This window comes from Prevotella sp. E13-17 (assembly GCF_022024035.1).
GTDB lineage: Bacteria > Bacteroidota > Bacteroidia > Bacteroidales > Bacteroidaceae > Prevotella.
The window spans coordinates 57,672-173,014 of record NZ_CP091787.1; the positions used below are offsets into that span (position 1 = coordinate 57,672).

69 protein-coding genes and 1 pseudogene (2 of these 70 cut by a window edge) are annotated in these 115,343 nt (G+C 47.1%); 63 read left to right on the forward strand and 7 right to left on the reverse strand.

The genetic code is table 11. The features are described 5' to 3' along the window. From L6472_RS00175 to L6472_RS00200, 6 genes are all read left to right on the forward strand, one after another. On the forward strand, positions 1–710 hold the 3' end of the coding sequence (locus tag L6472_RS00175; protein WP_237806087.1) for a TIM-barrel domain-containing protein. It extends 1,417 nt beyond the left edge of the window; the window shows 710 of its 2,127 coding nt (coding positions 1,418–2,127); its start codon lies beyond the left edge, outside the window; the stop codon is at positions 708–710. Between the two features lie 153 nt (positions 711–863). Further along, a complete protein-coding gene (locus L6472_RS00180) occupies positions 864–1,355 on the forward strand; it encodes an RNA polymerase sigma-70 factor (RefSeq protein WP_237806089.1) in 492 nt (163 codons plus the stop codon). Positions 1,356–1,369: 14 nt separating this feature from the next. Next, positions 1,370–2,758: an SGNH/GDSL hydrolase family protein gene (locus tag L6472_RS00185; RefSeq protein WP_237806091.1), complete on the forward strand. Its 1,389-nt coding sequence runs from the start codon at positions 1,370–1,372 to the stop codon at positions 2,756–2,758. Between the two features lie 42 nt (positions 2,759–2,800). Then, the gene (locus L6472_RS00190; RefSeq protein ID WP_237806093.1) at positions 2,801–3,613 is read left to right on the forward strand and encodes an alpha/beta hydrolase family protein; all 813 of its coding nucleotides are present in this window, start codon (positions 2,801–2,803) and stop codon (positions 3,611–3,613) included. A 3-nt stretch (positions 3,614–3,616) separates the two neighbouring features. Further along, positions 3,617–5,680 (forward strand): DUF5005 domain-containing protein, encoded by a 2,064-nt coding sequence (locus tag L6472_RS00195; RefSeq protein ID WP_237806095.1) that lies wholly within the window; start codon positions 3,617–3,619, stop codon positions 5,678–5,680. Between the two features lie 563 nt (positions 5,681–6,243). Then, positions 6,244–6,483 carry a DUF2442 domain-containing protein gene (locus L6472_RS00200; protein ID WP_237807942.1) on the forward strand — a complete coding sequence of 80 codons (240 nt, stop codon included), beginning with the start codon at positions 6,244–6,246 and terminating at the stop codon, positions 6,481–6,483. Positions 6,484–6,507: 24 nt separating this feature from the next. On the opposite strand, the gene L6472_RS00205 is transcribed toward L6472_RS00200, so the two are convergent. Continuing rightward, a complete protein-coding gene (locus L6472_RS00205) occupies positions 6,508–7,200 on the reverse strand; it encodes a hypothetical protein (protein ID WP_027450811.1) in 693 nt (230 codons plus the stop codon). A 585-nt stretch (positions 7,201–7,785) separates the two neighbouring features. Here L6472_RS00205 and L6472_RS00210 point away from each other — a divergent pair. Next, positions 7,786–8,241 (forward strand): hypothetical protein, encoded by a 456-nt coding sequence (locus L6472_RS00210; RefSeq protein WP_237806097.1) that lies wholly within the window; start codon positions 7,786–7,788, stop codon positions 8,239–8,241. Positions 8,242–8,243: 2 nt separating this feature from the next. After that, on the forward strand, positions 8,244–8,723 hold the full coding sequence (locus tag L6472_RS00215; protein WP_237806099.1) for a hypothetical protein: 480 nt from the start codon (positions 8,244–8,246) through the stop codon (positions 8,721–8,723). Between the two features lie 51 nt (positions 8,724–8,774). On the opposite strand, the gene L6472_RS00220 is transcribed toward L6472_RS00215, so the two are convergent. Further along, positions 8,775–9,071, reverse strand: coding sequence for a TRL-like family protein (locus L6472_RS00220; RefSeq protein WP_237806101.1), 297 nt, complete (start codon positions 9,069–9,071; stop codon positions 8,775–8,777). Between the two features lie 1,792 nt (positions 9,072–10,863). Between L6472_RS00220 and L6472_RS00225 the strand changes: the two genes are divergently transcribed. The 19 genes and pseudogenes from L6472_RS00225 (at position 10,864) to L6472_RS00320 (ending at position 46,407) form a co-directional block, all read left to right on the forward strand. Then, positions 10,864–11,946 (forward strand): glycoside hydrolase family 43 protein, encoded by a 1,083-nt coding sequence (locus tag L6472_RS00225; protein ID WP_237807943.1) that lies wholly within the window; start codon positions 10,864–10,866, stop codon positions 11,944–11,946. A gap of 149 nt (positions 11,947–12,095) precedes the next feature. Then, positions 12,096–13,490: a right-handed parallel beta-helix repeat-containing protein gene (locus tag L6472_RS00230; RefSeq protein WP_237806103.1), complete on the forward strand. Its 1,395-nt coding sequence runs from the start codon at positions 12,096–12,098 to the stop codon at positions 13,488–13,490. A gap of 21 nt (positions 13,491–13,511) precedes the next feature. Beyond that, positions 13,512–14,342: pseudogene (locus L6472_RS00235) on the forward strand (DUF4886 domain-containing protein); the annotation flags it as partial. Positions 14,343–17,235: 2,893 nt separating this feature from the next. After that, the gene (locus tag L6472_RS00240) at positions 17,236–18,753 is read left to right on the forward strand and encodes a hypothetical protein (protein ID WP_237806105.1); all 1,518 of its coding nucleotides are present in this window, start codon (positions 17,236–17,238) and stop codon (positions 18,751–18,753) included. A gap of 26 nt (positions 18,754–18,779) precedes the next feature. After that, positions 18,780–18,974: a hypothetical protein gene (locus tag L6472_RS00245; protein ID WP_237806107.1), complete on the forward strand. Its 195-nt coding sequence runs from the start codon at positions 18,780–18,782 to the stop codon at positions 18,972–18,974. A 52-nt stretch (positions 18,975–19,026) separates the two neighbouring features. Then, positions 19,027–19,665, forward strand: a complete 639-nt coding sequence (locus tag L6472_RS00250; protein WP_237806109.1) for a GDSL-type esterase/lipase family protein — start codon at positions 19,027–19,029, stop codon at positions 19,663–19,665. A gap of 68 nt (positions 19,666–19,733) precedes the next feature. Further along, positions 19,734–20,330 carry an RNA polymerase sigma factor gene (locus L6472_RS00255; RefSeq protein WP_237806111.1) on the forward strand — a complete coding sequence of 199 codons (597 nt, stop codon included), beginning with the start codon at positions 19,734–19,736 and terminating at the stop codon, positions 20,328–20,330. 25 nt (positions 20,331–20,355) lie between these two features. Continuing rightward, on the forward strand, positions 20,356–21,261 hold the full coding sequence (locus tag L6472_RS00260; RefSeq protein WP_237806113.1) for a FecR family protein: 906 nt from the start codon (positions 20,356–20,358) through the stop codon (positions 21,259–21,261). A 52-nt stretch (positions 21,262–21,313) separates the two neighbouring features. After that, positions 21,314–22,807, forward strand: coding sequence for a DUF4832 domain-containing protein (locus L6472_RS00265; RefSeq protein WP_237806115.1), 1,494 nt, complete (start codon positions 21,314–21,316; stop codon positions 22,805–22,807). 154 nt (positions 22,808–22,961) lie between these two features. Then, positions 22,962–26,240 (forward strand): SusC/RagA family TonB-linked outer membrane protein, encoded by a 3,279-nt coding sequence (locus L6472_RS00270; protein WP_370640898.1) that lies wholly within the window; start codon positions 22,962–22,964, stop codon positions 26,238–26,240. A gap of 12 nt (positions 26,241–26,252) precedes the next feature. Then, positions 26,253–27,971: a RagB/SusD family nutrient uptake outer membrane protein gene (locus L6472_RS00275; RefSeq protein WP_237806119.1), complete on the forward strand. Its 1,719-nt coding sequence runs from the start codon at positions 26,253–26,255 to the stop codon at positions 27,969–27,971. Between the two features lie 20 nt (positions 27,972–27,991). Next, a complete protein-coding gene (locus L6472_RS00280; protein ID WP_237806121.1) occupies positions 27,992–29,638 on the forward strand; it encodes a SusE domain-containing protein in 1,647 nt (548 codons plus the stop codon). A gap of 12 nt (positions 29,639–29,650) precedes the next feature. Then, positions 29,651–31,255, forward strand: a complete 1,605-nt coding sequence (locus L6472_RS00285) for a DUF4832 domain-containing protein (RefSeq protein WP_370640899.1) — start codon at positions 29,651–29,653, stop codon at positions 31,253–31,255. 265 nt (positions 31,256–31,520) lie between these two features. After that, entirely contained in the window at positions 31,521–35,375 is a 3,855-nt protein-coding gene (locus L6472_RS13600) for an FAD-dependent oxidoreductase (RefSeq protein ID WP_370640859.1), read from the forward strand. Further along, positions 35,372–39,322 (forward strand): glycoside hydrolase family 3 N-terminal domain-containing protein, encoded by a 3,951-nt coding sequence (locus tag L6472_RS00300; RefSeq protein ID WP_237806125.1) that lies wholly within the window; start codon positions 35,372–35,374, stop codon positions 39,320–39,322. The genes L6472_RS13600 and L6472_RS00300 overlap by 4 nt, the downstream gene beginning before the upstream one ends. 7 nt (positions 39,323–39,329) lie before the next feature. Next, complete coding sequence (locus tag L6472_RS00305) at positions 39,330–41,777, forward strand: glycoside hydrolase family 3 protein (protein ID WP_237806127.1); 2,448 nt, start codon at positions 39,330–39,332, stop codon at positions 41,775–41,777. Further along, on the forward strand, positions 41,774–44,212 hold the full coding sequence (locus L6472_RS00310; protein WP_237806129.1) for a DUF4982 domain-containing protein: 2,439 nt from the start codon (positions 41,774–41,776) through the stop codon (positions 44,210–44,212). The genes L6472_RS00305 and L6472_RS00310 overlap by 4 nt, the downstream gene beginning before the upstream one ends. A 137-nt stretch (positions 44,213–44,349) precedes the next feature. After that, positions 44,350–45,333 (forward strand): CDP-alcohol phosphatidyltransferase family protein, encoded by a 984-nt coding sequence (locus tag L6472_RS00315; protein ID WP_237806131.1) that lies wholly within the window; start codon positions 44,350–44,352, stop codon positions 45,331–45,333. 27 nt (positions 45,334–45,360) lie between these two features. After that, positions 45,361–46,407: a lysylphosphatidylglycerol synthase transmembrane domain-containing protein gene (locus L6472_RS00320; RefSeq protein ID WP_237806133.1), complete on the forward strand. Its 1,047-nt coding sequence runs from the start codon at positions 45,361–45,363 to the stop codon at positions 46,405–46,407. Here the strand turns inward: L6472_RS00320 and L6472_RS00325 are convergent. From L6472_RS00325 to L6472_RS00340, 4 genes are all read right to left on the reverse strand, one after another. After that, positions 46,404–47,576, reverse strand: coding sequence for an aminoacetone oxidase family FAD-binding enzyme (locus tag L6472_RS00325; protein ID WP_237806135.1), 1,173 nt, complete (start codon positions 47,574–47,576; stop codon positions 46,404–46,406). The two genes, L6472_RS00320 and L6472_RS00325, sit on opposite strands and share 4 nt — an antisense overlap. Beyond that, positions 47,573–48,601, reverse strand: a complete 1,029-nt coding sequence (rnc, locus tag L6472_RS00330) for a ribonuclease III (protein ID WP_237806136.1) — start codon at positions 48,599–48,601, stop codon at positions 47,573–47,575. Before rnc ends, L6472_RS00325 begins: the two co-directional genes overlap by 4 nt. A 60-nt stretch (positions 48,602–48,661) precedes the next feature. Next, on the reverse strand, positions 48,662–49,924 hold the full coding sequence (gene fabF, locus L6472_RS00335; protein ID WP_237806137.1) for a beta-ketoacyl-ACP synthase II: 1,263 nt from the start codon (positions 49,922–49,924) through the stop codon (positions 48,662–48,664). A gap of 140 nt (positions 49,925–50,064) precedes the next feature. Continuing rightward, on the reverse strand, positions 50,065–50,301 hold the full coding sequence (locus tag L6472_RS00340; protein ID WP_027450804.1) for an acyl carrier protein: 237 nt from the start codon (positions 50,299–50,301) through the stop codon (positions 50,065–50,067). Between the two features lie 212 nt (positions 50,302–50,513). On the opposite strand from L6472_RS00340, the gene L6472_RS00345 reads away from it, so the two are divergent. The 22 genes from L6472_RS00345 (at position 50,514) to L6472_RS00450 (ending at position 88,063) form a co-directional block, all read left to right on the forward strand. Beyond that, positions 50,514–51,818 carry an MATE family efflux transporter gene (locus L6472_RS00345; RefSeq protein ID WP_237806138.1) on the forward strand — a complete coding sequence of 435 codons (1,305 nt, stop codon included), beginning with the start codon at positions 50,514–50,516 and terminating at the stop codon, positions 51,816–51,818. An 89-nt stretch (positions 51,819–51,907) separates the two neighbouring features. Continuing rightward, positions 51,908–53,374, forward strand: a complete 1,467-nt coding sequence (locus L6472_RS00350) for a glycoside hydrolase family 125 protein (protein WP_370640860.1) — start codon at positions 51,908–51,910, stop codon at positions 53,372–53,374. 3 nt (positions 53,375–53,377) lie between these two features. Next, positions 53,378–55,753 carry a glycoside hydrolase family 76 protein gene (locus tag L6472_RS00355; RefSeq protein ID WP_237806140.1) on the forward strand — a complete coding sequence of 792 codons (2,376 nt, stop codon included), beginning with the start codon at positions 53,378–53,380 and terminating at the stop codon, positions 55,751–55,753. A 108-nt stretch (positions 55,754–55,861) separates the two neighbouring features. Then, positions 55,862–56,809, forward strand: a complete 948-nt coding sequence (locus L6472_RS00360) for a glycoside hydrolase family 43 protein (protein ID WP_370640900.1) — start codon at positions 55,862–55,864, stop codon at positions 56,807–56,809. Between the two features lie 273 nt (positions 56,810–57,082). Continuing rightward, positions 57,083–60,190, forward strand: a complete 3,108-nt coding sequence (locus L6472_RS00365) for a SusC/RagA family TonB-linked outer membrane protein (protein ID WP_370640901.1) — start codon at positions 57,083–57,085, stop codon at positions 60,188–60,190. A gap of 22 nt (positions 60,191–60,212) precedes the next feature. Beyond that, entirely contained in the window at positions 60,213–62,237 is a 2,025-nt protein-coding gene (locus tag L6472_RS00370; protein ID WP_237806144.1) for a RagB/SusD family nutrient uptake outer membrane protein, read from the forward strand. 45 nt (positions 62,238–62,282) lie between these two features. Next, positions 62,283–63,437, forward strand: a complete 1,155-nt coding sequence (locus L6472_RS00375) for a SusE domain-containing protein (RefSeq protein WP_237806146.1) — start codon at positions 62,283–62,285, stop codon at positions 63,435–63,437. Positions 63,438–63,524: 87 nt separating this feature from the next. Continuing rightward, positions 63,525–64,772, forward strand: a complete 1,248-nt coding sequence (locus tag L6472_RS00380; RefSeq protein ID WP_237806148.1) for a family 43 glycosylhydrolase — start codon at positions 63,525–63,527, stop codon at positions 64,770–64,772. Positions 64,773–66,541: 1,769 nt separating this feature from the next. After that, positions 66,542–67,834, forward strand: coding sequence for an insulinase family protein (locus tag L6472_RS00385; protein ID WP_237806150.1), 1,293 nt, complete (start codon positions 66,542–66,544; stop codon positions 67,832–67,834). Positions 67,835–67,873: 39 nt separating this feature from the next. Continuing rightward, on the forward strand, positions 67,874–69,349 hold the full coding sequence (locus L6472_RS00390; protein ID WP_237806153.1) for an insulinase family protein: 1,476 nt from the start codon (positions 67,874–67,876) through the stop codon (positions 69,347–69,349). A gap of 82 nt (positions 69,350–69,431) precedes the next feature. Next, on the forward strand, positions 69,432–72,332 hold the full coding sequence (locus tag L6472_RS00395; protein WP_237806154.1) for an outer membrane beta-barrel protein: 2,901 nt from the start codon (positions 69,432–69,434) through the stop codon (positions 72,330–72,332). A gap of 52 nt (positions 72,333–72,384) precedes the next feature. Continuing rightward, positions 72,385–75,288: a hypothetical protein gene (locus L6472_RS00400; protein WP_237806156.1), complete on the forward strand. Its 2,904-nt coding sequence runs from the start codon at positions 72,385–72,387 to the stop codon at positions 75,286–75,288. Between the two features lie 410 nt (positions 75,289–75,698). Then, positions 75,699–76,250: a hypothetical protein gene (locus tag L6472_RS00405; protein ID WP_237806158.1), complete on the forward strand. Its 552-nt coding sequence runs from the start codon at positions 75,699–75,701 to the stop codon at positions 76,248–76,250. Positions 76,251–76,584: 334 nt separating this feature from the next. Beyond that, positions 76,585–79,230, forward strand: a complete 2,646-nt coding sequence (locus tag L6472_RS00410) for an insulinase family protein (RefSeq protein WP_237806160.1) — start codon at positions 76,585–76,587, stop codon at positions 79,228–79,230. Between the two features lie 46 nt (positions 79,231–79,276). Next, the gene (locus L6472_RS00415) at positions 79,277–79,813 is read left to right on the forward strand and encodes a hypothetical protein (RefSeq protein WP_237806162.1); all 537 of its coding nucleotides are present in this window, start codon (positions 79,277–79,279) and stop codon (positions 79,811–79,813) included. Between the two features lie 469 nt (positions 79,814–80,282). Then, the gene (locus L6472_RS00420; protein WP_237806164.1) at positions 80,283–81,590 is read left to right on the forward strand and encodes a 6-bladed beta-propeller; all 1,308 of its coding nucleotides are present in this window, start codon (positions 80,283–80,285) and stop codon (positions 81,588–81,590) included. 44 nt (positions 81,591–81,634) lie between these two features. Then, positions 81,635–82,705 carry a BF3164 family lipoprotein gene (locus L6472_RS00425; RefSeq protein WP_237806166.1) on the forward strand — a complete coding sequence of 357 codons (1,071 nt, stop codon included), beginning with the start codon at positions 81,635–81,637 and terminating at the stop codon, positions 82,703–82,705. A gap of 58 nt (positions 82,706–82,763) precedes the next feature. Continuing rightward, a complete protein-coding gene (locus L6472_RS00430) occupies positions 82,764–83,849 on the forward strand; it encodes a 6-bladed beta-propeller (protein WP_237806168.1) in 1,086 nt (361 codons plus the stop codon). Positions 83,850–83,936: 87 nt separating this feature from the next. After that, the gene (locus L6472_RS00435; RefSeq protein WP_237806170.1) at positions 83,937–84,179 is read left to right on the forward strand and encodes a hypothetical protein; all 243 of its coding nucleotides are present in this window, start codon (positions 83,937–83,939) and stop codon (positions 84,177–84,179) included. Between the two features lie 208 nt (positions 84,180–84,387). Then, complete coding sequence (locus L6472_RS00440) at positions 84,388–85,545, forward strand: 6-bladed beta-propeller (RefSeq protein WP_237806172.1); 1,158 nt, start codon at positions 84,388–84,390, stop codon at positions 85,543–85,545. Positions 85,546–85,631: 86 nt separating this feature from the next. Continuing rightward, a complete protein-coding gene (locus tag L6472_RS00445; protein ID WP_237806174.1) occupies positions 85,632–86,828 on the forward strand; it encodes a 6-bladed beta-propeller in 1,197 nt (398 codons plus the stop codon). A gap of 134 nt (positions 86,829–86,962) precedes the next feature. After that, positions 86,963–88,063: a hypothetical protein gene (locus tag L6472_RS00450; protein ID WP_237806176.1), complete on the forward strand. Its 1,101-nt coding sequence runs from the start codon at positions 86,963–86,965 to the stop codon at positions 88,061–88,063. A 97-nt stretch (positions 88,064–88,160) separates the two neighbouring features. Here L6472_RS00450 and L6472_RS00455 read toward each other — a convergent pair whose 3' ends face one another. Next, entirely contained in the window at positions 88,161–88,955 is a 795-nt protein-coding gene (locus L6472_RS00455; RefSeq protein WP_237806178.1) for a glycerophosphodiester phosphodiesterase family protein, read from the reverse strand. Positions 88,956–89,958: 1,003 nt separating this feature from the next. Between L6472_RS00455 and L6472_RS00460 the strand changes: the two genes are divergently transcribed. The 14 genes from L6472_RS00460 to L6472_RS00525 all read left to right on the forward strand — a co-directional run. Continuing rightward, a complete protein-coding gene (locus L6472_RS00460; RefSeq protein ID WP_237806180.1) occupies positions 89,959–91,020 on the forward strand; it encodes a 6-bladed beta-propeller in 1,062 nt (353 codons plus the stop codon). A gap of 2 nt (positions 91,021–91,022) precedes the next feature. Then, positions 91,023–91,424 (forward strand): hypothetical protein, encoded by a 402-nt coding sequence (locus L6472_RS00465; protein ID WP_237806182.1) that lies wholly within the window; start codon positions 91,023–91,025, stop codon positions 91,422–91,424. A gap of 127 nt (positions 91,425–91,551) precedes the next feature. After that, the gene (locus L6472_RS00470) at positions 91,552–92,658 is read left to right on the forward strand and encodes a hypothetical protein (protein WP_237806184.1); all 1,107 of its coding nucleotides are present in this window, start codon (positions 91,552–91,554) and stop codon (positions 92,656–92,658) included. 278 nt (positions 92,659–92,936) lie between these two features. Beyond that, on the forward strand, positions 92,937–94,412 hold the full coding sequence (locus tag L6472_RS00475) for a TolC family protein (RefSeq protein WP_237806186.1): 1,476 nt from the start codon (positions 92,937–92,939) through the stop codon (positions 94,410–94,412). Between the two features lies 1 nt (position 94,413). Further along, positions 94,414–95,505, forward strand: a complete 1,092-nt coding sequence (locus L6472_RS00480) for an efflux RND transporter periplasmic adaptor subunit (RefSeq protein ID WP_237806188.1) — start codon at positions 94,414–94,416, stop codon at positions 95,503–95,505. Positions 95,506–95,522: 17 nt separating this feature from the next. After that, positions 95,523–98,564 (forward strand): efflux RND transporter permease subunit, encoded by a 3,042-nt coding sequence (locus L6472_RS00485; RefSeq protein WP_237806190.1) that lies wholly within the window; start codon positions 95,523–95,525, stop codon positions 98,562–98,564. Beyond that, a complete protein-coding gene (locus L6472_RS00490) occupies positions 98,561–101,572 on the forward strand; it encodes an efflux RND transporter permease subunit (protein WP_237806192.1) in 3,012 nt (1,003 codons plus the stop codon). The genes L6472_RS00485 and L6472_RS00490 overlap by 4 nt, the downstream gene beginning before the upstream one ends. A gap of 432 nt (positions 101,573–102,004) precedes the next feature. Then, the gene (locus L6472_RS00495) at positions 102,005–103,609 is read left to right on the forward strand and encodes a DUF6377 domain-containing protein (RefSeq protein WP_237806194.1); all 1,605 of its coding nucleotides are present in this window, start codon (positions 102,005–102,007) and stop codon (positions 103,607–103,609) included. Positions 103,610–103,814: 205 nt separating this feature from the next. Then, positions 103,815–106,067, forward strand: coding sequence for a glycoside hydrolase family 31 protein (locus L6472_RS00500; protein ID WP_237806196.1), 2,253 nt, complete (start codon positions 103,815–103,817; stop codon positions 106,065–106,067). A gap of 15 nt (positions 106,068–106,082) precedes the next feature. Beyond that, positions 106,083–106,814: a SusF/SusE family outer membrane protein gene (locus tag L6472_RS00505; protein ID WP_237806198.1), complete on the forward strand. Its 732-nt coding sequence runs from the start codon at positions 106,083–106,085 to the stop codon at positions 106,812–106,814. A gap of 69 nt (positions 106,815–106,883) precedes the next feature. Then, on the forward strand, positions 106,884–109,904 hold the full coding sequence (locus L6472_RS00510) for a hypothetical protein (protein WP_237806201.1): 3,021 nt from the start codon (positions 106,884–106,886) through the stop codon (positions 109,902–109,904). A 17-nt stretch (positions 109,905–109,921) separates the two neighbouring features. Then, positions 109,922–112,054: a TIM-barrel domain-containing protein gene (locus tag L6472_RS00515; protein ID WP_237806202.1), complete on the forward strand. Its 2,133-nt coding sequence runs from the start codon at positions 109,922–109,924 to the stop codon at positions 112,052–112,054. Positions 112,055–112,103: 49 nt separating this feature from the next. Then, positions 112,104–115,043, forward strand: coding sequence for a hypothetical protein (locus tag L6472_RS00520; RefSeq protein ID WP_237806204.1), 2,940 nt, complete (start codon positions 112,104–112,106; stop codon positions 115,041–115,043). Positions 115,044–115,117: 74 nt separating this feature from the next. After that, on the forward strand, positions 115,118–115,343 hold the start of the coding sequence (locus L6472_RS00525; RefSeq protein WP_255777056.1) for a SusF/SusE family outer membrane protein. 3,581 nt of this gene lie beyond the right edge of the window; the window shows 226 of its 3,807 coding nt (coding positions 1–226); the start codon lies at positions 115,118–115,120; its stop codon lies beyond the right edge, outside the window.

The window sequence follows — 115,343 nt, forward strand, 5'->3', positions numbered from 1 at the left end:
CCATCGGTGTCTATTTCCCCTTCGTGCGCAACCACTGCAGTCTGGAGGAGGTACAGCAAGAGCCTTGGGCCTTTGGCGAAAAGGTGGAGAAGGTGTGCCGCACGGCTATCAACCGCCGCTACCGTCTGCTGCCCTATGTTTACACGCTCTTCCGCGAGTCGAGCGAGACCGGTCTGCCAGTCATGCGCCCTGTCTTCATGAGCGACACCGAGGACCCGAGTCTGCGCAGCGAGCAGCAGGCATTCATGTTGGGCAGCGACCTGCTCATCGTGCCACGTTGGGCCGAGAACCCTGCACTGCCAAAAGGCAACTGGAAGACCTTCACCATGGAACAGGGCGACGATGGCTATCAGGCTCGTCTTTCTTTGCGCGAAGGCGCAGTGCTGCCTTTGGCCAATCTGAGCCAGAACACCGAGGAGTACAGCACCGACTCGCTGACCGTCTTGGTCAACCTCGATGCCAAAGGCGAGGCTTGCGGCCGTCTCTATGAGGATGCCGGCGAAGGTTTTGGTTACCGTCATGGCGACTATGCTGACTATGAGGTGCAGGCAAAGGCCGAAGGAAAGGTGCTCACCGTGTCGCTTGAGCAGAAGGCCGGTCGCCGCGAGCACCCCGTTCGTTGGTTGCGCATCGGTCAGCTGACAGGTGGCAAGGTCGTCTATTCTCCTTGGCAGAAAGGCACTTCGGCAACAGCTAAGCTGAAAAAATAATAAAACAGTCAAACTAGGTGAAAATCGGACCAAAGAGCCTGCTAATAGGCATTTTGGTTCGATTTTTGCTTTTTTGTGTTCGATTTTTATGTAGTGTCATGGGCTTATTGACTACCTTTGCCACCGAAAACCAATAAGCTAAAAACGGCATTCATGAATTTTAATCAACTCTACACGGAACTTTTCCCACGACTGGTGCAGATGGCATCGGCCTGGATAGCTCGTGAGGATGCTGAAGACCTGGTTCAAGATGTACTGGTGAAACTGTGGGAACGACGCGACGGCCTGTCGTTCATTGCCAATATACACACCTACGCCAGTGCTGCCGTGCGCCATAAGTGTCAGGACTATCTGAAGCATCAGGCTTATGTGCGCGAGTATCGTCACGGTCTGTGGGCCAACCTCCATCTGGCATGCGAGTTGGAGAGCCCTACACGCTATGTGGAGTATCGCGAGTTGCACGACCGGGTGGAGAAAGCTGTCAACCAGTTGCCCCACCGCAACCGACTTGTCTTCATGCTCAGTCGCTATGAGGACAAGAGCAATGCGGAGATTGCTCAGGAACTTGGCATCTCGGTCAACACCGTAGAGTGTCATATGACCAAAGCGCTGAGTCGTCTCCATTCTTATCTGAATGTTTCCTAAAATAATATATCGACATGAAAAAGAATATCCTGATCTCACTGCTGCTGTTGGCAGGCATGCCTCTGGCCATGAAGGCACAGCAGGTAGCACCCTTTAAGAAGGGCGACCGCGTTTGTTTCGTAGGTAACAGTATCACCGATGGCGGTCATTACCACTCTTACATCTGGCTTTACTACATGACGCATTTCCCCTTCGAGGAGATGTGGATGGCCAACTGTGGCGTGGGCGGCGACACCAGTCTTGAGATCCTGAACCGTCTGGATGGCGATGTGTTTGCCAAGCGGCCTAATGTCATCACCCTGACATTCGGCATGAACGACAGTGGCTATTTTGAGTATAACGGTCCCGAGCCTGAGAAGTTTGCAGCCGAGAAGCTGGCCACCTCAAAGAAATACTTCTACCAGATCGAGAAGCGACTGCAGAATCGTCCGGACACGCGTATGGTCATGATTGGCACGTCGCCCTACGACCAGACTTCTACCTTCAACGATAATGTGTTCCGCAACAAGAACAACACCATTGGCCGTATTGTGGCTTTCCAGGACTCGGCAGCTAAGGCTAACCATTGGGAGTTCGTGGATTTCTGGGCACCGATGACTAAGATCAACGAGGAGCAGCAGAAGCTGGATCCTAAGTTCACCATCTGCGGCAACGACCGCATCCATCCCGACAACGACGGTCATCTGGTCATGGCCTATCTGTTTCTGAAGGCTCAGGGCATGGCTGGCAAGAAGGTGGCCGACGTCGAGGTCAATGCCAAGAGCAAGAAGGTGATGAAGAGCGACAACTGCACCATCACCAATGTCGAAAACCGTAGTGGTGTGGTCAGCTTCGACTACCTGGCCAACTCGCTGCCCTTCCCACTTGACACCATCTCACGTGGATGGGAATACAAGCGCAAGCAGGCTGATGCGCTGAAGGTGATTCCTCAGTTTATGGACGAGATGGACAATGAGGCTTTCTGCGTGACAGGCCTGAAGGGCAACTACCAATTGCTCATCGACGGTCAGCTCATCGACACCTTCACCGCCGCACAGCTGGCTAAGGGCATCAACCTGGCCACCTATCGCCACACGCCTCAGTATCAGCAGGCGAAGACCATCATGGAACTCAACGAGAACCGTTGGGAGATAGAGCGTCAGTTCCGCGACTATGCCTGGTTGCAGTACAACTTCTTTATGAAGCGTGGCATGCTCAACCAGAACGACGAGCAGGCTGCCCGCACCTTCCGTGCCGGACAAGACGATGGCTGGGTGGCTGCCAAGCGTGGTCTCTACGACAAGATGATCCATAAGGAGGTGCGCGACATGCACCAGCGCCAGATGGACCTCATCGTGGAGCGTATCTATCAGATCAACAAGCCACAGGTGCGTAAGATTGTGCTCACCCCTGTGAAGAGATGAGAAATATGATTAATATGTAATTAAGGGTTTTGGTTCATGAACATGGTGAAAAGATTGTTTTCTCTTGTGTCCTGCCTGACTGTCGTAATGATGGTCAGTGCAGGACGCATTGATTCTAAGAAGGTGTTCAGCAAGGCCATGAACCGCGAGGTAGAGGTGACCATCGTGTCCCCTACTCAAGGCGATGGACCTTGTCCTGTGATATACCTGTTGCATGGCGCCTTCGGTCACGAACGGTCGTGGCTCGAGATACGTCCTGACTTGGTCGATGTGGCCGACCGCGAGCATGTCATCTTTGTGACACCTCGTGCCTATAACACCTGGTATTTCGACAGTCCCCGACATCCTGAGGTGCGCTACGAGACCTTCCTCTCTTCCGAACTCATCAGCTACGTCGATAGCCACTATCGCACCATCGCCACGCGGCAGGGACGTGCCATCACCGGACTCAGCATGGGTGGTCATGGTGCGCTCCACACGGCATTGCGCCATCCCGACATGTTTGGTGCTGTGGGCAGCACCAGCGGTGGCGTGGACTTCCGTCCGTTCCCTCAGAATTGGAACATCCAAGACGAGTTGGGCGAGATGGCTGCCAACAAGCAGGTGTGGGACGAGCATGTCGCCGTGAACCTCATCGACCGCATCCAGAACCATCAGCTGGCCATCATCTTCGACTGTGGCGAAAGCGACTTCTTCCTGGAGGTCAACAAAGAACTGCACCAGCGCCTGCTGGGCCGTGGCATCGACCACGACTTCATTCAGCGTCCCGGCGGTCACAACAGTGAATATTGGGCGAATGCCATCGACTATCAGATTCTGTTTTTCCAAAAGTTTTTTCATCATAACAAACGCTAACTTATGAATCGCAAACGTTTCCTGTTTATCAATGTTGCCTTGTTGGCTGTGGCAGTCTGTCTCTGTTGGTCGTGCTACAAGATCACCCTTGTTGTCCAGGCTCACAGCATTGTCAAGGGCAATGTGTTCAATGGCAAGTTGGTCATCAAGGACACCAATAATACCGCTGGCGGTATGGAACATGTCTATGGTCTCTTTGGCATTCGTGTGCCTGAGGGGTGGGAGGTCGATGGGCAAATCGTGATGACTCAGGTGGCCAAGGCTACGACCGATACGGGCGACCCTGACTATAACCAAACCATCACGCGTAGCCTGGAGACGAGTCAGGCCTATACCGACCTGCTGAACCGCTGCTATCCGCGCAATGGTTATACGTGGTTGGGATTTGTCACCTCCAGCGACTTCAAGACGTTGCTCAGCGGCAATGATGCGGCAAAACGTGTGGACAGCATCTACGTAGATTTCACTATTGCTACCTCAAGTGACAAGACGGGTGTCTATTATCTGGACTATGTGGCAGGTCATATTGCTCACGACAAGGTCAACCAGATAGGTGCCGTGGACCGCGATTGGGCCACCCGTGTGGCTACCTTCCAGGCCGACAGCATCAGCAACTTCTATCTCACCGACACCAGCATCCGTGTCACGAATACAGATGGCAGCATGGACGAGCCTGGCGATCTGGAGTGGGCCACACCTGTTGAGTGGGACTTGGAGGCTATGCCCAATGCTACTTATGCCGGTACGGCTCGCGCCTACAAGGACTTGAAGTATAATAAGTTGTTCACACGTGCCCTCGGATGGAACGGCGGCGACGGTGTGCTTACCGTGGGGCTGCCCAATGGCGATGTGCTGTGGACCTTCAACGACAGTTTTTATGGCGTTGTCAACGATCGTCTGCGTGCGCGTGGCAGTTGCAGCTTCCCGCGCAACAGCATCATGGTGCAGAAGTGTCGCGACGGCGTGCTGGGCGAGACGCCTCAGGACCTGGTGTGGCTGGCCGACTATGTCAACTGGACCGATGCTAGCGCTGACCGCTATTTCCATGCCCGTACACACCTGCGCCACCCCCAAGGCGAGAAGACCGATGCCGAGATTGCAGCCGGCGACATCGACCAGACGAAGGTCTATTGGTCGGGCGATGGCACGGTCTATAACGGAAAGCTGCAGATGATATGGGTGGGCGTGGAGTCGGCCGAACTGCTCAACCTCGACGGTTCGCTGGCCACCTATAGCCTGGATGGCAACGAGCCCGAGGGTTACTATCTGCCCACCATTCCCGACTACCTGCCTCACGAGGGCGACTACCTCTATCGCGAGAGTCACACACCCAACAAGTTTGTGGGTCCTTGCGCCTATGGTTCCACCCTGTGGGAGGACGAAGATGGTCACTGCTATCTCTATGCCGTAGAAAATATGGGCACGGTGGTGGCACGTTCGCAGACCCGCGACCTCTATAGTCCTTGGCAATACTATATCAAGGATGCCAACGGACAGTGGAACTGGCAGGACACCTATCCTACTGAGGAGGAGCGCCGTCGGTCCAACATCATGGCATCCAGCAGCTATGCCATCATGCTGCCATGGGTGTTCAAGCAGGGCGACTGGTATTTCATGACGTCGCAGGCACCTATCTTCTCACCCGATGTCTATATCTATCGTTCCAGAACGCCTTACGGTCCTTTCGACGAGCGTAAGCTGCTGTTCCGCTTGCCCGACCATCTTGACAAGCTTGGGTCGCAAGCCTATCACTGGCTCTACATGGTGAACCTGCATCCAGCCCTCTCGCGCCAAGGCGAGCTGGTGTTCTCGACCAATAGCGACCCCGATGATTTCTGGATGAACTTCAACGCCAGAGGTTCGGCCGACTACTATCGTCCGTTCTTCTATCGCGTGTTCGACTGGCAGAAGGTCTATAGCGACCTGCCCACGTCAACATCGGTCGTTGCGCCTGTCGTCACAGACAGGGTTCACGACAACTCTTATTACAATCTGCAAGGGCAGCGCATCGATCATCCTCGTCGCGGACTCTATATTAAAAACGGTAAAAAGGTCTTCATCAAGTGAAGACCTTTTTTCGTATGTTCTATGCAGAAGCTTCGTTAATAATCGTATGATTGCTGTTTTTTATAAATCAGATATCTTTTTAAGAAATAATGTATACCTTTGCAATTGAACAAAGACCATCAGACATTAATTTAAATGTGTTTTTAATAAAAAAAAACAAGAAGTACATTGGGATTATAGGAATCCAGGAGTACCTTTAAATAAAATATGCAAATCCTTCTTAGACATGGTCGATAAGTTAGAGCCTTTATGGAATACATAATCATCATGGAGCCTGATTTCGTATCGTTTGGCGGCGCTATTCACACCGAATAGTGCCGCTATTCTTTTGGTTTGGCGCTGCTATTGACTCGCAAGAGTCAGGATGTTCGGATGAATCAGTATAATAATAACTATTAATTTTTGCACGGAAATCAAAGAATTATTTGGTATTCTGTGCAAGATTTTGTAGATTTGTAGCGAATAGTATCCAAAACATAAGTTGAATGAAATAAAGAAAATAGTAGAAAAATATGCAGACAGATTTAAGGAACAATTCAAGCAGCACATCGGCAAGCGTATTGATGATTAATGCGCAAGGCATTATGCTTTCTGTGCTTGGTAATGATTATTTCCTATCCTATAATCGTATACCTTGGATGAAAGATGCCCCAATCCGTAGCGTGCTGAATGTGCAGATGTCTGGTTCGGAAGCTATAGAATGGCCTGACCTTGACGTAGATCTTGAAATAGATAGTTTGCGTCATCCGGAGCGCTATCCGCTCGTTATCAAAAGAAATCCACTAGACTTTGTAAAAGTGTAATGAGAAAAAGAAGTGTAATTATTATCAATATCTCTTTGCAGATCCCAAAGCTTTGTCAATGACTAAGAAAAATGAATAAGGATCATCTTTTAGTTTATCCTTATGGATGGTTCTGATATAATTCTTGATGATAGAGTAGTTATCGAACTCATCACAAAGTGTAGCTCTGCGTTTTTCGGTTAGTTTCTTCCCCTTTCTAAATAATGCCTTAGCATACTGCATATCGGGTGTCTTATATAAGTAGACATCCCCTAAGAACAAGTCCCATGCATCATAGATAGTGATATTCTTGCTCTGATAAAGCACATAACACATACTGGGATAACCGTATTCCATAGGAGTTTCGTTACCATAATAATAATGTACTGGAACAGCGTGGCTAACCAACACCTCATCTGGTTCAGTATCAAACCATATATACATACTGTCTATGTCTGTAGTTGCATGTGTCCTGCTTTTGCTGAATAAACCATCCAGATTATTTAACACAACTGTTTCATCATAAACACATACGGTATTATGCCCATTCCTGATATATCCACTATCGGTAGTTCCATCTTTCAACCAAACCTTTGCATGCCAGAAGTTCTTTATTATTTTCTCCTTTTGTGCAAATGTACCAACAGGCATCATGACAGCGAGCACAAAGACTATCAACCTTAACTGTTTGAATTTTGCTTTTTTATATGCGTCTTCAAATACTTTTATTTGTTTCATCTATAATCCGAATTTGATTTGTGCGCAAATGTACTAATATTATTTCGATAAGTAAAATGTTTGCTTGGAAAAATAGAAAAAAAAGAGTAGTATAATCGTTCTCGTAATTCTGGTTCCTAAAATAGCAATAGCCTACCGACAATGATAGGCTATCGCAAATCCAGTTAGTAGATCATCGGGACAGGTCTTTGATTTTTTATAATAAACGCCTCTTCTCTCCGTTATGTAGGAAATATTAAAGATAAATCACCATGCCGAGGAAAGAACGAAAGCATAGCGAAACGGGTATCTATCATGTAATGATACGTGGTATAAATCGTCAAGATATCTTTGACGAAGATGCTGATTATTGGACTTTGATAAGAACGCTGTCCTCAATTCAGAGAAGTGAAGTACGAAATTATCCGTTATATTATGCAAGAAATCCGCATTGGTCCTCGACAAATGTCACGCGTTAGCGGACTGACATACTCTGTTATATATAAGTTGACAAAACAATAAATATATGGAAATAAATTTGAAAAAATTAAAGACCTGTCTCTCAGATCTTTGATTCAAACATATGAAATGGTAAAAATGTTGGCGATGAAAAAAAAACTTATAGTATATTTAATAATATTGCTAAACCTCTTATCTTGTGATGCTTCATACCCTCTTCTTGTTGAAGGCAGGTCAAAGTATAATTTATCAGAAGATTGTGGTGTTGTTGATATATATGGTACTTCAGCTTTAAGCGATTGGGTTGAAATGGATATAGACGGGAACTTCGTGGTTTTTCCAGATTCTTTAAGGTTGTCACATTCTTATAGTTCTGATTCGGACTTAAAAATGTATTTTTATCTTAATGACAATCTGATAGACAAGAATCATTCCTTTTCTGTTTGCGGTAGGGAACAGTTGAAAATTAGAATCTCTGCCAAGATGCCTTTGCATTGGGGTAATGTGGGAGTAATAAAACTTTTCCCGTCCAATTTTATCCTGTGTGGTGATAAGCCTGTCATTTCAGATACGATAAGTATTGTTCGCAAGTCAAGAAGATAATTATGAAAAGAACAAAGAAAATAGTAGGACTATCATTGTTTGTATTAATGATTTTAAGTACATCAGTCTCTTGTGTTATGGATAGAGTATCATTATTCTATATAAAGAACTGCACAAAAGACTCATTGCTAATAAACTTGTCCAAGTCAGACACTCTTGAAGATTGGGATTTTTGGGGTATGCAAGATGCATATGTTATGCCACGAAGCGATACTAGGGGAAAAGATGGTGCATTTACGAGAGCTATTATTGGCAGTTTAGCACCACCAGACTTCATGATATCTGTTGATCCATATATATGTCAACAGTATGATACATGCTACATTTATACTATTAAGTGGAGTGTTGCCAAGAACTATCCTATGGATGTAATTCGCAAGAAGAAGCTCTATGACAGACGGATTGTAACCAAAAAGGACTTTCATGATCACTTATTGGAGTATAGATATGCGTGCCCTACTAGTGTGTCACGGGACAGGTGACAAAATGAACCCCGAAAGTATTTTATATCACTTTCGGGGTTTAATTTATATTTACTCACCGTAAACGCGAGTGGTGTGCTTGATGAACAAGCCGCCCAGAACCATCTGGTCAACATACTCCACCTGAGACACTTTCTTGATGCCACCATTCTCGGCAGCCTTCTGAATGTTGTTCTGCTTGCCCTTCGAGCTCCAAAGGCCAAGGATGTAAGAAGACTGTGCTTCACCAACTTTCTGTCCAATCGGAGCCTTCTCAGTCAGAGCTGCACCACTGTTGATTGTTGCGCAACTGCCCAATGTGAGCGCTGCGAAAGCTGCACAAGCAGCAAGAGTCATCATTTTTTTCATATGCTTTGTAGTTAATAAGTTAATAAAATAGGTATTAAGTTAGAGCTAACTTTTTGTTATAATTACGATTGCAAAGATAATAAAAGTTATACATATAACGAAACAAATACACAATTCTTTTTTCCAAATAGCATTGCTTTTTTGTCCAGAAAGTTATGCTTTTACATCCTAAAAGCATAACTTTCGCCCCTCAATAGTATAGCTTTTGCTTCCCATCCAGCCCCTGGATGAGATGTTCCTAGCCCCTAGAAGGACCACTTCTAGCCCATAGAAGCAGCCCATCCAGAGGCTAGAAGTGACCATTCTAGGGGCTAGAACAGAAACAATTGTTTTGATTCTAGACTTTAAAAGTGGCGTTTTTAGACTTTAGAACTAGTGCTTTTAGACTTTAAAATGAACGTTTCTAGAGTCTAGAAATGACCCACAACCCCCTCCCGACCTCCCCACAACCCCCTCCCAACCTCCCCAATGGGGAGGGGAAGAGACCCACTCCCGACCCCTCCCTGAATGGAGGGGAGTAAATAGAAAAGTATGTTCGTAAAAAAAAGTATGTTCGTATGTTCTTTCAGTCGCTTCGCTTTCTTGCCTTGCAAGCGTCACCCTTCGGGATGCCGAGCGGTGAAAGCGGCAGAGCCGAGCGATTATGTCTTTTTAAAAAAAGTATGTTCGTATGTTATTATGTCTTTAAAAAAGGTTATTATGTCTTTCTCCTCTGTTAGTATGTCTGATTTTCGAAAATTCTGTGTATCTTTGCGGCATGAAACTAAAACAACTATTACTAGTATCTCTTCTTTGCTTTGTCTGCTTGCCTATGCCGATGGCAGGCAAACAGAAACGCATACTCACCGAGAAAGATATGGGGGCCTATCTCTTCACCTATTTCACAGACCCCACCCACTCGCTGTTCATGGCCATCAGCTATGACGGCTACAACTTCACACCTGTGAACAATGGCGAACCTATCATTGCCGGCGATAGCATTGCCGAGCAGCATGGCATACGTGATCCGCATATCTACCGGGCACCCAACGGCAAGTTCTATATTGCCATGACCGACCTCCATGTGTTTGGCAAGCAGAAAGGACTGCGCACCACACAGTGGGAACGCCCCGACAGGTATGGCTGGGGCAACAACCGCGGACTGGTGCTGATGGCCAGTGACGACCTGATTCACTGGACGCACCATGTGGCGCGCATTGATAAGCTCTTTCCAGAAAAGTTTGGAGAGATAGGCTGTGCCTGGGCACCGCAGACCATCTGGGACCCCACGGTGGGCAAGCCCATGGTCTATTTCACCATCCGCGAGAAGGCCGGCGAGCGCACCAAGCTGTACTATAGCTATGCCGATGAGGCTTTCACCACGCTGGAGACCGAGCCCCAGCTGCTCTTTGAATACCCCGACGAGCAGACACAGGTGCTCGATGCCGACATCTGCCCGATGCCCGACGGCCGCTACTTCATGACCTACGTGTCGCAAGAGAACCCTGGCGGCATCAAGTATATGACGAGTGACCGCATCAACCACTTCGACGATTACCATGCCGAGCAGATAGACGGCGAGAACAGTGGTTGCGAGGCTCCCAATGTGTGGAAGCGCATCGGCGAGAAGAAATGGGTGGTGATGTACGACATCTATAGTGTGAACCCTCATAACTTCGGCTTCGTGGAGACGTCAGACTTCAAGACCTTCAAGCCGCTGGGCCGATTCAACGAGGGCGTGATGAAGATAAAGGGGGTGAAGTCGCCGAAACATGGGTCGGTGATTCACATCACCAAGGCAGAGGCCAAGCGACTGGAACAGTATTGGAACCAGCAACAACAGAAGCCGCGCACCCTTGCCAATGGCGCACTGTGGCGCGACGAGAGTGGCCGTCATATCAATGCCCACGGTGGCGGCGTCATGAAGTATGGCGATACGTATTATTGGTTTGGCGAACATAAGGACGACCATACCAGCAGTGCCATGGTGGGGGTGATGTGCTACGCCTCGAAAGACCTGGTGAACTGGCGCAACTGTGGTGTGGCGCTGAGTGTCAGCGATGAGCGCGGCCACGACATAGAACGCGGCTGCATATTGGAGCGCCCGAAGGTAATATATAATAAGGTGACGGGCAAGTTCTGCATGTGGTTCCACCTGGAACTGAAAGGACAGGGCTACGCTGCCGCTCGCTATGGCGTGGCAGTGGCTGATCGCCCCGAAGGACCCTATAAGTTCTTGTATTCGCAAAGGGCCAATGCGGGCACGTGGCCCGTGGAAATGCAGAATGCACAGAGTCAGGCGCTATTAGACACACTCAACGTGGCCCATTTTGAGAAGTGGTGGACGCCAGCATGGTACGAAGCCCTGCGAAACGGACTCTTCGTGAAGCGCGACTTCGCCACAGGCCAGATGGCGCGCGACATGACGCTCTATGTGGATGACGACGGCAAGGCCTACCATATTTTCTCGTCGGAAGACAACATGACACTGCACGTGGCTGAGCTGACGGCCGACTACCTGCATCACACCGGTCGTTACACCCGTGTGGCAGCAGGCGGACAGAACGAGGCACCGGCCATCTTCAAGCACGACGGCACCTACTGGATGATTACCTCGGGTTGCACCGGTTGGGACCCCAACGAGGCCCGCATGTTCTCGGCACCCAGCATCTGGGGCCCATGGACGCAGCACCCCAATCCCTGTCGCGGACCCAAGGCCGAGAAGACCTTCGGCGGACAGAGCACTTACGTGTTGACGCTCGACGACGGTCATCATATCTTCATGGCCGACATCTGGCGCCCGCGCCATCCCCGCGATGCCCGCTACGTCTGGATTCCCATCGACTTTGAGAATGGCAAGCCAGTTGTGCGCTGGTGCGATGAGGTTTCGTTCTGATAAAAAAGTCAGCAAACAGACAGCTTGGGCTACGGCATTTTGACCGTGGCCCAATTTTTTTTGCTTTCCACCTATAGGTTTTTCGAGAAGCTGCGTCACTATAGGTAGAATCTCTTTTATTATTATTCAATAACCAATACACTATTCTTATGAATCTAAAAACTTTTACGCTTTCCTTGCTTGTAATGGCAACGCCAGCCATTGCTTCAGCTGCTGACTATTATGTTAGTCCTGCAGGTGCTGGTGAAAAGAACGGTACCAGTGCAGAGAATGCATGGGGTATTGACGAACTGCTGGAACAGTTCAACAGTGCGAACGCAGCCAACTTTCAAAATGGTGATAATGTGTACTTCGCTGCTGGCAAATATGTGCCCACAGCTACACTCTATGTGAAGATGGGCATCAACCTGATTGGCGCCGAGGGTGCTGAGCGCACCGTGTTCAATGGCGATGCCAATGGCGATGGAGAAATAAACGAGGGTGACCGCGACCGCGTGTTCCAGATAAACACCGCCGTTGGTGTGGGAACAACGGAGAAATGTGTCACCATTACAAATATCGACTTCGAAGGTCTGTATATTGCCCAGGGCGGTAACGACACGAAAGGCGCTATCTATCTGGATAACTGTGGTGCCGAGGTGACCGTCAGCAAGTGTAACTTCAAGGACCTTGTCAATACGGGTCAGGGTGCCAACGCCTTCTTTTCAAAACGTTCTACGCTGAAGGTCGTTGACTGTACCTTTACGGGCAATAAAGCTGCCAACCGTGGTGTGGTGGCTCGCCTGCAGGGTGACATTAAGAAAGGATGGACCACCTTTGAGCGCTGTCTGTTTGCCGACAACGAGGCAACGGGTGCTGCCGGTGATCCTTGCGGTATCGTGATGATGCAGCATGGTCAGCAGATGAACTTTGTGAACTGCAGCTTTATTAATAATAAGGTGAATGGTAAGGGCTCTTGCATCTGGGACGCTACTGCTCCCGATGGTAACTACAGTCGCATCCTGAATGTGGTGTCTTGCACCTTTGCCGACAACAGTTCGGCTGCTGAGGCTGAGGCCGACCAGATGGAAATCCTTCTGAACGCCACATCAAAAGCTAATATCCTTAACTCCATCGTGCTGGGTGGCATCACCGCAGGCGACGGCATCGCTTTGCAGGGTAACATCACCGACAAGACACGTGAGGAGGTGTTTGGTGACAATGTCTTGACCGATGGTGTGCTGGCTCCTATTGCCAAGAACGAGACCATGGAGGGTTTCGCCGCTGTAGTCGAGGCGCTCGATCCTGCTATCAACCCTGCTGCAGATATCACTCTGGACCAGACAGGTGCCGTTCGTGAAAACAATGTCATTGGTGCCTATGATTTTGCCCCATCAGCAATTGATGATAATCCTGATGATGGCGGTGATGATACCAATGCTATCAAGACCGTTGGTGCACAGAACCAACAGAAGGTGGCATACAACCTGAACGGTCAGCGTGTGACCTCAGGCAAGAAGGGTATCATCATCCTTAATGGTAAGAAAGTAGTTAGTAGTTTATAATAGTTAGTAGTTAGTTTTTTCATGGTAAGTTTTAGGATGACGTTACTTGTGCTGCTGTTCCTTGTTCTAAGGACGGCAGCGGCACAAGACGTCGTAAAAGTGTTAGCTATTGGAAATAGCTTTTCGCAGGATGCTGTAGAACAGTATCTGCATGAAATTGCTGAGGCTGACGGTAAACAGCTGATTATCGGCAATATGTACATTGGTGGCTGTTCACTGGAACGTCACTATAACAATATGGTGAATAACACGGCCGACTATGCCTATCGCAAGATAGGACTTGACGGCGTGAAGGTTGAGACGGGAAGCATGACCATTGAAAAGGCACTGGCCGATGAAACCTGGGACTATGTGAGTCTGCAACAGGTGAGTGGCATGTCGGGACAGTATGACACCTACGAGCCTTATCTCACGGAACTGATTAAGTATGTTAAGGAGAAGTTGCCTAAGGTCAAGCTGATTCTGCATCAGACCTGGGCCTATGCGCAGAACTCCACGCACAGCGACTTCGCCAAATACGACAAAGACCAGCAGGAGATGTATGAGGCCATCATTGATGCCACAACCAATGCTTTCAAAGAGCACGGGATGGATCTGCTCATTCCTTGCGGTACTGCCATACAGAATGCCCGTACAACCTTCATTGGTGACAACATGACCCGCGACGGCTATCATCTGAATGTGATTCATGGTCGTTATACGGCTGCCTGTACTTGGTATGAGGCTATCTTCGGTCAGAGTGTGGTGGGCAATAAATATACGCCTACTGGTCTTTCGGCCTCGTTTAAGGAGGCAGCACAGGCATCAGCTCATGCTGCTGTGCAGAACCCTTATGCCGTAACGGACCTGAGCTATATTCAGAACCGGGCAGGCAATACCCACTACTTCGTTTGTCCTGATGGCAGGGGTAGTGGTGATGGTAGCAGTTGGAACAATGCCATGTCGCTGAGCACGCTGAGTGCCAACATCAATAGCTACGAGAGTGGTAACACGTTTCATTTTGCCGGTGGTGTGTATAAGCCGACTGCTCAATTGCAGACCACGAATGGCTACACCTTTATAGGAGGCTATGCACTTAACCTGACAGGTACCGTCACAACGATTCCCACATACCCGTCGGCAACGCCTACGGTGTTCTCTGGCGACAGGAACGGCAATGACACGGCAGACAGTGGCGATTTGTCCGTCATTATGTTCTTTAATACGCAGACTGCCGATGGCGAGACTATCAAGGCAGTCAACATTACAGGCATCGACTTTACTTGCGCTTTCGACAACACAGACAGTGAGCATCATGGTGCTTTGCTGTTGCGTGACTGTGGCTATGCAAAGGTTGAGGACTGTCGGTTCTACGGCAATAAGTGTACGGGAAAATTGGGAGGTATGGCTATTACCTCGCAATATAGTCGTTTGATAGCCGAGCATTGCCAGTTCTATAATAATATCTGTAAGGCGCGTGGTGCAGCCTTGCGCTTCTCTTCCAATAGCAATGCGAAAGGAACATCGGTACTGAACCGTTGTGCTATCTATAATAACACGGTGACGGAAGGAATAGGCTCTGCTGTGCTGGTTCAGCATGGTAAGGCGCTATATATCGTCAACTCGACCATCGCTAATAACGTATCGACCTCAACAGCTTCGGGTGCAGTCTATACGAATGGTAAGGGTAGTTTCGAAAACAAACTCTATATAGTTGGTTCTACACTGGCAGGCAATACTGGCGGTTCACAGGTAGAGATGGCAGACAAGGCTCAGCTTTATCTCGCAAACTCAATTGTTGTTGGCGATGCAACGAACGCCCCTTATAACTTCAAGGGTACGGTCACCACTTTCGTTTCGGGTGGCTATAATGTGTGTGGGGCTGATGCCAAGCTGACTGCATGGAACAATACCGACAGCTACGTGGGAAATACCTATAGCACTGTTTTTGGCACCAACCAGCTGAATCAGTTGCAGGTCATAGTTCCTCAGGCTGCAAGCAGTATGTATAGCAGTCAGGATGCTGGTGACAGGGTATCAACATGGAACATCCTCAGCGATATCACTGTTGACCAGATTGGTGCCCAGCGCACGGATGGTACATTACCGGGCGCCTACAGTGGCGGAGTGGTTCCCGCATGGCAAACAACCACATCGTTTGAGGTGGATGATACTGAGGGATGCCGTAACCCCATGCAGGGTTGGGTCATCTATGCTGGTCTGGGTGATGGTCTTTCAGATAACTTCTGGTCACAGTACGACAACTTCACTTCTTCAGAAGGACAGGTGAACGTCAGTGATTATGCTACCACACTATTCATTCGTGCCGCATGGAGCTATTTCAATCCGGAAGAGAATGTCTATGCCTGGCAGAGCACTTGTAACACAAAACCTGCCCAACGACTGAGAATGCTAGTGAACGGAGCCCAACAGCGCAACCTGAAGCTGGCTTTTTCGTTTATTACAGATAGTCGCGACAAGCACGACACGTTCACACCGCAGTATGTGCGCGATGCCGGTGCCCAGGGCTTTACCACCACGACAGGAAGCACGCAGGTGTGGTCACCTTATCCCGATGATCCTGTCTTCCAGGCGAAATACGCACAGTTCCTCACTGCTTTCGCTCAGGAATATAACGACCCAGAGCGCGTACAGTTTATCAGTGGAACAGGTCTTGGAAAGTGGGGTGAGGGTCACTCGGTGAGATACTCTACCGGCAACATGACACCACGTGAGAGTGTGTTCAACTGGATTACCAATCTCAATGCTTCGCTGTTTACTCAGGTGCCAGTGGTTATCAACTATCATCGTTGGATATTGACGGGCACGGAGTGGAACGGCACTCAGTATGATCCCAACTCAGAACGCCTGCTTGACAGTGCCGTGGTTCGCGGCTTCTCCCTGCGTCATGATGCGATGGGCATGAAGACCTACTATAGCACGTGGGAAAAGAACTATGTGCATAGGTATATCCACCAGCGTCCTGTGTTGAGCGAAGGTGGTTGGGTGAAGGCCTCACACGGGAACAGTCCGATGAACAACGATGGTTATGCCGACTGGGCAGATGTGCGTCTAGGTGAGTTTATTGATGCGCAGGATGCTCATGCCAACATGATGGACTTCCGCTACAACTCCAACATCACGAGTGGTGAGACCTATTCTTGGTTTAATGATGCTTTCTATCTGGTGAAACGCTTTATGCGCGAGGGTGGCTATCATCTCTATCCTAAGACAGTCACTGTGCCTTCGATGATGCCCTCAAGCGGACATGTAACCTTGTCGTCGGTATGGGCTAATAGTGGTTGGGGCTATTGTCCGACCAATATTCCACAGTGGAACCAGAAATATAAGGTTGCTTATGCGCTGTTGCAGGGAAACACGGTGAGGAATATCTTCGTAGCAGAGAATAGTGACCTCTCGACCATTGTGCAGAATGATGATCAAAGCTTCTCTACACAGTTCTCACTGACAGGCGTTCAGCCAGGAAACTATACCTGGGCAGTAGGACTGATAGACAAGACGAACAACAATGCCATAGGTCTTGATGTCTCTGTAGCAGATGTGTATAAGAGCAATGGATGGGTGCTGCTCAACAATGTTGTAGTTACTTCGGTAAGCAGTGGCATCAATAGTATAGCTGATATAAAACAAGGGATTTCTGTTCCCAATCAGTGCTATAATCTCTTAGGTCAGCGTGTCTCAAGAGATACGAAAGGACTCGTGATTGTGAATAACAAGAAACTATTCAGAAAATAGAAATAAGGATATGATGAAATCTTTATTAACTACATTCCTTTTGGCTGCTTGTGCACTCAGCGCATCAGCCAGCGACTACTATGTCAGTCCTGCAGGAGCCGGAACAAAAGATGGTTCCAGTTGGGAGAATGCATGGAGTATAGATGAGTTACAGACTAACTTTAATTCAACCAATGCATCAAGTTTTGCAAACGGAGATAACGTATATTTTGCCGGAGGAACTTATATGCCGACATCGTCTCTCTATGTGAAGATGGGTATAAACCTCATTGGATCAGAAGGTGCTGAGCGTACCGTATTCAACGGTGATGCTAATGGTGATGGAGATGTTAACGATGGTGACCGCGACCGTGTATTCCAGATAAATACGGCAGTTGCTGCAGGAACAACCGATAAATGCGTTTCCATTACAAATATTGATTTTGAAGGCTTGTATATTGCACAGGGCGGTAACGACACGAAAGGTGCAATCTACTTGGATAACTGTGGCGCCCTGGTGACCGTTAGCAAATGCAACTTTAAAAACCTTATTAATAGTGGTCAGGGTGCCAATGCCTTCTTCTCAAAGCGTTCATCGCTGAAAGTCGTGGATTGTATCTTTACCAATAATAAAGCAGCCAACCGTGGTGTGGTAGCTCGTCTGCAAAGTGATAACAAAACAAAGGGATGGACGACATTTGAGCATTGCTTATTTGCTAATAATGAGACGACAGGTGCAACAAATGACCCTTGTGGATTGGTAATGATGCAGCATGGTCAGGAGTTGACACTCAATAGCTGTACTTTTGTAGATAACACCATAAAGGGAAATGGTGCAAGCATTTACAATGCCACGGAACCAAATGCGACATACGCCCGTGTTCTTAATGTGACAAACTGCCTTTTCTATAATAACACTTCGGCTGATAACCAGAATGTTCTTGGCAATTCTGTATCAACGGTTACAAACTCTGTGGTTCATGATGACGCTACAAGTGCTGCCATAAACATTACTTCTGTAGGTGTAGGTACATATTACCTTGGTCTTCCTTTTACAATGCCTGCAGGATTAATGGGAAAAACTTTCAGTAGTGATAATGCTGGTGTATTGACCATTGGAGAAACCTATACCGCTGGTGATATTGTTCCTGCTGGGACCGCTCTGTTGGTTGAAGGTACAGAAGGCGTGTATGACCCTGTTGTTGCGGTTTCGGATGAGGCTGCTCCCACCAACTTATTGAAGGGTTCTGACGTTGCAGAGACGACAACAGGCGATGGTAAGCATTACAAGTTGGCCAATGGCGAAAGCGGATTGGGATTCTACTATGCTGAGGCTGGTGGTGCTGCCTTTATGAACAAGGCACATAGAGCCTATCTGGTGCTGGGTGGTTCTGAAGCCCGCTCGTTTGTATCATTCGAGAATGAGGCAGCAAGTGTGAAAGGCTTGCAGAATAGTGGCACGAAGCGTAGTGGCAAGTTCATAGAGAATGGTCGAATTGTCATGATGAAGAATGGTATTAAATACAATGTCGTAGGCCAGAAACTATAATTACCTTAATTTATACATATACGATTATGAGTAAAAAGACATATATACCCTGTAGTGTCAAAGTGATGAAGATAGAATGTACCAGCATGATAGCTGCCAGCTATTTCAATGTAGTGACTACTTCGGAGCAATTGTCCAGAACTTGTGATTTCGAGGAAGAGGAACTGGAAGAGGGCAATGGCTGGTGTAACTATAAGGGCGTTTTTGCTGAAGATGAATAGGTTGACAATAAAAGGATTATTTTTCGTGCTTCTCCTGCTGATGTCTGTCACTATGATGGCAGAAACGCAGGAGAAGCGTTTCTCTGTGATGGGTATGGGTGATTCGATCACAGAAGGTGGCGATGAGTTCAACTCATACCTCTATCCATTATGGCAGTTGTTCCAGAGAAAGGGTTATGAGGTGGACTTCATTGGTCCGCGAGAGCGAATGACGCCAGCGGGAGTTTTGCGTCATTGTGGCTTTAGTGGCAAACCTGTTGAGTATATTGAGGCGCGAGTGGATAGTCTTTATCGCTTGTATCCTGCAGATATCGTTCTGCTGCATGCCGGACATAATCATTTCGCTGATCAACAACCTGTGGACGGAATGATAAAGGCCTATCAGCATATCATCAGTACGATTCATACGATTAACCCCGAGGCATTGGTGTTCATTGCACAGGTGACACCTAGTGGGAAGCTACCTAAATACAGTTATATCCCAGAACTAAACAGACGTATTGCCGAGATGGTGACAGGTGGTGCCGACAAGCATCTGTTCCTGGTTGACATGGCAACAGGACATGATTGGCGAACAATGACTATTCACGACCGTGTTCACCCTAATCAGAAGGGAGCCAAGAGGATGGCAAAACGATGGTTTAAGGCTATCAAGAAAGGGCTGAAAAGCATGAAGGAAAGAAAAAAATAAATTTTATGCAGAAGAGTACTATATATTTTTATTATTTTTGCGTCATGATTAGTAGAAAACCCTGAACAATGGCTGAGACAGACCGAGAACTAATCCTCATCTCGAAGGGAAACGAACTGGCCCTTCAGCACTTTATGCGAAAGCATTCCGAGCGAATGTACTTTCAGGCATATGGTATGCTTGGCGACAAGGAGAGTGCCGAGGAGGTGGTCAGTGATGTCTTTTTGGAGGTGTGGTCACACCGTAAGTCGCTGGGGGAAATAGATAATGTCAACGCTTGGCTTTCTACTATTGTTTATCACAAGGTGATCTCGCTGATGCGTAAGACCTCAAAGAAGAAGTTAGAAATAAACATTGATGACTTTCCCAACTTTGAGTTCCCTCACATGCTGACACCAATGGACAGCATGATTTCGGAAGAGGAGGTTAATTCGCTGCACGAAGCCATCGAGGGACTGCCACTGAAGTGCAAGCGTATCTTCTATATGGCGAAGATAGACCAGATGCCTTATGCGGAGATATGCAAACTGACAGGCATCACACTCGCAACGGTCAATTACCATATTGCCTACGCCATGAATGCTTTGAAGAAGAAACTGCTTGGACGAAGAGATGGTGACAGGGCCAAGGACGGGAAGATAGTCTCAATGACAGGCAATTATTAAAAACGTCAACACATACATATAATATATGACTATACAAAGAAATGATAATAACAACATAGGAAATGCCCTTTCCGACTATGCTTATGGCGATAGTCTGGAGGATCGCAAACTCAAGGCTTTCGTTGATGACGGAGTGCCTGAGGGCGTGAACCTGAGCAGGATAGAGCAACTCACCTTCCGCAAGATACACCAGAGGAAGTCGCGCCGTCGTGTCGTTTTGTCGTTGGCAGCCTCGCTGGCTGTTGTCCTTGTGATGAGTTTCAGTTTCTTTGCTTATCGCTCTTCAATGGGCGTTGACGAAGGAACGCTGATAAGTCAGGCTGCGCTGGAGTATGTTTCCATCAAGGTGCCTGTTGGTGAGAAGATGACCATTATGCTGAGCGATGGTACAAAGATTATCGCCAATTCGCGTTCAGAGGTCAGGTATCCTAAGGTCTTCAATGGTGAGCGCCGTGAGGTCTATGCCTGTGGAGAGGTGTACTTTGATGTGGCTCACGACAAGAATCATCCCTTTATTGTTAATACTGATGGCGTGAGTGTTAAGGTCCTGGGTACCAAGTTCTGTGTCAACCACTATAGTAATAATCAGACAGAGGTGGTGCTTATAGAGGGTTGTGTATCGGCAACGACAAGTAATAATGATGCCGTGACGATGCGTCCTAACCAATTGCTGCAATTGGAAAATGGCACCTTCAAGAGCCTTCGGGAGGTAGATGCTCAGGAATATGCCGGTTGGCTGAACGGGGTGCTTAGCCTACATGGTGAAGACCTGGGTATGGTGATGACTCGAATAAATGACTACTATGGTACAAACTATACTGTTGATGAAATGCATTCCGATATCCAGTTGTATGGAAAACTGCTTTATCAGAAGGATGTTCGCGATGTGATAAAGTCGGTTAACGCACTGGCTGGCACCGATTTCCATTGATGGAGTCTTCTCTCGTCAAATCGATATTATACTAGAAACCAACCTTAAGACAATGAGATATAAATTATTTGCTATCTTACTGATGGCAGCATGCCATACGCTTCAAGCCAAGATGGTTACGACCACTTTCTTGCCTGATAGCACTCGCGTTTTGCGCAACCCGCTAAACGGATGGGTGATGTATATAGGAAGAACGTGGGACGAGAACTTCTGGGACAAGATGGGGTATGACAAAATGAGTGTGGGAGACTCTGTTGTCCGTGTCTCTGACTATGCCAATACGTGCTATGTGCGTACCTCTTGGAGCTCTTTGGAGCCTGAGGAGGGACAATATGCTTGGCAGAATCCTGATTCCCGCATTAGCAGGCTCTTCCAAAGTGTGTTGGATCGCAACATGAAACTGGCCTTCCGTATTGTGGTGGATAGTCGTGACCAAGGACAGAATACGCCGCTCTATGTGAAGGAAGCTGGTGCCTGTGGCTTCCAAGACCCCAACAACCCTTCTGTTTGGTCGCCTTATCCCGATGATCCTGTGTTTCAAGAGAAATATGCCAAGTTCTTGAAAGCGCTTGCTACTGCTTTCAATGATCCTGACAAGGTGGACTTTATCGATGCCTATGGACTTGGAAAATGGGGCGAGGCTCATGGCGTGAAATATGGTGACTATAGTAATAAGGAAAAGGTGTTCAACTGGATTACCGACCTTTACACGAAGACCTTCACGAAGATTCCCCTGATTATCAACTATCATCGGTTGGTAGGCGACACGATTAGCTGGTCGGCACCTCACGAGCGTAGTCAGGCATTGCTCGAGGGTGCTATCAATAAAGGCTATAGTCTGCGCCACGATGCGTTTGGTATGACTGGCTATTATGAAAAGTGGGAAAAGGACTTTGCTGAGAAATGGAACTTCCGTCGCCCCATTATCATGGAGGGAGGCTGGATAACAGGTGCTCATCACCGCTACTGGCGTGATCCTAGCGGAAAGTATCGTGAGGGACATCCTGAGGATGTGCGCTTGGGAGAGTATCTGGATGCGAAGGAAGCCCATGTGAACATGATGGACTTGCGCGTGAATGACGAGACTCGTTCGTGGTTTGCCACCTCTTTCGATTTGGTTAAACGCTTTGTGGCAGAAGGGGGCTATCGACTCTATCCCTCGTCAGTTACTGTACCAGACAGGGTGAAAGCCGGCGCTAAGGATGTAACAATCAGTTCCGTTTGGACCAATATGGGATGGGGCTACTGTCCTACCAATATCCCACAATGGAACCAGAAATACAAGGTTGCCTATGCCCTGTTGCAGGACGGTGAAGTAAAAGCGGTACTTCTCGATGAGAAAAGTAACCTTTCTCTATGGGAAAAGGGGCACTTTTCTACCAGTAAAGTAACGCTTTGCTCCAAGGAACTGAAAAAGGGCGTGTATCAATGGGCTGTGGCACTGGTCGATGTGACTAAAGAAAACAGGCCTGCTCTTGAGATAGCTGTTGATAAAAGTCTGCTCCACAATGGCTGGCTAATATTAAACAATGTGAGTATTCATTAATCTAAACATAAACTATTAATATTATTATTGTATGAGAACACTCAGAATCAAATCCCTATGTCGTCAGCGATTGGCAGCGTTGGTTGTGTTGTCAGCTCTGACTATCGCATCTCCGATGTGGGCAGGCGTTATCACGCTGAACCATGCAAACGGGATGTATATACTGAAGGCTGAGAAAACAACAATCAAGTCTGTCTTTAAGTATATCGAAGCACAGGGTAAGTATGTATTTGTTTACGATCAGGCTGTGGAAAAACGCCTGAGTGAACAAGTGACTATTGAGTTGCAGGGACGCAGCATTGAGAAGATTCTTGCAGATCTGTGTGCCACTGCCTCTTTGTCCTACACTATTAACGGAAAGCAAATCGTCATTGCAAGTGCCAAGAAGGCAAAGACTTCTGGCAAGGCAGCGAATGATGATAAGCCTCGCACTGTGACAGGACACATCGTGGACCAGAGCGGTGAGCCGCTCATGGGTGCCACGGTGAAGATCAAAGGAAGCAGTAAGGGAACCATCAGTGATATGGATGGTAACTATACGATTGAGTGTGGAAAGGATGATGTCATAGAGGTAAGCTATATGGGATTCAACACCCAGGAAGTGAAAATAGCTGCCAGTGGCAAATACGATATAACCTTGGTTGAGACCAGCAACAGTCTTGAAGAACTGGTTGTCATTGGTTATGGTACGGTGAAGAAAAAGGATCTTACTGGTGCTGTGAGTGCTGTGAAGGGTGAAGACTTGGTGGCAAGACACAATACTCAGTTGTCCAACGCCTTGCAGGGTTCGCTCTCTGGTATCATGGTAAGACGAAACAGTGGCGCTCCTGGCAGTGGCGCCAGCAGTATCCATGTGCGTGGTGTCACCACCATGGGCGACTCGTCACCACTTGTTATTGTCGATGGCGTGGAAGGTTCGCTGGATAATGTTAATTCAAACGATGTAGAGAACATCACCGTGTTAAAAGATGCTGCTGCTGCCAGTATCTATGGTGCCAAGGCTGCTGCAGGTGTTATCCTTGTAACCACTAAGCGTGGTCAGGATGTGGGCAAGCTGTCGTTGCACTATACTGGTGAGCTGGGTCTTGAGATCCCAACCACACAGCCAAGCATGGTGGGTGTGACTCGCTATTTGGAGATGAACAATGAGTTGCAGTATAATGATAATCCTTCAGGCGGACTGTTTCAGGTATATACGGCAGACCAGACAAAGAACTGGATGCGCTATCATGAAACCAACCCAGACCAGTATCCTGTTACGGACTGGCAGGGATTGATGTTGAAGTCCAGTGCACCTCGTAGCTCGCACAATCTGACCATGACAGGTGGTAATAAGGTGGTACGCTCTGTGGTCACATTGTCATACGATGATGTTGACGGATTGTATGATGGTCGTGGTTTCAAGCGCTATATGATGCGTGCCAACAACGACTTCACCATCAATAAATGGTTGACTACCAGCATTGACTTCAGTCTGCGCCATGCAAAGAGTGACAATACCGTTTACGATCCCTTTAGTGACATGCGTAAGATGCCTGCCATCTATCCTGCAACATGGGAAGACGGACGTCTGGCTTCTGGAAAGAGTGGTGCTAACCCTTATGGTTTGCTGACTGAGGGTGGCTACTCACATAATAGCAGTACTCAGTTTCAGGGTAAGGGAAGCATTACCATTAAACCTTTCGATGGCTTTTCACTGCAAGCCATTGTTTCGCCCTATCTGAACTATAGCAAAGGAAAAACCTTCAAACTGGCTTGTGGCTATACTCTGGTCGACGACCCCAATACCTTTGGGGGTTACTTTGATGCCGGTTCTATCTATGCAACCAACAAACTGACAGAATCACGTAATGAGAGTTGGCGCGTAACATCTCAGATTATTGCCAACTATATGAAATCCTTTGGAGACCACAGCCTGACCTTGATGGCAGGTTATGAGAACTACTCTACAGAGTCGGAGAGCCTTAGTGCAGCACGCGACCAGTATGAGTTGACAGGCTATCCCTATCTGAACATTGGTCCAGAAGACTTCAAGGATAACAGCGGTACTGGTTCTGAGTATGTATCAAACTCATTCTTCGGACGTGTACTTTATTCTTATGCCGACCGTTATCTGTTCCAGGCTAATGTGCGTCATGATGGATCTTCTCGTTTTGCCAAGGACTATCGTTGGGGAACATTCCCTTCGTTCTCGGCTGGTTGGGTGATGACCCAAGAGCCTTTCATGAAGAAAATCACAAATCAAGGTTATCTCTCACACTTGAAGTTGCGTGCTTCATGGGGTATGCTGGGTAATGAGCGCATAGGCAGTAACTACTTCCCCTACATGGCTCTGATGTCGTTTGGTAACTCTTTCTTCTATATGGCCGATGGCTCTGTGGTTTCAGGAAAGACAGCTCGTCCGTCGGTATTGCCTGTTGAGGACATCACATGGGAGACCACCACTTCTACCGACTTAGGTCTTGATGCCCATTTCCTGAACGGTCGTCTGCGTTTCACCTTCGACTATTATTGGAAGCAGACACGCGATATGCTGTTGGCTATCCAGATTCCTTATACCATGGGTTACAACGATCCTAATACCAATGCTGGTAAGATGTCAACAAAGGGATGGGATCTGGATATCACATGGAACGACCATATTGCTGATCTCAAATACCATGTAACTATAAATCTCTCTGATTTCAAGTCGCGTATTGACTACCTGAATAACTCCGATATCATCAGTGGAGGAAAGGTAAAACGTGAAGGTGTACTCTTCAATGAGTGGTATGGCTATGTGTGTGAGGGCATCTATCAGACACAGGAAGAGGTGAACAACTCTGCACGTACGGCAACAACAGTAACTGTGGGTGACCTGAAGTACCGTGATATCAGTGGCCCTGACGGTGTGCCCGATGGAAAAATATCGCCAGAGTACGACCGTGTTCCCCTTGGCAACTCACTGCCTCGCTATCAGTTTGGCGTACAGTTAGGTGCTGAATGGAAGGGATTTGACCTGAATATGGCCTTCCAGGGTGTAGGTAAGCAGAACTCATACTTAGAGACTGCCATGGTGCAGCCCTTGCGCGATAACTATGGTAACATCCCCTCAATCATAGAGGGCAACTACTGGAGTCCGCTGAATAGTGCGGAAGAGAACGCGTCAGCCTTCTATCCCCGTTTGAGTAGTGTGTCGAAGAGTAATAACTATGCCACTTCAGACCACTGGATCTTCAATGGTGCTTATCTGCGAATGAAAAACCTCTCGCTGGGTTATACACTCCCTAAGAAGTGGATGGATGCCCTCACGATAGAGAAAGTGAGAGTCTATGCAAGTGCTTCAGACCTCTTCTGCATCAGCAATTTCCCCAAAGGGTGGGACCCTGAAATGGGCGTTAGCTCTTATCCTATTACCACATCACTGCTCTTTGGCATACAAGTCAATTTCTAAACATACCATTCTATGAAAGTAAAAAATTCAATTATCATAGCCGCCCTGTTGGCATTCACAGCATGTGAGGATATGGACCTTGTCCCCAAGTCACAGGGTAATACCGCAGCTTGGTATACTACCGAGAATGAACTCGAGATGGCAACCAACGAATTCTATATCCTGGGCTATTGGCAGGAGCCCCTTAACTCCTCTGAGCAATGGTCTGACAATACAACCTACCGTTTGCAAAACCGTAACCCAGGTAGTAATGGCTGTGTGCTCGACGCTACACTCAACGGACAGCAGTATGAGGTATATACTCTTTGGAACCAGAGCTATAAGCTGATAGCTCGCTGCAACACGTTGCTTGAGAATATTCACAAGGCTACTTGCGACGAGAAGACACGCAACCGCTATGCCGGTGAGGCATACTTCTGCCGTGCATGTAAATACGCCGACTTGACCTTCTTCTATGGAGATGTGCCTTACATGGATGAGACAAAGACCATCTCAGAGGCAGAGAGCATGGGACGCATGGATAAGAATGAGGTTAAGCAGAAGACTTATGATGATTTTGACAAGGCTATCGAGTACTTGCCTGAGAGCTACTCCCAGAATTCAACCATTCATGCTACCAAGGGAGCAGCGCTGGCTATGAAGGCTCGTTATGCACTCTATATGCACGACTATGACATTGCAGAGAAGGCTGCTGCTCAGTGTATTGCCTTGAATCAGTACTCTCTCTATCCCAGCTTCTCGGATCTGTTCAAACAGCAGACCAAGAATGTGCCAGAGAAGATCTTTGTTCTTCCACGTTCTATAGAGAATGATGTGGTTCTGGACTCATGGATTGTTAAGAACGCACTGCCACGTAACGCAGGAGGCTATGGCTCTTATAACCCCTCATGGGATTTGCTCGCTGCTTTCCTCTGTACCGATGGAAAGCCTATCGACGAGTCGCCACTATTCGATCCTCACAACCCATTCCAGAACCGTGACCCCCGATGTGCAATGACCATTGTTGAGTTTGGCACTAATCATTGCGGATATGAGTTCAATCCAAGTCCTGCTGCCACGCAGATCATGAACTATACTACAGGTAAACTGCAGTCAAATCAGGATACACGTATTGTGGCTCAATACACTTCTTACAATGGCTTGTTGTGGAAGAAAGGCATCGATGCTACTTGGATGGACAACGGACTGAAGGTAGAGCAAGACTATGTGATTATGCGCTATGCAGACCTGCTGCTGATTTATGCAGAGGCGCTGATAGAGCAGAATAAAGACCTGGATGTTGCTGCCGATTGTATTAATCAGGTAAGAGCACGTGCCTATGGTGTCAACAAGAGCGAGACAACGGCATATCCTGCCGTAAGTGCTGTCAGCCAGTCGCAGATGCGCTATGAGGTTCGCATAGAGCGCCGCATGGAGATGGCTATGGAGAACCAGCGTCTGCAGGACTTGATGAGATGGAATCTGGCAGAGAAGGCACTCAATGGTTATAACTATATCTTGCTCATGGATCCCAATGCTGTGCTGACAAATGTGGTCAACAAGGGCAACTGGTTCTGGGGCATGACTCCTATGATTGATGAAGATGGACTGGCAGACTTCTCTGCTCTGTTCAAGGCTGGTCTATGTACAACGGGTGCAGAGCGTAAGTTCCCTGCTCGTCAGATGTTGTGGCCTATTCCTACACACGATATGGAACTCTGTCCAGCACTTACAAACAACGAAGGTTATTAATAGTCTAACTTGAAGAGTATATGAATAAGAACATAATGAAATATGCAAAGATGCTAGGTTCGGCAGTCTTGGTCCTGTTGTTGGCATCTTGCGATCAGGAGATTGACAACTGGTTGTCGCGAAATCATTCAGACATGCAGTTCTCCGATATACCAGAATATATTAAACTGGACGAAGACCACCCTGATGATGTTGCATTGAATTTCAGTTGGTGCGCCGCACATGATTATGGTAATGATTACATTACCGTCTATAAATATCAATTCTCTGTTGATGGCAGTGCTGCTGAGGATATTGTGGAATATGAGGATGACGGAAAGTTCTCGCGTTCCTATACCAATGCAGAGATGCAGCAGATGCTGGTGGAACACTTCGGACAGATGACAAGTTCTCCTTGCAAGGTCATCATAACGGTGACGGCTTCTTTCGAAGGTCCGCAGATGAAGGTGCCCGATGTATCGACTGCTTCATTCACGGTGAAGACCTATGGTCCTAAGCAGTTCCTGGCTGATCAGCTCTTTGTAGATGGTACGGCTGTAGCCGATGGTCGTGCAGAACTCAGTAAGAGTGATGACGATATGGTCTATACAGGTACGATGCACCTCAAGCCTGGTAAGATCAACTTCCCTGTTATCTATGCCGACGAGCAGAATGCGGTCGGTCCGCTGAATGCTGATGAGGCTATCACAACAGGCGATATGCCATGTGTGATTACTGATGAGGCAAAGGCTAATAGCTGGGTCATCACAGAAGAGGATAACTATCGCGTTAACATCAATCTGCGTGCGAAGACGGTTCGTATTCTGGCTGCAGGCGCCCTTGTGGAGGCCGATCAGATGTTCTTGGCAGGTAGTGCAACTGGTGGTGAACAGATAGAGGTTCAGCAGACACTTGAGAATGAGAATCTATACGCATGGCGTGGCGAGTTGAAGGCTGGTCAGCTTTACATACCTTTGACATTCAATGATGCTCAGGAGATGTCGATTGTTCCACAGGAGGCAGACAATCATGCAATCGCTGATGGCACCTCAGCTTCGTTTGCCCTGGCTCAGACCACCAAGACAAACCAGCGCTATTGGACCATTCCTGCTGATGGCACATACCGCATTGTCATCAACGTAGCGGAGAAGACCATCATCATCTATTCTCCTGCCACAGACTTGAAGAACAAGACCGTGTCATATAACAACACGTCAATAGGCAAGAACTCATATACACAGGAGGTTGTCAAACTCTGGATGTGGGGCTCATTCAACAGTTTTGCCTACGACGCTGGTTCGGCAGAAAACTGTGATGATAAGGAAGTGAACATTGCTGTTGGTTTCCAAGAGGCCTATACGCTGAAACAGAGCTTGGCTAATCCTAATGTGTTCGTTTATAAAGGTGCTGTTCTGCCACGTGAGACAGCGACTATTGGCAGCGACAATCCAAAGGGTGCCGTGAAGTTCTGTGTCTCTAACCATCATAATAATGTATATGCCTATGGTTCTACTGCTGACGCCAAGCGTAACGATCATAATGGCTTTGTAGAGGTTACGGACAGTACCCCACAGGGACTGGTAGAGGGTCAGGGTGACAACCGTTATGCCTTCTTCCTGCTGCCTGAGAACTGCAACTTTGTTGTTGTTGACATTGAGAAGCTCACCGTTACATTTGCAACTAAGTAAAAAAACAAGATGATGAACAATATATTATTCAGTAAATATACGCTCATCGTAGGCGTATTAATGTCTCTGATGCCCGTTCTCGGAACTTCGTGTTCCGAGGATGAGCAACAGGAAACAGCTACCGTAGATTGGAATATCAGTGGTAACGAGATAGTAAACTTCAAACCCGAACGTTATAAGATTCAGAAAGAGAATCCCATGCAGGGATGGGTTATCTATGCCGGTATTGGCGATGGCATGATGGATAATTTCTGGGAACTGTATGATAACTTTGAATCGGCCGAGGGTAAGGTGAAGGTCTCTGACTACGGAACAACGCTGTATATGCGTGGTGCCTGGTCGCAGTTCAATCCCGAGGAAGGAAAGTATATCTGGCAGGATGATGTGGATACAGCTCCTGCTCGTAGATTCCGTATGCTCATGAAGGGCGCAAAGGAACGTGGACTGAAGATTGCCTGGACCTTTGTGACAGACTCACGCGACAAGCACGAGAACTTCTCGCCGGAGTATGTAAGGGAAGCTGGAGCAAAATATTTTGAGACAACTACAGGTAGTTTCAAGGGGTGGACACCTTATCCTGATGATCCTATTTTTCAGGAGAAATACGGAAAGTTCCTGCGCGACTTTGCTGCCAAATACGATGACCCGGAGGTTACACAGTTCGTTAGTGGTTTCGGACTCGGAAAGTGGGGTGAAACCCATACGCTTGTTTACTCTACCGGTGATGCTTCTCCCCGTGAGGCAGTCTTTGAGTGGATTACCGACCTCATGGTCGATGCTTTCAAGCGTGTGCCTATCATGATCAACTACCACCGTTGTCTGCTTAACACCAATGAGACGGCTGATAATGGTTTGGAGAAGTCAGAGGAACTGATTGATCGTGCGGTAAAGAAGGGTTTTTGCTTGCGTCATGATGCCTTTGGTATGAAGAATTACTATAAGGCATGGGAACGTGGCATCGCTGCAAAATATCGTTATCAGACACCTTTCGTCATGGAAGGTGGTTGGGTAGAGTCTTCTCATGGAAACTCTATCAAGGGTGATGGCTATAATAACTTTGCTGAGGTACGACAGGGTGAGTTTAACGAGGGTAAAGGTGCCAATGTAAATATGATGGACCTTCGTTTCTCGTCAAATGTTAATACTGGTGAGACACACTCTTGGTTTAACACCGCATTTAATCTGGTCAAGGAGTTCATTGCCGAGGGTGGTTATCGTCTGTATGCCGATAAGATTTCAGTACCCACATCAGCTAATTCAGGTAGAAAGGTATCTATTGTGCATCGCTGGTCAAACTTGGGATGGGGCTATTGTCCTACTAATATCCCACAGTGGAATCAAAAGTACAAGGTATGCTTTGCTCTCCTTGACGCACAGGAAAAACCGGTTTATCAGTTTGTTGATGACAATCCGCAGATCAACGAATGGGTAAAGGGAACACCCCATACCTATAAGACAGATATCACCCTGAGCAATGTTGCTGCAGGTAAATACACATGGGCCGTTGGTTTGGTTGATACACAGAAGGATAATGAGATAGGTATCCGTATATCGGCCCGTGATGAGGTGCTGACCTCTGATGGCTGGATGAAGATAGCGGATGTGACCGTGAAGTAATTGTTATTTGAAAGGTTTTGTATGGTCAAACCTGCAGTTTCGGAGTGCCAAACTTCAACTGTAGGCTTGACATACAATTTAAATTGCCGACCAAAATAAATTTAATTGTACGGCAAAATAAATTATATTGCTGAGCAAAATAATCTAAATGGTTATATCAAGGCATAGCTTTGACCACATGAAACTTTAGGTTTGATAACGTCATAGGACAAAGCTTACAAAAAGAACAATAATAAAAAATACAATACAAGCAGTATTATCGTCGATGAAAAGATTTCTTTTATCTCTGATTTCTATAGGCTTTTCACTACTGATAGGTGCAACAGATATCCTGATTGAGACGGAAGCTTTCCAGAACAAAGGTGGCTGGGCCGTTGATCAGCAGTTCATGAACCTGATGGGGTCGCCCTATCTGTTGGCTCACGGACTGGGAACCCCCGTGGCAGATGCTACGACAATATTATCTGTAAAGAAGGGTGGAAGGTATCGTGTCTATGTGCGTACGTACAATTGGACAGCTCCTTTTAGTGGCGGAAAGAAAGGACCTGGCGCCTTTCAGTTGACCATAGGTGAAAACTTCCGTTCAGAACAGTTGGGTACTATCGGTCATGGATGGTATTGGCAAGAGGCAGGACAAGTGGAATTGGAAAAAGGAGAGACCAAGCTTGCTCTTCACGACCTGACAGGCTTCGATGGTCGTTGTGACGCGATACTGCTGACTACATCAAAGACTTTTAACCCCAATGCCGTTGCACAGCCCACGGCGTGGCGCAGAAGCTTGCAGAAGGTGCAGGCAGACCAGTCACAGACGTTCGACCTTGTTGTCGTTGGTGGTGGCATTGCGGGCATGTGTGCAGCGATGGCTGCAGCCCGTCAGCATCTGCGTGTGGCCTTGGTCAACGACCGTTTCGTACTGGGCGGCAACAACTCATCGGAGGTGCGTGTTCATCTGAGTGGTGTCAGTGAGACGGGTAAGTATCCGCGATTGGGACGCATGATTCGTGAGTTTGGTCACACACGAAGTGGCAATGCCATGCCAGCCGAATATTATGAAGACCAGAAGAAAGACTCTTTCATCCTCAGTGAGAAGAATATCACTTTGTTTGCAGGCTTTCGTGCCATCGACGTGAAGACGACGAATAACCGGATAGACCATGTTGTAATAGAACAAATTGAGACTGCACAACGTATAGTCCTCGAGGCAGGCTTGTTCTCAGACTGCACGGGTGACGGAACGATAGGCGCATTGGCAGGTGCCGACTATTCTATGGGACGAGAGGCTCGCTATGAGTACAACGAGAGTCTGGCACCAGAGCATGCCGATACGCTTGTGATGGGCTCTTCGTTGCAATGGTATTCTAAGCCAACGGATAAACCCGTGGCTTTTCCTCTCTTTGAATATGGTATGGCGTTCAATGAACAGAATGCGCAGTTTGTCACTAATGGTGAATGGACCTGGGAGACAGGTATGAACAAGAACCAGATCACACAGGCGGAGCAAATCCGCGACTATGGTATGTTTGTGGTTTATTCCAACTGGAGCTTCCTGAAGAACAGATCCAAACGTAAAGACAAGTATGCGCGTCGTCAGCTCGACTGGTTGGGCTATGTGCAGGGAAAGCGTGAATCACGCCGACTGTTGGGTGACTATGTGCTGACGCAAAACGATATTGATAATAACATACAGCACAAGGATGCCTCGTTCTGTACCACATGGGCTATCGATTTGCACTTTCCTGACCCAGCGAATACGAAGTACTTTCCGGGTGAGGAGTTCAAAACCAGGACTGTGCACAACTGGATTCATCCTTATGACGTACCCTATCGTTGTCTTTACTCTCGTAACATCAGCAACCTGTTTATGGCAGGACGTAACATCAGTTGCACGCATGTGGCACTGGGCACGATACGCGTCATGCGTACCACAGGCATGATGGGCGAAGTGGTGGGTATGGCAGCTTCGCTATGCCATAAATATGGTGTGAGTCCACGCGGCGTCTATGAGAGATATATCCCTGAACTGCAACAGCTCATGCAGGCTGGTGCGGGTGCTGAGGATGCACCAGACAACCAACGTTTCAACGCTCCCAACATCATGCTCGACCAACCCAAGAAACCGTCGCTTCTTCAGGGCTATGCGCAATTAAATGATGATACCTTGCGAATGGGTAATGACTGCATGGAACGCATTTTCCTATGGAATGGTGGAGACTTGAAGACGATCGGTGTGCTGAATAAGAAGAACGGTCGCTATCTGTCGGCACAGGGCAAGAATCCTGATATGCTCATGGTGAAAGGTGAGGCACGCGATGGTCATCTTGAAACAGAGGCTGTTGTTGGAAATTCACTACATAATGGTTATCTGTCAGTAAAGGTATCATTCTCTAAAGGCAAACTGGATGTGATCCGAGAGTATCGCATCTATGATGATGTAGCTGCCATTGCTTGTCAGACCTATTTAAGAGGTCAACTTGAAGGACAGCAGACGGAGAAAGAAGTTTCAGGCGCCGATAGAAAGAATATTGAATCGACGGCAGATATGAGCGTGGCAGTAAAGGTGCCCGTGCTCGACCGTTTGGAATTGGATGGTCATCACTGGCAGACACGTACGGTGGAGTTTCTTGACTATACAGACTGGAATAATAATCTGGTAAGTGAGCATTCGTTTATTCCCTATAGAGAAAGTTCTCATCGTGGCAACCTGCTCTTTGCAAAGGATGGAATCTCTAATGATGGCTTCTTTTTTCTGAAAGAGGCTCCTTGTTCCAGTACACAACTTCACTATCCTGGTTATGACTTCCGTACGGACTTCGGAACCTTCAAGGTGACGGGGACTGGTTTGGCAGCTAAGGATGTCTCGCCTGCGGAATGGGTGCCTACGTATGGTGTAGTACTTGGGGTGTACGACGGTAGCGATTTAGATGCCTTGACAAACCTGCGTGGTTATCAGAAACAGGCACGTATATGTCAGCGTGCTAACGACGAGATGGTGATGCTGAACACGTGGGGCGACCGCAGTCAGGATAGCAAGATAGATGAGGCTTTCTGTCTTGCTGAGCTGGATAAGGCTGCTCGTTTAGGTGTTAGTGTGTTTCAGTTGGATGATGGCTGGCAGATAGGCAAGAGTCCCAATTCAAAGGTGGCGAAAGGTTCCTTTAATGATATATGGAAACAAGCAGACTACTGGATGCCGGACACCATCAAGTTTCCCAATGGCTTGACACCTATTGTGGAGAAAGGACGGCAGTTGGGCATTCGTATTGGCTTGTGGTATAACCCAAGCATCCAGAATGATTTTGCCGACTGGCAGAAAGATGCTGATGCAATTTTGGCATTGTGGAAGAAATACGGCATCACTATTTTCAAAATTGACGGTTTGCAGATTCCTACCAAACGGGCTGAGCAAAACCTGCGAAGGCTGTTTGACAAAGTCATGCAGGAGAGTCATCAGGAGGTGATGTTCAATCTGGACGCTACAGCAGGTCGCAGAGGTGGCTATCACATGTTTGCTGAATATGGCAACGTGTTCTTGGAGAATCGCTATACAGACTGGGGTAACTATTATCCCTATCAGACGTTGCGCAACTTGTGGCAGCTCTCGCGCTATGTTCCCACTGAGCGTCTGCAGGTGGAATTCCTGAATAAGTGGCGCAACGAGGACAAGTATCCTGAGAATGATGTCTTTGCTCCCCATAACTATCGTTTCGACTACCTTTTCGCTGTGGCAATGGCCGGACAGCCATTGGCATGGATGGAAGCGCAGAATCTGCCAGATGCAGCATTCAATGCGGAAAAGGTTGTTAAGCAGTATCGAAAGGTCCAGGAAGAACTGCATAAAGGTTGTATTCTTCCGATAGGAAACGAGCCAGACGGACGCTCATGGACAGGCTTTCAGTCTATCCTGAACGATGAAGAGGGCTTCCTGCTTGTTTTTCGTGAAGACAACGAGGCAAATAGTGCTCTGATGAAGACTTGGCTGAAGGAAGGCGACCGCTTGCTACTTCAACCTGTCTTCGGAACGGGTGCCTCGACAGAGGTCTCTGTGGAAGCAGACGGAAAGATACGTTTCTCACTGCCTGAAAAGAATGATTATCAATTATATCGCTATCATCGAAAATGAAAAGAAATATTGCTATTCTCCTTTTATATATTATAATAGGTGCCACCCATGCTGTTGCAGCCACCTCTTATGTAGCTAATGTTTATGGTCGAAGTTGTACGAGTCTTAACGGGAAGTGGGCAGCGCTTATTGATCCTTTTAGCGCGGGCGAGCGGATGCCGGTCTATAAGAATGCGAAGCCACAGACGAAAGAGGAATTCTACGAGTTCTCTTTCGAGGGAGGGCTTCGACTGAATGTTCCTAGCGACTGGAATAGTCAGGCTGCGGAACTGAAATACTACGAGGGAACGGTGTGGTATGCACGTCACTTCGACTATCAACCGAAGAGGGCTGGTAAGGAGATACTTTATTTTTCGGGTGTAAGCAATCGCTGTGCTGTTTACCTGAATGGAGAGAAGGTGATGGAGCACGAAGGTGCTTTTACTCCTTTTCAAGTGGATGTTACGAGCCAACTAAAAGAAGGAAGTAACTTCTTGTGCATCGCAGTGAATAATACACGACGCAAGGAGGCAATCCCTGCAATGTCGTTTGACTGGTGGAACTATGGCGGTATCACGCGTGATGTGATGTTGGTCAGTGTGCCGGAGGTCTATATCAGTGATTATGTTGTTCAGTTGGACAAACACTTGCCTGATATTATCAATGTTCGGGTAGAACTGTCGAAGACCATAGCAGGGGAAAACGTACAAGTGGAGATTCCCGAATTGAAGCAACACCTCCAGTTGAAGACCGACAGCGAGGGTGTGGCTTGCGGTCGTATAAAGGTCAAGGGCCTGAAGCGCTGGTCGCCAGAGATGCCTAAATGCTATGCGGTGACGATAAAAACTGTTGCAGACGAGGTGAAGGATGAGATAGGCTTCCGTAATATAGAGGTAAAAGGAACGCGCATATATCTGAATGGCAAGGAGACGTTCCTTCGTTCTGTTTCTTTCCATGAGGAGATACCTCAGCGCATGGGGCGCGCTTATAGCGAGGGCGATGCGATGATGCTGCTCTCAGAGGCAAAGGCACTTGGCGTCAATATGGTGCGCTTGGCGCATTATCAGCAGAATGAGTATATTGTCAGACTGGCAGAGAAAATGGGCATCATGCTCTGGCAGGAGATTCCTGTATGGCAGGATATAGATTTCGGCAACAAGGAAACACTTGCCAAAGCTTCGGATATGTTGCGCGAGACAATTCGTCGCGACCGCAACCGTTGTGCAGACTGTTTCTGGGGAATTGCCAATGAGACAAAGAATACGCCTGCGCGTAATGCTTTCTTGCGTGAGTTGCTGCGTGTTGGTAAGGAAATGGACTCTACCCGTCTCTTCACTGCTGCCTACGATCTAGCTGCCTATGATTCGGAGAAAGACCGCTTTGTAATGGATGATGACTTCTATCACAACCTCGACGTGATAGGTATTAATAAATATATGGGTTGGTATGCGGCATGGCCGAAGAACCCAAAGGACTTGTTCTGGGATGTTGCTAAGGAAAAGCCTCTCTTTATCTCGGAGTTCGGTTGTGAAGCACTCTATGGACAACATGGCGACAGGGAGGTGGCAAGTAGCTGGAGTGAGGAATATCAGGCAGAACTCTATCGCCGTAACCTGACGATGTTTGAGAATATCGATAACCTCTGTGGCGTTTCCCCATGGATACTCTTCGACTTCCGTAGTCCTACCCGTCTGCATCCTACCAATCAGGACGGATGGAATCGTAAGGGACTGGTGTCTGACCAGGGACAACGAAAACAGGCATGGTATATCATGCATGATTATTATACAAAGAAAGCAAAGACGCCTTTCTCTAAATCGCAATCACTCGCTATCCGCGAGCAGTTACCTGTATATAAGGACACAGCAGCGTCTGTTTCAAGAAGGGTGGAAGACTTGTTGGGTAGGATGACGCTGGACGAGAAAATCATGCAGCTGGTGCAGTTCACACTTGGACGTAATAATATCGAGAACAACAAGGGACGTGAAGTAGTAAACATACCTGCAGAAGTGGGGTCGCTGATCTATTTCGGTACAGATCCAAAGTTGCGCAACATGATGCAGCGCACGGCTATGGAGAAGTCGCGGCTTGGCATCCCCATTCTCTTTGCACACGATGTTATTCACGGATTCCGTACCATTTTTCCTATACCTCTGGCACAAGCCTGCAGCTTTAACGAACAGTTGGCGGAACAGTCGTGTCGTGTGGCTGCTCAAGAGTCAAGGATGTCGGGCGTTGACTGGACCTTCTCGCCAATGGTCGATGTGGCTCATGATCCTCGTTGGGGACGTGTGGCAGAGGGCTATGGCGAGGATCCTTACCTAAACGGTATGATGGGTGCTGCTGCTGTGCGTGGTTATCAAGGCTCATCGTTGAACGACAGTCTTTCTATCGCATCCTGTTTGAAACACTATGTGGCTTATGGCGCTTCGGAAGCTGGACGTGACTATGTATATACGGAGGTGTCGCAGCAGACATTGTGGGATACTTATCTCACTCCCTATCGCCTGTGTATGAAGGAGAAACCAGCTACGATTATGAGCTCGTTTAATAATCTGAACGGCACGCCTGTGACATCAAACAGTTATGTGCTGCGGGATGTGCTGCGCGACAAACTTGGTTTTGAAGGTATCGTGGTGTCGGACTGGGCTGCTATCGCCCAGTTGAAAAGCCAAGGTGCTGCTGCTAGCCTTGGAAGTGCAGGCGAGATGGCCATAAAGGCAGGCGTTGATATAGACATGATGTCGCATGCTTATGATGAGCATTTGAGACAATCGGTAGAGAAGGGGACTGTTGACTTGTCGTTGATAGATGATGCCGTAAGGCGTATCCTTACCCTGAAATTTGAATTGGGACTGTTTGAGCATCCTTATACACCAGAACCTGTTGACGATAGTCGATTCCTGCGTGGGGACAGCCGTCAAACAGCAGAGCAGTTGGCGGCAGAATCGATGGTTTTGTTGAAGAACACACATTCGCTACTGCCACTGAGCGGTAAGCGTATCGCTGTCGTTGGTCCTTTAGCGAAAGCACAGGAGGAAATGATGGGCTGTTGGATGGGCCATGGTGAAAAAAAGGATGTGACAACGATATGGGAAGCTTTGATGGATGAGTTCGGAAAAGAAACCATAGTAGGATATGCCAAGGGTTGCGACTTTGAAGGAGAAGTTATTGCGGGATTTGAGGAGGCTATACGCTTGGCACAGCAGGCCGATGTTGTCATTGCCTGTCTGGGTGAGCGCCGCAAGTGGAGCGGTGAGAATACATCGCGCTCTACCATCGAGCTACCTCAGATACAATTGGACTTACTGAAACATCTTCGTGATACGGGTAAAAAGATAGTGCTTGTGCTGAGTAACGGACGTCCCCTGCAGCTGAATCGCATGGAACCGCTTGCTGATGCTATCGTTGAGATGTGGCAACCCGGTACTCCTGGCGGAAAACCGTTGGCAGGAATCCTCTCCGGACGTATCAATCCATCCGGTAAGTTGGCTATCACGTTCCCGTATACGTCTGGTCAGATTCCAATCTACTATAACCAGCGTGCCAGTGCACGCCATCATCAGGGTTTCTATCAGGATATTCCCAGCACACCTCTCTATTCTTTCGGATATGGACTGAGCTACACAACATTTCAGTATGGAGCTATCAGCATATCGAAGAAAGAACTGAAGGCAAACGAGGATTTCGAAGTAACCATACCTGTTCGTAATACGGGTAAGCTGGATGGCAAGGAAACGGTACTTGGCTTTGTGACTTGCAAGTATGCACCATTGACGCGTCCTGTTAAGGAGTTGAGGTTCTTTGCAAAAAAGGATATCCCAGCAGGAAAGAGCGAAAACTACACATTCCATCTGAATACCACACGTGATCTTGGCTTTGTGGATAGTGAGGGAAATAATGTCTTGGAACCAGGAACCTATATCATCATGGCCGGTAATCAATCAGTAGAAATAACAATTAAATAAAAATATCATGACTCGACTCTTAATTATCGGAGCCTTCCTTTGCTCCTCTTTGTTTTCCGTTGCGCAACCTATTACGAAAGAGGCAAAGCAACGTGCTGATGCCATCGTAAAGAATATGACGCTCGAGGAGAAGGTGTCTTACCTCTCGGGTGCGACATCTTTCTCGTTACGAGCTATACCAAGGGTTGGAATCCCCACTGTATTGCTGGCCGATGGTCCGGTGGGACTGCGTAATCATGCGCCTCATAGCACGCTCTATCCTGCTTCAATCCTTAGTGCTGCAACATGGAACCGCAGTCTCTTCCATCGCCTTGGCGTAAGTCTTGGTGATGATGCTCGTGCCCGTGGTGTGGGTATTTTGTTGGGACCTGGTGTCAATATCTATCGCTCACCGCTGTGTGGCCGTAACTATGAATATTTTGGTGAGGATCCGTATCTTACCAGTCAGATAGCTTGTGAATATATAAAAGGTGTGCAGTCGAGAGGTGTAATGGCAACCATCAAACATTTCGCAGGTAATAACCAGGAATGGAATCGCCATCATGTCAACTCGGAGATAGATAGTCGTACGCTTTACGAAATCTATTTTCCTGCTTTTAAAACGGCGGTTACAAAGGCTGGCGTAGGAGCAGTTATGAATAGCTATAATCTTCTCAATGGCGTTCATGCCACGGAGAATGCATGGCTAAACCGCGATGTATTGCGTAAGGAATGGGGATTTGAAGGTCTCCTGATGTCGGACTGGACGTCGGTCTATTCTTCTATTGCAGCTGCCAATAATGGATTGGATTTAGAGATGCCTAAAGGCAAGTTCCTGAATATGGACAACCTGAAGGAGGCACTGAAGAATGGTACCGTAGATGAACGTGTCATTGATGAGAAGGTGAAGCATATCCTACAGACGATCATCAGTTTCGGACTCTTCGACCGTCAGCAGAAAGACGAGTCTATACCCTTGGACTATGAACAGTCTGCTCAAACAGCCCTGGAACTGGCTCGTGAGGGTATTGTGCTGTTGCGCAATGAAGGAGATGTGCTGCCCTTGAAAGGTGTTACTGCTGTCATGGGTACAAATGCCAGTGAGATTACAACGGGTGGTGGTAGTGGTAATGTAGAACCTTTCCATGCCACATCACTCTGTAAGGGTATGACCTCGCTTCGTAAAAAAACGTTGATGCTGACAGATGATGTCATCTTCGATAATATTCAGGCGGAGGTATTTACTGATAGCACCAAGACGGAGAAAGGCTTTTGTGGCGCTTACTATAACAATAAGTCACTCGAAGGAAAACCCTTTGCCCTGCGTGTTGATGAGAAGGTTGACTTCGACTGGGAGTATGGTCGTGCGATGAAGGGAATGCCTACTGATACTTTCTCTGTGCGTTGGACTGGTTATTATGAACCACAGAAAGATGAGACACTGAAAATCCATATTGGTGGTGATGATGGCTATCGCATTAAGATTAATGGCAAACAGGTGGCTGCCGACTGGGGAAATCATGCTTATTCCTATCGTGAGAAGACTCTCCATCTGAAGGGAAAGAAAGGCTATCATCTGGAGGTTGAATACTTTGACAATATCTCTTCTGCTAACATTAAGCTCACGCTACAACGACTTAACGAGGATGTCCTTCGAAAAGGACTGCGAAAGGCCAATAATGTGGTTTATGCTGTTGGTTTTAATAGCAGTATCGAAGGTGAGGGCTTCGACCGTCCTTTCATGTTGCCAGAATTCCAACGTGAAATGATAAAGAATGTGGCAGAAATCAATCCGAATACTGTAGTGGTTATCAATGCTGGAGGTGGTGTTGAGATGGATAGTTGGATTAATGATGTCAAGGGTATCGTGATGGCATGGTATCCTGGTCAGGAGGGAGGAATGGCTTTAGCTGAGATTCTAACAGGAAAGCTGTCGCCCAGTGGTCGTCTGCCAATTTCTATTGAACGCCGTTTGGAGGATAACCCTTCTGCCGCCAATTACAATGAAAATACGAAGGCGCGTGAATTAAGGACCGTAGAATATCGTGAGGGTGTCTTCGTGGGCTATCGTGGTTATGAGCGTGCTGGTATCAAGCCGCTGTTCCCCTTTGGTTTCGGTCTTTCATATACCAATTTCAAGTATAGTGACTTGAAAGTGAACCAACTCTCTGATGGTCAGGTGGAAGTGGCATTCACCATCACTAATACAGGGAAAAAGGAGGCCAAAGAAGTGGCACAGGTATATGTTGGTGAGCAACAACCCATTGTTGTGCGTCCAGCTAAGGAACTGAAGGGTTTTGAGAAGGTCTCACTGCGCCCAGGTGAAAGTAAGCATGTGACTGTATTGCTTGACAGAGATGCTTTCATGTATTATGATGTCATCAGTGAGTCTTTCCGTATGCAGCCGGGCGTATTCAGTATCATGGTAGGTCGTTCTTCGGCTGATATCGTTCTCAATGCTGACATCAAATTATGAAAAGACTTTTATTCTTCCTATTGTTATCACAGTCGGTAGCTCTGGCATTTGCCCAGCGAAGTGAGACCTTGCTTTCAGACGGGTGGCACTTTCTGCTGGGTGATGCACCTGGTGCTGAGGCTAAAGATTATGATGACGGCCGGTGGCAGCGCGTCAGTGTGCCACATGACTGGGCCATTCATAAGCCTTTTGATCGCAACAACGACCTACAGTCTGTGCGCAACATACAGAATGGTGAGAAGAAGGTTCATTTAAAGACGGGACGAACGGGAGGACTGCCCTATATGGGCAAAGGCTGGTATCGCAGGCATTTCACGGTAAAGGCATCAGGACGGACGTGGCTTTACTTCGATGGTGCCATGAGTCGTGCGCATGTTTATGTCAATGGTCAGCAGGTCGCTTTTCAACCTTATGGTTATGGCGCTTTCAGTGTTGATATCACTGAGATGGTATGCCCAGGGGATAACGTGTTGGCCGTTAGTATTGATAATCCTGCATACTCGTCAAGATGGTATCCTGGTGCAGGACTCTTCCGACCAGTTACCTTGGTAGAAACCGGTGCCAGCTATGTGCCGCAGTGGGGCATACAGGTTACTACGCCTGTTGTCAAGAGCGATTATGCCATCGTCAAGGCCACAGTTTCCGTCAATAGTAATCGTCAGGATAGTTTGACGATATGTTCAGAGGTGGTGGCTCCCAATGGCGATGTAGTGCAGAACTATATCCAACAGTATGCGCCCACTTCGCAATTGAAGGCTGTGCATCATCTTCGCATCAGCCATCCAAAATTATGGTCTGTCGATAGTCCTAGTCAATACACCTTGCGTACAAAGATATCCGTACAGGGGAAAGTTACTGACGAAACCACGACCAGTTTCGGTATTCGAAACATTGAATACATTCCGCATGAGGGATTTTTTCTCAACGGCCAGCATACAAAGATAAAAGGCGTTTGCGTCCATCATGACCTTGGCGCTCTTGGGGCCGCTGTTGATAAGGATGCCATACGTATGCGTTTGAAGATGTTAAAGGACATGGGGTGTAACGCTATCCGTACTTCACATAACCTGCCTTCGTCCATGCTTGTTGAACTTTGCAGCGAGATGGGACTGATGCTCATGATAGAGCCATTTGATGAATGGGATGCTCCTAAATGCGAAAATGGATTCCATCATTTCTTTGCCGAAGAGGCCGACAATGTACTACGTAATATGGTGCGACATTTCCGCAATGCACCATGTGTGATACTCTGGGGTATCGGCAATGAGGTTCCTAATCAACGTGACGAAAAGGGCTTCCGTATGGTAGAGCATCTGCAGGCTATTGTACATGCAGAGGATCATACACGTCCTGTCACCGTTTGCATGGATCAGATACCCTACGTTTTGAAAAATGGTTTCGCAGCTCCCGTTGATATTCCTGGTATCAACTACAATACATGGAACTATGCCAAGGCATGGAAGCAATGGGATCAGAATTTAATTCTTGGTTCTGAGACGGCATCAACGGTTAGCTCACGCGGTGTTTACAAGTTTCCGCTCGCCCTGAAAGCGATGGCTACCTACTCAGACCATCAGTCTTCGGGCTATGATACGGAATACTGTTCATGGAGTAATGTGCCAGATGTTGATTTTGCACTTAGTGATGACAATCCCTGGTATATAGGACAGTTTGTATGGACTGGCTTTGACTATCTGGGTGAACCCACGCCTTATAATAATGATGCATGGCCAAGTCATAGCTCTTTATTTGGAATCATTGATTTGGCAAACTTGCCCAAAGACCGCTATTATCTCTATCGCAGCGTGTGGAACACTGATAGTCATACGTTGCACGTTCTGCCTCACTGGACATGGCCAGGCAGGGAGGGACAGGTAACCCCAGTGATGGTCTATACGGATTACCCCGAAGCAGAGTTGTTTCTTAATGGAAAGAGCATGGGTCGGCAGAAGAAAAGTGATAATGCTTCTTCTGAGTCTGATTCGTTAGCAATACTTCGTCGATATCGACTTATATGGGATCATGTCAGATACGAACCGGGTACTATAGAGGTCGTTGCTTATGATGGTCATGGGAAGATAGCAGATAAAAAGAAGATATCTACGGCAGGACGTCCCGCTGCTATTCAGGTTTCTTTTGTGCGTGAAGGATTATTAACGATGTTTACGGTCACTATTACAGATAAAAATGGAAATCTTTGTCCGCAAAGCAATAATCTGATAAATGTTACTGTCAGGGGGAAGGCGACATTCTGTGGTATGGCCAATGGAGACCCAACTTGCCTGACATCTTTAGGCTCTCGTCAGATGCCAGTATTTGGAGGACAGTTGACATTCTTTGTCCGTAATGACAATATGACGGGAAAGAATCCTGCTGTTGTTAAGATAACTTCGAAAGGTCTTCCTACTTATACTGAAACCATCTATAATCAATAATCAATAATCAATAAAATAACCACGTTTTAATTCAAATCATCCATTGATAATACTATCATTGGATGATTTTTGTTTAAAATTAATTTGCCTGTTTCCTTACTTATTAGTACCTTTGCGGAGTTTTTTATAAAAAGACAATGAACGAGAAGATACTAAAAAGCCTAAAATCAACGGAAACAGAGGATGTTTTCGACCTTTACATAGTAAGACCAATATGCTTTTATCTGGCAGAATTCTTTAATAAGTTTGGCATTCATCCCAACACGGTGACGATATGGTCGATGGTGTTTGGGGCTGTCAGCTGTTTCTTCTTTGCCCATGGCAGCTATCACTATGAGTCGTGGACAGGACTGCTGCTCAACCTGGTAGGTATCCTGCTGCTGATGGTGGGCGACATCCTTGACTGCACCGATGGTCAGCTGGCGCGCATCTCGGGCAAGAAGAGTCGCATGGGGCGCATCCTCGACGGTGTGGCCGGCTTTGCATGGTTCGTACCCATCTACCTGGCATTGATCTGGCGCTTCTATCAGCATCACGACATTGAGTTCGGATGGCTGGGCATTGAGGACACACCGACGAATGCGATTGTTGCAACCATCGTAGTGTTCGTCCTGGCTGCCTATTCCGGACTGCACGGACTGGCAGGTCAGCAGCGTCTGGCCGACTACTACATCCAGGTGCATCTGTTCTTCCAGAAAGGCGAGAAAGGCAGTGAGCTCGACAACTCACAGCGTCAGCAGGAGATACTGGACGAGATGCCGAAAGATGCGCCCTTCGTGGAACGGTTGTTCCAGCAGCAGTATGTGGAATACACGAAGAAGCAGGAAGCGGTGACACCACAATTCCAGCGCCTGATGGCAGTGCTGAAAAAGAAGTTTGGTGCCTCTGACCAGATACCGCGCGACATTCGGGCCCAGCTGCATGCTTACTCTAAGCCCTTGGTGAAGTGCGTGGGCTTGATCGTGTTTAACTTCCGTTCGGCCTTCCTGTTCTTGTTCTGTTTGCTGGATGTGCCCGTCATGAACTTCCTGTGGGAGATCATCGGTCTGGGACTCATCGCATGGTGGATCAACCATCGGCATGAGGCTTTCTGTAAAAAGATGGTGGAGAAACTCTCTTAGGTTGTATTAAAAAGAACGGGCAAACACATGACGTGGACTAAAAAGAAAATCAATAATTTCTTATTCTTTATTGGCGTGCTGGCTGTCGTGGTGATGATGTTCACCTTCGACGTGAGCTTCGTAGAACTGTGGGAACACATCTGCCATGCCGGCTATTGGCTGATACCGATTGTGGGCGTGTGGGTGTTTGTCTATGGCATCAACGCACTGTCGTGGCAATGCGTGATACGCAGTGTGAGCAGCAACGATGAGCATGTGGGTTTCTGGCGCATCTTCCGACTGACTATCACGGGCTATGCCTTGAACTATGCCACACCTGTGGGTGGGCTTGGCGGTGAGCCATACCGCATCATTGCGCTGTCGCGCGACATGAGCAAGGAGCATGCCTCTTCGTCGGTGGTGCTCTATGCCATGATGCACATCTTTGCGCATTTCTGGTTTTGGTTCACGTCTATCTTCCTGTATCTGGCCTTGGTGGCCATCGGGGACCTGAAGCTGACGCCGGTGATGGCATTCATGTTTGCACTGGCCATCGCCTTTTGTTTGGTGGCTTTCTACCTCTTCTCGCGCGGTTACCGCAAGGGACTGGTGGTGAAGGGCGTGCGCTGGATTGGCAAGGTGCCGGGACTGAAGAACTGGAGTGCCCGTATGCTGGAGACCCATGCTGAGACACTGCATCATGTGGACGAACAGATAGCGGCGCTGCACCAGACCGACAAGCGCGCTTTCTACAGCAGTCTGCTGTTAGAGTATTTCTCTCGCGTGGTGCAGAGCCTGGAGATTATGTTCATGCTCCTGCTGTTCGGCATCGACTGTGGCGGAGGCATGAGCGGTCTGGTGCTGACGTTCCTGCATTCCGTGCTGATACTCTCGTTCACCTCGCTGCTGGCCAACCTGATTGGCTGGTTGCCGATGCAGATAGGTGTGCAGGAAGGTGGCTTCGTGGTGTCCATCGCTGTGATGGAACTCTCGGCAGCCCTCGGCATCTTTGTCAGCATCATCTGCCGTGTGCGTGAGATCATTTGGATTCTTATCGGGCTTCTGTTGATGAAGCTGGATAAGACAAGTAATTAAGCATTGACTGATTGACTGATGGCTTGGGCTACGGTATAGGCTGTGGTCCAAGCGGCTTGGAAATTGAAACCGCCTGTCACACCATCGATGTCGAGCACTTCGCCGGCAAAATAGAGGTGTGGCTGGATGCGACTTTCCAATGTGGATGGGTTGACGGCCGACAGGGCAACACCGCCACAGGTCACGAACTCATCCTTAAAGGCGGCACGACCCTGGATGGGGTAGGTGTCGTTGACCAGCGTGTTGGTCAGTCGGTTGAGCTCTTTTCTGTTCAGACTGCCCCAGGGAGCATGGGCACGTGCGCCCAGACTTTTCTCTGACAGGTAGTTCCAAAGGCGAGTGGGGAGGCTGAACGGACGGACTGAGGATAACAGTTTCTGACGGTTGGCAATGGTCATCTCGTCGAGCACCTGCTGCACCTCGTTCTCGTTACAGCCTGTCCAGTTGATGGCAAGCGGCATCTGGTAGCGGGCTTCGCTGAGTGCTCTGGCGGCATAGCTGGAGAGTCGCAGGATGCATGGTCCGCTCACGCCCCAGTGGGTGATGAGCAGGGCGCCAGAAGCCCTGAATTTGGTGCCAGGTATCATGGCGCTGGCTTCGACCACGGTGCCCATCAGCTCGCGCAGCTGGGCATCGTCGATGCTGAAGGTGAAAAGCGACGGGATGGGCGTCTCGATGTCGTGAGAGCTAAGCAGACTGTCGTGAGACGACATGCCGCCAGTGGTGACGACCACATAATCGTAGTTGCTCAGTTGTTCTAAACTGTTTATGCGGTGATTGGTGCGCACGTTGATGCCCAGTCGATGTGCCTCGCTGAGAAACAGGTTGATGATGGTATGTGAGTCTTGTGATTGTGGGAAGACGCACTGATCTTCCTGAGTGACCAGTTTGACACCGCGCTGCTCGAACCATTGATAGGCAGCGCGGTGGTCAAACTGTTTGAAAAGGCGTTTCAGCAGACGGTGACCGCGTGGATAAACCTGTTTCAGGTCTGTAACATCACGAAAAGAGTTGGTGCAGTTACAGCGCCCGCCGCCCGAAACTTCCACCTTTCTCAGTACGCGTGAGCCAGCTTCAAGAATGTCTATCTGCATTCCTGGACAAAGCTCTTTCAGGTTGATGGCCAGAAAGAAGCCTGCTGCGCCGCCTCCCACGATAGCTGTCTTCATGCGTCGTAGGCAGCGGCTTCGGCTGCCGCAATAATGTCTTCGCGTGACTGTTCCTTGGGTTGATGGCTGATGTCTGAAAGGTCGAACTCGTCAACGTCGCTTTCAGCAGCCTTCTCCTGTTTGTCGGCAGGACGAGGGGCTTTGGTCTTCTGAGGCGTATCTGCCTTCTCTTTCTTCTCGGTCTGGATGATGAACTCCTTTTCCTTCTCCAGATCGGGCGCGATGGCCGTAGGCTCTTCTTCCATCTTGGTGCGTTCAGACTTGGCATGGAAGATGGCATCGATGAACTGAGGTTCGCGGCGCAGACGTTGAAGCGTCTCCTTAGAGGCATTCTGCTGGGCCTCTTTCTTCGAGAAGCCCTGCCCCTTGCCACCTTCCACACCTTCTATCATGACGATGAATGAGAAGACGGGCGAGCCGTTCTCGTCCTGTGTCTCCTTCTGTATTTTGAAGTCCATGCGAACGCGGTTCTTCTGGGTCCACTCCAACAGCTTGGACTTGAAGTTCACCTCCTTATAAGCCACCTTGTCTATGTTCACCATCTGAGCCAGGATGCGCTGCTTCATAAACAGCATGACGGCATCATAGCCTTGGTCCAGATAGATGGCTCCAACGAGAGCCTCGAAAGCATTGCCAGCCATATAGCTGTTGTGCGAGCGCTGTGTGCCGCTGCTCTGAATCAGTTCGGTGAGGCCCATCTCCTGGGCCAGTTTTCCCAAAGTCTCTCTGCTCACCAACTTAGAACGAGTGTTGGTGAGAAATCCTTCTCGCTTGCCTTCGAAATGCTCATAGACGATGTGTCCCACCACGGCATCAAGTAGAGCATCGCCGAGAAACTCCAGGCGCTCGTTGTTCAGCGGACGTCCTTTCTCGTTTCTCTTCCCCGAGCTTTTATGTGTCAGGGCCATTTTGTAGTACTTGATGTTGCGGGGGTAGAAGCCGATGATGGCATACAGAGAAGAATAAAGCTCCTTTTCCTTGCGGAAAGGGAGCTTTATACAGTCAATAATATCTTTAATCTTCATACTTATCTTCGATGAATTTTCTTTCGTTCGAAAGTGAAAGCGCGCTTTCACCTTGTTCACTTAATCTGAAAATTTCTTGAATACAACGCAGGCATTGTGTCCGCCAAAACCGAAGGTGTTGCTCAGACCTGCGCGCACGGTGCGCTTCTGTGCCTTGTTGAAAGTGAAGTTCAAGTTATAGTCAATCTCAGGATCCTCGTCGCCATCCTCATGATTGATGGTTGGAGGAACGATGTCGTTCTTCACTGCCAGGATGGTGGCCATGGCCTCTACGGCACCGGCAGCACCAAGCAGGTGACCAGTCATTGACTTGGTCGAAGAGATGTTCAGCTTGAAGGCTGCATCGCCAAAGACATCCTTGATGGCCTTAGCCTCAGAGATATCGCCGACGTGTGTTGACGTACCGTGTACGTTGATGTAGTCGATATCCTCGGGCTTCATGTTGGCATCTTCCAGTGCGTTCTTCATCACCAGCTTGGCGCCCAGTCCTTCGGGGTGTGAAGCGGTGATGTGGTGAGCATCGGCACTCATGCCAGCACCAACCATCTCTGCATAGATCTTGGCACCACGAGCCTTAGCATGCTCCAGTTCCTCCAGGATGAGGCAACCAGCACCTTCTGCCATGACGAAACCATCGCGTGAAGCGCTGAATGGACGGCTGGCCTTCTCGGGCTCGTCGTTGCGAGTTGACAGGGCGTGCATGGCATTGAAACCACCTACACCGCTCTCGCAGATAGCTGCCTCGGCACCACCGGTAACGATAGCGTTAGCCTTGCCCAGACGAATCAGGTTGAAGGCATCAGCCAGTGCGTTGCTTGATGAAGCACATGCAGACGATGTGATATAGTTGGGACCATGGAAACCGTACATGATAGAAATCTGTCCGGCTGCGATATCGGCAATCATCTTGGGGATGAAGAAGGGGTTGAACTTAGGACCGTCTTCGCGGTGAACACCATAGTAGGTGATCTCGTCCTCAAAAGTCTTAATACCGCCGATGCCTACGCCGAAGACAACACCGATGCGGTCTTTGTCTTCCTGCTCAAGGTTCCATCCGCAGTCCTCGACAGCCTGCTTGGCAGCAATCAGTGCCAGCTGAGTGTAGCGGTCCATCTTGCGGGCCTCCTTGCGATCCAGGAAGTCGTTCACATTGAGGTTCTTTACCTCACATGCAAACTTGGTTTTGAAATTTGTGGTATCAAAAGTTGTTATAGGTGCTGCTCCGCTAACGCCGTTGATGAGGTTATTCCACATCTCGTCGGGAGTGTTACCCACTGGCGTAACTGCGCCCAGACCTGTGACAACGACTCTTTTTAATTCCATAAACATTAATTAGAATGAAGAATGAAGAATGAAGAATCTTTGTACATATATACAAAAGCGAAGAATGAAGAACTTACTACCACGCTATGGGCGGCAGCAAATTCTTCATTCTTCATTCTTCGTTCTTCATTCAGAAAACTTTATTTTGCGTTCTCCTCAATATAAGAAATGGCATCAGCAACGGTGCCAATCTTCTCGGCCTTATCATCGGGAATTGAGATACCGAACTCCTTCTCGAACTCCATGATGAGCTCTACGGTGTCCAGTGAGTCTGCACCCAGGTCGTTTGTGAAACTTGCTTCGGGCTTAACCTCTGCTTCGTCAACACCGAGCTTATCAACGATAATAGCCTTTACTTTGCTTTCAATTTCTGACATAATTTTTTCTTTTAATTGTTAATACTTATGTTCAACTTTGATTTAGTTTTCTTCAAAATCGGGTGCAAAGTAACTCATTTTCTTCCAATTACGCAAATTTTTTTAAAGAAAACTACCTTTTGTGTGCACACACATGGTGGTTTTGTGCAGTTTATATTACTTTTTTTTGATTGTTATTCTTGTTTTTTATTACTTTTGTACTCGAAATGGATATGTCTTTGAACAAAAAGGTTTTAGCATTGGCGGTGCCAAGCATCGTTTCCAACATCACGGTGCCTCTTTTGGGGCTCTGTGATGTGGTTGTCATGGGGCATGTGGGAGGTGCGCGCCATATTGGTGCCATTGCTGTGGGGGCCATGATTTTCAATGTGATGTATTGGCTTTTCGGATTCCTGCGCATGGGGACGAGTGGTCTGACGGCACAGGCTCTTGGTGCGCGCCAGTTGCAGGTGGCTGCCACCATGTTGCGCCGCGGCTTGCTGGTGGCGCTGTCGGTGGGACTGTTGATTGTGCTGCTACAATGGCCTTTGCGTGCGTTGATGTTTTTCTTGATGCAACTGACGCCCGAGGTGGCTCCTCTCTGTACATCTTATTATAATATATGTGTATGGGGTGCGCCCGCCATGCTGGGGCTTTATGTGTTGATGGGGTGGCTTATAGGTATGCAGAACACGCGTATCCCGATGTTGTTGGCCATTGGTCAAAACGTGGTCAACATTGGGTTGTCGCTCCTGTTGGTCATCGGCTTCGGCATGGAGATACAAGGTGTGGCTCTAGGCACGATGGTGGCGCAGTGGTCCACGTTCTTGGTGGGCATAGCTCTGATTCTCAGGTACTATGGGCGTCTGTTAAGGCGTCATCGCTCGCGGTGGAGCGAACTGCGACGGGGGCTGGCTCGCTTCTTCAGCATTAATCTCGACATCTTCCTGCGGACCGTCTGTCTGGTGGCGGTCAACCTCTACTTTACTTCTGCGGGTGCCATGCAGGGTGCCGAGATACTGGCTGCCAACACGCTGCTGTTGCAGTTCTTCATGTTCTTCAGCTATGTGATGGATGGTTTCGCTTTTGCGGGCGAGGCTTTGGCAGGTCGCTACCTGGGTGCCCGCAATCAGTCCATGTTGAAGCGCACTGTGCGACATATCTTTGGCTGGGGTGTGTTGGTGGCTTCGTTGTTCACGTTGGTCTATTATTCCTGCGGCAGTGCGGTGCTCCGTCTGCTGACCACCGATGCCGACGTGGTTCACACAGCCACTCGTTATCTGTGGTGGGCGGTAGCAGTACCGTTTGCCGGTATGGCAGCCTTTGTGTGGGACGGCATCTTCATCGGTATGCTGAAGACGCGCGGCATGTTGCTTTCGTGTTTGGTGGCAGCCCTTGCCTTCTTCCTCATTTATTGGTGGATGTTCCCCGTCATGCAGAATCATGCACTGTGGTTGGCCTTTATTATCTATCTGCTGACCAGAGGATTGGTGCAGACTTTTATTTCCTTTAGACCCTTTCCGAAACACTTTTTTTGATTTTTGACTTGTTTTTTCTTTCTCATAACATAAATAATGTGTAATTTTGCACACAGAACTGAATAGTAACGAGAAAAGAATAAATTTTTATGAACCTAAAACCAATTGCTTTGTCAGTAATGGTCGCCATGACTATGCCTGTGGCGGCACAAAACAATCAAGTTTCAATGAAGTATGCAGACCAGATTGCTGTGCCTGCCGATAACATTAAAGTGTGCCGACGTCCGGCAGCCAATGAGCGTCTTTTCCATGCAGAGGTCATTGAGAAGAAGATCAAGGAAGTGAAGAAGCTCCTCAAGGATGCGCCCTATCTGGCTTGGATGTTTGAGAACTGCTTCCCAAATACACTGGACACGACCGTACACTACAGTGATAGCGAAGGCGATGATGACACCTTTGTCTATACAGGTGATATCCACGCCATGTGGTTGCGCGACTCTGGTGCACAGGTCTGGCCCTATGTGCAGTTTGCCAAACAGGATAAGGATATCCGTAAGATGGTGCGTGGCACCATCCTTCGTCAGCTGAAGTGCATCATCATCGATCCCTATGCCAACGCCTTCAACATGGGTCCCACCGGTGGTGAGTGGCAGAGTGACTACACCGACATGAAACTCGAACTGCACGAGCGCAAGTATGAGATAGACTCTCTCTGCTATCCCATCCGTCTGGCTTACTACTACTGGCTGGTGACGGGCGATGACAGCATCTTTGGCGACCTGTGGCAGCGGGCTATGCAGAAGATTCTGCAGACCTTCCGCGAACAGCAGCGCAAGGACAATCTCGGTCCTTATCATTTTGAGCGTAAGACCAACCGTCAGTTCGACACCACCAGCAACAACGGCTACGGTACGCCTGTCAACCCCGTGGGCCTGATTGTCTCTTCTTTCCGTCCTTCCGACGATGCCACCACGTTCCAGTTCCTGGTTCCTTCCAACTTCTTTGCTGTCACCTCTCTGCGTAAGGCTGCCGAGGTGCTGACCAAGGTGAATCATAATGCGGCCTTGGCAAAGGAGTGCAGGGTGCTGGCCAACGAGGTAGAGACCGCTCTGAAGAAATATGCCGTCTATGACCATCCCAAGTATGGCAAGATTTATGCTTTCGAGGTGGATGGCTTCGGCAATCACCTGCTGATGGACGATAGCAACGTGCCCAGTCTTCTGGCAATGCCTTATCTGGGCGACGTGCCCGTAGATGATCCTATCTACCAGAACACCCGCCGCTTTGTGTGGAGCAAGGACAATCCTTATTTCTTCAGCGGCAAGGCCGGCGAGGGCATTGGTGGTCCTCACGTGGGCTACGACATGGTTTGGCCGATGTCTGTCATGATGAAGGCTTTCACCAGTCAGGACGACGAAGAGATACTGTGGTGCCTGCAGCAGCTGGTCAACACAGACAATGGCACCGGCTTCATCCACGAGTCATTCCACAAGGATGATGCCGCCAACTATACCCGTTCATGGTTTGCTTGGCAGAACTCTCTCTTTGGCGAGCTGATCCTGAAGCTTATCGACGAGGGAAAATTGGAACTCTTGAAGAAAGTACAGAAGCAGTAAACCATGAAAAAGTCTTTTTTTAGTCTTCTTCTTTTATCCACATGCTCTATAGCCATGGGGGCTGTAGAGGTGGGCAAGACCTACCGCATCGCTCCAGTGGCAGACACCACGAAGTCGCTGATGGTCAGCAACTCATCTACAGACAACAAAGCCTCTGTGGTCGTGTGGACCGAGACTCATGTGCCCGTTCAGCAGTGGACGGCTGAGGATGCCGGCGAGGGCCAGATAGCCTTTCGCAATGTTTATACGGGCAAGTATCTCGATGCCAGTAGCGCTTCTTTGACGCAGGTTGCTGAGCAGTCTGCATGGACTCTGATTGCTGACGAAGAACAATCGGATTGTTATCTGCTGAAACAGAGGGCTGCTCTTCGTCTGACCAATCCTGTTGAAGGCCGTCAACCAATCATTGGCGGTGCCGGTTCATTGTGGCTCGTGGAGGAAGTGCAGCCACAGACGACTTTCGATGAGACCGCACGTCAGCGCATGCTGAACGGCTATCTGTTGCAATATATGCAAGACCGTGGCAAAGGCTATCGCACGTTCTGTGCTGGCGGATGGGGCGAGGCCGAGACGCTCGAGAGCATTCTCGACTGCTATGAGGCCACGGGCGATAACCGTGTGCTTGATGTTTTCGAGTCTTGCTACAATTATCTCAGAAGCCAAGTAGGCGCCAGTTGGAATATTCTGGTCTATAAGGATGAATACAAATGGTATGGCCACGACTTCAATGATGATGTGATGTGGCTCATCATTGCTGCAGCCCGAGCCCATTTGTTGACAGGCAAGGCGATATATCTGAACGATGCAAAGCGCAACTTTGACATCATCTGGAACCGTGCTTATCTGGGTTATATTGGCATGTTGCGCTGGGCCGAGAACTCTGGCGATCGCAATGGCACCAACTCGTGTATCAATGGTCCTGCCGAGGTGGCAGCCTGCTATATCGGCATGGGCACTGGCGACGAGAGCTATTTTGAAAAGGCCCGTGAACTGTATCAGAACCAGCGTCAGTATCTGTTTGAACCTTCTACGGGCAGGGTGTGGGACAGTGTGGTACTCGACCCCAACACGCTGGCAGTGAAGAGTCGCAACAACTGGGTTTCTACCTACAACCAGGGCACCATGTTGGGTGCTGCCACGTTGTTGTATCGCCATTATGGCACCGCCCAATATAAGCAAGATGCCGACAAGATTATCAATCGGGCACGTGTTGACCTCTGCAATCAGGAGGGCATTATCCATGTCTGTCAGAGTGCCGATGGCGACTTTCAGGGCTTCAAGGGCATCTTGATGCGCTATGCTGGTCTGTATGCTCGCGAGTTCAATAGCGAGGACTATCAGCAGTGGGTGCTCACGAATGCTGCCCGTGCCTACAACAACATGAACTCCCATTCGTTTGGTCATTCAGCTTGGCTGACCAAGGCTAGCGAAGACTTTATGTTTGGTTCTGGCGATAAGGCCGTAGATTACAGTCGCGAGGGTTGTGCTTTCGGTGGTGCCACCTCGTTGTCGGCGGCTTTCAGCGTTCCTGTTGGAAAACTGCAAAAAACTGCCATTTCATCGGCAGATGCTCAGCGTGACGAGCATCGCAGTCTGATTTTCAACTATCAGGCCGAACGTGCCGGTCACTACATGGTGAAGTTGTTCTATCGTTCAGATAGCAAGACGACTCTGTCGCTGGATGTTAACAATGCCTACACCATTTCTTCTGCGCTGGCTACCACAGGCAGTGCACAGGGGCAACGCATGTTGTTCATCACCCTTCATGCAGGCGATAACATCCTCAGTTTCAGCAACAGCAGTAACCAGCTGCCAGACATTGAGAAGATTGAAGTGACCTTCCTCAGCGAGGTGTTCAACACGCTGGAAGCCGAGTATGCCGTCACCTCAGGTAACGTGACATTGAGTCAGTCGGACGATGCTTCTGGTGGCATGTATGCCCGTAATATCGGTAATGGCTCTTCTAACACCATCACCTTCAAGTATGATGCAGCCGAAGCTGGCGACTACTATGTTGATGTCACCTACTTCTACTCACAGAACCGTCAGATGTACGTACGCGTGAACAATGGCACTAAGGTTTCCACCACCTACGAGAGCACAGGCAGTCTGGATGCTGCCAAGGCCAAGGTGAAACGCTTGCAGGTGACGCTCAAGGCGGGTACCAACACCATTACGTTTGGCAACGATAATGGCAGTGCACCCTATATCGATGTGATTTCGCTGAACCGTGTGGACGATCCTGCAGCCATGATGACTGTAGCTCGCAATGCAGAATCGAAAGACCAGTTCTGGTATTCGTTGACGGGCGTGAGGCACCAAACGGTCGTTAAGCCCGGTATCTACATCCGTGGTCAAAAGAAATATGTGGTTCGATAACTTTCAGTAGTGATTGTTGGGAGTTTGGGTGGGGCAACAGTATCCTCATCAACTCCCCTTTAATATATAAATATGTATAAGAAGATTATTTTTGTTCTCTCGTTGCTGATGTGTGCAGGTTCTATGACCTATGCCAAGAAGTCGCGCACCAGCGGAAACCCTTTGTTTGAAGGCTGGTATGCCGATCCCGAGGCAGCCATACTCAACCACCAGTATTGGATATTTCCCACTTTCTCTGCCGAGTATGACGATCAGTTGCATTTCGATGCCTTCTCTTCTCGCGACTTGGTGAAGTGGAAGAAGCACCCTCGTGTGCTCACCAGCGAGAATGTCAGCTGGGCACGTCGAGCCATGTGGGCACCAGCTATCCTTGAGAAAGATGGGCTCTACTACCTGTTTTTCTCAGCCAACGACGTTCACGAAGGCGAGGTCGGTGGCATCGGTGTGGCTGTCAGCAAGAAGCCCCAAGGACCCTATAAGGATGCTATCGGCAAACCTCTGATACAGAAAATAGTGAACGGTGCGCAGCCCATCGACCAGTTTGTGTTCCGTGATGATGATGGTCAGTACTATATGTATTATGGTGGCTGGGGCCATTGCAATATGGTTAAGATGGCCCCCGATCTACTCAGTCTTGAGCCTTTGGCCGATGGAACCATGTATAAAGAGGTTACGCCTGAGAACTACGTAGAGGGCCCTTTCATGCTGAAGCGTGATGGCAAGTACTACTTCATGTGGAGCGAAGGTGGCTGGGGCGGTCCCGATTATAGTGTTGCTTATGCCATCAGCGATTCTCCCATGGGTCCGTTCAAGCGTATTGGCAAGATTCTGCAGCAAGACCCGACGGTGGCCACCGGTGCCGGACATCACTCGGTGGTGAAAGGAGCTGGCGCCGACGAGTGGTACATCGTTTATCACCGTCGTCCGTTGGGTGACACAGGCCGCGATCACCGCGTCACCTGCATCGATAAATTAGAGTTCGACGACCAAGGATTTATCAAACCCGTCAAGATGACTTTTGAGGGTGTGAGCCCCTCTCCGCTTAAAAAAAGGTAGCTTCGGCTACCTTTTTTTGTGTTGTATAACGCCAAAAATCTAATATTTCGGTTATACAAAACCGCTTTGCCAGTTTTTTTAATTGCTTGATTATCAGTACCATTACAAATTGTATTAATCGTTTTTCATTAATACAAACCGTTATTCCTTAGTTATTATTTTAAAATATGCTTAATTTTGCACAAAAGTCATTAATAGCTAAAAACGTAAGTAAGTATGATGAAAAAGCAATTATCAAAGTTTTGCAAAGAATGGCTGCCAACAGGCACCATGATGCTCTGCACAATGACTATGTTGGTTGCAGCTCCTGCACTTCAGCAGGCTCGCGCTGATGTACAACAGAGTGCTAACAAAGCACAGGTGACCGGTTTGGTGACCGATGGTGAGAAACAGCCTCTTATCGGAGTTACCGTGACGGTTGTTGGCTCAGATGTACACGCCATCACTGATTTCGATGGTATGTTTAAAATCATGGCTCCCACCAAGAGCAGCACCATGCTGGAGTTCAGTTACATGGGCTTCAAGAAGAAGCAAGTGAAACTGAATGGTGCCAGACTGCTGAACGTACAGATGGAGGAAGACGTCAACGAGTTCAGCGAGGTGGTTGTTACTGGTTATAGCAGTCAGAAAAAGGCTTCTATCATCGGTTCTATCGAGACCATCAAGCCTGCCGAGCTGCAGTTTGGTACTACGCGTACATTATCTAATAATCTGGCTGGTAAGCTGGCAGGTGTGATTGGTATTCAGCGTTCTGGTGAGCCTGGCTACGACGATTCAGAGTTCTGGATTCGTGGTATGTCAACGTTCCACGGCAACAATGCGCCTCTGGTGCTGATCGATGGTGTGGCTCGCGACCTCAACAATGTCGATGTTGCCGAGATCGAGTCATTCTCAGTGTTGAAGGACGCATCTGCCCAGGCCATGTATGGTGTTCGTGGTGCTAATGGTGTCATCGTCATCACCACCAAGCGTGGTAAGATTGGTGCCCCTCAGGTGCGTTTCCACGTAGAGCACGCTATCAGCGAGCCTACCAAGTTCCCTGAGTTCCTGAACGCCCCCGACTACATGACCCTGTTGAACGAGCTGGCTGCTCAAGATGGCAAACCACTTCCTTTCACGCAGGACCGTATCGACCGTACACGTTCTGGCTATGACCCCGACCTCTATCCCGATGTCAACTGGATTGATGTCATCACCAAGGATCATGCCTATACCACACGTGGCAATGTGGACGTCAGCGGTGGTAGCGACTTCCTTCGTTACTCTATCGTGGCTTCTTACTTCAAGGAGGGTGGTATTCTCGAGCAAGACAAGACATTGCCTATTGACAATGCCACCAACAACCAGCAGTTCAACCTGCGCACCAATATCGATATGGACGTCACCAAGACCACTTTGCTGCGCGTCAACATCGGTGGCTACCTGAACCGATTCAAGAAGCAGGGCGTTGACACCAACGTGGCTTTCGACCATGCCTTCATGACCCTGCCGTTCGCTTATCCCGCACGCTATAGCGATGGTGCCATTCCCTTGGTTTCCAACCGTTCAAACCCCTGGCGCGATGTGACACAGGGTGGTTATAACTTCCGTACGTCCTCTAAGTTGCAGACCCTTTTCTCTGTTGAGCAGGATCTGAAGATGATCACCAAAGGCCTGAAGGCAAAGGTGCTGTTCAGCTTCGACCGCTGGAACCAGAGTGAGCGCGGCCGCAACACCAACGTGAGCACCGTGTTCCCTGCCACTGGCCGTGATATTGAGGGTAACCTCATCTACACCCAGTATCAGACGGGTGACGAGTCTATGCCTCACTATTCTAAGGGCGAGTATGGTAACACTAACATCTATCTCGAGGCCGACCTGATGTATAACCGTCGTTTCGGCAAGATGGATGTTGATGCTCTGTTCCTCTACAACCAGCAGGCCTACGACAGTGGCGACATTCAGGACTACCGTAAGCAGGGTATTGCCGGACGTCTGTCGGGCACCTACGACAACCGCTACGTGGCTGAGTTCAACTTCGGCTACAACGGTTCTGAGAACTTTGCCAAAGGTCATCGCTTCGGTTTCTTCCCCTCATTCGCACTCGGTTGGTTGATCAGCGAGGAGCCCTGGATGGAGTCGATGAAGTCAACCTTCAGCAAGATCAAGCTGCGTGGTAGCATCGGTCTGGCTGGTGACGATAACATCGGTGGCCGCCGCTTCGCATACCTCGGCGTGGTGGGCTATGATGAAAACTATCGTTACTCATGGGGTACCACCGGTCAGCGTACCACCGATGGTATCAAGGAGAAAGAGTATGGTGTGACCAACCTGACTTGGGAGACCGTGCTGAAGAAGAACCTCGGTTTCGAGATTTCTGCACTGAACGCCATCGACTTCACCTTCGATGTGTTCACCGAGAATCGTAAGGACATCTTCATGCGTCGTAGCAGCGTGCCCTCACAGAGTGGTATCCCCTACGAGAGCCAGCCTTACGCTAACTATGGTAAGATGGAGAACAAGGGTATCGAGTTCACCCTCAACTTCCACAAGCAGTGGAACAAGGACTGGTACACCTCTGCCTATGGAAACTTCACCTTTGCCAAGAACAAGATTACTGAGTACGACGAACCTGAGGCCAAGGCCGCACACCAGCGCCAGACTGGTCGCTCAATGGGCGAGCTCTATGGTCTGACAGCCGAGCGTCTGTTCGCCTACAGCGACTTCGAACTCAATGACGACGGTTCGCTGAAGCTCGACGGTGCCGGCAATCCTATCCTCCTCGAAGGCATTCCTCATCAGAATGCCGGTGCTGCAGCCGTATGGCCTGGTGACATCAAGTACGTTGACGTGAACGACGATAAGGTTATCGACGACAAGGATGAAGGCTTCATCGGTGGCACACTCAACCCACGTATCGTCTATGGTTTCGGTGGCGTTGTCAGCTGGAAGAGCCTCGACCTGAACTTCTTCTTCCAGGGTTCTGGCGACATGTACCGCATCATTGGTGGTCAGCCTTACTTCCTCCCTGGTGGCGGTACCACAACCGAGGGTAATGCTTACTCTATGTATATCAACGACCGCTGGACCGACGACAACCAGGATCCCTATGCTTTCTGGCCTCGTCTGACCTATGGTCCTAACAAGAACAACTACCGTGCTTCTACATGGTGGAAGAAGAACATGAGCTTCCTGCGCTGTAAGACCATCGAGATTGGCTACACTCTGCCTAAGGAGTGGATCGAGCCTATCTATGGCAAGAGCTGCCGCGTGTTTGTCAGCGGCAACAACCTGTTCTGCCTCTCTTCATTCAAGTTGTGGGACCCCGAGATTTCAACCAGCAACGGTCTGAACTACCCGCTCAACCGCTCTGTTATGTTTGGTCTGGATATCACATTCTAATCGTATAAAGCATTAAAGAATTATGAAGACATTTAAATTCACAAAATATATGGCGGCCGGACTGATGGCCCTGTCGCTCACACAGCTCACCACTTCTTGTGCCGACTATCTGGACAAGGAGCCCGATACCGAGCTTGATACAGACATGGTGTTCTCCAACCGCGATAAGGTCTATGGCTGGTTGGCTACCGTCTATAACGTTATTCACAAGCCCGACAAATGGTCGCTCACAGCCGATGGCTACGAGATCATGTCTGACGATATGGTGCCCTCAGAGCGCTGGCGTCAGTGGGACTGGGCTCAGGTGATTGATAAGATCACTGGCTCATGGACCGTCAACTCTCCTTGGGATGGCGACCTTTGGGCACGTATGCCCCTCTATGTGCGCCATGGTCTGATCTTCCAGCAGAAGATTCATGCCATGCCCGACCACGACCTGCCCCAGAGCGAGGTTGACAACATGAAGAACGAGGTGAAGTTCCTCAACGCCTATGCTTGGTGGCTCATGGCCGAGAACTATGGTGGTGTGCCTTTCACAGGCAACACGATTGCTGCTACCGATGCCGACATCTCTACGCTGATGACCGGTCAGTCAACGTTCGACGACGTGGTGAACTACTGTGACAAGGAGATGCTCGAGGCTGCCAATGCCCTGCCTGCTGTCTATAGCGACCCTGCCAAGTATGGCCGCATCAACAAGATCATGGCGCTGACCGTGCGTTCACGCATGTTGCTCTTCGCTGCCAGCCCACTGGTCAACGGCAATAAGAAGTTTGCCGACGAGTATGCTAAGTATAAAAACGACAAGGGCGAGCAGATCTTCAATCCTGTCTATGACCACAACAAGTGGATCAAGGCTGCCGAGGCTTGCAAACTCTGTATCGACGAGGCCGAGAAGGGTGGCTATGCCCTCTATACCGAACAGGGCCCCAACGGCAAGATCGACCCCTTCATGTCAACCTATAACGTGCACATCAAGAAATGGTCTGAGGGCAACCGCGAGATCACGTTCCCTGTGACCAAGGGCAACGACTACCGCAACACCTTCCTCCGCTGCGTATCGGTGCGTGAGTACGGTGGCGGTAACGGTCTGGGTGTTTACCAGGGCTTCGTTGATGCGTTCTTCACCAGAAATGGTCTGCCCATCAGCGATCCTAACTCTGGCTATCAGGAAAACACGGCAGACGGCAAGCCTATCTTTTCAACAAAGGTCGACGACCGTTCGGACATCACCTCGTGGAACTTCGGTTCGGGCAATAGTGGCGAACCGGGCGAACCCGGTATCATCACGGGCAAGGGCATCTATGCCATGTACTGCAACCGTGAGCCCCGTTTCTACAATGCCGTTTCGTTCCATGGCTCACGCCTCTGCGTGACTGGCGGCGAGCGTGCCTACGACTTCTTCTATGATGGCCGCGACAACATCCAGTCTTCATCTCCCCACGATGCTCCTCAGAATGGTTACCTGGCTCGCAAGGGACTTTGCGTGACCGACAACTATAAGGAGGGTACTATCACCGACCGTCAGGGCTTCATCTATCGTCTGGCCTTCACCTATCTCGACTATGCCGAGGCTGAGAATGAGGCTTACGACACCGATGCTGCCCGCCTGGAGTCGCTGAAGTATCTGAACAAGATCCGTGAGCGTGCCGGTGTGCGTCAGTACACCTTCGATCCCGTCGAAATCGAGGATCCCGATTACATCCACATCGACAATACCCAGGAGGCTGTTCGCAAGGTTGTCTATATGGAGCGCCGCGTAGAGCTGTGCTGCGAGAACAACCGCTGGTTCGACATCCGTCGTCTGATGCTGGCCGAAGACATTCCCGAGATGAACGGTGCTTGCTACGGCATGAACGCACAGGGCGACAACAAGGCCGACTTCTTCAAGCGCACCAAGTTCATGACCCGCGTATGGCGTCCTGCTTACTATTGGTTCCCCATCTACTATCAGGAAGCCGACAAGAACCCCAAGCTGCACCAGCCTCCTTTCTGGGATGAGACTAATACTTCTACCGGTGATGACGCCGATGGTGGTGATGAATAATCATGAGTGTACCAGTTTTTAATGAAACATCAAAGAAAGAACGTTATGAAAAAGATATTTAGTTTTGCAAGTATCGTTTGCATGTTTGCCATGCTGGCCTCATGTAATGAAGATCCCACCTATTATCAGGTGCCCGACGTGTCTGGCAGCATGCAGATGAACCTCACATGCTCTCAGGAGAACGTTAAACTCGACAAGTCTCAGAGCGAGGCTACGGCTGTCACCTTCAGCTGGGATGCAGTCAAGAGCCCCCTGTCTGCCAACGACTCTGTGGCCTACTTCCTGCGCTTCTACGATCCCGCTTCTAAGACCGATCATATCTCAGACACTATTCCTATGGGCAACGCCACGACCAAGAGTTTCACTCATAATGAACTGAACAACATCGTGTCGCGCTGGATCCATCCTGATGTGCCCATCGAGGTGACCGCTCAGTTGCTGTGCTATGTGTTCAACAAGCAGAAGTTTGTCAAGCCCGTTCAGTCTGAGACCAAGTTCTGGGTGACTTGCTATGAGAAGTTCCCCACCTACCTCTACCTCCGCATCACCGACAATGCCACGGGCAATACTAAGACCGAGCGTCTGGAGCAGGTGGAGACTGGTTCGGGCATCTATCAGTATGACGCACCCATGACACCTTCAACCTTCGTATTCGGCACCAGTGCCACAGACGAGTATCCCGTCTATGCCCACGACAGTGGTGAGAAGCTGAAGTATGTGCCCTCTGGTGAGTATGAGCCATTCTCTACCACTGCCACTGGCGATCGCACCATGATCATCGACCTGAACGACGGCTATGCCGACTGTCGCGTCGTCGAGATGATCAAGCTGCCCCGTCCCGGACACATCTGGATTGTGGGCGACGGTTGCTCAGTGGGCTGGAACCCCAACAACTCTGCTGGTCTCTTCGATATGGTTGGCGGTCTGCGCGAGCCTTGGATCTATGCCTGGACGGGCGAGTTCCACTCTGCCAAGGACGGCTCTGAGGGCATGTTCAAGATTGGTCTGGAGAGCGACTACAATGGTCAGTTCTTCTTCGCACCTTCTAATGGTGCCAACCCCATGACCGAGATTGGCATCGACGGTCCCCGCACGCAGGGCGGCTCTGACAATAAGTGGCAGGTACCTGCCGAGGGCGAGGGCGTCCACACCCTGAAGCTCATCCTGCTGGCCGACGACCTGCACCTCGAGTTTGAATAGTTTCTAATTGGAGCATCATAGGAAGTTGAAGGGGCGTTTCTGTTCCCCTTTAACTTCCATTTCTTAACTCCTCCTTAAATTGATATAATGAAAAGATTATTTGTTGCATTATCACTTGTCTGCTGCCAGCTGTCATTCAGCATGGCGCAAGATTACTATTACAACCCCGTCATCAATCGCAGTCTGCCCGATCCCAGCGTCATCAAGGCCTCCGATGGCTACTTCTACTTGTATGCCACCGAGGACACCCACAACGTGCCCATCTATCGCTCTAAGAACCTGGTGAACTGGCGCTATGTCGCCACGGCCTTCACCGATGCCACACGTCCCATGGACTATTGTCCTAACGGAGGCATCTGGGCGCCCGACATCAACTACATCAATGGTCAGTATGTGCTCTACTACTCCAAGTCGGAGTGGGGCAAGACCTGGGAGAATGGCATTGGTGTGGCTGTCAGCAGTCGCCCCGACGGCGGTTTCCACAGTGCCCACAAGCTATTCCTCTCCAGCGAGATTGGCATCGAAAACTGCATAGACCCCTTCTTCATCGAGGACGACGGCCACAACTATCTGTTCTGGGGCTCGTTCCACGACATCTATGGCGTAGAGCTCACCGAAGACGGACTGGCCATCAAGGAGGGCTGCACACCCAAGAAGATTGCCGGCGGACTGATCGAGGCCACCATGATTGTCAAGCACGATGGCTACTTCTACCTCATCGGCTCGGCTGGCTCATGTTGCGAGGGTGCTAACAGCACCTACCGCTTGGTGATGACGCGTGCAACAGATATCTTCGGACCCTATCTCGACCGTAACGGACGCACAGCTGTAGGCGACAATTTCACACTTCTGCTCCAAAAGAGTCCTGAGGTCTATGGCCCTGGCCACTGCTCTGAGTTTGTCGAAGACGATGCCGGTCAGACCTGGGTGCTCTATCATGGTTTCCCGTCAGATAATGTCAACCTGGGTCGCGTCACCTATCTCGACCGCATTGTCTGGAAGAAAGACGGTTGGCCATCTATTGCGCGCAGCATGCCTTCTACCGAGGCCGAGGTGCCTCTCTTTGGTGATGCTGTCGGCATCGACAGTGTCTCTGCTTCGGCCGACGATGAGTTCCTCTTCCTGCCCACCGAGGCTCCTGGCATGTACCGCATTGAGAGCCCCGACAGCGAGCCCTACACGTGGCGACTGGTCAATGCCAACGGTGTGCAGAAGCTCAGAGGCACCGGCACTGGCACCATCATCGTTGATGCCTCGCAGATGCCTTCCGGCATGTATGTCATTGAAGTTCAGACCAAGCATGGTCATCAATCTAAAAAGATCGTCAAAGGATAACTATCGCACAGCGATATCTCGATGTTTGTCGGGCTCCTGTCAAAAGGCATGGAGCCCGATTTTTTGTCTCAGTCCAATCGGCACCGCCTTAGTGGTTCGTCTTCAGTCTGTGTTTATTGAACCTTGCGCAGCCCCTCCCCTCCCATGTAGGGGAGGGGTCGGGGGTGGGGTCAGTGATGTTCTAACTGCCAATGGAGATACAGACCCCACCCCGGCCCTCCCGGGGGAGGGAGATATTCTCGATTGGATTCCTGTTTCTAGTTTCTTCATTGTATTATTCGGTTAATTGTTTGTTTTTAAACGCCTACGGATTTTACGGATTATACGAATTAAAAATCGATATGAATACGTTGACTCCGTAGGCTGAAAAAAAATTCGTAAAATCCGTAAAATCCGTAGGTAAAATAAAGTTTTCATTGGTTGGAACCGCCTACGGCGGGAAATTCTTCAAAATTGAAAACAAAATTTTTCATTTTTATTTTTTTTCTTGTCTGACACAAGCCGAATGGATAAAAGATCCTGTTTAATTTTGAATCAGATTTTGAAAAATTTCCCTGCGCAGCAGGCTAAAACTTCCGCGATTGAGGCCGCCTACGTCGGGAAGGTTTAGCTCGACGGCCGACAGGGGAAGTCAAATTTTTCAACCTGTGCGGTTGTTTCCTTAGCTTGAACCTTACGCAGCCCCTCCCCTCCCATGTAGGGGAGGGGTCGGGGGTGGGGTCAGTGTTGTTCTAACTGCCAATGGAGATACAGACCCCACCCGGCCCTCCAAAAGGAACCCCACCCCGGCCCTCCCAAGGGAGGGAGATATATGTCTTGAATTGGCATTTCCAGAGTCAGAAGAGGGCCGCTTTTAAAGTCTAAAAGCACGTGTTCTAATGTCTAAAAGAGGCGCTTCTGAAGTCTAAAACCGAAGCTATCATTTCTGGTCTAGCCCCTGGATGCTCTACATCCAGCCCTTAGAACGACCGCATCCAGGGGCTAAAACGACCCGTTCCAGGGGCTGGATACACCACATCCAGGGGCTGGACGGACATCAAAAGTAAAGCTATTACAACGCAAAAGCGAAACTATAACAAGACGAAAGCAGCACTATGACAGTGCGAAACCGTTCCTATCCCGACCAAGAACACCCCCACCACGACTTTCCCGATGGAGGTTTTTGTTACTAAAAAATGGCTGCAGAGCTTGCTTGGGGTGGGATGGAGAGAAAAAATGTCATATTTTTCTCGATTTTCTATATAAAAAAGGTGCTTGATAGCGATTTCTTTTTGCTTCAAAAAACATCGGTTTCATCGGCGATTTCGTGAATTATTCACTTTTTGTGTTCAAAAATGTTCGAAAATGTTCGATTTTTTATGGGAAAAACATTTGGCTGATTCCTTAATTGTTTCTACTTTTGCACCCGACCAATGACTAAATAGTCAACTCAAAACTTTAAGTAATAATGACTGTTGTGATATTTTAGGTGATAAGACGGAAGAGCTTAAGACGCTTGCTCCGATCACAAGATGGTTAAAGCATGTCATACGATAAGTGTGCGTGTTTGAACCTCACAACGACTGTGCATCTATATGTAAATATCTGAATAAAAAATAAAACTTATGGAGAGAAATAAACTGTTACTCTTGCTTGTCTGTTTTCTGGGATTACAGGCAATGGCGAAAACAGAAAAGGTTAAGTATGAAGATTTTCTCTTAAGAGATTCTTCACGTGTTATTTGCAGAACGCTGGACAATGGCTTTCGGTATTTTATACAAAAGCAACCAATGGGAAGCCTGCAAATGTCTTTGATACAGAAAACCGGATTCTTGCAAGATGGAGAAACGGTAGAGTGCTCGCATTTCGTGGAGCACATGATGCTGACCGCTAACCGAGTGATGGCAACAGGAGATACGTTAAGAAGCTATCTTAATAAGCTTGGTATGGACTACGGCATGAACTTCAACGCCTATACTTCTAGGACGTTTACGAAATATGACTTAGTAAGCTCAAGAACAGACGAGGCGTATGTTGATTCTTGCCTGGAGATACTCTCTGATATTGCCGGTGGCGCCAGTATCTGTGCCATGGACTTGGAAGAACAGAGAGAAAGAATGTATAATGAGGTGTACAACAGATATTTTAATGTTTTTGCCAGACAGGCAGATGCTTCTGAAGCCGTTTTCTTGTATGGACGCACTCCCGACGAATGGCACCAGATGAGGTTGGACGGCACAAAGAGGATGACACAGTCTCAGCTTGAGAACTTCTATAACACATGGTATCAGCCACAGCATCAGTGCCTCGTGCTGACAGGCGATGTCACCGATGGGGTGGAGGATATGATAAAGCGTAAATTCGGCAGTCGTCCAAGCATGCCGACCCCTGCAGTGGCGGTAGGTGACTTTAGCAAGCAGAATCTGATGATAGAAAGACACGGGAAAGCGGAATTTAGAATCAAGCTAACGTTCACTCAGCCTCTTCTGACTCAGTCAGAGAAAGAGACCCCCAAGTTTTTTAAAGACTACTTTGCGCTGAAAAAAAGTTGTTCTGCACTACATGACAGAATGGTGAAGAGTGCAAATGACGATCTGGCTTTGGTTGTTGGCTATCAATTGGAAGATCGTTTTGCTTTGCTGATGCAATATATATATAGCATCAATGGCGAGGATGCTGACGGTGGCTTGATGGCTCTCGCAGATAGCGTGGCAAACTTCCTCGATGACATTCGCAACAATGGCGTACAGATAAAAATGCCTAAGGATATGCTTAACAAGAAAGAGTTTGCGCTGCAACGTGCGCAGGCACTGAAGAAATTGCAGGAGGGCGACGGCAAGGATAATACCATTGATCCTGTAACGCCTATAAGTGAATGCGCCATTTATTCCTTGCCACTCTACAAGCAGGAAGACACCGACGCTTACTGGTCGTATGAACTCAGCGGCAAAGATGTGTCGGATTATTGCAAGCAGTTCATCAAAAAGTCTGGCTTAAAGATAGAGTGTATCCTGCCATACGGTTATCCCGAGCGTGAGATTTCAGAGAAGTTGAATGCTCTTTTGAGACAATATAATAATTAACCTGATTCAGTCTTAACTATAAAAAAGCTTTTGATTATCATGATGAAAACAAAACTGTCTCTTTTCTCGGTCGTTTTTTGTTTCGCCATTCAAGTGTTGGCCCAGTCCGAGAATGTCAGATATGAGGATTTTCTGGTGACCGACTCGTCTAATATCTACCAGGGTATCCTGGACAATGGCTTTCGCTATTATATTTGCAATAATAACAGGCCTGGCAATGAGCTGGAGATGAGGCTCATTCAGAAATCGGGAACCGACGATGATGTGGAAGCGCCAGGCATCTCGCTCTTGCTGAAAAGAATGCTTTCCTCAGAAAATCTCTCTGTAGGAACAGACGGCATGCTGAAAAACAGACTTGAAGGTCTGAAGTTGGAACGGAAAACCAAATTCAGAGGGCTGACTCCCGGCGTTCCTGCCTACCATTCAGAAATCGATAACAGATGTACGGAGTTTTGCTTGTTTCAGTTGAAAAAAGAAAAGGCCTATGTGGCATCGTGTATGGATTTGTTGTCAGCCATCGGTGGTGCAGCCCATTTCTCTGAGTCGGAACTGGAACACCAGAAAGAACTGCTTGTGAATGAGATTACTAATGGTACATACGATCTTTCTAAAGCCGAGTCAGACGGTATGATAGCCATGTTTGTTGAAGGAACAACTCTGGAAGAAAAGACTACCAGACAAATAGAGAGTATTCGTCGTATCACCCTTCAGCAGCTGGAGGCGTACTACCAGAAATGGTATATCCCGCAGAATCAGTGCCTCTATGTGTTTGGAAAAGCACCTGCCAATGTCGTTGATATGATAAAGCAGAAATTCGGAAATCGTCCAAGCGCACCAGCTCATGAGAGCAGCCTGAAAACATTAAGCGACAAGAAACTGCTATTTGTGAAGTCAGATAATCCGGAATGTGTCGTCAAGTTCTTCTTCGTGCAACCGTGCGAGGTTCGGTTGGGATTAAAAACCCTGGATGATCTCAGACAGTTCACAACACGCCATCGCTTTTGCGAAATTCTGAAATTATCTTTCATGGGAACAGCCATGCCTTTCGTGGAGGAAAACAACAAGTATCTTGAAAGGCCTGTGTTTGGACTGACTTGTAGGAAGGGCTTAGACCCTTATGCCAGCAAAAACCAATTCGCAGACTTTATCGATGACTTAGCGAAAAAGCTGGATAACCTCATTCATGATGGAATACAGATTAACATAGACTCTTTGCCGGTAGAAAAGCGGAAGGAACAACAACAGAAGGTGATGGCAGATCTTCCTAAATATGTAGTGTTGGATACTCATTCCATGATTAAGAGCAACTTTGTTTATTCCTCGCCACTTCTCAGGCTAGAACCAGCGTATAATTATTTCTTCAATGAAGTCAGTGCTCAGGAAATGAAGGACTATGGTAAGGCCATTTTCAAAGATTATGACTTGCGTATAGTGTGCTCCACACCCTATGGATATCCCGATGCCGACATCAAGGCGAAACTTGAATCCGTTTTGCTTCGTTTCGAAAATAGGTAAAGAACAAGATAGAAACTGAACAAGAGATAGTTTGAAAATATACATGCGTTATTGTTTGTTATTTTTGAAAATTATATTGCAGATGAAGTATTTATACGCCCTTTTATTTGTGTTGAATCCTCTTTTTTCAATGGCTCATGGAAATGATTATTATGAGTTGAAATTCCAAGTAGTAGATTTTATACCATCAAGCAGTGTTAACGGTTTTTTCAATGTCAGTCTTCTTAGTAAAGATAGTGTGCTTTTGAAGACGGGAAGTCGTAGAGTTGAAAGTGAGAATGGATCAAATAATCTCTTTTATATATTGCCAGTTGATTCTTCGGGAAGCTACATCATAAAATGTGAGCATGAGGACTATCATACATTATATAAACCTATAGATATTACCTTACGTAAACGCGAACATGTGATATTGCTGGAAAAACTGCGCATGAAGCGACGTCTGAAGGAGGATATGACCATTGACTTAGAAGGCGTGGAGGTGTTAGGTTCAAAAATCAAGTTTTACTTTGACAAGGACACGCTTGTTTACAATGCTTCAGCCTTTATAACCCAAAAAGGACTGATCTTAAGTGATATATTAAAGAAAATGCCTGGTGTAGAGCTTCGCGATGATGGAAATATCTATTGCAATGGAGAACATGTAAAAGCATTGTTGCTCAATGGAAAAGACTTCTTTCAAAATGATAGAAAAACCTTGTTAGAGAATCTTCCAGCATTTATGGTGAAGGATGTGAAGGTGTATAACAAGACAAAAGATTCTTTATCGGTCTTTCAGCGTGAACGAGAGTTTGAAGGGCTTGTGATGGATGTTAAGCTTAAAAAAGAATATCACCGTAGCTGGCTTGCAACCGCAGATGTGGCAGCAGGAACAGATGACGGTTATTATGGAAAGTTGTTCGGTATGACCTTTAGTGACTTGCACAGACTATCGGTCTTTGCTGGTACCAATAATGTGAATAAGAACGAAGACCTGAAAGAAGGTGAGCATGCGTCGAATAGTGACTTCGGGGTGGGAAAAAACAAATATAGTAAGGCTGGTCTGAACTATAATGTTGATCATAGTCAAGGTAAGTACTCGTTGAACGGAGATGTAACCATAGATTATTCAGATCAGAATGCTGAGCAGATGAATAGCACTCGAATGTTCTCAAAAGATGGTGATATGTTCTCACGTTCTTTTAACCATGAACGGTTTTACGCATTGGGAATATCAACAAATCATGAATTCAATTTATGGCAAAACACACCTTATAGCCTAACCTTGTCTCCTTCGTTTTCTCATCATCGAGTTAAGCAAAGACTAAATTCAGCCCAGGGTACTTTTCATGAGGATTTGGGCCATCTTTATGGTGAAAAATGGCTGGATAGTATAATGGCCAATGTTATTGGCGAACAGATGTTACAATATGGAGTCAGTAGGCAAATCGTTCGAACCAAGTCTGATGTAGAAAGTACAGAGGCAAAACTTCTTGTAACCAAAACAATTATGATTCCTCATTCCAATGACCGACTTAACCTATCAGCAGAGACCCTGTATGGTAGTTCAAAGACCAAAAACTTTCGTTCGGATAATGTTGACTATATTGGTACAGAAGCAAAGAGTGGTGATTGGAATTATCACTATCTTACTCCTACTGAAAACCAATGGAAAGCAAGCGGTTCTGCAGAATATGTTTTGAAGATCACTGATAAGAGTGCACTGAAAGCGGGGGCTAGTTTCGATCATAAAGAAAACGATGTAGATAATCCAGTCTATAAACTTCACGAAATAGACAATGCATCCACTCAGAGCTATGCATTCGGCGTTCTGCCTCCTGCTGATATTTTGTGCGGTGTTTCTGATGTAGCTAATAGCTATACCCACACTTTAAAAGACAATAACCTCAAAGCTAAGCTTCGATATGAATATGACTTTAGGAGGAATATAGATCCTATAAATAGCTTAAGAATATCTTTCTTCGGCGAGGTTCCATTCAAGGTGTATCGTAGCCGCGTTCACTTTGTTCAGAATCAGACAAACGAAAGTGTGAGCAACCAAATGATTTGTCCGGATGTAGAGTTGGGATTCTCGTATAACAAAAAAGGAATGAAGGATGTGAACTTATCAGCGAATTACAAACAGGAGCACGAGATGGCTTCACCGCTCCAGATGATTGATATCTATGATGACACTAATCCGATGATGACAAGACACGGGAACAAAGACTTAAAGGATAAGGTAAAACATACTATTTCGTTTAATGCTCTCCTCAATAATATGATGAAGTGGAATCATATATTTGTGGTTTCATATTCGGTAGAGAAGAATTCCATATTGAATTCAATCTTGTTTAACAAAACAACTGGTGCATGGAATGTCACACCAAAGAATGTTAACGGAAACAAGTCGCTGACTTTTATGAATTATAGTGATTATAGTCTCCCTCGCCATTGGTCTCTTCAAAATAAAACGCTATTAATGTTAGCAGATTTAGTCACTTATTCAGGAATGAATATGAATGAGTATAGCCAAGAGAATTTGAGCCATTGGCAGAAAATCTCGCAATCTGTAACTGTAGAGAAGATGTCGGCCAACATGAAGCATAGAGCTTCTTTGAGTCCTTTCGTGAGTTATAACCATACGGGAAACAGAAGGAACCTCCAAAAGAATATGGAAAATTGGGAATATGGTGTGAATGGATCTATATCACTAGAACTGCCATGGGATTTGAAATATGAAACGGATTTGAACGCAGTGAGACGCAGTGGATTCGCCTTCAATGATTTGAACAAGTCTGAATATGTATGGAATATGAATCTCAGGAAGTCTTTTGGCGAGAAGATTGCACTGAGGTTAGAAGTCAACGATCTGTTGAATCAGAAACACTATGTAACTAATGTGGTGACACCTCAGATGGAAATGGAGAACCAGTTCAACCATCTTGGCCGTTATGCCATGTTCCATGTTGTCTATAAGTTCACCAAGGGAAAGCAACAGTGATTTAAAACAAGTGAGCTTGATATGATTAATTTCCTTGAAAATTATATTGCAGATGAAGTATTTATACGTTCTTTTATTTGTGTTGTATCCTCTTTTTTCAATAGCTCATGGAGATAACAATCATGAGCTTGAGTTACAGGTTGTTGATAATGTGACAAATAGGGGATTGGCTTCTTTTACTAAGGTATCTCTACTTGATGTAGATAGTGTATTTTTGAGTTCTGCGTCAGATAGGTGGAAGCCTACCCGCAAAATAGGACAGACGTCTCACTATTATACGCTTCCTGTGCATTCTTCAGGTCGTTATATTCTGAAATGCGAGAATGAGGACTATCACACGTTGTATATGCCTATAGAGGTGAAGTTACATAAGCGCGAACGTGTGATTTCATTAGGAAAAATTGGGTTAAGAAGAAAACTCAAAAACGACATGACTGTAGAATTGGAGGGTGTTGAAGTGCTGGGAACCAGAATAAAGTTTTATTATGATAATGATACCCTTGTTTACAATGCCGCTCCCTTTATTACACAAAAAGGTTTCGTTTTGAGTGAGATGCTAAAGAAAATGCCCGGCATAGAGGTGCGTGACGATGGAAATATATATAGTAATGGTAAGCAAGTAAATGCATTGTTGCTCAATGGAAAAGACTTTTTCCAAAAAGATAGAAAGACCTTGTTAGAGAATCTTCCTGCATTTATGGTGAAGAATGTGAAGGTGTATAACAAGACAAAGGATTCTCTATCGGTCTTTCAGCGTGAACGAGAATTCGAGGGGCTCGTGATGGATGTAAAACTGAAGAAGGATTATAATCATTCTCAGTTGGCCAATTTGGATGGCGGTATAGGAACAGCTGACGGTTATTATGGGAAATTGTTTGGCATGGATTTTAGTGACTTACATAGGCTATCGGTCTTTGCTGGTACCAATAATGTGAATAAGAATGAAGACCTAGAAGAAGGTGAGTATGCGTCAAATAGTGATTATGGGGTAGGAAGAAACAAATACAGTAAGGCCGGTCTGAACTATAATGTAGATCATAGTCAAGGTAAGTACTCATTGAGCGGAGATGTAACCATAGATTATATAGATCAGAATGCGGAGCAGATGAATAGTACTCGGTTGTTCTCGAAAGATGGTGATATGTTCTCGCGTTCTTTTAACCATGAACGCATTTATTCATTGAAGATGAAGACCAGTCACGATTTGAACTTATGGGAAAATAGTCCATACAGCCTGACTTTACGCCCATCTATCTCTTATCATCATCTTAATCAGAAGTTATATTCCGCACAAGGAACCTACTATACAGATTTAGGCAGCCTTTATGGTGATAAGTGGCTTGACAGTTTAACAGCAATCGTAATTGGTACACAGATGATGCAATATGGGATAAACAGACAAATCGAGCAAAACAAGTTGGAATTGGAACGTACGGAAGCAAAGTTGGATGTTTCGAAAGCCATAGAGATTCCCCATACTAGCGACAGGCTAGTGCTGAAAGCAGAGGCCTTGCATAGCAATTCAAAGACAAAGAACTTCCGTCAGAGCAATTTGGATTATCTTGGAACAATGCCAGCGGAGAATGATTGGAGCTATCATTACTTGAATCCAAATAATAAATTATGGAAGATGGGTGGGACTGCAGAATACAGAATGGAGTTTACAGAAAAAAGTAAACTGACAACGAGTGTTACTTATTCTCATCAGGAAGATGAAATGAATAATCCAGTCTTTAAACTTCATGAGATGGATGGTGTGACTCCAGAATCTGTGATGTTCGGCTATTTGCCATCTGCAGAAATCCTATGCAATGTTTCTGATAAGGCCAATAGCTATTCTCATACATTAACTGACAATCATATTCAGGCCATTTTGAGATACGATTATATCATTAGAAAGAATGAAGAATCAGGGAAAAGAGAAATTTCTTTTTTCGCTGAGGTTCCATTCAAACTGAGTAGTAGCCGCATTCACTTTGTGCAGAATCAGACAGACGAAACAGTGAGCAATCGCATGACTCGTCCAGATGTCGAGTTGGGATTTTTGTATAATAAACATGGAATGACGGAAAAAAAGTTTTCTGTGAACTACAAGCAGGAGCACGAGATGGCATCACCACTTCAGATGATTGATATCTATGATGACACAAATCCGCTGATGATGAGACATGGAAATAAAGACTTAAAGGATGTATTAAGACACAGTCTTACGATTACTGCCTTTCTCAATAATATGATGAAAGGACACTGTTTGCTTGTTGCTTCATATGCAGAAGAAAAGAATGCTATCACCAGCGCTATTTTGTTTGACAGGACAACTGGAGCTTGGAACGTGACTCCTATGAACACTAACGGAAACAGAACGTTTACAATAGTGAATAGGTGTGAATATAGTTTGCCACACCAATGGACGCTGCAAAATACCGGTTCATTCTTGTGGGCAAATCTTGTTAATTATTCAGGAATGAGTCTTAATGAATATGGTGAGAAAAGTTGGAATCACATGCAGCGCCTATCAGAATCTGTAACTGTAGGGAAGATGTCGGCCAACATGAAGCATAGAGTTTCTTTGAGTCCTTTCGTGACTTATAACCATACGGGAAACAGAAGGAACCTCCAAAAGAATATGGAAAATTGGGAATATGGTGTGAAAGGATCTATATCACTAGAACTGCCATGGGATTTGAAATATGAAACGGATTTGAACGCAGTGAGACGCAGTGGATTCGCCTTCAATGATCTGAACAAGTCTGAATATGTATGGAATATGAATCTCAGGAAGTCTTTTGGCGAGAAGATAGCACTGAGGTTAGAAGTCAACGATCTGTTGAATCAGAAACACTATGTAACTAATGTGGTGACACCTCAGATGGAAATGGAGAACCAGTTCAACCATCTTGGCCGTTATGCCATGTTCCATGTTGTCTATAAGTTCACCAAGGGAAAGCAACAGTGATTTGTTCTATTAAATAAACATCGTCATTAAAGGACATGGCGATTGAAGCCATGTCCTTTCCTTGAAAATTATATTGCAGATGAAGTATTTCCATGGTTCTCGTCTGGAAAAATAGCTGTTTTTCCCTTTTTTCCGGTTATACATTTTCTTGCTCTGCCTTAATTCCTCTTTCTCGTAATGGACTGACATATAGGATGGTATGATTTTGTATAATGATGTATTACCGGAAAAGTGGTTATACAAACTGCGTTTTCCTTGCATAGGTGCATAAAAGTTCGTAACTTTGCTGCTTTCAACTTAAGAACTTTATGCAAAACTTTTTAGCAAACAACCCAAAAGTTTTTTACGAGGCGATAGCAGTAATCATCGTCTTTGCTTCCTATTTGACGACAAAACTTCATGTAAGCTGGTTGCGATACAGATCACGCGAACAGCTGTATCATGCGTCTGTCAGAGAACTGAGTGTGCAGGTTCTGCAGCAACGCAGACAGCTGGCCTTAAACGAGCAGCGCTACCGCAAATTGGAAGAAGAGAATAGTGCGCTCGTCTCAAGACTGAAACATGAAAAGTCACGCCATGAAAAGGCTTCAGACAATCGGCTTGACGACCTTCTACAGGAACGTATGCATGCCACTCCGATATACCAGCATTTCTGTGAGATACTCTTGAATCCGTCATTGACTCCGACACCTGACGAATGGATGGCATTGCATGATATGATCAACAGCGAGATTCCAAGCTTTTTTGCCACGATTTATGGTGACGAGAAAAATATCAGCGAAGAGGAATATCGTCTGTGTCTGTTGATAAGGTTGGGATTCAAACCCAAAGAGATGTTGACTCTGATGGACTATCCACCATCCAAGAATGTGTCGGTGGTGAGAAAACGATTGATGTGGAAAATATTCTCCGAAAGTGGTACTGCGAAAGAATTCGATAAGCGTATTCGCGAAATCACGTAATTACATCAATGCGCTGCTATTGTTGTGACTAGTGAATAAAATGATATGGGTACGAAAAACAAAAATATTGAGTACGAGAATGCAAAATATTGGTCAAAAAGATTCTTTGACTTGTTTTGACTTATAAATTTGTTTTAATTTTTCGATTTTTATATTCTCTTTTTTGCTATATTTGCACCGAGAAATTACTCAAAGCATATAAACCTATAACTATAAATAACAGATGAACAATAACGTTAAATTCTCGGCATTGATGCCCACCTATAATCAGTGTGCATTCATTATTTGTCTTTTAGCCTTCTTGTTCATACCTTTATCTGGTCTTGCTCTGGATTTGACGCAGCCGATACCAGAGTCTAAGGCAGTGAAGAAAGGGGTGTTGAAGAATGGCATGACGTATTATATCTGTAAGACGGCAAAGAACGAAAAGGCCGACTTCTACATCATACAACCGACGGGATCGTTGGCGGAGCGGGAAGGCGAATACGGTCTTGCTCATTTCGTAGAACATCTTGTGTTTTGCGGCACAAAGCACTATAAGAATCACGAAATAGTAGATCGGATTCAAAGAATGGGTCTGCAATTTGGACCAGACCTAAATGCCGCGACTGGTTTCGAGATGACATTCTTTAGCTTCAAGAATATTCCTTCAGGAAACGATCGGATGACAACAGACTGTCTGCTGATGTTACGTGACATGATGTATGATGCGGAGCTCAACGATAGTGACATAGAGAAAGAACGGAATGTCATCATTGAAGAAGGACTGTTGCGTCGGAAAAGCAATGAGGAACTTGCAGGCACTCCGTTCTCCCGACCAATCATAGGCGACACCAGTACGATTCTTCATTGCTCGCCACAGACCATACGTGATTTCTATCATCGCTGGTATCAGCCACAGATGCAGGCTGTAGTGGTAGTTGGACCTTTCGACGTGGAACGGATGTATGAAAAGATACGGGCTATCTTTGAACCAGTTCCGGCTGGGACAAGTGTGGTTCCTGCACGAGCCGTGATTCCACCCTACAGTGAGCCAAGAGTGTTCGTCGAGCGTCTGGATGAAACAGATGAAACAACAAATATCGAATTGACTATCCGTCAGAAAATGCTGGCAGATAGGCTTAAGACGATAGAAAGCGTTCTGCCGAGTACTGCTGTTTTAAGCCTGAACAGCCCTATCGTTGAAACATTCAAAAGACTGTATGGTAAAGATATCAGTTGCTTTACCTCTTATAGGAAAGATATAGATAATGTGCCAATTCTGCATATTGATATCTGGTCAGATAAATATGGTCCCAAAGAGCTGCTGTCAAAATCAATAAAAACGATTAGAAGTATTGCCGATTATGGGTTCCCAGAGGAAATAGCCGATGAATATCGTGCGGAGATGACGGACACCTTGGAGATGACGGGCTCACAGGTATGGGAGTCTAATGATTCAGTGGTTGTAAATCCTTCCAGTATATTTGAATATTGCTTATCAAACTTTCTCTATGGAACGCCAATCGTGGACAATGATGTGGATGTAAAAATAAGAAGGTTCTTAGAGAGAGACTATGGTTTTGAAGGATTTGTCGAGCTGTTCAGACATTTATTCTATGCTTCCGCACCGACGTTCCGACTAACAGTCTCGAACAAAAGCAGGATTACCAATGATGAATTTCAGAAAGTGATAGACAACGCCTATCAATCGGAAATAGAGCCGATACGTTTGCCATTAAAGAAAGAAAGCACAGAGAAAGTCAAGGAATCTCTGACACTTAACGTTGATCCCATACCAGGAAGGGTCGTGAAAGAGAAAAAGTTGAAAGATAGTGATGTGTGGAAAATAACTCTTTCAAATGGTGTCACGGTGCTGATGCATGAGGTTGATAGTTGTGGCGAGTACATTAGTTTGCATACTCATCGTGAAGGGGTAATGAATAAGTTAGACTCTTTGCAATATGCGGGCTTCTCTTGCATGAATAACTGTTCAGGTTTGAGAGGAGGTTTATTTTCATCTGTTTATTATGATGAGTTGGGTAGGGATAAAATTAGTCATTCTGAAGTAGAAGAACGATTCAAAGAAATCTACCGCGAATTAACAAATTACGAGATTAATAGGGAGGATTCTATTCTGCTTGCTAAGGAATGGAGAGAAAATTATAACATTAAACATGACAAAGCTCTCCAACAATTTAGAAAGGTAATCTATGCGCCTACAATAGCGCCCAAAAGGTATGTACGTGATAGTACGATGACAGCAGACGATTTCCAAAAAGTATGTGAAAGCTGGAAAGAATTTAAATCGGACTACAGTGGCATGATCGTAGCGATAGACAATGTGGGAAACAAGGACTCAATCATGCCGCTTGTTCTGAAATACATCGGTGGCTTGCCTTCAAAGAACGAGCCGACGAAGCAAAACAATAAGAATTATTACATTAATAAGGATTCCATATTGGTAGAGCCTTCTGTTGATCCCGAAAGTGATTATTATTCCATGATTCTGTTCCAAGAACATGGCTTGGCATTCAAGGCAGAGAACTATATGCTGCATAAGGCACTCGAAGCGGCATTAAGTACTGCCGTAATCAATAGAATACGCTTGGAGAATGGTGATGTCTATTCACCATATGTACGTGCAAACATTGAGTTTTATCCAGTAACTCATCAGACGTATCGTATCTTTTTCTCGTGTGCTCATGGAAAGAGCAACAAAATAGAGAATGATATGAAACAGCTCTTGCAGGAAATGGCTTATGGTAATGCCATTACCCAACAGATGATTGATGATTACATTAGGTCGGTCTATGTCAGTGGTGGAATATATCCGCAGGGTGGGGCAGCTTCTCTGGAGTTGGAGAAGATAATAAATAAGGGTGTAGTCGTTGACACGCGGACCATGAAACTGGAGAAGGTCATCACACCGAAACGGGTCAGAAAGTATCTCCGTTCGTTGTTGAAGCATGGTCATCGCTATGAATACAAAAATGTATAATGAATGCAGTCAATTAATCAATAATCACTAAAAACTATTTGTAATTATGAAAAAACTATTATTTGCGGCGATGCTGCTGCTTTCAACTGTGGCTAATGCTCAGAAGATCTGTGGTGTGTATGTCAACCAGGTGGAAGATTTGTATGAAGACCAGTATCTGGTAATAGAGCAAGATGAGAAAGGAAAATTGTCTGGCTACTATTATGGTACCACTGATGATTTCGATGAAGTGCGTGAAGGTTATAGACCTGGTTTCTTCGTGGCAGAATTAAAAGATATCAAGTCAGATGCGAAGTCGCTGGATTTCTCAGTAGAAGTTCAAACGGAAGACCTCTTTTCTTTACCAGTTCCACTTAATGTACGATCTTCCAGAGTGGCAAGTAAATTTTTGAAGCCATGGACGGTTTATCTAAGTGGGGTAAAGAAGCGTATTCCGTTTCATTGCTTATTTAACAACGGCAGTTTGATTTATCAAGCAGGAGATAAATATTCATCAAAAACGTTTGTGAAGGTGACAGATGTCCGCATCTTGAACGTTGTGTCTGAAGGTAAGGTGATTAACTGGAACAACATTTTGGAATGATGTGTCGTGAGCCTTATGTTGAAGGCATTATAGGATGAACTGAGCAATGTGCTTCAGGAGTTTGAGCCTTGGCAGTGCCGTAGTAAGGACAAACTCCTTTATCTTCCTCAGAATAAAACCAAACAAAAAGAATGATGGTGTGATGACGAAAAAGTTAGCCGTAAAGCGCTTAATATTGCATGTTTTTGATTAAAAAGTGAATGTATATTCGTTTTAAAATACTTTAACACGGAAAACGTTCGTTGTGCCATATTTCTTTCTACCTTTGCTGACGATTATATATGTGTATCGTTTCGGGGGAACTCCCCGTTGCAGTTAGCGCTATAAACTTTTACCAAACAAAAAACCAAAAACCAATGAAAATTAAAAGAAGGAAGAAGGTCATTGCGCTTTCCAATATTTATCAAAACTAAATTTTCAATCATTGCTTTCTTTTAGGGAAACTCTGATTAAACTAAAAACCTCATTTATGAATAAGATAATTGTTTTCTTTTTTAGTATTGTGTTTCTTGTTTCTTGCAGTCTAAACAATGAAACACTGAATGGCTTTACTAACCCTGGTGTCGATTTTGATCAATTAGAGAAGGTAGATTTAAGACATACCCAACCATATAAGGCAATGCTTTTTTCAGATCTTTTCTCTTCGGTGAAGTATATTCCATTGGAGGAAACGAGTCAATCGGTTATTGGAGATATTGAGAAGATGGAAATAACAGAGAAAGGTGATATACTCGTTTTTGATCATCGTTCACGATGTGTTTTGAAATTTTCGGCTGAAGGAAAGTTTCTAAATACCATTGGACAGGCAGGACATGCAGAAAATGAATATGTGGAGCCTCTATACATGGCATATGATGGGCAGAATCATCAAGTGGTTGTCTATGATAATGCAAGAAAATGCCTAAAATATTATACAGAAGATGGTGAGTACGTTGAAAGCATCCATTTACCTTGGTATATCAATAGTTTCGAGATATTAGATAAGGATAAACTGTTGTTATATATGCAGTATGACGAGTTCTCATCACCAGATAGTATCGGCTATAATTATGTAGTAATTGATAAGAATGCAAAAATACTCAATAAGTTTGCTCCATACAAGAAACAATTCTTTAATGCTTTAAGTAACGTATTCTGTAAAGACAAGGGGCATATTTACTGTCATATACCTCAAACGCCTATAGTAAATGAAGTTAATGCAGATGAAATGACCCCCATTTTCTACATTGACTTTGGAGAAAGAAGCATACCTCAAGAGTGGTATGGTGATTCGCAATTTCACGAGAAACTCGAAGAAAGAACGGATGTTGGCTTTACGTGGAATTATTTGAAATCAGGAAAACGCAGCGTTGTTGCGTATGAATATAAGAACAACGATGGTACTCCACTTCCGACCTTTTTGGCATTCATCAATGACGATAAGACATTCTGCACTAATGTTTTAGAGAACGATATATATGGAAGGGTATCAATTAATACCAGTCCAAGGTATCTAAAAGGAAAAGAAGTGTTTTTCGCAATTTCTCCACAAAGTTTTGAGAAGCATGCAAATGTCCCAGTAGATGTGGATCTCTCAAAAACGATGGCGAAAGAAATAAAACAAGCAATAGCAGAAGGGAAATGTTCAGAGAAATGGACCGATTATCTCTCGTGTCTTATGGAATTGTATTCGAAACCTTCTACAAAGATTGTCGTCACTGCTGAGGAAAAAGAAGAGATGCTGCGTCTTGCAAAACATAGAAATCCTATCATACAGGTATGCACATTAAAAGATTGAGTTGCATAGTATGATTTTTGTTATGCACATTTAGAGAGTTAGGAATGGAAAAAGTATGTTATTTGTTTCTTCTGACAGTTCTTTTGGGTGGTTGCTCCACCCAAAAGAATAATCAGGATAGTTATGTGGTATGTGATAGTATAGTATATGTGTCAGAATTCCCAGAGCAGCTATCATTGCCAGAAGTTCAGCCTTTGAATATAGAGATTCCTGGGTGTGTTGATGTGTTCAATGTTGATAGTGTTCTGATTTGCAAGTTTTACCGGGCGGATTATTTTTGGCATTTATATTCTTTGAATACACTACGTCCTTTGGGTAACATTCTTCGCAACGGAAATGCTAAAGGAGAACTATTGGATTTGCCAGGTTCCGAAATGGATTTCATAAAGGATGACTCATTATATTGTTCGTTTGACGATTCAAATAAGTCTTCCATCTACAGTGTTAATCTTACGAAAACAATAGAGACTGGTCAGTTGTCATATACAAATGAAGTTCTTTCTTCTGACCATAAATTCCTTTGGGCCTACCAGTTGAATGATTCTTCTTTCTTTTTGATAAAAAGTTATAGGATGTTTGGGCGTAAGAGGAGCATGTTGACTCATGGAGTCGAGCGCGACGTTAATCCAGGAAATATAAATGAGGCCATACCACAAAAGGAATGTAATGCAATAGCAGCAACTTCAGCTGTCAACGCAGAGAAGATGATGGCTGTTGAGGCTTATCTTCATCTGCCTCAAATCAATCTTTACTCATTATCATCGCCAAAGAACGTTACGCTTAGTTTGAAGCCTGAATTGGAGAGCTATAGTCATGTGGATGAAACGTCTAAACGTGATTGGTATTCATATTGCGGTTCTATGCGAGCTTATCAAAATTATTTTGGCGTGGTGTATTATGAAAAACCTTATAAAGATGAATGGTTTGAGAAAGTTCACAACTCCTCAATCTTATTTTTTGATTGGGAAGGCACCCCCTTGCTGAAAGTTAGTGTGCCATTTCAGGCAACCTCCTTTTTTATATATGGAAATAGTCTGTATATCTTCACATCTTGTGGTGAGGAAGAGCGCATATACAAATATGCTTGTCCAAGCAAACTTCGTTTAGATGCTTAAATTATGAAAGGTTGGATGTCCTTAAAGATATAATAAAATTTTAAAAAGAGTTGTTTTTATGAATAAATTGAATGAGGCACTTCTCTATTCGTTATGTGGTGTCATACTTTTTTTGTCTTATTCCTGTGGTAATAAGGAAAGGCGAGATATTACAGCAGGTGCATTAAACACTTATATGGTCGGAGAGAGAAATGACAGCATAAAGGTCTCCGATATCTCTAAAGAGGCGACAGCTATTCCACTCGACTCAACAGTTTTCTTGGGACTGGTGCATAAGATGGTTAATAGCGGAGATTCTGTGTTCCTTCTTGGCGACCGTGGCGTGTATCTGTTTGATCTTCAAGACGGCAGACAGAAGAATTGTTATGAAAAGGAAGGTAGGAGCAGAAATGAGTATGCGAGAATCAAGGACTTTGATGTGGATTCTGTAAGTGGAAAGATATATCTTCTCTGTGATCCAGAGAAAATCATAGAGCTGACACCTGATTTCCAGTTCTCTCGTTCCATAGAAACTCAGGGCGATTATGAGCGTCTTGCAGTTGTTGACGGGCGCATATATCTCTATTCTTACTACCTGCACAAGTTGGACGTGTTGCAAGGTGACACGATGACATTGCTTATGGATATTCCCGAAACACGAGCTTGGGTGTATGGTGAATCCACCATTTTCCATAAGACGGACGCTGGTCTTCTGTTTACTCCCGAGCCTTACTCAACAATCTTTGCTATCAATGGCAATGAAATAAAGAATCTTATCCATCTGTCATATCCCAACGAGCGTGAAACAATGGAAAGAATGACAAAGTCGAAATTAGAAAAAGAAGAGCTGTTTGAATATCCTTTCCCCAAAATCGCAAAGGTAGTGGTCACAGATAGCATCATGATGGTGACATATTCCTATGCTATTTCACTTCGGGTATGCTTAATAGACAGGAATAATCACAAAGTGATTGCAGATGGGTGTCAGAGCTATATTCTTCCTAAAGTTGGTGTCCATGGCTCGTTGATAGGCGAATTTATTTATTACCACGATGAAGATATGGGCGGATTTCTGGACAACGAAAACGTGAAATATACATTCGTTAGCCAGCCAGCAAAGGAAACCGATCAACACGTAATTCTTAAATATAAGCCATTACCATGAAACTATCGATTGTGCTGTTTCGGGGAAACTCCCCGTTGCAGTTAGCGCTATAAACTTTTACCATACATATATTTAACAATAGACAGTATGAAAGTATTGTATAATTTTGGAATTGCGTTGCTCGCTTTAATGTTGATGTGTTGTGGCAGGGCAATTGATACCAACCAGACAGGTTGTGTCCTGTTTGTGGACGTTGATAGTTCAAAACCAGTAATTACCAATGATGAAGCAGGCTTGCTTGTTCCTGATGATGGAGATTTGTTATCTGTCAGTTGCAGTTCTGTAATTGGTGAAGTGGAAGTGAAAAGTCAATGTTGTACAGTAAGTTAGGGAACGACAAGTTCGTTCCGTTAATAAATAATTAAAAAACAATGAAAATCAAAAGCAGGAAGAAAGCCATTGCGCTTTGTGCAGCCTTCGCCATCGCAGGTGTGGGCACGAACGTGCAATTCATATATATTAATCACTAAAGAAGTCGTCACATGACTACAAAGTGATGACTTCTTTAGTCGCTGAAATATATAAATCTATTTGAAAGATGAATAAGATTTGTTTAAAAAAAAGCATGACATGCTGTCTTGTGGCATTTGCATCCTTGTGTTATATTTCGTGCTCTCAGTCTATGTTTAACGCACTTGGTGACTATAAAAGGGAGGTCGTAAGACTCAAGCCAGATGCAGACAATGAAGGGTTAAGACAGAATCAGTACACCGTAGATTCTGTTCGCGAATTATCGTTGCCGAGTGGGATGGAGTTGCATGAAGCCACAAAGATTGTTGTTAAGAACGGCAGAATCTATGTCATGGACTCGGAATTTGATAAGACGATATATGTTTTTGATACTTCAGGTAAGTTCTTGTTTCGTGCAGGCGAAAGGGGAAGAGCAAAGAACGAGTACATAGACGGACCTGCAGACTTTTTCGTCGATGACCATCGTCGTCTTCACGTTTTTGACAGTAATGCCTATAAGATAATCATCTTTAACGATTCTGGTAAAGTTGATAAGGTTGTTGATGTTGCGTATCTCCATCCGGAAGATTTTGGAATGCTGTCGAATAAGGAATACATGTTCGACTTTAATATTAATAAAAATGAAAGCAACTCTGTCTTGGTGAAGTGTGATAAATATAATTATGTAGAACGGGAGCTGCTGCAGCGTGAAGACGTCTATACTTATGTTGCCTCACAGCAAACGTTTTATGCTAACGGTGATAGATTGTCCCATATACCGTTGTTGTCAGACTCGGTGCTGGTGTTTAAAGGTGATAGCCTTGAGAAAGTCGTAAAGTTCGATTTTAATGGCAGGTTCATTATGGACGAAGAACCCACTCTTGTTGTCGGCAAACATACCCCTAAGGAGATAAGTGCATATAAAGGGGTGAGAGGACTCGATTACTATCAAGAAACAGAAAACCTGGTTCTTTTAAGATATACGTATCAATCTGTCTGTACTTATTGGCTGTATAACAAAAAAAGTAAGAAAAGCATCACAAGTACTGCCTTGATAGATGGCTTCAGCGGTCTTTATAATTTCTTTGTGAATGAAAACCAAATTATTTCACTTGTGTTCGATACTGGTGAACCTTTTAGCAAAGAAATGTATGATTACGGTTATAACAGAGTGCCTGAGCAACTGCAGAGAATATACGATGGAAAGACAAAACTCCCGGCAGTAATCTTCTTTAGCGTAAAATGACATATCAAGTATACTTGTGCCAACCAAGAAATTGTCCAAAGTCATTTTGGCATTAATGAAATGAGAATTTATGAATAATAATTTGTATGATGGTATTTAAGAATATCTTTTGTAAGGTCATAGGACTCTTTTTGTCCAGCTGTGTGTGTCTATTCGAGTCATGCGCAGAAGGCGAAATGGTTTCTAATGTTGTGTATGCAAATCTGAATAATGTTAAGTCGTTAACAGACAAGGATATTATTGATAGTGTTGACATCATCTCTCTACAAGGTACTGATTCGTGGATTCAAAAAATTGATAAGGTTGTAGAATCTGATACTCTTCTGTATGTGATGGATCAAAAGAGCAAAGCTGTTTATGTGTTTTCTCATACAGGACAATTTCTCTCAAAAATATCTAATGTAGGACATGCTGCTAATGAATATATTGAGATAGACGATATTTTTGTTGATAAGCAAGATGGCTGTATCAACATATTGTGTGGGCTTGATAAGAAAATACTGAAATATAATGCTGCTGGTACCAAATTGCTTGAGGTTATAACTCTTCCAATGCCTTTCCGACGAATTGTTTCTTACAATGGCGGATATGTGGGATTTATGGGAAATTGCAGTGAGGATGGAAAAGCGTTTCATAACTTGTGGGTTATGGATAAGGATTTCAAAATCCTAAATTCATACGTTGATATAAATCCCAATCTGGAAGGTATTTATAATAGTGATATTGCTACATTTTCCGAACATGAAAACAACTTGTATTTCTTTTCGAACTCAGGTAGGGAAGTCTATCGATTAAACGGCATCAGCTCTAAGCCGTCTTTGTCGTTTATGTTGGATTGTGGCGAAGCGAATCCTCATCACTTAACGGCTGAAGACTATTCTGATTGGCAGCGTATGTTTGAGATTTCAAACAAGTATGTAATGAACATCAGTGATTTTAGGGAAACGGATAATTATATTATGTTTTATTACCTGTATCAGGGATGTTATTATCTTACGGTCCAGAATAAAAAAGAAAACAACACTCAAACCTATAGGTTAGATACGTATTGTGGTGATTATCTTTTCGAGTTCGGACATGTTGTTGACATGACAGACGATGCAATTTATACATCAGTGCAGGCACAATCTGTTTATTATCCTTGGAAAGGTGGAGTTGAGTCTATGGATTTTGAAAAGCGTTATCCTCAGCAAGTAAATAACATTAGAAAGAAGTTTAAAAATATCAACCCAGATGGGAATCCCTTTATAGTGAAATATTATTTATGCAAAACATTACGATAACTAGGAAATATCTTCTCAAAGATTGTGACGTAGTAGAACGTGTAGACCGACATTCACAAAGTTCAAGGTGTATTAAAATAAAGCGTGATTAATTAATCGGGAGGGGCTATGGGGTCCCCTTCCTTATGCTAGATATGAAAAATATATTGTTTACTGTGGCATTGTGCATAGCCTTATGTTCATGCGACCTGTCGCACAGGTTTTACAATCCTGACATCCGAAGAGATAAAGATGTAAGAACCACCAGTGATACGCTTCAGTTAAGCGAAATGCAATCTCTGAATGCAGATGTATATAAACTACTTTGCATAGATCGTTATCTGATTTTAGCCCAAAGGGATAAGGATGCCCTTTTTAGGGTGCTGGATACTTCGACCGAAAAAGAACTTGCCGTCTTTGGCCAATTGGGGCATGCACTCAACGAGTTTGGCAACTTCCCATTCTTCGAAGGTCAAATATATTGTCTGCGAGACGAAAAGGGACTGCCGCTGCTATTTGTGAAAGATGGGGCATGCACAAAGGTTATAGACCTAAGGCGGTCTGTTGCCACGAAGAAGTGTGTAGTGAAAAGTGTCATTAAAGGACAGAACAGAAGTGTTTTTCATAGCACGTTCTATTTGCCTGGTCAGAAACGTTTCATATACAAGCGAGTCAGTTACGATGACCCTAGAGACAATTTGTTCTACCCGCCAGAATTCTGTCTCATAGACGACGAAGAGAAGATATGGGATGTTTACCCCGATATAGTAAAACCCAAAGACTTCCCGCAAAGTACAGATGCAGATTATGATCAAATGTTGATTGTGTCGCCAGACGGTCTTCATGTAGCCAGCGTGAATAGCAATATCGATATAACAACGATTTTTGATCTCAGCAAAAAGCAATCATTGGGTATTGTTAATCCTGATAGCTACACGTATGAATTCCTGGAGAAGGAGATAACAGAGTCTAATGCTCATGAAAAGATTAGGCTCTACAACGTGTCTGCTTGCGCAGCTAGCGAAATCTTTGTTGTCTTGGAGAGTGGCAAAACCCTTGACGAGATCAACCGTGATGAAGACAGCGGAAGGGAAAACAAAGGCTTGAAGTTGTGTGGATATGATTGGGATGGCAACTGCCAGTTTGCTTATTGTATAGACAAAAACATTTCTAATATTGCATACGATGATTCACACCATAAAATGTATGCGATAGATGTGGCAAGTGGAAAGTTATATGCCGGTATGTTGAAATAGTGTTGATCTAAGATATAGGAAGAAGGAAGAACCCTGGGGATGGTTCTATTGATCAACAGATCACCAGAACCGTCCCCATGATCAAACTAGCTGTTGGCTATTGGCTGACGACGTTCACGGCACCCTTGGGGTTGTTGGTGGTGATGTAGTCGATGCCCATGTCGCGAAACTCACGGAAATGCTCGTCATTGTTAATCGTCCATACGTTTGTGTACATACCCAGCTCATGAGCCTCCTTCACCCATTCCGGATGCTCTTGGAAGACGGCGAGGTGGTAGTCCAGACCGGTGATGCCCAGCTTGTGGAGTTCTTTCGGCGTTATCCATCCGCTGAGGAAGGCTACACGGGCCGTCGGGTCGAGGCGTGCTATCTCTACGCAGGCGGCCAGGGAGAAAGAGATATACTCCACCTTCTTTTGCATGCCGGCCTTGCGCACGGCCTTCACGATCTGTCGCGCCGACTCGAGGTTCTGCTGTAGCGTGCGGCATTCCTTGATTTCGATGATGAGCTTCGTCGAGGTGGTGCTCTTCTTCAGCAGGGCAAGCATATCTTTCAGTTCGGGCATGTGTTCGCCATTCTTCAGAATGAGGGCGCGACACTCGTCGGCCGTGGCATCCTGCAGGGTGACACCGTCGTAGCTGGCATCGTGGTTGACGAAGAGGTGGCCGTCGCGTGTCAGCCAGATGTCTATCTCGCTGCCGTAGATGTCCATGTCGAGGGCGAGCTGCAGCGAGCGGCGTGAGTTCTGTGCAGACCCGTCGACATCCCAGTGGCCGCGGTGGGCGATGACTTGTGTGCCTTTGGGCGACAGGGGCTTTTCTTTTTCTTGTGCTTGAAGGGTTGCCGTCAGCATCGATAGGGTGAGGATTGCGAAGATTTTCAGGGTTTTCATTTTGTTGGTCTTTAATGTTAAATGGTTATATTATTATTTCCAAATGAGTGATCACGTGGATGATACAATCCTATGGATAATTTGGTTGCGAAGTTACGAAATATTCTTCAAGTAGGCTTTGATATGACAGACTTTAACATGATATAGTGCACATTTTTATCAAAAAAAAGAGGGTTCTTCACAGGAATGCCGGTATCACGCCATTCCTGTGAAGAACCAGATTTGTTTTTGAAATCTTTGTAAAGGTGGCTATTATAGAAATAATAACTTCAAAGTTGTGCTGGGCGTGAAAAACATAGTGGTAAATTGAATTTTGAAAGATTATGGAGGAGATTAAATGTCGAAAATGGAGATAAATGAAGTATTTTCGGTAATACATTTCTTGTTGACTGAAAAATGTAAGTAGCAGATAATCATTTACTTATATTTTGTATTATCAGAAAACCATTAATACAAACCGTTATTCGATATGAAAATGTCAAAATAATGTGATATCTTTGCAACGACTAAAGACCAATAATACTTTAACCAAGTATTCTCATGAAGAATATAGTAGCAAATGTTCCTAATTGCGTCAATGAATTTCTTTTGAAGTTCGTTGGTACTATCTTTGTTTTATCAAGTATATTTAAGTGGATTGGCCTCCGCTCATTTGCTTATACAGTAAATGACTGGCTGTATTTGCCAGTGATGTGCTATTTTACCTATATCACGTATGTTAATGTGGTGAGCCTTTATGGTCAGATAGAGTCGTGTGGTTGCTTTGGCGAAGTGATACACTTTACGCCAGCTGAGTCCTTTTATAAGAATGTGGTGTTGTTAGGACTATCGATAGTCGTCTGTATCCTGTTATTGATGCCAATCCTAAGTTCCATAAACTCTACCAAATGTATAAATTAATCGCTTGATGAATGAATGTTCACTTGCGAAAGATCAGTTATATATGTATAATAACACCTTTAGAAAAACCAGAAATACATTATTTGTAATTTCATTAGTGACGATGTCATATCTGTTTTTCTCATGTGCAAGCAGAGATATAGATACAGAGGCACTTGTTTTAAATGTTGAATTTAATATGAGCAAAAATACTCCATTCAGAGTGTCCCAGATGATTGATACCGTTTCTTTTATACAACTAGACGACTCTTGCTTAATAGGATTTATTGACGAACTGAAAGTTTTTGATAAGAATCTATTTGCCTGTGATAAACATGCTGGTGTAATCTATTGCTTTAGTATGGAAGGGAAACTCATTAGAAAAATTGATTGTAAAGGTCGAGCTAGAAATGAGTATGTTTCAATTAGTAATATGGATGTTTCGCAGACAACAGGCGAAATTATAATCTTGGATGCCATGACGAATCGATTTGTTGTTTTTTCAAAGGATGGCGATTATCTGCGTGATATTAAATGTGAAGACGTTGTTAGGGACTTTACAGTGATGTCAAATGGCGATTATTTGATGTACACCCCGGATTATATCGAAAATGCACGACGAGGCCTTTGGCTTTGTGATAGTCTTGGCAGATATAAAAAGCATTTAGTTTCTATTTCTGATGATTTCAGAAGTGGAGGAATATATCCAGACTATTTGATTCATATAGGCAGAGACAGTGTTGGTTTAATGGGGGGAGAAGATAAAGACAATATTTATCTGGTTCATGGTGATTCTGTAAAAACACAATATCACATAGATTATGGATTCTCCATTCCTTCACAATTAGCTAGCGACCCACTATCAGATTACGAAAAGCATCAGGGTGAAGTCTATACGAAATATTCTTATTTTGAAAATCGCAAGTGGCTGATGTTTTCTTCTTCTAATATGGAAAGTACAATAACAACGATTTATGATAAGATTAATAAAAAGCAATATGACATCTCGCGCCAAGAAGATATCATTAATGATAAGGAACTTTATGGGCATATGATGTATCTGAATAACGAACTCATGATATGCATGATGTTGCCAGATAGTCAAAATAAGGAGGCTATAAGAAGAATGATGCCCAATTTTAAATCAAATACAAACCCAATATTAGCAATATACACAATTAAATAGTTATGAACACATTTATTAAAGAGATTCTTATGAGAAAAACAACTGTTACAATTTCTATGGTGTGCATTTCCTTCGCATTTTTCATATCATGCCAAAAAACGAGTAGTTTAGAAGACGGTAATTATAACGTTGTTAGTATTGAATTCCAAGATTCTGTATCATTTGAGGATATGAAAGATGATATAGCAAAGATTGAAAGATTTCAAATAAAAGACAATGAGATTATTCTCTTACAGGGCGAACGATATAATTATTGCCTCCGTGATGATAGTATTTTCGTAAGTGGAGATGGCATGCAAAAGTGTTATAAATACGAGAAAATATTATCTTCAGCCGGTACAGAATACGTGCTGACAAACGAAAATGATAGCAAAATAAAGAGACTGAAAATTTTCAAGGAATAATGTACACATGTGGAAAGACACGAGGTGGTCGTATTCCCGGAACGGCTTCAAGTAAGTGTTATGAAATTAAATAACCTGAATTGCAGAGCCCATAAATCGTGGGTTCTGCTATAAATATAAAGTTAAAATGAAAGAAAGAAAAAATATCATTATTTGTTTGTTGGTTGTTCTTGCCTTTTACGCATGCAATAACAAATATTATGACCCTGATGAGTTAATAGAAATAGAATATGTAGGTGTTTCGGATACGCTTAAAGGCGAAAAACTAAACACTCAGTTTGGCGTAGTTTCTAAGTTGTTTTTTGTTAATACTTATTTGGTTGGTTTGACAAGTCAATCTTCGCATTTCTTAGAAGTGTGTCGTCCGGAATATGATACTTGCGTTGTGAGTTTCGGCGAGTTTGGTCGTAGTAGGAATGATTTTGTTGATATGCCTTATGATGTGCATGCTAGAGACACAAAGAGAGGCCCAGAACTGTATATAGCCGACGGAGGTTCTAGCATAACCAAGGTCGTAGATTTGGAACTGTCATTTAAAAAAGGGCGTACAGTCGTTAAGAAAGTTATTAAGCGTCCGAGTAGTATCTGTGGCTATGAATATCATGTTATACAGAAATCCGAAAAGGACTATGCATTCTATAAAGAGTTGTCCTATCATGATTCAAGAGACCATATTTATTTCACCCCAAGTATTGGCTTCAACAAACAAGGTGAAGAGACGGTATATGATCTTTATCCCAAGATACTGCCTATAGATGATTATGATATCTTATCTGCTGCGTATGCGGGGGATATTGAAGTTCGGCCTGACTTGGCAAAGTGCGTGCTGGTACATCGTTTTATTGACTTGATCGATATTGTTGATTTGGATAAACAAACAGTGACAGGCGTAAAGGTCAAGGAGTCGTATAACTTTGATTATTTTACTACGATAAAGGATGCTTCTTTAGTCGCAGAATCTTTGAAAGCCTTCAATATCAATGCGAGTGTGACGGATAACTATATTTTTCAACTGAAGTCAGATATGACTATTAAAGAAATGATGGAGATAGAAGTAAATGAGCATATACCATATCATTCTACTGTAGTGGTGAGTGATTGGGAGGGGAAGGTTCTTCGCAGTTTTGTGATAAATGAGGTTCTTCGTGCTATTGCATACGACGAGAAGTCCGAATTCTTGTATGGTGTAGATAATTATGGATGTTTGTTTAGATATAAGGTCTCTTTAAAATAATGAAAGCAAGAATTTTTCCCCTTCTTTTCTTATGAAGAAGGGCGGCAAGTCTGGTGGTAAAATGAGATGATGAGTGTAGATATGTCAAAGTTTTATAAAATGATAAGAGATGTGGCATCGATATGTGTCATTTTTTATATCTTTGTGTCGTGAAAAGTCCGCAGGTCTTGTCTTTGCCGCGAACAGTGACGAGAATGCGGACTGACACTAAGTAGTAAGTAAGGAGAAAAGGGCGCAGCTGTCGTCCTGACAATCAATACCAATCATTAAAAACCGCAATGAAAGAGAAAATCAGATTAGCCATAACAACGGCGGCATTCTTGCTGTCGGCTGTGGGGCATGCTCAGCAGTTGACACTCAATGACGTGATACGTATTGCGCAGGAGAACTCGTTCGATGCTCAGGTGGCCAAGCTCTCGTTTATGTCCAGCTACTGGACCTACAGGTCTTTCAAGGCCGACCTGAAACCATCGGTCAACCTGTCTGCCAACCTGTTGGGATTCGACCATTCGCTGGTAGGCGTGCGCAATTACGAGACAGGACAGCAGGCCTATGTCGATGAGAACTCGATGACGAACAGCGTCACGCTGTCGCTCGACCAGAAGATTGTGGAGACGGGAGGCGTAGTCTCGTTGAAGTCCTATCTCTACCACCTGCGGCAGTTCGACTACAACCTGAACACCATCAACACACAACCGCTGGAGGTGTCTTACTCGCAGCCGCTGTTTGCCTACAACGCATCGAAATGGGAGAAGAAGACGGCTCCGCTTGAGTTTGAGATTGCACAGAAGACCTATACTGCTGCCATGCAGGATGTCGCCATGACGGCAACGGCACTGTTCTTCAACGTGCTGTCGGCACAATCGGAGTATCGACAGAGTGTGACCACGGTGGAAGACCGCGAACAACTGTTGGAGATGGCCCAGCGCAGACTGGAGCTTGGCACCACCACCCGCAGTGAGATGCTCCAGATGGAGCTGTCGCTGGTGAATGCACGCGTGGCACAGACGTCAAACAAGCTGACCCTTGACAATGCCTTGTATAGGCTCTTCTCCTATCTGCGCCTTGTCAACTATGAGGATGCCGTGCTGCTCTCGCCACGAAATGTGCCTGAGCTGCTGTTGGTGCCCGACGATGTGGTGCAGAAAGCTTTGCAGAACTCGTCGCACAATGGCGAGATGAAGTTGCAGGAACTCAACGCAGAGATGTCGTTGGCACGGGCAAAGTCAGCCCGCGGGTTGCAGATGACGCTCACGGGCGATGTGGGCTTCAGACAGTCGGCCTCCGACTTCCGCGGCGCCTATTCGCATCTGCAGGACAACGAGGTGGTGGGTGTCACCCTGTCTATGCCCATCTTTGACTGGGGCATGAGCAAAGGCCGAGTGAAGATGGCACAGGCCGAGCTGGATGTCATCAAGACGAAGAACGAGCAGGCCCATCTTGATTATGTGCAAGACCTGAAACGCGATGTTGCAGACTTCAACACGCTGCCCTTGCAGTGCCGCAATGCAGCCCGTGCTGAGGAGATAGCCGGAGAGCGCTATGAGATCACGAAGAAGCGGTTTGAGACGGGCACCATCTCGGTGACCGACCTGAACACGGCACAACAGGAACTGGAGTCGGCCAAGTCGCAATACATCAGTCAGCTGTTTAAGTTCTGGTCGAAATACTATGCACTTCAGAAAACGACCCTCTATGACTGGAGAAATGGCCGCGAAATCATTGTGGATTACGAAAAACTATCTAAGAAATAACATGAGAAACTATCGCGTAAAAGCCGTCATGGCGGCTCTGGCACTGCTGTCGCTGGCAGCCTGCAAAACCGAAAAGGAGAAAGAGAACAACGAGGACATGGCTGCCATGGAACAGATGGTGGCCGAGGTGGACACCATCACACTGCAACGGCAGGTGTTCCAAAAACAACTGCTCTGCAACGGAAAGCTGGTGGCAGCCCAAAAGGCAGAGCTGGTATGTCCGCAGCCAGGCTCACTGGTGCAGCGGGTGTGCGTGAAGAATGGACAGATGGTGGGCAAGGGCACACTGCTCTGTGTGGCCGACACTCGGACATACCAGGCAGAACTGGAAAAGACGAAGCACGACATGGAGCGGTCGCGCGTAGAACTGCAAGACAAGCTGATCGGACTGGGTTATGACGGGAATCTGGAAAAAGTCCCTGCCGAGGTGCTGAAGCGTGCAGAGGTCATCTCGGGCTATTATACAGCGAAGTATCAGTTGCAGGCCTCACAGAAACAACTGAAGGATTGCGAGCTCCGAGCTCCGTTTGCCGGACGTGTGGCCAACCTTGAGGCGCGAGAGAACCAGCCTGGTGCAAAGTTCTGTGTGCTCATAGACGATGCCTTTTTCGAGGTGGAATTCAAGATTCTGGAGGCAGAGCTGAACTTCGTGAAGACGGGCCAGCAGGTGGTGGTGTCGCCCTTTGCTGATAAAAACAAGAAGTATATAGGAACGGTGACAGGCATCAACCCGATGGTTGACGAGAAAGGACTGGTGACCGTGACGGCAAGAGTGAAGAACAACGGCAATGGGATGATGGACGGCATGAACGTGCGCGTCATCGTGGAGAATGCCGTGCCCGACATGCTGGTGGTGCCCAAAGAGGCTGTGGTGGAGCGCGATGGCTACCACGTGATTTTCCTCTATGACAAGCAAAGTCACAGGGCCGTCTGGACCTATGTGGACGTGCTGTATAGCAATCTGGGGCAGTTTGCCATCACAGGCTGTGAAAAGAAGGAGACCACTCTGCACGAGGGTTCGTGCGTGATCGTCTCGGGCAACCTGAACCTGGCTGACGACACAGAGGTGACCATCAGTCGCGAAAACAAATAAGAGGGGGAGCACTTGATATGCTGAGAAAACTGATAAACCGGCCTATTGCTGTGAGCATGATTGTAGTGGCGGTCATGGTGGTGGGCATCGTGGCACTACGCCATATTCCTGTTTCGATGATGCCGCAGATAGACATACCGCGCATCACGGTGCAGATGGCCAACCCGGGCGCTTCGGTGACGGAGATTGAGCAGCAGCTGGTGGGCCCTATGCGCCAACAGCTGGCGCAGGTGGCTGGCCTGAAAGACATCGAGAGCGTGTCGCGCATGGACGTAGGCACCATCACCCTGTCGTTTGAACCTGGTGCCGATATGGATCTGCTGTTCATCGACGTGAACGAGAAGGTGGACCGGGCCATGAACGGATTCGACCGTCAGGTGAGTCGCCCGAAAATCATCAAGGCCAGCGTACTGGATATACCTGCCTTCTATGTAGATATCACGATGGCTGATGACCGGGGCGGAAACGATGAGGCGGATGAGGCGTCAGAGCAAAAGCTGGCACAGCTGTCAAAACTGGTGAGAAATGTCATCCTGAAACGCTTCGAACAGATACCCGAGGTGGCGATGGTGGATTTCAGTGGCACCGTGGGTGTCGAGCTACAGTGTGTGCCCGACATGGAGAAACTTGGGGCCATGGGCATGGGCGTAGAAGACATCGAGCGCACCATCCGTGACAACAACATCACGCTGGGAGCCCTGAGCGTGGTCAATGGCATCTATCGCTACAATGTTCACTTCGATGCTCAGATACTGACCAAGGAAGATATTGAGAACCTGTATGTGAGGCATGGCCAACGTATGGTCCGGTTGAAAGATATCTGTCAGGTGAAGGAGCAGGCCGCCGTGCGAAACGGTATCGTGAGAAGCAACGGAAAGGATGCCGTGACACTGGCAGTCATCAAGCAGAACGATGCACAGATGAACGTGCTGAAGGCCCATGTGGAAGAACTCATGATGCACCTGAGGAAGGACTATCCAGCGATCAACCTCGAGGTGAACCGTGACCAGACCGAACTGCTCTCTTACTCCATCAACAATCTGGAGTGGAACTTCGTGTTGGGTGCGCTGCTCGCCTGTCTGATTCTCTTTGTGTTCAATGGTGGATGGCGCACGCCGCTGCTGATCATGATCTCCATCCCGTTGTCACTGATACTGACTCTGTTTTGTTTCTATCTGTTTGGCATCACGATCAACATTATCTCACTGTCGGGATTGATCCTCGGTGTCGGTATGATGGTGGACAATGCCATCATCGTGATTGACAATATCATGCAGCGGAAGGATGCCGTCAAGGGCACGGGCGAGGTGTTCGTGCCCATGCTGAGCTCGGTGCTGACCACCTGTTCGGTGTTCATCCCACTGATTTTCCTGAACGGCACGGCGGGTGCACTCTTCTACGACCAGGCCATGGGCGTGACCATAGCGCTGATGGCCTCGCTGCTGGTGGCAGCATTGGTGATTCCAGTCTATTTCCATCAGCTTTACCTGAGAAAAGGACTTCGTGGCATGAGCAGAGTGACACCTGGTGAGCGACTGCTCATGAGGTGGTATGTGCCTGCGAGTCAGTGGACCATGAGGCACGGCAAGTTGTGCCTGTCGTTCTTCGTCCTTGCAGTGATGTTGATCGTGGCGCTCTTCCCCTTCATGAAAAAAGAACGCATGCCATCTGTTGACCATAGCGATGCCCTGATGGTGATTGATTGGAATGCAGGCATATCAGGACAAGAAAATGCCAGACGTACGGGAGAGGTGCTTGCGGTTGTCCGGCAAAGTGTGCTGACAGCGACAGCCATGACGGGCACGCAGGAGTTTGTGCTGTCGCATACCGAGGATATCACGGGCAGTGAAGCCATTGTCTATGTCAAGACAGCCAGCAAGGTGTCGCTCGACTCGGCACAGACGGCCATGAGTCAATATCTGGCCAAGCACTACCCGAAGGCAAAGGTGGAATATAAGGTGGCTGGCAATGTGTATGATGCTATCTTCCAGACCGACAGACCCGACCTGGAGATCAGGCTGCAGCATGCAGAGGGCGGCAGACCTTCAGTGGCTTTGGCGCGCGAGATGACCGTGGACCTGCACCGCACGTTCCCCGATGTCGGCATACAGCCGGTGGCCGTGGAAGAAAACTTGCAGTATGTGGCTGACCTGGAGCAGCTGGCATTCTATCACGTCAGCTATCAGCAACTGTATGGACGACTGCGCCAACTGTTGGGTGGCAACAAGGTGCACGAGATCTCTATCGGCACACAGATGGTGCCCATCGTGGTGGGACAAGACGGCAGACTGGCAGACGTGGTGATGCAATCGACCATCACGAACAGTGAGCAGGTGGAGGTGCCGATAGCTTATCTTGTCAAGGAGAGAAGAGTGGAGAACTACAAGCGGCTGCATGCCAGTCTTGACGGTGAGTATTATCCTGTCCATATTGATCATGCCGACGATCAAACGGTGAGACAGGTGATGGATCATTGCAATGGCATCAGTCGCGACAAGGACAGCAAGGTGGCCGTCAACTATCGCGGCAACTATTTCGAGTCGCGCCAGATGATTGGCGAGCTGACGGTGGTGCTGCTGGTGTCGTTGCTGCTGCTCTTTTTCATCATGGCCGCCCAGTTTGAGAGTTTGTTGCAGCCCTTTATCATTATCTCCGAGATTGTTCTTGATGTGAGCGTGGTGATGCTGGTGCTGTTTGCCTGTGGCGAGTCGCTCAACATCATGTCAATGACAGGACTGGTGGTGATGAGCGGTATCGTGATCAACGACTCCATTTTGAAGGTTGACACGATGAACCGCCTCTATCGCTCAGGCCACACCTTGCTCCATGCCGTCGTAGAGGCAGGCCATCGCCGACTGAAACCCATCGTGATGACCTCGCTCACCACGATTCTGGCCTTGGTGCCATTCCTGCATCGTGGCGACATGGGGTCAGCCTTGCAGTTTCCGTTGTCGCTGACGCTGACCGTGGGAATGGTCGTGGGAACACTGGTGAGCCTGTTCATCGTTCCACTGGAATACTACGTCATCTATCATCTTAAAGACCGAAAGAAGAAATGAAGCACGCTTTCTCCATCCTTCTTGCCATGTGTGTGCTCATGATTGTGGGTGCAGCACTCATCCCACGACTGGATGTCAGCGACCAGCCTCGTCCTCGGCAAGGGCGCACGCTGACGGTTTCCTACGGGTGGAATGGCGCATCGGCCAAGGTGCTGGAACAGGAGGTCACCTCCAGGATAGAAGGTGTCGTGGGGATGGTCAACGGTGTGGCCAGTGTCAGCTCAGAATCTAATTTCGGTCATGGGAGGGTGGAGATCAGGCTGAAGCCCGAAGCCTCTGTGTCGAGCGTGAAATTCGAGGTGGCCTCGCTGCTCAGACAACTGCGAGACAAGCTGCCGCAGGGTGTCAGCTATCCGCAGCTTGAGGGAGGTGATGTCGTCACCCGCTCTTCGGGCGACGACGACCGGCCCATCCTGACCTATCATATCAATGCCGACATGCCCGACAGGGAGATACGCCAACTCGTGGAACGCCAGGTGAAACCCTCTCTGATGCGGGTTGCCGGCGTGAGGACTGTTGATGTGAGTGGCGGCACGGACTTAGAGATGGAGGTGGCCTATGATGCCGACCTGCTGTCGAACTATGGCATCACGGCCGGAGATCTGGCAGACGCCATCAGGTCGTATCTCGGCAGAGAAACAGTTGTGGGCGATGCATACAGGCATGATGCCGACGGGCAGCAGTCGCGTATCACGCTCTTTCTGAGGGTGGATGGCGACAAGATCGACTTCGAGTCGATACCGGTGGCGACCGTAGCCGACAAGATCATCTATCTGAACAATCTGGCCACCTGCTCGTTTAAGGAGAAGGTGCCGCACTATTTCTATCGCGTCAACGGCATGAACACGGTCTATCTGAGTGTCTATGCCGAAGAGGGCGCCAATATTAATACCGTTGCGAAAGAAGCCAAGAGCATCATTGACAGTTCCGGTGAGATTAACGGGCATGAGCTGTTTTACACCTGCGATACCGACCGTGCGAAAGAGCGATTCGCCGATTTCCAAGTGCTGATCAGACGTAGCGCCATTTCGTTGCTCATCCTGTTGTTGTTCGTGTTCTTGTGCAAGCGCGATTGGAAATACCTGTTTATCGTGACCGTATCGCTGACGGCCAATCTGTTGATGGCCGTGATATGCTATGCTCTGTTCGACATGCGTCTGGAACCCTTCTCCATGGCGGGTGTCACCATCTCGCTCGGACTGATCATTGACTCCACGATCGTGATGGTCGATCATTACAGCTATCATCGTGACCATCGAGCTTTCACGGGGATTATGGCAGCGATGCTCACCACGATAGGCTCCCTGATCATTGTCTTTTGGTTGCCCGACTCGATGAGAGATTCGCTCTACGATTTCTCGTGGATGATCATTGTGAATCTGGCCGTGGCGCTGTTGGTGTCGGCACTGTTTGTGCCGGCCATGGTGACGCAGATGAACTACTCGTGCCGTAAAACGGGAAAACCTCGAAACCTTCGGTTGATGCTCTTGTGGAACCGTTTCTATCGGCGGTATATGGGCATCGCACAGCATCGAATCTACAGGTGGCCTGTGATGCTGGCCTTCTTCGGACTCTTCGGTTGGACGCTCAGCCTGTTTTTAGACACGGTGGCCAGCAACCATTATGAACGGAAAGAACCCGAGCTGAAGCTCTACATTAGCGGCAGGATGCCCGTAGGCGGCACGGCGGCACAGCTGAACGAAAAGGTGCTCGATGTTGAGGCTTTCCTCTCGAAGTTCAAAGAGATCAGGCATTTTGAAACCTACGTTCATGATGGCGGTGCTCAGATCATGGTAGAGTTTACGGCGGAGGCACAGAAGACCAGTTTCCCCTATAAACTGGAAAACAAGACCATTGGCAAGCTGGTCTCTATCGGTGGTGCAGACTGGGCCACCCATGGTGTGAGTCAGCGTGGCTTCAGCAATTCGCTCAATCTGCAGTATCGCTCGCAGCAAATCGTGATAGCAGGCTATGATTATGATCAGCTATACCACTATGCAGAGCTGATGCAGAAAAAGATGAAGGAGAACCCGCGTGTCGTGGACCTCGTCATCAGAAATGTCGGCGAGGAAGAGCAGGAGCAAGAACTATACATGGATTACGACCGCGAGAAGCTGACAGCCTATGGCGTGAATGTCAACGAGGTCTATGGTCAGATGGCCAGCATCCTCTCAGAGTCCTATGTCGGAAGGAAAGGGCATGCAGATATCGTGTTGCGTCCGCATCAATATAGCCGTTTCGACCAATGGCAGATGGAAAACTCGTTTCTGAGACTGAACGACCGCGAGGTGCGCCTGCCCGACTTCATGAACATCTCGCAGCGAGAAGCCAAGAAGAGCATTAAGCGCGAAAACCAGGAGTATGTCATCACGCTGGCCTTCAATGTGCTGGGCTCTTACAACTACACGTATCGCGTCATTCGCCAATATACCGACGAACTCAATGCGATGATGCCTGTCGGCTTCCGTTGCCTGCAGAATGAATACAGGTTCGACGAAGAAAAAAATCAGCAATACCTGTTGCTCGGCCTGGTGGCCATTATCATCTTCTTCATCTGCAGCATCGTCTTTGAAAGCCTCTACAAGGCCCTGGTCATCATTCTGCTGATTCCCATCTCGATGATAGGTGCCTTCCTCGTCTATCACTTCGGCGGCATAGAGTTCGGGCTTGGAGGCTTTGCCGCCTTGGTGCTGCTCTCTGGCCTGACGGTGAATGCCGGCATCTATCTGATGAATGAATATAACAATAACGGCCGACACTATCTGCGTGCCTATCATCACAAGATCATTCCTATTCTGCTCACGATTCTCTCTACGGTATTGGGACTCGTGCCTTTCATCTTCGATCAGGACGAGAACCACTTCTGGTATTCTTTTGCTATGGGGTCCATCTGTGGGTTGCTCTTCTCTTTGGTGGCACTGGTGTTTGCCATGCCCGTGTTCTTGAAATCGGAGCGAACGTTGAAAAAGGGCGGTTTCATCGGCAAAAAGTGGCGGTTTCATCGCTGAAGAGTGCCACTTTCATGCTGCAATACTTACGCGTTTGAGTCGATTCCAGCCCTTGCAACGTGTGATTCTAGCCCCTGGAAACGCCTCAGCCAGCCCTTGGAATGGCCTGTTCCAGGGGCTGGAAATGCTCATTCCAGCCCCTGGACCATATTCAAAACCTTAAGTATCATGGCTTTAAAGTGCGGATTCTGTGCCTCAAAAGGTCAACAATGAAAGGCCCAAACTTAAGCTAAAGCGATGTGTAGTCAGGTCGATGACGAGAGAATCCGATTCGCCAACCATTTGTTCTGCTAATAACCACGGCGATAAACATTGCTATCGAGGAGAGCAAATCTCTTTTTTTGTTAATTTTATTAAATAAAATTGTGTCATAAGTCTTTTTTACCTACCTTTGCTTTCGAATCGAGATAATACGCTTGACCCTAACTAAAAATGAAGAATAATTACGTCTATTGCTTAATCTTACTATTATTCGCTCTTCCACAAACCGTAAGTGCAGAATATTCCGAAGAAACAGAGGCTTGGCTCGATAAGCTCGACGCCAGTTTGGCTCGCTATGACCAGATTCAGCAGCACAAACTGACGCGCGTGAAAGAGTTGAAAAGCGCTCTGCCAGCATCTAAGCGCGAAGGACGATATTACGAACAGTTGTATTCCATCTATTTGGAGTATAAGGTGTTTAGCTATGATTCGGCACATCATTATGCAGAACTGTGCTATCAGGAAGCCCAGCGCATGAATAATGCAGAAAAAATACTGGAGGCTAAGCAGGCGGTCATCTTCACGTTGATAACTGCTGGCATCCTGACAGAGGCCGAAGGCTTGATGAAGACCATTGACAGGGCCTCTATACCCGCCAATCAGTTGGAGGCATACTACGATTTGAACTGCAACCTGTGGCGCAACATGGCCGACTATATCCATGAAGAACCCTACTACACCAAATACATCACCCGTTGTAATTCATACAACGACTCTATCATCGCGCTGCATCCAGTCGGAACGGTAGAGTGGTGGGCCTACACAGGTATGCTGCAGATGCGTACGGGCCAATATGCCAAGGCCGAGAAGTCGTTGCTGAGGGTGCTGAGCATGTGTGAAGGCGACTTGCGCATGGAGGCTACCACTTCTGCTGAATTGGCTTGGGCCTATTTCAACCTGAACGACGAGGATAAGGCCATCCAGTTGTTTGCCCGTTCGGCCATAGCAGACAATGAGTCGGCCACGCGAGAGATTACGGCACTTTATCATCTGGCTCGCTTTATATATAAAAGAGGTGACTACGAGCGTGCCAGCATCTATGTGCATCAGGCACTGGAAGAGGTGAACTTCTTCAATACTCGTTTGAGAAAGGTCGAGATCAACGACATTCTGCCTATCATTGAGCAGGACCGCTATGATGCCCTGAGCAGTCAGCGCAACTGGTTGATAGCAGCATCGGTGCTGTTCTTTGTGCTGCTGTTTATCATGGTAGGCGCCTATGTGGTCATTCGCAAGAACAACCAGAAGTTGAAAGAGGCTCGACAGACCATCGCAGAGAATCTGGAACAGCTGCAAGTGGCCAACAGCCATCTGCAGGAAGATGGTAAGATCAAGAACGCCTATATAGGTCGTTCGTTCTACACCAATGCCGAGTATATCACCAAGTTGGAGAAACTGTTCAAGAGCATCGACCGCAAATTGGTGGCTAAGCAGTATGAGGATTTGCGTATGATGGTGAGGCTGTCAACATTGAACAGCGAGCGTGATAATATGTTTGAAGCCTTCGATCACACGTTCTTGTCGTTGTTCCCCGACTATGTGGTTCGCTATAACGAACTGTTTGACGAGGAAGACCGGAAGGAACCAGAGAAGGAAAATTCGCTCACCACCGAAATGCGTATCTATGCTTTGGTACGTTTGGGCGTCAGTGACAGTGAAAGCATAGCCAAGTTCCTGAACTTTTCTGTCCATACTGTGAACACCTATAAGACGCGTATCAGGAACCGTTCGCGTTACAAAGGAGACCAATTTGAGAGCCTCATCATGCAAATTTAACCCCTTTTTAGTCCAAATATAACCCAATATTCGTTATATAACAGTAATACAAAACGGTTGTTGGCAAAAATATAAGCATCTGTTTTACAGGCGCTTATATTTTGTATTAATCAAAAACCTATTATACATTTCTTATTTTATATCCATATACGCGGGAAAATGCCGAACTTTGCACAAACTAAGAACCAAAGTGTTTCACTAGATTATGAGAAAGATTTTCACCGCAATTCTGCTCTTGGTTGGTCTGCTCCCTGCAATGGCTGCCGACAGCATGAACCCTCTGGCAAACGCCGATGCAATTGTTAATGCCGGCGAGGCACGTTTCACCGTGCTTACTCCCGAATTGATTCGTATTCAGTACAGTAGAAAACAGCAGTTTGAAGACCGCGCTACCTTTGCCGTGGTCAATCGTCGTCTGCCAGTGCCTCGTTATACTAAAGAGGTACGTGACGGCTATTTGTATATCACCACCGATGCGCTGACGCTGCGCTACAAGATGGGTGGAAGGATAGACAATCGCCCCAATGACCAGGTGCTCACCATCCAGTTCAAACTGAACGGTCGTCAGGTGACATGGTATCCAGGCAAGGACGACAAGTTGAACCTGAAAGGTACTACACGTACGCTCGACGGACAGATTGGCGACAACAAGCGACAGGAGATGGAAAACGGATTGCTCTCTCGGGCAGGCTGGAGCATCATCGACGAGTCGCCCCGCACCCGTCGTGGCGATGGCTCCACCACTTTTGCCTTCGACAAGAGTCAGGACGGCATTGAGTGGGTGGCACAGCCCGTCGATAAGGAGGCCATCGACTGGTACTTCCTGGGCTATGGCCATCAGTACAAGAAGGCGCTGGGCGACTATATCAAGATTGCTGGTCGTCAGCCCATGCCTCCCCTTTATGTGTTGGGCTACTGGTACAGTAAGTACCAGCGCTATACCAGCGAAGAGTTTATGGAGATTGTGAACGATGTGAAGAAGAATCAGATTCCTATGGACGTGATGATCTTCGACATGGATTGGCATACCGAGGGCTGGACTGGTTGGACATGGGACCGTACGGCTATTCCCGATCCCGAGGGCCTGATCAAGTTCATGCACGACAACGGTCTGAAGGTGTCGCTCAACCTGCACCCCGCAGATGGTGTTGACTCCGATGAAGATATGTTCGAGCAGCTTCGCGATTCGATGGGCATGGATGCCGCTACTAAGGTGGTGCCCTGGAATCTGAGCGATCCTAAGTTCTACCATCACATGTTCAATAGTATCATACGTGCACGCGAGAACCAGGGCGTCGATTTCTGGTGGCTCGACTGGCAGCAGAACCTGACCAGCAAGTATGTCGATGGACTGAGCGAGACCTTCTGGTGCAACCACGTGTTCTACAACGACATGCGTCTGAACCGTCCTAACCACCGCCCTCTGATCTTCCACCGCTGGGGTGGACTGGGCAGCCATCGCTATCCCATCGGCTTCTCGGGCGACTCGTTCACGACCTATGGCACACTGGCATGGCAGCCCTATTTCACCGCGACAGCCTCAAATGTGGGCTTTGGCTACTGGGGACACGACCTGGGCGGACACCAGCAGACCGGCGCCAACGATCCTGAGATCTATCTGCGCTGGATGCAGTATGGCGTGTTCACCCCCATATTCCGCACACATGCCACCAACTGGGAAGGCATTGAGCGCCGCATCTGGAAGTATGAGAACTTCCCCTTGCTGCTCGAGACGGTGAAGTTGCGCTATGCACTGATGCCTTACATCTACACGGCAGCCCGTCAGGCCTATGACACGGGCGTCAGCATGTGCCGTCCTCTCTACTATGATTCTCCCGAAGCCAACAATGCCTATCTTTTCGAAGATGAGTATATGTTTGGCGACGATATCCTGGTGGCTCCCGTTGTGACACCTTCTGGAAAGAATGGCAAGGCCGAACGCCGCACCTGGTTGCCCGAAGGCAAGTGGTTTGACGTATGCCGCAACAAGGTGGTTGAAGGCAACCGTGTCTTTGTGGATAGCTACTCACAGCCTGAGATACCTTATTTCTATCGTGCAGGTGCAGTGATTGTCAACAATCCTCCAATGATGAACCTTAACACCCGCCCAGACCGTCTGATTGTGAAGGTGGTGCCCGGTGCCGATGGCGAGAGCGCTCTCTATGAAGACGAGGGCGACACCGAGGGCTATAAGGAAAGTGCCTACAGTTGGGTGAAGATGAGTCATAAGGACAATAGTCTGACCATCCATCCCCGCAAGGGCTCGTTCCCTGGCATGCCCGCCAAGCGTGCCTATACGGTAGAGTTCCTGAGCACCGACTGTCCTACAGCAGTTACCGTGAATGGCAAGAAGCAGGATAATGGCACCTGGAACTATGATGAGAATCGTCGTGTGGTAACCGTGTTTGTGCCCGCTACTGCTTGCGACAAGAAGATCAATGTAAACCTGGAAAAGTAAAGGAGAAACGCAACTATGAAGAAGTTTTTGATATATATAGTAGGATGTCTGATGATGGGTGTTAGCACAGCTGCCGCTCAGAAGTATCAGGACTTATGGATCACAGGTAGTGCAGTGCCCGGTGGCGTGCAGAAACTGGTGAAGGGCGGTGACGGCAGTTTTAAGTATGCCGGCAAACTGTCTGAGGGCGAGGTTCGCGTCATGACCACCAAGAAGGCAGGCAAGAACACCACTTATCTGTTGCCTCTGCTCACCGATGCCAATATCGTGAATCGTGGCTTGTCATATCAGGAGACCACCGATGCCAGCAAAGCAGGCTGGCAGGTGGTCATCACTGAAGATCACTATCGCTTCACGGTCAATACGAAGGACATGAAGTTGCAGGGCGAGATCTTCTACCCCTGGGGCGAACTGTTCATTGCCGGCGGTGCCACCGAGGTTGGCTGGAAAAGCGAAGGCAAGATGCTGCTGATGAAGCAAGATATCAATAACCCATACGTGTGGACGTGGGAAGGCGAGTTGAAGAGTCACCCCGGCATAGAGGAGCCCGAGAAATTTAAGTTCCAGGGCCAGGACCGCTGGTCGCCCAAGGGAATCCATCCCTATAAGGCCGATGCCGACATCTTGACCGAAGGTCAGTTCCGCACGGGTGGTGACGATACGAAATGGAAGATTTCCAAGCCCGGACGCTACCGCATCAAGATTGACCTGTTCAACGAAACTGTCAAGGCAGAGTTGATTAAGTAGTCCTGATTTCAATCGTAAACAATATATTAAGTAATAATATTATATTTCGAATAACTAAAAACAATGATTATGAAGAGAGGTTTACTTTTCGCATTCCTTTGTTGGATTGTAAGCTCAGTAGCTTTTGCTCTTGAGCAAGTAGATGGCGTTTACCAGATTGGCACAGCCCAGGATCTGGTTTCATTCTCAAACATGGTTGCCAGTGGCAATGGTTCGATTTCGGGTGCTTTGACAGCCGATATCGACATGACCGATGTGACATTCACGCCCATTGGCTCGACCAATAGTAAGTTTACCGGCGAATTCAACGGTCAGGAGCACAGCATCAAGAACCTGATTCTCGAATTAGAAGATCAAGAGTACGTAGGATTGTTTGGTGTGATTGGTGGTGGCGCTTATATCCACGATGTGGTCATTGCCAAGTCTTGTAAGATTAAGGGTAAGGCCTTTGTTGGAGGTATCGCTGGTGGTACCAATGGTGGTGGCACAGCTACCTTCGAGCGTTGCGGTAACGAAGCCAACGTCACTGCTATTGAGCAGAATGCAGCTGGTATATGCGGTGTGAGCATGGGCTCACAGTGTGGTATCGTGATTCTGAACTGTTTCAACACTGCAGGCATTGTTGCAGCCAGAGAGGCTGCCGCTTTCTGCGGATGGGTTGGTGACAACGGTAGTAGAGTTGAGAACAGCTATAATGCTGGTTATGTGATAGGCCAAGACGGGAACTACTCTCTGTGGCGTAACACTCGTGGTAAAGGCCTGAACAATTATGACGTCTCTGGTAACCAGGGTACTAAGATCAGCGATGATAGTTATGACATGGAGTGTGGTGCTGTCTGCTACCAGCTGAATGGCAATCAGAGTGATGCCCCAATCTGGTTCCAGACCATCGATAAGGATCCGCATCCTTATCCATTCGCGTCTCACGGAACTGTTTATGCCATCGGTGATCTGTACTGTGATGGTACGCCTAAAGACGAAGAAAATTTCTCGTTCTCTAACACGAATGAGTCAAACCGTGATCCTCACACTTTTGTTGATGGTATCTGTTCGAAATGCGATGCTGTGGACAAGAACTACAAGGAGCTTACTGAAGACGGTTTCTATTTGCTGGAGACAGCTAAGGATCTGAACTGGTTTGCTGCTCTTGTTAATGCTGGTAATAAGAAGGTAAATGCACGTCTGGGCGCCGACATCGACTTCACTGAATATACGATGAACGATGTGATGATTGGTGGCGATGCTTTCTCGTCAGAAGAGGAAGATCCTGCTCGTGCATTCAATGGCGTCTTTGATGGTGCTGGCCATACCATTACCATCGACTATTCTGCCAGTTACGATGGCGTGGGCCTGTTCAAGGTCGTTGATAACTCAACCATCAAGAACCTGATGGTTAAGGGTGCTATCGAAACATCAGGTCGCTTTGCTGGCGGTTTGATGTTCGTTACCCGTGGTACATCGACTTTCGAGAACGTCGTGGTTGATGTTGACATGACTTGTAGCTATATTGGCGATGCTACTCATGGTGGTATTTGTGCTGTGGCCCATGAGAATCCTGTCTTCAGCAACTGTGCCTTCATCGGTTCAATGCAGGCCGAAGGCTGCGAGGGTAGTGCTGCCATCATTGGTTATGCTCATGGTGAGGTAGAGACCATCATCAAGAACTGTTATGTGGCTCCAAGTGAGCTGACGCTGGCCAACGGTTCTACCGTTATTGCACGCCATGTGAAGACCAAGATGAACTGTTATTACACAGACAATATCGTTTCTGTTTCTGACAACTCTGTTGAGATCATCAGCCAAGATCTGCTGGCTACTGGCGAGCTTTGCTATCTGCTGAACGCAGCCGATGGTATCGACGCATGGCGTCAGGATCTGGGTACCGATGCTTATCCTGTGCCTTTCGCCAGCCACAAGATGGTTTATGCTTCTGGTTCAGAATCTTGCGATGGCACTTTGAAGCCCGGTGTTACCTATTCAAACACTGAGACTGGTGTGACACGCGATGAGCACAACTATGAAAATGACATCTGCACCGTTTGTGGTGCCCGCATCATTCGCAATGCTGAACAGCTGGAGGCTCTGGCCAACGCTATCAACAGCGGTGAGATTGATGGTAAGGTGATTGTTGATGTTGTAGAGGATATCGACATGAAGGACATCGAGGATTTCCAGGGTATCGGTATTCGCACCAATGAGTTGACTGGCGAACTTGACGAACAGCAGAACCCAATCACTCGCGATGTGAAGCGTCCATTCGCTGGAACCTTCGACGGTCACGGTCATAAAATCTCTAACATGTATATTGACGCTCAGACAGGCAATAAGGGTCTGTTTGCTTTGGCCAGCGGTGCAACGATTAAGAATATCGTTGTTGACGAGAGCTGTGAGATCTGGTCAACAGGCTACTCTGCTGGTATCGTGGGTACTGCATGTGGCAATGGCACGCTGACCATCGAAAACTGTGGTAACGAGGCAAGTGTCAATGTAGGTCCCGATGGTGCAAACGCTGCTGGTATTCTTGGTGTGAACGACCTCAGCGAGGCTTATGTACGCATCATCAACTGCTATAACACCGGTACGATCACTGGTCAGCGTGAGTGTGGTGCTATCTCTGGATGGCTGGGTGATGTTGCAGAGGTTGTGAACTGCTGGAACTCTGGTTTTGTTAATCCAGAAGCGATTGATGGCGAGCGCTCATTTGTTCGTTACAATGGTAACAACGTGAAGTTGGTGAACTGCTACGAGGTAGAAGGCAGCCAGGTTAACCAGGTTACTGCCGACGATGTGCAGAACGGTAAGCTCTGCTTCCTGTTGAACAAGGGTGCTGAAACACCTGTCTTCTTCCAGACACTGGGATCCGATAATCATCCTGTCTTCGATGCTACTCATGCAGTGGTCTATGAGACTGTCGATGGCACCTACAGCAACGATCCATCTGCTTCTGGCATTGAGACCTCTGTTGTTTCAAAGAACAGCACCATCCAGGTGGTTTACTCTATCTCGGGTGCTCGTCAGATGCAGCTGCAGCGCGGTATCAATATCGTACGTATGGCTGATGGCAGCGTGAAAAAGATTATGAAGAAATAATTTAATAGTAAGTAATAATGAAGATGACTTTAAGAGTCAGTATGTTTCTTAGTAGTCTGGCCATCGCTTCCGTAGCGATGGCTCAGACTGCTTTTATGACCAACGACAAGGTGGCGGTGTTCTATCCCAAAAATTATGATGCAAAACAGCACCAGCCTTCACCAATTTTCGAGCACGAGCCATCGGCACTGAATGCCTTGGATGCCGACTGGAAGGTGCGACCTGTCTTCACCACTTTTGGAGGCAGAAACGTGGCAACAGTCAATGTGGAAGACGGCGTTGACTTTTATGGCACAGGCGAGGTAACTGGCAGCCTGCGCCGTAATGGTTATACGGTGGGCCTGTGGAATATCGACACACCTGCCTACGGTGTGGACAACGGTTCGCACCTCTACCAGAGTCACCCTTGGGTGATGGGCGTCCGCAAAGATGGTACCGCCTTTGGACTTATTGCAGACAATACCTGGAAACAACGCATTACCACACAGGACAAGCAGGTGATCTTTGAGAGTGAGGGTCCTGCTTTCCGTGTGGTTGTCATTGAGCGCGAGAATCCTCAAGCGCTGATGCAGGCACTGGTTGACCTGACCGGTAAGATGGAACTGCCACCACTGTGGTCGCTCGGCTACCAGCAGTGTCGTTTCAGCTATCATCCCGACACCCGCGTGAAGGAGATTGCCGATCTGTTGCGTTCTAACCGTATTCCGTCCGATGTCATCTGGATGGATATCCACTACATGGACAACTACAAGATTTTTACGTTCCACCCCAAGGAGTTCGCTGACCCCAAAGGACTGAACGACTATCTGCACAGCAAGAACCTGAAGGCTGTGTATATGATTGATCCAGGAGTGAAGGTCGAGAACGGCTATTTCGTGGACGACCAAGGCACTGCAGCCGACTACTGGGTGAAGGATAAGGACGGCAAACCTTTTGTAGGCAACTGCTGGCCCGGTCCTTGCCACTTCCCTGACTTCACACGCCCTGAGGTGCGCACGTGGTGGGCTACACTCTATAAGGACTATATGGCTACGGGTATCGACGGCGTCTGGAACGATATGAACGAGCCTTCTGTCTTCGGTGGTCCTGATGGTACCATGCCTGTGGACAACATGCACTTGGGTGGCGATGGCGTACTGCCTGGCCCACATGCCCGCTTCCATAATGTTTTTGGATTGAACATGGTTCGTGCCAGCCGTCAGGGACTGCTTTATGCCAACCCCAACAAGCGTCCTTTCATCCTTTCCCGCTCTAACTTCCTCGGTGGTCATCGCTATGCTGCCACCTGGACGGGCGACAACCTCTCGTCGGTAGATCAGATGAAACTCAGTGTGCCGATGACGCTGACACTCGGACTTTCCGGACAGCCTTTCAATGGACCTGATATTGGCGGTTTCTGTGAAAACTCAACAGCCGAGCTCGTAGCCGACTGGACCGCGATGGGTGTCTATTTCCCCTTTGTGCGCAACCACACCATCGACGGCAGTATCGACCAGGAGCCCTGGGCGTTTACCCCCGAGGTGCTCAACAGTTGTCGCACTGCCATTGAGCGTCGCTACAAGCTGATGCCTTATATCTACACCGCCTTCCGCGAGGCCAGCGTTGACGGTATGCCCGTGATGCGCCCCTTGTTCATGGCCGATGCTAAGGACCTCTCGCTGCGTAGCGAGGACAAGGCTTTCCTGTTGGGCGGTGATCTGATGATCACACCGCGTTGGGCTGAGAATGTTGCCCAGCCCAATGGTGGCTCATGGCAGCCTTTCACGCTGGAGCAGAACACCGACATCTATCAGTCAGAGCTTCGTCAGCGTCCTGGTTCGGTGATTCCGATGGCCAACCTGGCACAGAGCACCGCCGAGATGACCACCGACTCGCTCACACTCTATGTCTGTCTGGATGACAATGGCAGCGCTAAAGGTCAGCTCTATGAGGACGAGGGCGATGGATTCTCATATCGTGAAGGCAACTACAGCCTCTCAACGATCGAGGCTTCGCTCAACAAGAAGCAGCTCTCTGTTAATATAAATAAGGTGGAGGGCCAAATGGAGAAGCCACAGCGCACGTTGCGTATTGCCTATGTAAAAGGCGGTAAGGTGCAGTACTCTGCTTGGCAGAAGGGCAATCGGGCATCCATGAAGATCAAGAAGTAATAACACTCAACCAATACAAACACCTTATACAATACCTAACCTTTACAATATGATAAAAACGTTGAATCATTATAAACTCAGTATTTTGTTAGCCATTGCTTCGGCATGGCTAACAAACACTGTTGTCATGGCTATCGAGCCTGTTGATGGTGTCTATCAGATTGCTACTGCTCAGGACTGGAGCGAGTTCTGTACGCTGCACAATACGGGCAGTAACCAGCGCTTAAATGCCGTCCTGATGGCTGACATCACCGTCGAGGGCAACAGCATGGTGGGTATCAACGGTGGCGGAAAGCCCTATCGTGGTATCTTTGATGGTCAGGGACACAAACTGATTGTCAACTATAACTTGAACGAAGATCGTGTGGCACCGTTCCGTCGAATCAATGGTGCTACTGTTAAGAATGTCATTGTTGAAGGTACGATTACCACCACGTCGAAATTGGCCTCTGGTCTTGTCGGAGGATTGTGGCAGAGTGGTTCACTGATTCAGAACTGCGTGAGCTATGTGACCATCAACGACACGAACAGTGGTGATGCAACACATGCAGGCATTTGTGCAAGCTATGAGGACGTGAATGGTACCAACATCATAGAGAACTGTGCCTTCTTTGGCACCATCAATGCCCCCAACCGTAATGGGTGTGGTGGCCTGGTAGGATGGGTCAATGGTGGCAATGTGATTCGCAACTGTCTGGTTGCGGCTACGCTCAACGTTCAGAAGAATAACAACAACGAGATACTGTTCCGCAATAATGGTGTTGCAGAGAACTGCTATTTCGTGGGCAACTACGAAGGATTGAAAAACGAGAAGGGTGGCATTGCTGCTACCGACGAACTGGCTAAGAGTGGTCAGCTTTGTTTCCTGCTGAATGGTAACAAAAGTGATAACCCAGCCTGGTTTCAAACCATCGGTACAGACAATGTGCCTTCGCCACAAGGCAAGGGCATCGTCTATGCCAACGGTCTTCTGAAGTGCGACGGCACACCTAAGGGTGAGGTGACTTTTAGCAACTCTTCCGAAGGTACCGTGCGCGACGAGCACCAGTGGGACGGCACAGGCTTCTGCTCTGCGTGTCACACCATTCAGCCTAACTACCTGCAGGCTGATGCCAAGGGCTTCTATTCTTTGGCTTCGGCGCAGGATTTGCATTGGTTTGCTGCTTTGGTCAATAGCAGCGAGAACCGTGCTATCAATGCCCGTTTGACTGCTGATGTGGACTTCAGCAACTATCAAGACATGATTGGCGACGGCGACAACGAGAATGCCTATCAAGGTGAATTCGACGGACAGGGCTATCGTGTCACGGTGAACTACCGTGTCAATCAGAAGAACGTGGCACTTTTCCGTTATCTGAAGGATGCTTACATACATCACCTTATCACCGATGGTACTATCCAGAACGAGAACAACCCTTGTTCGGGTGGTATCTTTGCCGGCTCGCGCGGTGCCTCAAAGATTGAATGCTGCGCCAGCTTTATCAACTTCGAACGCAGCAGTGGCGACGATGCTACCGTAGGTGGTATTGGCGCTTATATGCACGATCAGGGATCGATTACTAATTGTGGCTTCTATGGTTCTATCAAGACGCCTAACGCCACTGGCGATGGTGGCCTGCTGGGTTATGCCAATGGTGGCCAAGAGGTCAGCTTCAGTCACTGCCTGGTGGCTGCCACGGAGCTGACTTGCAGTGGCAACTCAATGGCAGTAGTACGAAACTGCTCAAACCTGACAGCTGTCTATGTGATAAGCAATGGTCAGTTCTCAGAGCAAGGACAAAAGGTATCTGCCGATATTACCGCCACCGGTCAGCTGGCTTATCTGCTCAACGACAATGAGCCTGCCGGCATCTGGTTGCAGCGCATCGGTACCGACAAACTGCCTTTGCCCTGCGGTGTAGAGAATGGACTGGTCTATCCTTCGGGCACCTTCACCTGTGATGGTCAGCCTGTGGGCACAACCACCTTCACCAACGACAAGGATGCACAGATTGTTTATCAACCCCACCAGTGGGAAATGGGCGTCTGCACCGTATGCGGCATCGCCGATATGGACTATAAGCAGCCGGTGGGCGATATCTACGAGCTTGGCAGTGCTGCCGACCTGGTATGGTATGCTGCCTATGCTAAGAACGACGAGGTGAAGAGTGCACGTCTGACGGCTGATATAGACTTCAAGGATATCACTTTTGCAGGTATCGGTACATCTGCCAAACCCTTTGCTGCTACATTCGATGGTCAGGGTCACATCATCAGCAACCTGACCATGACACAGACTGAGAGCGATGAGCCCGTGGGCTTCTTCGGTGTGGTAGGCGAAGGTGCACAGATTCGTAACTTCACGATTGACAACAGCTGTAGCTTTGCTGGTCGTCATGAGGTGGGCGCATTTATCGGCTCGACTCCTGTTGTGGCTGCTGGCAAGCTGATCTTAGAGCAGCTAGGCAACGAGGCCACCGTTAGTGCACAGAGCTTCTATGCTGGTGGTATCCTGGGTAGCAATAGCAGCAGCACGCTGAAGGTGGTGATGAACAACTGCTATAATGCTGGCACCATCATTGCCGACATCGAGGCTGGCGGTCTGAGTGGATGGCTTGGCGATGAGGCCGAGCTCACCAACTGTTACAATATGGGTAAGGTCGAGGGAGTCGGTTCTGAGTCTTTTGCCCGTGGCAACAACATCAACGTAGCAAACTGCTTCGACCCTGTCACCAACTGGGCATCTATGCCAAAGAGTGCTGTTGAAGACTTCACCAACGATGCAGTGTTCAACTCACTGTATCAGGCAGCACCAGGCATCTGGTTCCTCAGCAGTGAGGAGAATGGTCATCCAGTGCTCTACAACACTGGCATCGTCTCTGCTATTAAAGAAATCTCAGGTCCTCGTGTCAGCGCAGTGTCAGGCCGCATCTATAATCTGAGCGGTCAGCGCATTGGCAAACCGACTCGTGGCTTCTATATCAAGGATGGGAAAAAATATCTGAGGTGAGTGCATCACCTCAGATATCCCCACCTTAAAAACAACTAACCAATATAACTAACCAATAATTAAAACTAATGGATATGAAACGAAATCTAAAACTAACTTTAGTATCAGTCCTTTGTTTTTGCTTTGGACATACAGTGTGGGCAGAAGATCACTACCTAGTTGGAGGTGCCACAGAATGTGGGTGGACTACATCTAATATGGAATACAACAGATCTTCTGTGGCTATGGTTAATGTGGATGAAAACATTTGGGTATGGGCTGGTACAATGACCGTTGGTGATGGTGATTCCGGAGCCTTCA

Excerpts from the sequence above, each read along its gene's own strand:
- L6472_RS00180 (WP_237806089.1), top strand. The coding sequence starts at position 864 with ATGAATTTTAATCAACTCTACACGGAACTTTTCCCACGACTGGTGCAG.
- L6472_RS00185 (WP_237806091.1), top strand. The coding sequence starts at position 1,370 with ATGAAAAAGAATATCCTGATCTCACTGCTGCTGTTGGCAGGCATGCCT.
- L6472_RS00190 (WP_237806093.1), top strand. The coding sequence starts at position 2,801 with ATGGTGAAAAGATTGTTTTCTCTTGTGTCCTGCCTGACTGTCGTAATG.
- L6472_RS00195 (WP_237806095.1), top strand. The coding sequence starts at position 3,617 with ATGAATCGCAAACGTTTCCTGTTTATCAATGTTGCCTTGTTGGCTGTG.
- L6472_RS00200 (WP_237807942.1), top strand. The coding sequence starts at position 6,244 with ATGATTAATGCGCAAGGCATTATGCTTTCTGTGCTTGGTAATGATTAT.
- L6472_RS00205 (WP_027450811.1), bottom strand. The coding sequence starts at position 7,200 with ATGAAACAAATAAAAGTATTTGAAGACGCATATAAAAAAGCAAAATTC.
- L6472_RS00210 (WP_237806097.1), top strand. The coding sequence starts at position 7,786 with ATGAAAAAAAAACTTATAGTATATTTAATAATATTGCTAAACCTCTTA.
- L6472_RS00215 (WP_237806099.1), top strand. The coding sequence starts at position 8,244 with ATGAAAAGAACAAAGAAAATAGTAGGACTATCATTGTTTGTATTAATG.
- L6472_RS00220 (WP_237806101.1), bottom strand. The coding sequence starts at position 9,071 with ATGAAAAAAATGATGACTCTTGCTGCTTGTGCAGCTTTCGCAGCGCTC.
- L6472_RS00230 (WP_237806103.1), top strand. The coding sequence starts at position 12,096 with ATGAATCTAAAAACTTTTACGCTTTCCTTGCTTGTAATGGCAACGCCA.
- L6472_RS00240 (WP_237806105.1), top strand. The coding sequence starts at position 17,236 with ATGATGAAATCTTTATTAACTACATTCCTTTTGGCTGCTTGTGCACTC.
- L6472_RS00245 (WP_237806107.1), top strand. The coding sequence starts at position 18,780 with ATGAGTAAAAAGACATATATACCCTGTAGTGTCAAAGTGATGAAGATA.
- L6472_RS00250 (WP_237806109.1), top strand. The coding sequence starts at position 19,027 with ATGATGGCAGAAACGCAGGAGAAGCGTTTCTCTGTGATGGGTATGGGT.
- L6472_RS00255 (WP_237806111.1), top strand. The coding sequence starts at position 19,734 with ATGGCTGAGACAGACCGAGAACTAATCCTCATCTCGAAGGGAAACGAA.
- L6472_RS00260 (WP_237806113.1), top strand. The coding sequence starts at position 20,356 with ATGACTATACAAAGAAATGATAATAACAACATAGGAAATGCCCTTTCC.
- L6472_RS00265 (WP_237806115.1), top strand. The coding sequence starts at position 21,314 with ATGAGATATAAATTATTTGCTATCTTACTGATGGCAGCATGCCATACG.
- L6472_RS00270 (WP_370640898.1), top strand. The coding sequence starts at position 22,962 with ATGTATATACTGAAGGCTGAGAAAACAACAATCAAGTCTGTCTTTAAG.
- L6472_RS00275 (WP_237806119.1), top strand. The coding sequence starts at position 26,253 with ATGAAAGTAAAAAATTCAATTATCATAGCCGCCCTGTTGGCATTCACA.
- L6472_RS00280 (WP_237806121.1), top strand. The coding sequence starts at position 27,992 with ATGAATAAGAACATAATGAAATATGCAAAGATGCTAGGTTCGGCAGTC.
- L6472_RS00285 (WP_370640899.1), top strand. The coding sequence starts at position 29,651 with ATGAACAATATATTATTCAGTAAATATACGCTCATCGTAGGCGTATTA.
- L6472_RS13600 (WP_370640859.1), top strand. The coding sequence starts at position 31,521 with ATGAAAAGATTTCTTTTATCTCTGATTTCTATAGGCTTTTCACTACTG.
- L6472_RS00300 (WP_237806125.1), top strand. The coding sequence starts at position 35,372 with ATGAAAAGAAATATTGCTATTCTCCTTTTATATATTATAATAGGTGCC.
- L6472_RS00305 (WP_237806127.1), top strand. The coding sequence starts at position 39,330 with ATGACTCGACTCTTAATTATCGGAGCCTTCCTTTGCTCCTCTTTGTTT.
- L6472_RS00310 (WP_237806129.1), top strand. The coding sequence starts at position 41,774 with ATGAAAAGACTTTTATTCTTCCTATTGTTATCACAGTCGGTAGCTCTG.
- L6472_RS00315 (WP_237806131.1), top strand. The coding sequence starts at position 44,350 with ATGAACGAGAAGATACTAAAAAGCCTAAAATCAACGGAAACAGAGGAT.
- L6472_RS00320 (WP_237806133.1), top strand. The coding sequence starts at position 45,361 with ATGACGTGGACTAAAAAGAAAATCAATAATTTCTTATTCTTTATTGGC.
- L6472_RS00325 (WP_237806135.1), bottom strand. The coding sequence starts at position 47,576 with ATGAAGACAGCTATCGTGGGAGGCGGCGCAGCAGGCTTCTTTCTGGCC.
- rnc (WP_237806136.1), bottom strand. The coding sequence starts at position 48,601 with ATGAAGATTAAAGATATTATTGACTGTATAAAGCTCCCTTTCCGCAAG.
- fabF (WP_237806137.1), bottom strand. The coding sequence starts at position 49,924 with ATGGAATTAAAAAGAGTCGTTGTCACAGGTCTGGGCGCAGTTACGCCA.
- L6472_RS00340 (WP_027450804.1), bottom strand. The coding sequence starts at position 50,301 with ATGTCAGAAATTGAAAGCAAAGTAAAGGCTATTATCGTTGATAAGCTC.
- L6472_RS00345 (WP_237806138.1), top strand. The coding sequence starts at position 50,514 with ATGTCTTTGAACAAAAAGGTTTTAGCATTGGCGGTGCCAAGCATCGTT.
- L6472_RS00350 (WP_370640860.1), top strand. The coding sequence starts at position 51,908 with ATGAACCTAAAACCAATTGCTTTGTCAGTAATGGTCGCCATGACTATG.
- L6472_RS00355 (WP_237806140.1), top strand. The coding sequence starts at position 53,378 with ATGAAAAAGTCTTTTTTTAGTCTTCTTCTTTTATCCACATGCTCTATA.
- L6472_RS00360 (WP_370640900.1), top strand. The coding sequence starts at position 55,862 with ATGTGTGCAGGTTCTATGACCTATGCCAAGAAGTCGCGCACCAGCGGA.
- L6472_RS00365 (WP_370640901.1), top strand. The coding sequence starts at position 57,083 with ATGCTCTGCACAATGACTATGTTGGTTGCAGCTCCTGCACTTCAGCAG.
- L6472_RS00370 (WP_237806144.1), top strand. The coding sequence starts at position 60,213 with ATGAAGACATTTAAATTCACAAAATATATGGCGGCCGGACTGATGGCC.
- L6472_RS00375 (WP_237806146.1), top strand. The coding sequence starts at position 62,283 with ATGAAAAAGATATTTAGTTTTGCAAGTATCGTTTGCATGTTTGCCATG.
- L6472_RS00380 (WP_237806148.1), top strand. The coding sequence starts at position 63,525 with ATGAAAAGATTATTTGTTGCATTATCACTTGTCTGCTGCCAGCTGTCA.
- L6472_RS00385 (WP_237806150.1), top strand. The coding sequence starts at position 66,542 with ATGGGAAGCCTGCAAATGTCTTTGATACAGAAAACCGGATTCTTGCAA.
- L6472_RS00390 (WP_237806153.1), top strand. The coding sequence starts at position 67,874 with ATGATGAAAACAAAACTGTCTCTTTTCTCGGTCGTTTTTTGTTTCGCC.
- L6472_RS00395 (WP_237806154.1), top strand. The coding sequence starts at position 69,432 with ATGAAGTATTTATACGCCCTTTTATTTGTGTTGAATCCTCTTTTTTCA.
- L6472_RS00400 (WP_237806156.1), top strand. The coding sequence starts at position 72,385 with ATGAAGTATTTATACGTTCTTTTATTTGTGTTGTATCCTCTTTTTTCA.
- L6472_RS00415 (WP_237806162.1), top strand. The coding sequence starts at position 79,277 with ATGAAAAAACTATTATTTGCGGCGATGCTGCTGCTTTCAACTGTGGCT.
- L6472_RS00420 (WP_237806164.1), top strand. The coding sequence starts at position 80,283 with ATGAATAAGATAATTGTTTTCTTTTTTAGTATTGTGTTTCTTGTTTCT.
- L6472_RS00425 (WP_237806166.1), top strand. The coding sequence starts at position 81,635 with ATGGAAAAAGTATGTTATTTGTTTCTTCTGACAGTTCTTTTGGGTGGT.
- L6472_RS00430 (WP_237806168.1), top strand. The coding sequence starts at position 82,764 with ATGAATAAATTGAATGAGGCACTTCTCTATTCGTTATGTGGTGTCATA.
- L6472_RS00435 (WP_237806170.1), top strand. The coding sequence starts at position 83,937 with ATGAAAGTATTGTATAATTTTGGAATTGCGTTGCTCGCTTTAATGTTG.
- L6472_RS00440 (WP_237806172.1), top strand. The coding sequence starts at position 84,388 with ATGAATAAGATTTGTTTAAAAAAAAGCATGACATGCTGTCTTGTGGCA.
- L6472_RS00445 (WP_237806174.1), top strand. The coding sequence starts at position 85,632 with ATGATGGTATTTAAGAATATCTTTTGTAAGGTCATAGGACTCTTTTTG.
- L6472_RS00450 (WP_237806176.1), top strand. The coding sequence starts at position 86,963 with ATGAAAAATATATTGTTTACTGTGGCATTGTGCATAGCCTTATGTTCA.
- L6472_RS00455 (WP_237806178.1), bottom strand. The coding sequence starts at position 88,955 with ATGAAAACCCTGAAAATCTTCGCAATCCTCACCCTATCGATGCTGACG.
- L6472_RS00460 (WP_237806180.1), top strand. The coding sequence starts at position 89,959 with ATGTCATATCTGTTTTTCTCATGTGCAAGCAGAGATATAGATACAGAG.
- L6472_RS00465 (WP_237806182.1), top strand. The coding sequence starts at position 91,023 with ATGAACACATTTATTAAAGAGATTCTTATGAGAAAAACAACTGTTACA.
- L6472_RS00470 (WP_237806184.1), top strand. The coding sequence starts at position 91,552 with ATGAAAGAAAGAAAAAATATCATTATTTGTTTGTTGGTTGTTCTTGCC.
- L6472_RS00475 (WP_237806186.1), top strand. The coding sequence starts at position 92,937 with ATGAAAGAGAAAATCAGATTAGCCATAACAACGGCGGCATTCTTGCTG.
- L6472_RS00480 (WP_237806188.1), top strand. The coding sequence starts at position 94,414 with ATGAGAAACTATCGCGTAAAAGCCGTCATGGCGGCTCTGGCACTGCTG.
- L6472_RS00485 (WP_237806190.1), top strand. The coding sequence starts at position 95,523 with ATGCTGAGAAAACTGATAAACCGGCCTATTGCTGTGAGCATGATTGTA.
- L6472_RS00490 (WP_237806192.1), top strand. The coding sequence starts at position 98,561 with ATGAAGCACGCTTTCTCCATCCTTCTTGCCATGTGTGTGCTCATGATT.
- L6472_RS00495 (WP_237806194.1), top strand. The coding sequence starts at position 102,005 with ATGAAGAATAATTACGTCTATTGCTTAATCTTACTATTATTCGCTCTT.
- L6472_RS00500 (WP_237806196.1), top strand. The coding sequence starts at position 103,815 with ATGAGAAAGATTTTCACCGCAATTCTGCTCTTGGTTGGTCTGCTCCCT.
- L6472_RS00505 (WP_237806198.1), top strand. The coding sequence starts at position 106,083 with ATGAAGAAGTTTTTGATATATATAGTAGGATGTCTGATGATGGGTGTT.
- L6472_RS00510 (WP_237806201.1), top strand. The coding sequence starts at position 106,884 with ATGAAGAGAGGTTTACTTTTCGCATTCCTTTGTTGGATTGTAAGCTCA.
- L6472_RS00515 (WP_237806202.1), top strand. The coding sequence starts at position 109,922 with ATGAAGATGACTTTAAGAGTCAGTATGTTTCTTAGTAGTCTGGCCATC.
- L6472_RS00520 (WP_237806204.1), top strand. The coding sequence starts at position 112,104 with ATGATAAAAACGTTGAATCATTATAAACTCAGTATTTTGTTAGCCATT.